Below are 112,703 nucleotides of genomic sequence, written 5' to 3'. Positions count from 1 at the left end.
ACGGAGGATCGCCGCTCACGCATTCCTATGGGCCGCTACGGCAAGGAAGAGGAGGTTTCCTCGCTCATCAGTTGGCTCGCCTCTGAGTATGGCGGTTATGTGACCGGCCAGAATTGGCGGATCGACGGAGGGCTCACACGTGGCGTCTGAGGTGACCAACAACATGATGGGGCGAGGCCAGACCGCGTTCATCGTGAAATGGGTGGCCTCGATTATTCAGATTCTCGGCTACGCCGGGACTGGCTTCGGGTTGGCACACTGGAACCTATATCTGTTCCTCGTCGGGGTTCTTGGCTGGCTGCTCGTTGGCGTACTCTGGAACGATAGGGCGATTATGCTCATACACCTTGTCGCCCTCGGCTCCATGCTCGTGGGGATGGCCAGCCAATGAGGTATCAGCCAAGAATAGACCTTGCGCCATCGTGACAGTGCTGCGGCCAGCGAAAACCTCAGGCTGATCTGAGGCGCGTTTGGCGACCCTTGGCAGCGTAAGCCATTCTTGGTATCCGAACCTTCACCGGTTTCGAACATTTTGCGTTGGGTCCTGGCTGGATTCGGGCCAGCTGGAGACATCCGTACCCGCCCCTATGTGTCGGGAACATTTTGGTTCCATAGCCAGTTTATTTCTGGCGGATTTCGCTGAAGGTGCCTCCGATCAAGTGATGCGCGGGTTCAACTACCTCCGAACTCGTTGGAAAGATGGTCGATAAGGGCGCGGATACGCGCCGTCAGGTGCCTATTGGGCGGATAGACCGCATAAAGTGGCATATGCGTCGGCTTCTGATCTTTGAACAGCACGCTGAGCTCTCCGCTCTCCAAGAAGGGGCGCGCGGCGTAATGGGGGCACCGGGCGATGCCGAGCCCGCATGTGGCCATATGAACGACGGCGCGGGGGGAGTTTGCCCGGAAATCACCATTGACGGTAACGGCAACTTGCTTGCCGGCCTGTGAGAATGTCCAGAGGTCTGGTTGTGGCGATGTCGTTAGCAAAAGGCAGTTATGCGTAGAAAGTGCATTAGGTTCCGTTGGCTCACCATGCACCGCGAGGTATTCGGGGGCCGCAATGACGACCACCGGCATATCAATCAGCTTGCGCGCGACCAATGACGAATCCTTGAGCTCGCCGAAGCGGATAGCAAGATCGACGCCCTCTTCGAGGATCGAGACATGTTGGTCAGAGAGCGCAAGATCGATCCGCACGTCGGGATGTGCGGTCTGGAACGAATGTAGTGCCTCAACCAGTTCCCTGCTGCCAAACCCCGTCGGTGCCGTGACACGAATGGGTCCGGCAAGTGTCTTCTGGCGCTGCTGTACAACGTCCTCAAGCTCTTCGAGCTGGTCGAGAAGCGCCCTGCAACGCGTCAGATAGGCGTGACCGGTATCAGTAAGGGTCACGTTGCGCGTCGTGCGGTTCAGCAGCTGCGCGCCGAGGTTCCCCTCCAGTCGGGCGACATATTTGCTGGCAAGCTTGGTGCTGATGCCAATCTGTTTTGCTCCTTCTGTGAACGAGCGTTGCATCGCAACGGCGACAAAGGTGCGCATACAGTCAAGTCTGTCCATGTCAGCATCCTGCGCAGAATGATTGTCCACACACCATACATTATATATCTATATTTTTTGCAATTATCTTTTTTAGAGGGGCTGTCTAAGTTCCTGAATGTCCTGACCCCACAACGGCATTTGCGACAAACAAGGAGAACGACCATGGCCAATCCGATCCGCATTCACATCTTTCCCCTCTCCGGCCATTCCCACCGGGTGGAGCTCTTCGCAAACCTCGCGGGGATCGCGCATGAAATCGTCACTGTTGACCTTCCCAACGGTGCCCACAAGGCGCCGTCCTTCCTTGCTCTCAATCCCGCCGGGCAGGTACCGGTGATCGAGGATGGTACGACCGTAGTCACCGATTCAAACGCCATTCTCGTCTATCTTGCGCGGAAATATGCGCCTTCGTTCCTTCCTTCCGATCCGGTGCTCGAGGCCGAGGTGCAGAAATTCCTGACTCTTGCCGCTGGCGAACTCGCCTTTGGTCCAGCGGCAGCCCGGTTGATAAACGTGTTCAACGCGCCACTCGATCGCGACTTCTGTACTGCGACGGCCGCGAAGGTGCTTGGCAAGGTTGAGGTACATATGGAGGACCGTGACTATTTGGTCGGTAGTGCTCCGACCATCGCGGATGTGGCGATGTATTCATACACCGCGCATGCGCCCGAAGGCGGCATCTCACTCGATCCCTATCCTAATATCCGCCGTCTCCTTCGTAATATCGAGGCGCTGAAAGGCTTCAAGCCGATGGCTGTGACCAAAGTAGGCCTCGTAGCGTGATCCGTTCCGCCTTGGGGCCGCGCCCAATGCAGCGCTGCCTTGTTTTGTCTGTTCCGTTCGGTTGAGGAGCATGCCAATGCTGACAAGAGATCCTGACCCCGACTCTCCGTTTCATGCAGGCGAGCAGGAATTGCAACGCCGCAATGGCAAGCGCGATTCGATGGAGGCCGTTGGTAGCCGCGTGATCCGACCCTTCATGCTGGAACAGCATCGCGAGTTCTTTGAGCAATTGCCTTTTGTCGTTGTGGGCGCTGTGGACCGGGACGGCTGGCCTTGGGCCAGTCTGTTGACGGGCGAGGCCGGCTTTGTCCGGTCGCCGGATCCGGGCCGCCTACGCATTGGCAGGCCTCCCACCGGAGATGACCCGATTGGCGGTGCCATCCGCGATGGCGCTTCGCTCGGTGTGCTTGGCATCCAGTTGGAAACGCGCCGCCGCAACCGGGTCAACGGTCGCGTCTCGGGCTTGAGCGAGACGGAATTCATGCTTGAGGTCGATCAGTCCTTCGGGAACTGCCCCAAATATATTCAGACACGTGACCTGATCTATCCCGAGACCGAGCCAATGACAGCACGGGCGCAGATGCTGGGATCGTTGCATGACCTCAACGGCAAGCCGGCAGATTTAATCACAGAGGCCGACACGTTCTTTGTGTCGAGCTATGTGCCCGCGGGTCAAAATCCTGCGAAAGAGGGCGTAGATGTTTCGCACCGGGGCGGACGGCCTGGCTTCGTTCGGCTGCGCGAAGAATCCCTGACGATCCCGGATTTCCGCGGCAACAACTATTTCAACACGCTTGGGAACTTTCTGCTCAACCCACGCGCCGGGTTGGTATTTGCAGATTTAACCTGCGGCAACCTTCTTCTCATAACTTGGGTATTCCACGGTTTGGCGTTCTTGCGGGGAGGGTTGATGGCGTGCGCCCCGGTCGGCGACCGCGTCATGGCACTTGCGCGTGTCGTAGGCGCCATCTGCTGTGACATATCCGATCTCCACGCCGGCGGGATCTGGCTGAGCAACACCGGCAGCATGGGCGCATCGCCGCCATCGACCGGCTCGTCCATCACGCCACGATCTTCGAGATGAACGTCGAAAGCGACCGGCGGCGCACCGCGCTCGCTTCGGCGATATCGCTCCACGATACCGGCGATGTCGCCGACGACACCGATCCACAAAACAAGGAGCCAGCAATACCGTCCAGCGACACCGATACTTGATCAAGCCGCAGCAATGCGGCACTCTCAAAATACGTCATCGCCACCCACCAGCGATGTCGCGCGATCCCACCGACGATGTCGCGCTACACCGGCCAGTTCTTGGTTCTGTAGATCGGGGGGATGGGTCTGCTCATGCGGTCGAGCGACCCGCCAAGATTAACAAGATGAATCCCTCTTCGACCTTTGCGCAACAAAGCCCCTTGAAGTTATCCACAAAAATGCCGTCCGGAACGTTTTCCCGGACAAGATAACGGGTGATCCTTTCTCGCTGTCACCTTATTTTGTGTGAAGCGCGGGGCATTCGGCTCCACCAGAATTACAAGATGGAGGTACGACAAATGGCGGCAGACCGGACACTCGAGAGATTTGATCATCGAATGCGAAAGGACCTGCGCTGATGCCGGGCATGAAGGCCGTTGCCCTTGATGCCCCGGTGTCGCTCAACCGTCCGCCGCGCGGTTTCAGGATCTTCTCTGACGGGCTCTACGATGAATGGGTAAACTCCGATGGTGAAATATGCCACGAACGACTGTGCGGCTGGATCGATGTCATCGGCGTCACACACGACGTACACGGGCGGGAATATGGTCGCGTCATCGAGTTCATCACGATCGACGGGAACCGTCGGCGGCGTGTCGTGCCTGCCCGCGATATTGTTGGCGCTCGGGGCCGCGTCATAGGGGATCTGATCGACGAAGGCTTCGACGTCGAGCTTACCGGGCAACGTGGTGTCACGCGATGTCTTTACCAATGGCGTCCCGCGCGGCGCTTCACGATCACGCATCGGCGCGGTTGGCTCGCGAGCAATGAAGCGTTCGTGTTGCCGGACGGCACTACAAACGGATCGGAGAACGTCATTTATACCGGACCCGATGATCTTCGCGCCGCGGCAGCGGGGGGCAAGCTCGAAAGCTGGCGCGATGAAATCGCGGCGCGGGCGCGCGGGAACCCGCTTCTCACGGTCGCGATCTCGACGTCGTTCGCCGGGCCACTTGTTGAAATGCTGAGTCTTGAAAACGGCATGCTCCATTTCCGCGGCGGCTCGTCTTCTGGCAAGTCCACGCTCCTGAGTGTCGCCGCGTCAGTGTGGTGGGGACCGGAAGGTGTCCGGCGCTGGCGTTCGACCGATAATGGCCTTGAAGGTACTGCGGAGCGCGCGAACGGCATGCTGCTATGCCTCGACGAACTTGCCGAGATCGACGGGAGAGCCGCAGACGCGGCGGTCTACATGCTCGGAAATGGGGAGGGAAAAGCGCGCGCGAAGTCGAACGGGAACATCAGCCGGACCGCATATTGGCGTTTGATGATGCTGTCGAGCGGTGAGATCAGCTTGCGTCAGAAGTTGTCAGAAGCCGGGCGGACCGTGCAAGCGGGCCAAGCCGTGAGGGTGCTCGATATTGCCGCGGATCAACAGACCTTCGGCGCGTTCGACGATCTTCATGACTGCGAAGACGGGCGGGTCTTCAGCGACGCGTTGCGTGACGCGGCGGCAACGAATTACGGCATCGCCGGTCCAGCTTTTGTCTCCGCGCTCCTCGACGATCCTAAGCGCGCAAGACAAAGGGCGCGACGGCTGATGGATCGCTTCATTCAAAAGGCTGAAGAGCGCCATCCCCGCACGGGGGCAGGCGTGGCGGGCCGGGCCCGCAAGCGGTTTGCGCTGATCGCGGCAGCAGCTGAGTTGGCAACACAGCATGATATCACGGACTGGAATGCGGGTGATGCGATGGATGCCGCCCTCGAGATCTTCGGGCTCTGGCTTGCAGGTCGAGGCCCCCAGCAGGACCCTTCCGAAGAGGAGGCCCTATTGCGGGTTCAGATTTTCCTGACCGAGAACCGTGATCGGATCCTCGAGCTAGATACACAACAGACAATTCCCGAGCCACGAGCTTTCGCGAAGGGCAACTATATCTTTCTGTCCACGAAGGTCTGGGAGCACATCCACGATGGCGAAAGCCCGAAGCGTGCAGCGCAAGCCTTGCAGCGCCGCGGGCTTCTGGAGTTTGGCGACGGGCGGAACATCAAGTCGCGTATACCGGCCGGAGTGACGGGTGAGAGCCGGGGCTACAAGCTGCGCAGGGCCATTCTTGAAGATGTCGTGTCGGAAAGGTCGGACATTTCGGAAGATTCTGAAACTACTGCATAATATCGCTCCGACATCCTGAAATCGTGTCGGATGGGGTCGGTCAGATCAGACTCCCGACCCGGGTGGATTGTTGTCGAGCCATTCCGCGAGGATGCGCCGGATCATCTCCGGCCGTGTCGGTATGTCGTCCTCGTCGCGACGGACAAGGTCAAGCTCTTGGATCATTTCATCCGGTAGCCTTAGCGTTATCGCGGAGGTCTCAGATTTGGGGCGTCCGATTTTTTTCATGATAACCTGTTGACTTTTTGATGGTGAAAAGTCATTTATTAGATACTGCGAGCCGGAGCAAGGGCGGCCACCCTCACTCCAGCTCTGACCACAAAGATCTGCAAAGGAGATCCTCATGGGTACCACACCCGATACCACCGCTCTCGATCCGGCGAAAGGCTGCGCGGCGGCGCACACGCCTGTTTCGAAGTCTTTCAACCGCCTTGTCGTCCGCCTCGACGCCTTCGTCGAGCATGAACAGCGTCTGGAAGCTCCGGACCTCGACGTGCTGTCCCACGCTTTCAAGACAGCCTTGGCAGATGCCGAAGCGGCGCGCGAGGCGCTTTGCGAAGAGGTCGGCGAGACCCTGACAGCGCCGGATTATCGACCGGAAGATCGGTCACTCCGGCGGCTGGCGCATGTCCTTTATGTGATGATCACCATGGAAGATGACGGGGACCGGCAGCATTTCCATCAGTCGACGGTCCGGCACCGCGACATCTTCGAGATTGACGGCCAGTCGTCTGCCGCGCGGCTGACCCGGCGGTTGTCGCAGAGCTTTTTCAGTCACTTCGATGATCTCGCGAACCTGCCGGAGTTCGGCGGGGATGGGCCTGTCGCCTGTCCGGAAACGGATCTCGCGCCGGTCCCGGCCTGAGCGCGTTTTCCGTGTTCTCCCGCGGGGCGGCAGGTCCGGTCCGCGCAACTTTCCCAGACCATGGAGGCGTGCCATGCCCCAACAACTGCCCTTGCCCGGCTTCCAACTGCCGGAACGCCCATCCGAAGCCCGAAATGCACGCGCCGCACTTGCGCGGTATCCCGACCTCGAAGGTCCGACGCTCTGTCGCTATGCCAAGCTGTTGGGCAAGTCCGGCGAGCTTCTTTTCGACAGTCTCATGATGCGGCTGGGCGAGCGCGTCGTGCCGGCCGACGAGCACGAGCATTTCGATCGCGTTCTCTGGCTTCAGGACATTTTCCTGCGTGTTCAGATCAAGACCCGGAACGTGCCCTCGGGGGCCGGCTTCCATTTCGAGATCCGGAAAGGGTACCAGCGCGGCCCGGCGGGCACCAAGCCATATGCACGGACGGATTTCGACCTTCTGGCCCTCGTCGTGTTGCCTGAAAGCGTGATCAAGTTCACGGCAGAATGGCGCGCGTCCCACGTTGTCGCAGCCTCAGAGATACCCGGCCTGCGACAAAGACCGCGGCAAAGTTTCGATACCGCACTGGGAGACCTCGGGCTTTCGGAGGCCATCCCGGACCCGGTTCCGGACACGACACCTGGCACCGCTGCCGCCTGAGCTTCCCACACCCTCCGTCCACCCAACCTGGCGCGCGACGGCGCGACCGGGCCGGGCTTGCCATGCCCGACCTTGAGAGGATTTCCCATGCCCGAGACACGATACCCTGAACACGAGACCCTTCCCGGCCTGGAAGACGCCATCGCCCTGCTGCGCCGGGAGGCTCCCGCGCGCCGGGACGCCGACGATCACTACGCCGATTGCGTCCTCGACGACTCGCTGCCCGAGATCCCGGACACCGGCCCGGTGCGGGTCGACAGCGCGCTGAGCGCCCTGACCACCCTGCAAATCGGTGCGGCTCACGCCGCCGCCGGGAGCCCGGGAATGATCCCGCCTCCCGGCACTCTGCACGTCATCGAGGTGCCGGATGCCGCGGCGCGGGAGCGGGTTGCCAGGATCGTCGAGGCGATGGTCGATGCCGGGGCCGGCTCCGGGGTGCAAAAGCCCAAGGTAATCGAACAGGCGGGGTCCGGGCAAAGCGTCGATGCCGAGATGTTTCAACGAAAGATCGAGAAAACCCTACTCAAAGGGCTCGGCGTGATCGCGATTTCGGAGGTCGGAACACCGCTTCCGGACAAGCTGCGACGCCGCGCCGCCCTGACGCTCCCGCTCGCGCAGGTCAGCGCGGCGATGCTGTCGGCGTTGCTGTCCGAGATCCATGACGTCGCAGAGCTCGCGCTGGACCTGTCCGACGCGAACGCCGCGGCGCTCGCAGACCTCGACATCGCTGCAATTTTCGCCGCGCCCAGCATCGAAGAGGCACGAGCGCAGCTTGCCCGCCTGACCACGCCGGACATGCTGTCCGGACAGGTCACGCTCGAAGATGTCCACGGGCAACCCGCCGCCACGGACGCCTTCCGACAGGTGCTCGAAGACCTCGCAGACTGGCGCGCAGGTGCCCTGGACTGGTCCGAGGTCACCCGGTCCTTTCTTCTCCATGGGCCACCCGGCAACGGCAAGACGATGCTCGCCGCGGCGCTGGCCGGCTCGGCCGGGGTGCCCTTGATCGCCACGAGCTACGCGGACAACCAGAGGCTGGGCCACCAGGGCGACATGCTGCGCGGCCTCTCGGATGCCGTCACCCGCGCCTGCGCCAGCGCGCCGAGCATCTTCTTCATCGACGAGATCGACGCCTTTTACACGCGGGGCCGCAGCCACAACGGGTACATGATCGGCGTGGTGACCGGCCTGCTGACCCAGCTCGACCGGTTGATGAACACGGACGGCGTGATCCTGCTCGCCGCTACCAACCATCCGGACACCGTCGACCCCGCGATCCGGCGGGCGGGCCGATTCGACCGGCATGTCCCGGTCACGGCCCCCGACCGCGCCGGGGTGCGGGCGATCCTGGCGGCGGGCGTTCGGAACATCCCCGCACCGGATCTCGACAGGCTGACAGACCGAATGCTCGGCCAGAGCGGCGCCGAAATCACCGCGCTCGTCCGGTCCGCCCGGACCCATGCCCGTCGCCGGGGCGGGACCCTTGCCGTCCGGGATCTGGATACGGCGGCGGCCGATCTCGGTCCCGCGCCGGACCCGGACACGCTCTACAGGGTCGCGGTCCATGAGGCCGGCCACCTGCTCGCCGGACACCTGTTCGGCGCGCCGACCCCGAAAAGCGCCACGCTCCGGATGGGCGGCGGCGTGGTCGAGCGCCCCATGCCGGATTTCCTGACCCGCCCCCGGGTCACCGCGCTTGTCCGGATGATGATGGGCGGCCGCGCCGCCGAGGCGCTGATCTTCAACGAGGTCTCCAGCGGCGCCGGCGGCGGCGAGCAGAGCGATCTCGCAATGGCCACCCAGCTTTTGATCGACGCCGAAACGCGCCTCGGCCTCGGCGACAGCCTTGTCTGGCAACCCCCGGACATCACCGCGCGTCTGCTCGCCCAGGGGTCCCGGGCACGGATCGAGCACGCCCTCCGGACCGCCGAAAGCGAGGCGCGGGAGGCCCTGACCCATCATCGCGCCGATCTCGACCGGATCGCCAGGGACCTCCTCAACAAGCGCGAGTTGACCGCAAAAGACCTGACCGGCCTGCTGGATCCCGTTGATCCGGACACGGCACGGGACACTCCCGATTCTGTCATCACGCCGACCAGCTGACCACACGCGCACCCTCTCCGGAACGTGAGGCAACATGCCCAAACATTCATCCCACCAAACCCACCAACTCAAAGGGCTCCGGACCCCGGTCCGGAGCCCCCGAGGCCCGCGCCCGGCACAGCCGCGGCGCCGCCCTCCATCCTGCGCGGACCGCAGGCCCCGCGCAGCACGTCATGTTCACACCACGACCCCAAGATACCAAACCACCAACCCCCGCCGCACCCAACGGCGGCGGGAAAAGGAAGATCATCAAGAAAGAATGGCGGCCTCAGGAATACAGTTCCAACGGATGCACTGACTCGATACCCGCGATACGCTATACTCACGACACGCGGTGCGGCGTACGCGCCAAATTGTACCGCATATCGTACCTTACCACCCAAACGGAAGAGAAAGTCGAAAGATATGAAGTGCTTGCATAAAACTTGTGGCGGACCGAGGAGGATTCGAACCCCCGACCCCCTGATTCGTAGTCAGGTACTCTATCCAGCTGAGCTATCGGTCCGCTACGCATGCGGATAAACTTTGTGGCGCGGCGATGCAAGGGCGCGCAAGCAGGTTTATTGCATGTCGCCGATGTTTCCTTTCGGCAGCGTGATGCGGAAGGTGGTGCCTTGCGCGTTGCTGCATTCGAGCGTCAGGGTCCCGCCATGTCCGCGTATCAGTTCGGCGGCGATTGTCAGGCCAAGCCCGGTGCCGCCTTTGGTAGCGCCGCCCTGAAACGGTTTGAACAGATGTTCGCGCGCCTTGGGAGGCAGGCCGGGGCCGGTATCGCACACGCGGATGATCCAGCCGCGCGCGTCCTCGTCGGCGGTGACGGTTATCTCGCCGGGGACCCCGGTGTTGACGATGGCCTGCCGTGCGTTGCGCACGAGGTTGGCGATCACGCGGTACAGTTGCTCGGCATCCGCGCGCAGCATCATGTCCGCCGGAACGTTCTGTGTCAGACGCACCTCTGCCAAGCCCACGGACAACCGTTCGCTGTCGATCACGTCGGCCACGATATCGGCGAGCCGCACGCGGGACAGCGTCGGCCCCGGTTCCTCGGCCTTGCCGTAGGCCAGCGTCGCCTCGCACAGATGCACGGCGCGGGTCAGCGAGTTGACCAGCTTGGGGGCCAGGCGTTTCACGCGTGGGTCCTCGCTCGTCTCGATGCGGTCCGTGAAAAGCTGCGCCGAGGTCAGGATGTTGCGCAGGTCGTGGCTGACCTTGGCCACGGCCCCGCCAAGCTGGGCGAGATGCTCTTTCTGCCGCAGCGCGCCGGTCAGTTGCGTTTGCAGCGATTGCAGCGTCTCTTCGGCCTCGCGCAATTCGCGGATCGCGGAGGAGGGTTCGATCACGTGGCGCACGTCCTCGGGGGCGGCGGCATAGGCCTGCATGTTGCCGACGACGCGCTTGATCGGGCGGACGAGGAAACACTGCACAGCCCAGAACAGCAGCACCGCTGTGATGACCGAAATGACCAGCGACAGCCACAGGATGCGCAACCCGTAATCTATCATCGCGGCACGCAAATCGCCGGTGTCGAGCGTGATCTCGATCAGCAGCCCGCCCATGCGCACAGGTCGCCCGATCACGCGGATCACCTCGGCCTCGGGCGTGGCCAGGCGCGACAATGCGTCACGGATCAGCGTAAGTGCGGGGGCGTCGCGCAGATCGAACGTGGCCGACACGGCGTTGGGCACCGGCGAGGACAGCACGAGCTGGCGCGCCTCGTCGCGGCGCAGGACGACGTTGAACACGCCCGCATTGCGCAGAAGTTCCTCCTGCAGGCCGGGGTTCACCTCGTCATCGGCCAGAAGCACCAGCGAGGCGATCTGCGCCCGCTCCAGACGGTTTGTCAGGAACGCCTCGCGGAAGCGGGCGATCGAGGGCACGAAGATCAGAACCTCGGCCAGCATCACGAAGATGACCGTCAGGATCAGAAACCTGCCCGATAACGACTTGATCAAACGGTGCCTCCCGTGGTCCGCCGGCGGATGTCGCGGTCAATCCGGGCCATGCAAGGCCCTGTCCCCTTTTTCATGTCGCATGCCGCGGGGGGGCAAGACCAGCGCGCCATATCGTGTCATGCGGCGCAGGCGCCGCTTCAGGGCAACCAGCGCTGCACGAACCTGACGACGCGTTTCACCGCCGGGCTGTCAAACAGCCGGGGCGAGAAATAGGCGCCCGCGACCCGTTTGTTGATCTCGCCAAGCGTGGGGTAGGGGGCGACCATCCCCGCCACGTGTTTCATCTTGAGCCGGTTGGCGAGCACGAACGCCCAGAACCCGATCAGTTCTCCGGCCTGTTCGCCCGCGATCGAGGCCCCAACGGGCCGTCCGCGCACCACCATGACCTTTATGAGACCGTCTGTCTTGCGCTCCGCGATGGCGCGGTCGTTCTCGGCATATGCGAATCGCACCACGTCGAGATTGCCCCCATGCTCGGTGCGCGCGGCCGCTTCGGTCAGGCCGACCTGCGCGATCTCGGGCTGGGTATAGGTGCACCACGGTATGTGGTCGGTGCGCTGCTTCGCGGGTAGGCCAAGCAGCGCCTGGCGGATGATCAGGCCGGCGTGATAGCTGGCCACATGGGTGAACTGCATGCCCCCCGCCACGTCGCCGATGGCGTAGACGCGGCGATTGGTGGTGCGCATCGCGGCATCGACCCTGACGCCGCGCTTTGTGGTCTCGATCCCGGCGGCGTCGAGGTTCAGGCGGTCGATATTGGCGCGGCGTCCGACGGCGATCAGCAGATGCGTGCCGGTGAAGACGCGACCGTCCCCGGCCTCGACCTCGATCGCGCCGGCCGTGCCCCGAATCGCGGCCGCGGTCGTGCCTTCTTCAAGCGCGATCCCCTCGGACAGGAGTTGATCCTTGACGATCTGCACCATCTCCGGGTCGTCCTGTCCCAGCACCGAGGCCCCCTCGATCACCGTCACCTCGGACCCGAGGCGGCGATGCGCCTGCGCCATTTCCATGCCGATCGGACCGCCGCCGATCACCAGCAGATGCCCCGGTTTCTCGCGCAGATCAAAGATCGTCTCATTGGTCTCGTACGGCACCTGGTCCAGCCCCGGAATGGGCGGGACCAACGGCGACGAGCCCGTGGCGAGGATCACCCGCCGCGCGGTGATGACATGATCGCCCGCCTGCACCTTGCGCGGCGAGAGGAACGTGCCGACCTCGCGAATCACGCGGACGCCCAGACCCTCGAACCGCGACTGGCTGTCATTGGGTTCGATCTGGCCGATCACGCCCGCCACGTGATCCTTGGCCGCGGCGTAATCCACCTGCGGCGTGACATCGGCCACGCCATAGTGCGCGGCATGCGATTGCGCGTAGGCGACCTTGCCGCTGGCAATCAGCGCTTTTGACGGGACGCAGCCGTAATTCAGGCAATCGCCCCCCATCCTGTGCCCTTCCAGAAGGATGACTCTGGCGCCCATCTGCACCGCGCCCGCCGCGACCGACAAGCCGGCAGAGCCGGCCCCGATGACCAGCAGATCGGTTTCAATCTCTTGCATGTTCAGATGTCCTTCTTGCCGCGAATGGCCTTTACGAGAATGGGCAGCGCCGCGAGTGCGGCCAGCCCGAGGATGGGTCCGATGATCTGCGGCTCCCACAAGAGCGACAGATCGGGGGTGTCGCCGCGGTCGAACACCTCGCCAAGGCCCACGCCGATCCAGGTGAAGACCAGCGCGCCGGGGATGATGCCCAGCACGGTGGTCAGCGCAAAGTTGAAGAACCGCACCCCGACCAGCGCCGGCAGCAGGTTGGCCACGAAGAACGGCACCGCCGGCACCAGCCGGATCAGGAAAAGCACGCTGATCTCGTTTTCGTGCAGCCCGGCCTTCAGCCGCTTGAGCCTGCCTTCTGAGGTCTCGATCTTCGCCGCCAGCATCTCGCCCAGGCCCCAGCGGGCGGCAAGGAATATGGCAAAAGCCCCCAGCGAGGCGGCGATCACGTTGGCCGCCGTGCCCGCGACCAGCCCGAACAGGAACCCGCCGGTGACAGAGGACACAGCGGCGCCGGGCAGCGAAAAGGCGACGATCACGAAATAAACGGCGATGAAGGCAAGGATCATCGCGGCGTAATTGGTGTCGCGAAAGGCCAGAAGCGCCTCGCGGTTGTCGCGCAGCGTGTCGAAGGTGATGTGGTCGCGCAGGGTGAAATAGCCGATCACGGCCACGATCAGGATCACGGCGAGCGGCACGTGCCGCGTCCAGCCCCGGCGTTTCGGATCGCTTGGTCGCTGCATGCTGTTGTCCATTCCTGCCGGCCTGTCTGGTTGATCCTGACCCGTAGTGGCACGGTCGTGGGCGGGCGCGCCAGTGGTCTCACGCGAGGGTGACCGCGGGTGAGGGGCGCCGTCCCCGGTCAGGGGGTATCACACCCGACGGCGCGTCGCGCGATTTTGTTGCAGCGTTTGGATCGGGGGTTTGACTTGCGGGCGCACTGGGGCTAATGGTCACGTCCTAACATGCAATGGTGCAGACGCGATCCTTCACGGCGCGCTGCCAGACAACGTCGGAGACGGAGCGATGAAACGCACCTTTCAACCCTCGAACCTCGTCCGCAAGCACCGCCACGGGTTTCGCGCACGCATGGCCACCAAGGCCGGGCGCAAGATCCTGAACGCGCGTCGGGCCCGCGGCCGCAAGTCGCTGAGCGCATAAGCGCCAGGGGTCTGCTGCGGCCATGACACGGTCGACGCGCCCTGACGGGCAGACAGGAACAGCGCCCTCGGGCGCCTCTTGTCGTTTCAGGGGGCGACTATGCGTCCTGCGCAAGCGCGTGGATTTTCTCGCGGCCGCGCGGGCACGGCGGCAGGGCATGCCGGGCATCATGCTGCAAGGGCGCGACCGGCGTGACGACGATCCGACCGTGCGCGTCGGTTTTACCTGTTCCAAGAAGGTCGGCAACGCCGTGGCGCGCAACCGCGCCAAGCGTCGCCTGCGCGCGGTCGCGCGCGAGGTGCTGCCGGAGTGTGGCCGACCAGGCTGGGACTATGTTCTGATCGGGCGCGCGGGCCAGACCGGGACACGGCCCTACGAGGCGTTGCGCGACGATCTCGTCGAGGCGCTGCGCCGGGTGTCGGGGCCCCGATGACCCCGCTTGCCCGTATCCTCGCCCTTCCGGTCAAGGCGTACCGCGTGATCCTGTCGCCTTGGGTCGGGTGGCATTGCCGTTACCAGCCGACCTGCAGTCAATACGCGCTCGACGCGCTCGAGGCGCATGGGGCCCTGCGCGGCGGGTGGATGGCCTTGGCACGAATCGCGCGGTGCAACCCTTGGGGGCGCTGCGGCTATGATCCGGTCCCGGACCGCACGCAGACGGACTGACGCGCTCCGCCAACGCAGATCCATCCAGGACAGGCCGATCCGGGCGCCGACTTGGTCGCCGATACGGCTGCAGCCGTTCCGTACATGTCGTTTTTCCCCTCAACGCGCCGGAATTCGGGCCTGCGCGCGGCCGTCGTGCCGTTAAAACGGGTCAGAACCCGGCCGGAATGCGGGTTTCGGCGATCGACGAGTCACGCAAGCAAAAGGTGCACCCATGGCAGAAGCAGCAGCGCGCAGCAGACGGACGCGAGGGGGCGGCGGGGCCGCACGCCGCGCGGAACGCACCGCCGTCAGCGTCGAGACCGCGCGATACATCGAGCGCAATATCCCCAATTTCGACGTCCTGACAGAAGAGGCCCTCGACATCATCGAGGCGAATGCCGAGACCATCCTTGCCGAGGTCGGCGTCAATTTCGTCGAGAACCCCGCAGCCCTCGACCGCTGGCGCGAGGCGGGCGCCGACGTCACCGGCGAGCGGGTGCGCATTCCGCGCGGATTGGCCCGGCAGCTTATTTCGACCGCGCCGTCGCGGATCACCCAGCATGCCCGCAACCCCGAACGCACGGTCGAAATCGGCGGGCGCTCGCTGGTCTTCGCGCCGATCTACGGCCCGCCGTTCGTGCATGACATGGAAAAGGGCCGCCGCTACGCGACGATCGAGGATTTCCGGAACTTCGTGCGCCTTGGGTACATGTCCAAATGGCTGCACCATTCGGGCGGCACCGTCTGCGAGCCGACGGACATCCCCGTCAACAAGCGCCATCTCGACATGCTGCTTGCGCACATGACCCTGTCGGACAAGCCGTTCATGGGGTCGGTGACGGAACCCTCGCGCGCCCAGGACAGCGTCGACATGGCGGGCATCCTGTTCGGGCAGGACTTCGTGCAAGACAACACCGTTATGACCTCGTTGATCAACGTCAACTCGCCCATGACGTTCGACGACGTGATGATGGGGTCGCTGGAGGTCTACGCTCAGAACAACCAGGCCTGCATCCTGTCGCCGTTCATCGTCGGCGGGGCGATGGCGCCCACCACCGTGGCCGGCACGCTGACCCAGGTTCTGGCCGAGGTGCTGGCCGGCATCGCCTACAGCCAACTGGTGCGCCCCGGCGCGCCGATGATCATGGGCGCGTTCGTCACGTCGATCGACATGAATTCCGGTGCGCCCACCTTCGGGACGCCCGAGGCGGCGCATATCACCTACGGCGCGGGACAACTGGCCCGTCGGCTTGGGCTGCCGTATCGGTCGGCGGGGTCGTTCAACGGCTCCAAGCTGCCGGATGCGCAGGCCGCCTATGAAAGTGCCAACAGCCTCAACATGGGGCTTTTGTCGGGCGTGAATTTCATGCTGCATGCCTGCGGCTGGCTGGAAGGGGGCCTTGTCGCCAGTTTCGAGAAATTCGTGATGGACGCAGACCAGCTTGGCGCGCTGCATCATCTGGCGCAGGGCGTGCACATGGACGAGAACGGGCAGGCGATGGATGCCATCCGCGAGGTCGGGCCGGGCGGGCACTATCTTGGCTGCGCGCACACTCAGGCCAATTACAAGTCCGCCTTCTGGCGGTCGGACCTGCTGGATTACAAACCGTTCGAGACCTGGTCCGAAGAGGGCGCGCGCGACACAACGTCGCTGGCCAACGCGCGCCTGCACAAGCTGCTGAACGATTATCAGCAGCCGCCGCTAGATCCCGGCATTCACGAGGCGTTGAACGCCTATGTCGCCACCCGCAAGGCCGAGATGAAAGACGCCTTCGGCTGATATCGACCGCGCCCGGTCAGGCGGGCGCGCCGTGTGTCTCGCGCAGATGCCGCGCCTCGCCCATCATCGCGATCAGCAAATCGACATGCCGCGCCGCCCGATAAAAGGTGGCGCGGTCTTTTCTGTCGCACTCCAGTCCCGCCTCGATCTCCATGAGCCGCATCAGCGCGTCGCCGGCGCGCGGCAGCGGTCCATCCCCGAGATGTCGCGCGAGGTGCACGGACCGGTTGTAATGCGCCATGCCGATCCGGGCCGCACGGATCAGTAGCGGTGGACGGCGCAAGCCACCAAGGGCGGTCAGAACATCCTGCATCACTGATACTCCTTATGGTTGTTTCAGCCTTCCTTGCACGGTTTTCGGACCTGTTGCGCGACGCCCGGTGCGGCGTACGTAGGGGGCTGAAATTGTTTACCATTTATCAACGAAGGTTGATTTTCTGGAAACACTTAACGAACCGGTAATCATTGCACGTATTAGTTGTGGATAAATCCGGGGATCGGGTGGCCGGCACGCATCGGTCCCCGGTCACGGACGAAGGTTGGGGATGGGTCATGTGCGAACAGATGAGGAGCGATGCTGCGATGCCGCGGGTTCCGTCATGGGTGCCCGAGGCCGCGTTGCACTATCTTGCCCACATCAAAAGCGGCACACCGATCCGCGCGCTTGCGCGGGTTTCGGGGCGGCATGCCTCGACCGTCCTGCGCCAGATCCGCACCTTCGAGACACGCCGCGACGATATTCTCGTGGACGAGGCGCTGCGCCGTCTGGGCCAGAACGTCTCACGTGCAAGACGACCCGGTTCTCCTGTCAAGGAGACCAAGATGACAGTTCAGACCGATCCGCGCCCCATCGACACCGAAACCACGCTCAGCAATGCGCGATTGCAGGCCGAGGCGCACCGCGTGCTGCGGCGGCTTTGTGAAACCGGCGCGTTGCTGGCCGTCTCGGCGGACATGGACAAGGCCGTGGTGGTCCGCGACGGGGGCGCGGGGGCGCCGGCGCGAACCGCCGTCGTGGACCGCGACGTGGCCGAGGCGCTGGCGCTGAAGGGCTGGATCGCCTGTGACAATCCGGGCCGCATCTCGCGCTACCACGTGACGGGAAAGGGCCGCGCCGCCCTTGGGCAGATGATGGCCGACGCGGAAAACGTCGCAAGCGGGCTGCGCGAGGCACCTTTCGTTCTGGCTGGCCTTGCTGACGACACAGAGGCGACCGATGCCACGGCCCCGCGCCGGATCCGGTACGGCCTGGCCGAGTCGCCGTTGATCGCGCTGGCCCGGCGACGCGACAAGGATGGCAGCCGGTTTTTGTCGCATGACCTCGTGCGGGCCGGCGAACGGCTGCGCGAGGATTTCGAACTGGCGCAAATGTCACCGCGTGTCACGCAGAACTGGGATCGGTTTCTCAGCCATGTGGACGATACCGGCGCGTCCCCCGATCCAGTCGGATACGGGGCAGAGGCTGCGCGCGCGCGGGTCATCGGGGCGCTGCGCGATCTCGGGCCGGGACTGGGCGATGTGGCGCTGCGCTGCTGTTGCTACCTCGAGGGGCTGGAACGCGCCGAACAGAAGATGGGGTGGTCCGCCCGGTCGGCAAAGATCGTGCTGCGAATCGCGCTGCAACGGCTCGAACGGCATTACCAGGGGCTTGGCGAGGCGCGCGACATGATCGGGTAGCTGGCGCGGCGGCGCGCGGCACGGCCTGCCCAAGCCCGCGCGCCCACGCGGCTCAGACCGGCAGCGCCGTGGTCGAGACCACGGTGCGCAACGCGAAGCTTGACTGCATCTTGGCCACGCCGGGCAGGCGCGTCAGGTATTGCCGGTGAATGCGGGCGAAATCCTCGGTATCCTCGGCGAGGATCTTGAGAATGTAGTCGGCGGTCCCCGCGGTCAGGTGGCATTCGAGCACATCCGGGACGCGGGCTACGGCCGTTTCGAACGCTTCGAGCACCTCGTCGGCCTGCGTGCTCAGCGTGATCTCGACGAACACGGTCGCGGGCACCCCCATCTTGCGGCTGTCCAGCAGCGCGACATAGCCCTTGATGATGCCTTCGGCCTCCAGCCGGTGCACCCGGCGATGACAGGCCGAGGCCGACAGGTTCACCGCCTCGGCAAGGTCCGCGTTCGAGATCCGCCCGCGCCCCTGCAGCACGCGCAGCAGTCGTCGATCCATCTCGTCCAGGATCATTCGCGCAAGGCCCTCCTGCCAAAATTGCATTCTTGCGAACATTATTCGCATTTCATCCCAGAAGACGAAGAAGATTTCAATCGCTTTGCTTGTGATTCGGCGGATACTTCGCGCAGGACATTCAGGAGGAGTCACAATGAAAATCGGTTGCCCGACAGAGATCAAGCCGCAGGAATTTCGCGTGGGTCTCACGCCCAATGCCGCGCAGGAGGCCGCCAACCATGGGCACGACGTGATCGTGCAGGCCGGGGCCGGTCTGGGTGCGGGCTTTGACGATGCCGCCTACGAGGCGGCCGGCGCACGGATCATCGACACCGCCGAAGAGATCTTCGCGCAGGCGGACATGATCGTGAAGGTCAAGGAGCCGCAGGCTGTCGAGCGCCGTATGCTGCGCGAGGGGCAGATCCTGTTCACCTATCTGCACCTTGCCCCCGACGAGGCGCAGACACGCGATCTCATGCAGTCCGGCTGCACCGCGATCGCTTACGAGACGGTGACGGACAACAATGGCGGGCTGCCCCTGCTGGCGCCGATGTCCGAGGTGGCCGGCCGTCTGGCCCCCCAGGTCGGCGCATGGACATTGCAAAAGTCCAATGGCGGGCGCGGCATGTTGATGGGCGGCGTACCCGGTGTCGGCCCGGCGCGGGCGATCGTGATCGGCGGCGGCGTGGTGGGTACCCACGCGGCGCGGATCGCCGCGGGCATGGGCGCGGATGTCACAGTGCTCGACCGGTCGCTGCCGCGGCTGCGCTATCTCGACGACGTGTTCGGGGGCACCTTCAAGACGGGGTATTCCTCGGCCGGGCTGCTGGACGAGCTGCTGCCCCAGGCCGACATGGTGATCGGGGCGGTCCTCATTCCGGGGGCGGCCGCGCCCAAGCTGGTGCGCCGCGACCAGTTCGCCATGATGAAGCCCGGCGCGGTGCTGGTGGACGTGGCGATCGACCAGGGCGGGTGTTTCGAGACCTCGAAAGCCACCACGCATCAGGACCCGATCTACGAGGTGGACGGGATCATGCATTACTGCGTGGCCAACATGCCGGGGGCGGTCGCGCGGACCTCGACGCTGGCGCTTGGCAATGCGACCATGCCGTTCATGCTGGCCCTCGCCGACAAGGGGTGGAAACGCGCCTGCGCCGAGGACCGCAACCTGCTGAACGGCTTGAACGTGCATGCCGGGCAGCTGACCTATGCTGCGGTGGGCGCGGCCCTCGGGATCGAGACGACACACCCCGAGGCGTTTCTCTGACAGACGGTCCGCCCCGGCGCGACATGCCGGGGCGGACCCGTGACGGGCTTATACCTCGGCGATCATCTCAGACTGCTTGACGATGCCTTCGGCCTGCTTGATCGAGGCGATATCGACAAGGCGACCCTTGTACGTGGTCGCACCCTCGCCGCGGGCCTTGGCCTCGTCCATCGCCTTCAGGATCTCGCGCGCTTCCTGCACCGCCTCGTCGGACGGGGTGAAGATCTCGTTGGCCAGCGCGACCTGCTTGGGATGGATCGCCCATTTGCCCACGATGCCAAGCGTGGCCGAGCGCCGCGCCTGCGCGCGAAAGCCGTCATCGTCGCTGAAATCGCCGAACGGGCCGTCGACCGGCAACAGGCCATGCGTGCGGCAGGCCGCGACAATCGCGCTCTGGACCCAGTGCCAAGGATCGGCCCAGTATTTCGCGCCCTCGTGCAGCATGTAATAGTTTTCCTGCGTGCCGCCGATGCCGGTCGTGGACATGCCCATCGAGGCCGCGTAGTCAGCCGCACCGAGGCTCATGGCCTGCATGCGCGGCGAGGATGCCGCGATCTCTTCGACATGGCACAGGCCGGCCGCGGATTCGATGATGACCTCGAACCCGATGCGCTTCTTGCGGCCCTTGGCGGCCTCGATGGCCGTCACCAGCGCGTCCACGGCGTAGATGTCGCTGGCGCAGCCCGCCTTCGGGATCATGATCTGGTCGAGCCGGTCCCCGCCCTGTTCCAGAAGATCGATGACGTCACGATACCAGAACGGCGAGTCGAGGCCGTTGATCCGCACGCTCAGCGTCTTTTTTCCCCAGTCGATGTCGTTGATCGCCTGGATGGTGTTGGCGCGGGCCTTGTCCTTGTCGCCGGGCGAGACAGAATCCTCGAGGTCGATATTGATCACGTCCGCCGCGCTGGACGCCATCTTTTCGAAAAGCGCTGCGTTCGACCCCGGGCCGAAAAGCTGGCAGCGGTTGGGGCGGGCAGGCGGGGCAGGTTGCAGTCGAAAGCTCATAGTCGGGATCTCCGTTGCACAAGGGATTGCGTCGATGTCGCATCAGTGGGTATGAAATCAAGGGTCCATCCGCAAGATCGTTCTGTGCACGGCCGCATGCACATCATGCGTCCCGCCAGACGCCCATGTGCCGCAAGTGCGCGCAAACGGGCGCAGGAGAGTGCGATGACCGTGCGAAACACCTTGAACCGGGCAGGAAATCACGTTTGTCTCATGCGACACCGTCAAGACTGCCGAACCCCTGGAGCCGAACCATGATCGAGACCCCCTACCTGCTGTTTCTTGGCGATGCGCCCGACATGCTGGCCGCGAAGGTGGCCATCGGCATCCGCGACTGGCGCCCCGACAACGCCGTGGGCCAATTTCGCCTGGAGGGCTGTGGTGCAGATCTGGGCCTGACGGACATGACACTGGCCGAGGCCCGCGCCGCCGGGGCGAAGACGCTTGTCATCGGCGTGGCCAATCGCGGCGGCGTGATTTCCGCCGCGTGGAAGAAGGTGCTGGTCACGGCGATGGAGGAGGGCTTTGATCTGGCCGCCGGGCTGCACAACCTGCTGCGCGACGAACCCGATCTCAGGGCCGTGGCCGAGGCGACCGGCCGCACGCTGCACGACGTGCGGGTGCCCGAGGTCAGCTACCCCATCGCTGACGGCAAGCCCCGCAGCGGCAAGCGCTGCCTGCCGGTGGGCACCGATTGTTCGGTCGGCAAGATGTACACGGCCATGGCGATGGAACGCGAGATGCATGCGCGCGGCATGAAGGCCACGTTCCGACCAACCGGGCAGACCGGTATCCTGATCACCGGTGACGGTGTGCCGCTTGATGCCGTGGTGGCGGATTTCATGGCCGGTGCGGTCGAGTGGCTGACGCCCGACAACGACCCCGACCACTGGGATCTGATCGAGGGGCAAGGCAGCCTGTTCCACGTCTCGTATTCGGGTGTGACGATGGCTCTTGTGCATGGCGGCCAGCCCGACGCTCTGATCCTGTGCCACGAACCGACGCGCACACATATGCGAGGATTGCCGGATTACAGCCTGCCGTCCTTGCAGCAATTGCGGGACACCGCCCTGCCGCTGGCGCGGATCTCGAACCCGGCCTGCGAGGTCGTCGGCATCGCGGTGAACACGCAGCACATGCCCGAGACCGAGGCGCGCGCCTATCTCGAGCGCGTTGCCCACGAGATGGGCCTGCCCGCGACGGATCCTTACCGTTTCGGGTCGGGGCCGCTTGTGGACGCGCTTGCGGCGATCTGATCCGGTGTGGCGCCCGTGGCTGCGACGGGACGCCTCCGGCGGGAGTATTTCTGGAAAGATGAAGTTGGGGGCGGCATGGAAATTTCGGTAACGCGCGACGTATTCCGTCTGGCGCAGGTCTTTACCATCAGCCGCGGCTCGCGTAGCGAGGCGCAGGTTCTGACCGTGCGGATCGCGGATGGTGGCGCGACTGGTTGGGGCGAGTGTGTGCCCTATGCGCGCTACGGCGAGACGCTGGACAGCGTGACCGCGCAGATCGAAGGGTTGCCGGAGCAGGTCACCCGCGACGGGCTTTACGATCTTCTGCCCGCGGGGGCTGCGCGCAACGCGGTCGACTGCGCGCTGTGGGATCTGGCCGCCAAGCAGGCCGGGCGGCGTGTCTGGGATCTGGCCGGGCTGGCCGCACCGCGCCCCGAGATCACGGCCTATACGCTGTCACTGGACACGGCCGAGGCGATGGAACGGCAGGCTGCGCAGAATGCGCATCGGCCCTTGCTGAAGATCAAGCTGGGCACGCCCGATGACATGCCGCGGCTGGAGGCGGTACGCCGCGGCGCCCCCGGCGCGCGTATCATCGTGGATGCCAACGAGGGCTGGAGCGCCGAGGTCTATGCCGACCTTGCCCCGCACCTGGTGCGTCTGGGGGTCGCGCTGGTCGAGCAGCCGCTGCCCGCCGGCGAGGATGAGGCGCTGATCGGCATGGATCGCCCGGTGCCGGTCTGCGCAGACGAATCCTGTCATGACCGCGCGAGCCTGCCGGGCCTTCGGGGCAAGTATGACGTGGTCAACATCAAGCTGGACAAGACCGGCGGGCTGACCGAGGCGCTGGCGTTGCGCGACAGGGCGCGGGCCGAGCATTACGAGATCATGGTGGGTTGCATGGTCGGGTCGAGCCTTGCGATGGCGCCTGCGACACTGGTGGCCCAGGGTGCAATGGTCACGGATCTTGACGGGCCGTTGCTTCTGGCCGAAGACCGGGAGCATGTTCTGACGTTTGATGCGGCGGGGGTTCATCCGCCCGAGGCTGCTTTGTGGGGGTAAGATCATGCGGACTGTTTATGTGAACGGCGCGTACATGCCGGAGACCGAGGCGCAGGTCTCGATCTTCGATCGGGGATTCCTGATGGCCGACGGGGTGTACGAGGTGACCAGCGTGCTGGGGGGCAAGCTGATTGACTTTGACGGGCACCTCGCGCGGCTGGAACGGTCGTTGAACGAGCTCGACATGCGCAAGCCCGCGGGCTTCGATGACCTGCTGGACATCCATCGCGAGTTGGTGGCACGCAACGAGATCGAGGATGGGCTGGTTTATCTTCAGGTCACGCGTGGCAGTGACGGCGACCGCGATTTCGTCTTTCCAGACCCTGACACGACACCGCCGACGCTGGTGCTGTTCACCCAGTCCAAGCCCGGCCTCGCCGACACGCCGGCGGCGAAAAAGGGGATCAGGGTCATCGGCATAGACGATCTTCGCTGGGGGCGCCGCGATATCAAGACCGTGCAGCTTCTTTACCCGTCGATGGGCAAGATGATGGCGAAGGCGGCGGGTTGCGACGATGCGTGGATGGTCGAGGACGGGCATGTGACCGAAGGCACCAGCAACAATGCCTACATCGTCAAGGGCAACGCGATCGTCACGCGGCATCTGAGCCACGACATCCTGCACGGGATTACCCGTGCCGCCGTACTGCGGTTCGCCCGTGAGGCGCAGATGCAGGTCGAGGAACGCCCCTTTACACTGGAAGAGGCGCAGACTGCGGACGAAGCGTTCGTCACCTCGGCCAGTGCGTTTGTCATGCCGGTGGTGGAGATCGACGGGGCGGCGCTGGGCGATGGCACGCCCGGCCCTGTCGCCACGCGCTTGCGCGAGATCTACCTTGATGAGAGCCGCAAGGCGGCGATCTGAGCGCGTTCGATAGTTCGCGTGTGCATGCGGAGTCCATTCTTACAGCCTCGATGTGCAGAAACGCGCGAAGGCCATTCATGAATGCCGAGTTGTGCGGTTTTGCGGCATCTAGCATAGATTGGTCATGCAGCGCAGGAGGCCCCGATGACATCCGTTCATCCCGCCACCCGTATCGGTCACGTGCATCTGAAGGTCGCGGACCTAGAGCGCGCCATCGCGTTCTACTCCGGTGTGCTCGGCTTCGAGCTTCAGCAATATTTCTCGGGCGGCCGGGCGGCGTTCCTCTCGGCCGGGGGGTATCACCACCATATCGGTCTGAACACGTGGGAGAGCTTGGGGGGCACGCCACCGCCCAAGGGGCATACCGGGCTGTTTCATACGGCGTTTCTCTACTCCGACCGGGCGGCGCTGGCGGATGCGCTGCGCCGGGTGATCGAGGCAGGGATTGCCGTCGAGAGCGCGGCCGATCACGGGGTCAGCGAGGCAGTGTATCTGTCCGATCCCGACGGCAACGGGGTGGAACTTTACCGTGACAAGCCCGAGGCGGACTGGCCGTGTGATGCCAATGGCTGCCTTGCCATGGTGAACGACCCGCTCGACCTGGAAAGGTTGCTGGCCGACGCCCCGCCGCGGGCCTGATCGCTCTGGACCCCACCGCATGACGGGCCTAGTCTGCGCCCGACAGCAGGAAAGGGACGCCATGCCGACCGGGACGAATATCCGCACCTATTTCAAAGGCCAGTGGCATGACGGCGACCTCGCCGTAATGAACGCCGCCGACCACGGCATGTGGCTGGGCAGCAACGTCTTCGACGGGGCGCGCTATGCGCACGGGATGACGCCGGATCTCGACAAGCATTGCGCGCGGGTCAATGCCTCGGCCGAGGCGCTGATGGTGACGCCCACCGTCGGGGTCGACGAGATGGTGGCGATCATCCACGAAGGCCTGCGCGCCTATCCCGTGGACGCGGCGGTTTATATCCGCCCGATGTACTGGGCGATCGATGGCGGCATGTCGGCGATAGTCCCCAAGGATGGCGGCGATACCGGGTTTGCCGTCTGCCTTGAAGAGATCCCGATGGCCGCCGCGGGCACCACGACGACGCTGTGCCGCACCCGGTTTCGGCGCCCGGTGCTGGAGGATGCCGTGGTCAATGCCAAGGCGGCGTGCCTGTATCCCAACAATGCGCGCATGCTGGCCGAGGCACGGTCACGCGGGTTCGGCAATGCGCTGGTCGCGGATGCGTTGGGCAACGTGGCCGAGACGGCGACGGCCAATGTCTTTGCCGTGCGGGACGGCGAGGTGTTCACGCCGGTGCCCAACGGCACGTTCCTTGCCGGAATTACCCGCGCGCGGCACATCGCCAACATGCGCGCCGAGGGCATGGCGGTGCATGAGACCGTGATGAGCTTTGCCGATTTCGAGGCCGCCGACGAGGTGTTCCTGTCGGGCAACATGATGAAGGTCACACCCGTCGCTGCCTTCGAGGACCGGCAGTACCAGCCGGGGCCTGTGACCGAAGCGGTGCGCGAAATGTACTGGGACTGGGCGCGGGCCAGCGCAAGCCGCGCGATCTGACATGATGTCATGCGCGTGTCGGGGCAGAGCCAACGGTCCTGCCCCCCAAATCTGCGCTTGTGTGGAGGTCTTTTTATCTTAGCGATTCGGTCAGGATAAAATCCGACAGAAGGGCCCAATCGCGCGTCTCAATCTTTTTGCGATACCGGTCGCCCTTGCGCTTCTTGTCTTGCCTGCTGCGGCGCAGGAGGTCGAGCATTACACCCCTATCCCGTCCGAGACGTTGTCCGAGGCCCTGGAAAGCCTTGCCAGTCACAATGCCAAGGTTGCGGATGTTTTGGCGCGTGAGGACATGGGCGTCGCCGACATGGGGGAGATTCACCAATATTCCTGCACGATGGAACAGGCGGTCGCCCGAATCGCCGCGTCCAAGGACGAGATCGCGGTTATTCTCGAAGAGGTGCACCTCGCCTCGGAGGGGGGCGATGTCGAGGCCCTGCGCGAAAAGGCCGGTGCCTATCTGGCGCGGACCGCGCCGCTGCCCGAATGAGGCGTCGGTTGCACGCGTCATCCACGTATCACGTGCAATTCAGCTGCAGGTATGCAACAAGGATGCCGCCTGCGTTGCCCAGTCAATTCGACAGAAAAATGTAATGGAGCGGGCGAAGAGATTCGAACTCTCGACCCTTACCTTGGCAAGGTAATGCTCTACCCCTGAGCTACGCCCGCGTCCTTACATGAGTGCGTCTATAAATTCTGGCCTGCGGCTGCAAGCCGAAAAATGCGCGCGCCGGGTTTTAATGCATGATTGCTTGGTCGGGACCTGTTCAGGGTGCCGGCGTGTCACCCCGGCGAGGGCGGCCGTTGCAGTGGCAGCTTTGAGTATTTGCAGAAAGATGAAGTCAGTGCGGCTTGGGATCAGGGCGACGGCCCCGTTCGTGGAATGCCTGACGGATCTGGTGTCGCGCTGGTGCTGGGATTCGGCTTGAAAGCTGCCTTGACCTTGTCTGCCCGCGCTGCAAAATTACGAAGGGTGCAGAAATTTTGCGAATAGGTGAAAAATTTGCAAGATATGGGAGAGGCCTTGGGTCTGGCCGTTGCGCTGGTGCTGTCAGGGGATGCGGATCTTTTGGAGATTGTTCTGCTGTCGCTGCGCGTAAGCCTGACGGCAACGGCGATTGCCTGCATGATCGGTATGACGGCCGGGGCGCTTGTCGCGATCGGGCGGTTTCGCGGGCGTGGCGCGGTGCTGATCGTGATGAATGCGCTGATGGGCCTGCCGCCGGTGGTGGTGGGCCTTGTGGTTTATCTGCACCTGTCGCGCGCCGGGCCGCTGGGGTTTCTGGGACTGCTCTATACGCCGACCGCGATGATCGTCGCGCAGACGATCCTGATTACCCCGATCGTCGCGGCGCTGTCGCGGCAGGTGCTGGAGGATCTGCATGCGGAATATGCCGATGCGTTCCGTTCGCTTTGTCTGACGCGATGGCAGACGATGCAGGCGCTTTTGTGGGATGCGCGCTATTCCCTGCTGACCGTCGGGCTGGCCGGGTTCGGGCGTGCCGTGGCGGAGGTCGGGGCGGTGATCATCGTCGGGGGCAATATCGACCATCTGACCCGCGTCATGACGACCGCGATCGCGCTGGAGACGTCAAAGGGTGATCTGGCGCTGGCGCTGGCGCTGGGGATCATCCTTCTGGTGCTGGCCCTTGGTGTGAACGCCGCAGTGCAGTCGGTGCGGATGAGCGCCGCGCGGCAGGCCCATGTTTGACACGTCCGCCATGCCGGCCGATGCGATCCTGCCGCTGGCCGTGCGCGATGTGGTGTTGTGCCTCGGCGGTGTGACGGTGCTCGATCGCGTGACGCTCGATCTCGGGCCGACCGGGTGCACGATGATCATGGGGCCAAACGGATCGGGCAAGAGCCTTCTGCTCAAGCTGCTGCACGGGCTGGAGCGCCCAAGCGCGGGGCGTATCGACTGGAGGGGTCGGACCCCGTCGGAGGTGACCGCGCGACAGGCATTGGTGTTCCAGAAACCGGTCCTGCTGCGCCGGTCGGTGGCGGCCAATATAGATTTCGTGCTGAAGGCGCGCGGCAAGGACCGGGCGCGTTGCCGCGCCCTGCTGGATCATGTCGGGCTGGGCCACAAGGCCGACCAGCCCGCGCGCCGGCTGTCGGGTGGCGAGGCGCAGCGGCTGGCGCTGGCCCGGGGGCTGGCGACCGATCCCGAAGTTCTTTTTCTCGACGAGCCCACGGCGAGTCTCGATCCGGCCTCGGTTCTCGCGATCGAGGGGATCGTGGCGGGCGCCCGCGACCGCGGCGTGCGGATTGTCTTTGTCACGCATGACGCGGGGCAGGCGCGGCGCATGGCCGATGATGTGGTGTTCCTGCATCGCGGTCGGGTGGCCGAGCACAGCAGCGCCGCCGATTTTTTCCCCACGCCGCGATCCGCCGCGGCGCGGGATTACCTGGACGGCAGGATTGTCGTTTGACCGCAGCGGAAAGAGAAGGAACCGATATGCTTTGTAGGAAACTGGTCGGCACGGCTTTCACGGTCATGCTGGCGGGGGGGGCATGGGCCCAAGAGACCTCGATCATCGTGCAATCCACCACCTCGACGGCCAATTCCGGCCTTTACGATCACCTTTTGCCGATCTTCGAGGAGAGAACCGGAATCAACGTGAATGTCGTGGCCGTGGGTACCGGGCAGGCGATCCGCAATGCCCGCAACTGCGATGGCGATGTGTTGCTGGTGCATGCGAAACCGGCCGAGGAGGCGTTCGTCGCGGATGGGTTCGGGACACAACGCACGGACCTCATGTACAACGATTTCGTCATCGTCGGCCCCGAGGGTGATCCCGCGGGTGTCGCCGGCATGGAGGATGCCGAGGCCGCGCTGACGCGGATCGCCGAGGCGGGCGCGCTGTTCGCGTCGCGCGGCGACGACAGCGGTACCCACAAGAAGGAGATTGCGCTGTGGTCGAGCACCGGCGTCGATCCGACCGAGGCCAGCGGCGACTGGTACCGCGAGACCGGGTCGGGCATGGGTGCCACCCTGAACGCGGGCATCGGTATGGGCGCCTACGTGATGGCCGACCGCGCCACCTGGATCAGCTTTGGCAACAAGCAGGATTTTGAGATCCATGTCGAGGGCGACGCGGATCTCTACAACCAGTATGGCGTGATCCCGGTGAACCCCGAGAAATGCCCCAGCGTGAACGCCGAGGCGGCACAGAGCTTTGCCGACTGGCTGCTGTCGGATGCGGGGCAGGCGGCAATCGCCGATCATGTGGTTGCCGGCCAGCAGCTGTTCTTTCCGAACGCGCCCGAAAGCTGATATGATCGGTTGGCTAGGGATGTGTCCCCGGTCCGCCATATCACAGGATGCTGATGACCGAGCTTGCCTTTCCCGATCACGAATATCTCACCGTCAGGGAACTGGCAGATCTGCTGCGCCTGAAAGAGCGCAAGATCTATGATCTCGCGGCCTCGGGGGCGGTGCCCTGTTCGCGGGCGACCGGCAAGCTGCTGTTTCCCGCTGGCGAGATCCGCGCCTGGATCGAGCAGGCCAAGTCCGGTGGCGGGGCCACGCCCGACGCCGCGCGCCCCCCGATCCTGCTGGGCAGCCACGACCCGTTGCTTGACTGGGCGGTGCGGCAATCGCGCTGCGGGCTGGCGACATTCTATGACGGCTCGCTTGACGGGCTTGACCGGTTCGTGCGCGGTGAGGGGATGATCGCGGGGCTGCACATCCACGACGCCGCGACGGACCGCTGGAACGTCCCGGCGGTGGCCGAGGCCGCCGGGACGCTGAACGCGGTTCTGGTCACCTTCGCGGACAGGGCGCGCGGCCTCGTCTTCCGGGCCGGGGGGCGCGCGCCGGCGGACCTGTCCGATCTGGCGGGGCGGCGCGTCGTGCCGAGACAGGCGGAATCGGGGACCGACCGGCTGTTTCGGGAGCTGGCCGCGAAAGAGGGCCTCGATCTGGCGCGGATCGAGTTCGCAGATGTGGCCCGCACCGAGGATGACGCCGTCGAGACCGTGCGCCGGGGCGAGGCCGATATCGCCTTCGGGCTGGAATCGGTCGCGCGCAGCTACGGGCTGGAATTCCGGCCCATCATCGAGGAACGCTTCGCGTTGCTGGTCGATCGCAAGGCATGGTTCGACCCGCAGATCGCGAAACTGGTCCAGTTCTGCCTTTCACACCAGTTTGCCGCGCGGGCGGCCAGCTGTGGCGGTTATGCCGCCGCGGAGTTCGGGACGGTCCTCTGGAACGCGTGATCTGGTGCGTGCCGCAGGTGCCCATGGTCCATCGCCCGGCGGGGCCATGTCCCCGCCGCGCCGTGACACATGATCGCAGGGCCCTTGGGCCGCCCGCGTCAGTGCCGCGTTTGGCTTGTCGGCTCCGGCATGGTCCGGACGGCGGCGCACAGCGCGGCGCGGTGCACACACAGGCCAAAGCGCGCGGCCGCATCGGTCAGCGGCAGGATGCCGCGACAGTCGACCAGCAGGCTGGCGAGCATCAGCGCGTCGTCGCGTGCTCCGAACGCGGCCTCTTCGACAAAACGTGCGATGGCGGCCTCGTCGGTACCGACACACGAACAGTGCGGCGCGTGACAGCGCAGCGGGCGGCGCATGTGTGCCTCCAGGATGTCGGCCAGATCCTGCAGGGCCCGGACGCTCGCGCCGGCCTGCGCCGCACCCATCCGGTCGCGCAGCAGGGCAAAGGCCGCTGCCGCACCGTTGCGGTTCCACTGGCGCAGGCAGGTGATGACCATGTCCGCGACGTGCATCACCCCGGTCGTGTCGCCGACGGTGGTGGACCCCGTGATATCGCGTGCGTGTTTCATTTGGTCAGGATCAGCTTTCCGGCGCGGGTAATCCGGAGGGTGTAGGTCTGCCCGTCCAGAACGATCAGGGCTGTCGTGGACCCTGCCGTCAGGACCCGGGCGTCATGGCAGACGGTGTCGGCCACCAGTTCGGGTTCGGTTTTTGTCTGTGCGCGGATCATGCCCTTGCCTCCGCCGGTGCGGTCATCGAATATGCCATGCCGTTCATTCCCCTGGTTGACATTCAGGCCGGGCTTGTCGCGGGACGGACTGGCTTGGCTCCATCTTTCTGGCGGCAAATATGCGCCCTGTCAATCCCGATAAAATCAGTCGTCTATCCGGGGCGGACCCCGGACACAGGCCGGGGCGGGCTGTGGGCCGCCCTCCATAACCGTTGCCGCCGGTCGCCTTCTGTGTCAGAACCACCCCATGATGTTCGAAGCCGAAAGTGACGCACATGACTGACTACGCCGCGCGGCGCACCGTGATGGTGGATACCCAGGTCCGACCGTCGGATGTGACCAAGTTCCCGATCATCGACGCCATGCTGTCCGTGCCGCGAGAGGCCTTCGTGCCCCGCCGCCTGCGCGAGGCGGCGTATCTGGGAGAAAGCCTCGATCTGGGGGGCGGGCGGGTCGTGTTGGACCCGCGCATCCTGGCCAAGATGCTCGATGCGCTGGATATCCAGGCGGATGACCTCGTGCTCGATATCGGACCGGCCTACGGGTATTCCTCGGCGGTGATCGCGCGCATGGCCGAAGCCGTCGTCGGGGTCGAGTCGGATGCCGAGATTGCCGAAGAGGCGCAGCGCCTTCTGTCGGAACATGACGCCGACAATGTCATCGTGCAGCAGGCCGACCTGACCGCAGGGGCGCCCGATCACGGACCTTACGACGTCGTCGTTCTGCAGGGCGGGGTCGAGCATCTGCCCGAGGCCATCACGGCCCAGGTCAAGGAGGGCGGGCGCATCGCATGCCTGTTCATGGAGGGTGAACTGGGCGTGGTCCGGATCGGCTACAAACATGACGGCTGGATCAACTGGCGCGATTCGTTCAATGCGGGCGCGCCGGTCATGCCCGGATTCGAACGGCAGTCAGAGTTCGCGCTGTGAAGGGCGCCCGTTCCCGCAAAGGAGTTTGCATGATGAACCTCAGGCGCCGCATCGCACGTCCCGCTGCCCTTCTGGGCCTTGTCGTCACGCTTGTCGCGCCGGGGGGCGCACGGGCGGAAACCCTCGGCGAGGCGTTGGAAAGCGCGTATGTGAACAGCGGCCTGTTGCAGCAGAACCGGGCCTTGCTGCGGGCCGCCGACGAGGACGTGGCGCAGGCGGTCTCGCAGCTGCGCCCGATCATCGACTGGTCGGCCGGGATCGCCCGCGATTTCAGCCGCACCTCCAGCGGGACGGGCCTTGCGTCCTTTTCCGGCACGCGCAGCACCGGCACGACCAGCGCCAATCTCGGGATCACGGGGCGGCTTCTGCTGTATGATTTCGGGCAGTCGGACCTGCTGATCGAATCCGCGAAGGAAACCGTGCTTGCCACGCGCCAGACCCTGATCAGCGTCGAACAGGCGGTGCTGCTGACCGCCGTTCAGGCCTATATGAACGTCATCCGCAACCGAGAATCCGTCGAGCTGCGCCAGAACAACCTGCGTCTTCTGCGCGAGGAATTGCGTGCGGCACGGGACCGGTTCGAGGTGGGCGAGGTGACGCGCACCGATGTGGCGCAGGCCGAATCCTCGGTGGCGCTCGCGCAAAGCGGACTGGCCGCCGCGCAGGGCGACCTGACCCGCGCGGTCGAGGAATTCCGCGAGGCCGTGGGCCGCGATCCCGGCAACCTGAGCGCGCCCGGCGATCTTCCGCAACTGGCCGACGACGTGGAAGGGGCGAAAGCGGTCGCCGTGCGCCGTCATCCGGACATCCTGGAGGCGCAGCGCAACGTGGCGGCGGCCGAGCTGAACATGCGCGCCGCGCAGGCCGCGATGCGTCCGAACCTCAACCTGACCGCACGTCTCGGCGCGTCCGAGAACCTTGACGATTCGGATTACTCGCGCAGCGGTAGCGTCGGGGTCGAATTGAACGGCCCGATCTATCAGGGTGGCCGGCTGTCATCGTCGGTACGTCAGGCCATGGCGCAGCGCGACGCGCAGCGCGCGGGCCTGAGCCTTGCGGTGCTGCAGATCCGGCAGGACGTGGGCAACGCCTTTGCCAACCTGCGCGCCGCCCGTGCCAGCCGTGTCGCCAGCCGCGAAGCCGTCGGCGCCGCCGAGATCGCCTTCGAGGGGACCCGCGAAGAGGCGCGTTTGGGCGCGCGGACCACGCTTGACGTGCTCGATGCCGAGCAGGATCTGCTGGATGCGCGGGCAAACCTGATTTCGGCCAATGCCGACGTGGTGATCGCCGCTTATTCGGTGCTTGCGGCGCTTGGCGAATTGACGGCCCGCGATCTCAACCTCGGGGTGCAGACCTACGATCCGTCCGCCTATTACAACCTCGTCGAAAGCGCGCCTGTCCCGGTCAGCCCGCAGGGACAAAAACTGGACAAGGTGTTGCGGGCCCTCGGCAAGGATTGAAAACGCTGCCGAAACGGTTGTGTGGACCGGGTGCGACAGGTACGTTCGTCGCGTAACATGATGGTGGCAGAGCTATGTCTGATCCCGTATCCCAATCGGACAGCGACGCGGTTCTCGCGTCGATCCGGCGTCTCGTGCTCGACCGGCAGGAGGAACGTGCGGGGACCCTGACAGAACCCTTGATCCTGACCGCCGCGTTGCGCGTGGACGAGGGCGCGGATGACGCAGCCGGGGCTGCGGGTGACCGCGCGTCCCGCCCGCGCAGCGACGACAGCGGGTCTGCTATGGACTGGCAGGATGCGGATGAGGCGACCCCAGCCGAAGAAGAGCAACCCGCCGCGACCGCAAACGACAGGCAAGGGGATCTGCCCGACACCCCCGCCGCCGCCAGCCTTGAAGAGACGGTCATCGATGAGGATTTCCTACGGGACATCGTCTCGGAAATCGTTCGCGAAGAGTTGCAGGGCGCCCTTGGCGAGCGGATCACCCGGAACGTGCGCAAGCTGGTCCGCCGCGAGATCCATCGCGCGCTGGCAAGCCGGGATTTCGACTGACATCCAACTGTCTGCCGCGCCGGATCACGCGCGGTTGACCGGGCGGGCGAGCGCCAGCACGCGGTCGAGATCCATGTGCGTCTCTAGATGCGCGGCGAGCGCATCCAGCGTATCCTCGACCGTGGCGGCATAGGACAGGTCCGACACCGCGCCCTGCTCTGCCAGAAACGCGGCGCGAAAGGGGTCGGGCGCGAACAGCCCGTGCAGGTAGGTGCCCTTGATCCGACCGCAGGCGGACGCCGCCCCCTCGGGCCGGTCGCCGATCCGAAGCCACGCCCGATCGCGATCCGGGCCGTGCGTCTGCCCGAGATGGATCTCGTAGCCCGAGACCGGCGTCCCAGAGGCGATGTGCCATGCCTCGGTCCGCGCGAGCCGCTTTTGCGGGCGCATGACCGTCTCGACATCCAGCGCCCCCAGCCCGTCGACGGCATCGGGGGGGCCTTCAATCCCGTCCGGATCGGAGATCCGCCGCCCAAGCATCTGATACCCCGCGCAGATCCCCAGAACGCGCCCGGCGCGGCGGATATGCGCGGCAAGGTCGATATCCCAGCCATTTGCGCGGAACGCGGCGAGGTCGGCGATGGTCGATTTGCTGCCCGACAGCAGGACGAGGTCCGCGTCACCTGGCAGGGGGCGGCCGGGCGGCACGATGTCGACCGACACGCCCGGCTCGTTCGCAAGCGGCCCGAGATCGTCGAAATTCGCGATCCGGCCCAGCTGCGGCACCGCGATCCGGCATGGCCCGCCGGTGGTCGAGGCAAGGTCGAGCACATCTTCGGGCGGCAGCCGCCAGGCATCTGTGAACCATGGCACCACCCCCAGAGAGGGCCAGCCGGTGCGCGTGATGATTTCGCGCAGCCCGCCATCGAACAGGCGGACATCGCCGCGAAACTTATTGATGGCGAATCCCGCGATGCAGGCGACATCGCCCGCATCCAGCACCGCCTGTGTGCCCACGATCTGCGCAATCACGCCGCCACGGTCGATATCGCCGACAAGGATGACGGCGACGCCCGCGGCACGCGCAAAGCCCATATTGGCGATATCGCCGTCGCGCAGGTTGATCTCGGCGGGGCTGCCGGCCCCTTCGACCAGCACCAGGTCGGCGCCGCGGCACAGACGGTGAAAGCTGTCCAGCACGCGCGGCATCAGCCGCGGCTTGTCGCGTATGTAGTCATGCGCGCCAAGCGGCCCCATACGCTGCCCCTGAACGATCAGTTGCGCGCCCGTCTCGCTTTCGGGCTTGAGAAGGACCGGGTTCATGTCGGTGTGCGGCGCGCGCCCGGCCGCCATCGCCTGAAGCGCCTGCGCGCGTCCGATCTCTCCCCCGTCTTCGGTGACGGCGGCGTTGTTGGACATGTTCTGCGGCTTGAAGGGCGCGACGTCGAGGCCGCGACGACAAAAGGCACGGGCCAGCCCTGCGACCAGCATGGACTTGCCCACGTTGGAGCCCGCGCCCTGTATCATGATCGCCCGCGTCATGTCCTGCCCCTGCCGGCCCGTCCGTCTTTTCCGTGGCGGGCCCTTCAATGCAAAAAGTCCCTGCCGGTGCCGGGCAGGGACTTCATGCCTGTGGTCGTTGAGCTGCGGTCAGGCCGCTTCGGCCTGGGCCGCCGCATTGCGCCGCTCGCTTTCCTCGCGCGACAGCGCGACGGATGTGCGCACGCCCTTCGAGACGAAATCCATAAGCCCGGCCACCACACGTTCGTTGGGGTCGATACCGGCGCAGCTCAGCACCTCGCGTCCATCGCGAGAGCGTGCCCAACGGGCGATCTGCTCGGGGCCGTTGCCATACTTCTTGTCGTCGGATATGGCGTCATCCAGAGCGGCCAGTACGACGGCCGCGAATAGTTTACGCGCACGGTTGCCCTGTTCTGCGTTCAGGGCCGTGCCATCGACGAAATCCTTCATGAGTCGTCCTTGTTCTTATTGCTCTTGCGTTTCGGGCGTCAGACGCTTGTGACTGTTTTTAGGTGATTCGGATAGAGCGAAAACACATAGCAGGCATGCGTCAGGTGCATATCTTGTGAGGCAAGTTCGTGGGAGTGCCCCGGCTTGTCATGCGCCCGGACAGGCGGTATGCACCACCACCGAAACGCAGAAACGGATGTAAGCCCGAAATGCCCAAGATCAATGGTAACGAGATTCGTCCCGGGAACGTGCTGGAACACAATGGCGGTCTGTGGTCCGCGGTCAAGGTCGATCACGTCAAGCCCGGCAAGGGCGGGGCGTTCGCGCAGGTCGAATTGCGCAACCTGCGCAATGGATCGAAGCTCAATGAACGGTTTCGCAGCGCCGACAAGGTGGAGCGCGTCCGGCTGGAGCAGAAGGACCAGCAGTTTCTTTATCAGGATGGCGAGGCCCTCGTCTTCATGGATACCGAAACCTACGAGCAGATCGAGCTGCCCGCCGAGATCCTCGGTGAACGCCGTCCGTTCGTGCAGGACGGCATGACCATCACGGTGGAATTCCACGAGAACGAGGCATTGAACGTCACCCTGCCGCAAAAGGTCGTGTGCAAGGTGGTCGAGACAGAGCCGGTCGTGAAGGGGCAGACCGCCGCCAACAGCTTCAAGCCGGCCGTCCTCGACAACGGAGTGAAGGTCATGGTGCCGCCTTTCGTGGGGCAGGACGAGGATATCGTCGTCAATACCGATACCATGGATTACGCCGAACGCGCCTGATACCGGCCGGATCAGCCGGCGGGGCGGGGGCCTTGCCGGTGATCCGCCGACAGGATCATCCGCGCTTCCCACGCGCGCAACAAGGGCCGTGCGGGATCGAAGGCCGGTTGATCGAAGTCTCGCAGGCGCGGGAACAAGGCCAGTAATTCGTCGAGCGTCGCCTGCGGCACAGAACCGAGTGTCTGCGGACCGGGCCGGAACGTCTCGGTTTCCAGCCTGTCGGCCCAGATGATATGGTGCGCCTCGCACATGATGTGCAGGTACCGTACGCCATTTTCCTGCGGCGCACGAAAGATCGTGTCGCCGTTGACCAGATGCTGCGCCGCGATCAGACCCTCGGTGATGCCGAAATGCAGTTCCGCCATCCAGTGCCGCACGAGGATGCGGTGCTGCGGCGAGACCAGCATGTCGCGCGCGGGCCGACCCGTGCCAAGCGCATCGGCGCAAAGGCGCACGGGCTGAAACTGGGGCCGGGCGCGCAGATCGGCGGCAGACAGCGCCACCTCGCCCACCCAGCACAGCCGCTGCAGCCCTGCATCGCGGGTGCGCACGGCGTCGCCGGGCGTCAGATCCTCGACCGGAACATAGCCCCGATCCGTCAGGATCCGCGTGCCGGGCGTGAAACAGGGCGGCGAGATCGGCCCGCCGATGATGGGCGATGCCAGCGCGCCGGCCTCGATCGGTGACTGGCCATAGTCGCCGGGACCCTCGAACGCCGCGACCACCTCAAGATCGACCCCGACTGGCGGAAACCCGCCCGGAGGGCCGACAAAGGCCAGCCCCTCGACCGTGCCGTAGGCGGGGGACTGCCCCGGTTCGTTGACATTGTACCCCAGCACGTCCCAGGTGTCGCCCGAGGACGGGTCACGGACCGTCAGCCGGTACTCGGCCTCGACCCGGGCACCGTCGGTGTAGCCCGCACCGTCGATGGTCTGGTTGCCATCAAGCCGCTGGTTGCCGTCATTATCGTCAAAGCGCGTGTCTGATCCGCCATCTCGAATGAATGTTTCATGCCAAGCGGCGGTGTCGAGGCGCAGCGTCTCCCCGACAAGATGCGTGCCGTCGCCTTGCGTGACCCCGTCCAGCGACTGCCCGCCGCTTATGGTGATATTGCCCGCCTCGAGCATCCAGACGCTGTAATTTGCCATGGGTCCGCGATCCTGCCGAAATGTAACCTCGGGTCAGGCATAGCGGACGGGGCTGACCAGACGGTAAACACCCGCTGAAAAGGCATGTCGTGGTTAACGGCGGCGGCGCCCGGCCCATGGCGGGCAGGCAGGCATGTCAGGCGGGGTCGATGCGGGCGGTATCGGCGGTCATGCCGGGCACAGCCCGATCAAATCGCAGATAGGCGATGCCGCGCCCGCCGGACTGGGTGTAAAGCCGGCCGGCCGGCTTGCCCTCGGGGGTCGTGATCTCGGTGCCCGCGGGGGCCGCGCCCTCGACAGCGACGACCGTCAGGCCCTTGCGCAGTTCGGTCTTGTGCTTCATCCGCGCGGTCACTTCCTGCCCGACATAGCAGCCCTTGCGGAAATCGACGCCGTTCAGCTTTTCCAGCCCGGCCTCGAGGATCAGGGTGTCGGGCGTCAGCTCCACGCCGGTCTCGGGGATGCAATGCGCCACGCGGATCGCGTCGAAATCGGTGCCGTCATCGGTGCCGTCACCGCCGTAAAGCCGCCAGCCCAGATCGGGGTGACGTGGATCGGGCAGGGCGCCGTCGGGGGCCGGGCCGGTGCCGCGGCCGACCTTCATGTCGGTTTCGCTGATCGTCACGTCCGCGCGCAGCTTGTACATGTTCAGCCGCTGCTGCAGCGGGCCTGCAAGGCTGTCATCCACATCCAGCAGCAGGGCACCATCCCCGCGCCGCAGCAGAAAGAAATCGGCCAGGTATTTGCCCTGCGGCGTCAGCATCGCCGTGTAGACAAGGCCATGATCCAGCCGCCCCAGATCGTTTGTCACGAGGCCTTGCAAAAAGCTTTCGGCATCGCTGCCGGTGATCTCGAATACCTTGCGTGTCATCATCGTTCCCTTTGCCAGTCCTGCCAGATATAGGATCTGGCGAGGCACACGAAAGGGCCCGTCATGCGCGCCGCTGTTTCCGTCATCATCCCCACGCTTGACGCAGGGCGCGCGCTGCCCGCTTGTCTGTCGTCGCTGGTCGAGGGCCTGCAGGCCGGGATGATCCGCGAAGTGATCGTCAGCGACGGCGGATCGCGCGACGCCACGCGTCGGATCGCCGATGCGGCGGGCGCGCAGGTCGTGACCGGGCCGGCCTCGCGCGGGGGCCAGTTGCGGCGCGGCGCGGCGGCGGCGCGGGGCGAGTGGCTGCTTGTGTTGCACGCCGACACGGTGCTGCCACAGGGCTGGACCCGCACGGCACGGGCGCAGATGCGGGCGGGCGGTCCGGCGGCGTTCCGGCTGTCCTTCGACGCGGCGGGGGTCATGCCGGCGCTGGTGGCGGGCTGGGCCAATCTGCGCAGCCGGGTCTTCGGCCTGCCTTACGGCGACCAGGGGTTGCTTGTCCCGCGCGACAGCTACGAGGCGGCGGGGGGCTATCCGGACATCCCGCTGATGGAGGATGTGGCGCTGGCGCGCGCGCTGGATCGCCGGATCGCGCTGATGCCGCTGGCGGTCACCACGGCGTCCGACCGTTACATGCGCGCCGGATGGCTTCGGCGCGGGGCGCGCAATCTGGGAACCCTCGTGCGCTATCTCTGCGGTGCGGACCCCGACCGCCTCGCGGCGCGCTACCGGCGGTGAGGCGCGCGTCGCAATCTGGACAAGCGCAGCGGGCTGTGAGACATGCCCAGCCACAGCAAGAGCACGCCGTCAGGAGACGCCGATGACCACCACACGTTTCGCCCCGTCGCCCACCGGCCACATCCATGTCGGCAACCTGCGCACCGCGCTGATGAATTACATGATCGCCGCCAAGGCGGGGGGTACATTCATCCTGCGCATCGACGACACCGACCCCGAACGGTCGCGCGAGGAATATGTCGACGCGATCAAGGAGGATCTGGAATGGCTGGGCCTGCACTGGACCCGGGTGGAGCGGCAGTCGCAGCGCCTTGACCGCTACGCAGAGGCCGCCGACCGTCTGCGCGGCATGGGCCGCTTCTACGAGGCGTTCGAGACCCCGACAGAGCTGGACCTCAAGCGCCGCAAGCAGCTCAACATGGGGCGTCCGCCGGTTTATGATCGCGCCGCGCTGAACCTGTCGGACGACGAAACGACCGCATTGCGCGCCGAACGCGGGCCGGGTGTCTGGCGGTTCAAGCTGAACCACGAGCGGATCGAGTGGCGCGACGGCATCCTTGGCGAGGTGTCGATCGACGCGGCTTCGGTCAGCGATCCGGTGCTCATCCGCGGTGACGGGCAGGTGCTTTATACGCTGGCCTCGGTCGTCGATGATGTCGAGATGGGGGTCACCCATGTCGTGCGCGGTTCGGATCACGTGACCAACACCGCCACGCAGATCCAGATCATCGAGGCGCTTGGCGGCACTCCGCCCGAGTTTGCGCATCATTCGCTGCTGACGGGACCGCAGGGCGAGGCGCTGTCGAAACGTCTGGGCACGCTGTCCTTGCGCGAACTGCGGGCGCGCGGGGTCGAGCCGATGGCACTGCTCAGCCTGATGGCGCGGTTGGGATCAAGCGATCCGGTGGAACTGCGCAGTGACATGGCCGCGTTGATCGACGGCTTCGATATCGAGCGGTTCGGCGCCGCACCGACGAAATTCGACGAGCGGGACCTCTTTCCGCTCAGCGCCCGGATCAATGCCGCGCGCCCCTATTCGGATGTCTCGGCCACCATTGCTGCGCTTGGCGTGCCCGACGCCCTTGCCCCGCAATTCTGGGAAGTGACCCGCGAGAACATCACCACGCTGAAAGATCTCGAGGCGTGGTGGGTCATGTTCCGTGACGGGGCAGAGCCCGAGGTCGCCCCCGAGGATGCCGAATTCATTGCCGAGGCGATGACGCTTCTGCCCGAGGGTCCGCATGACAACGACACCTGGGGCCAGTGGACCGCCGCGGTCCGCGAGGCGACGGGGCGCAAGGGCAAGGCGCTGTTCATGCCCTTGCGCAAGGCGCTGACCGGACAGGCGCACGGGCCCGACATGGCCAAGGTGCTGCCGCTGTTGCAGGTGATCCGGGCGAAGGGCTGAGCCAGGCGGCGCGTGCAGTGTTCGCCACTGCGCGCTGTGCGGTGTAGAATCGAGGTGCCGCACCGGCGCGATACGCGGCGCAGCGCCATCGCATGTCTGCCCCACGGACAGGCGATTTGTCGAGGCTGGCGCGTTGATGGGGGCTTTGCGGCGTTGCTTGCCGGGATAACGAGCGCCGAAAATCCGTTGTGGCGCCTGCCCGCGGACATGCGATGGCGCTGCCTTATCGTCCGTCAGCAGCAAATGCAGCGGACCGGATCCGCCAAGCCTCACCCCTACGCAAGCCGCGTCGCCCCGACCCGCGACAGATGCGCGTCGACCATCGCGCGCTCGTCCGGGTGCAGCGGTACGTGGCGCGGATAGCGCGGGGCCGCGCGGTCGTCGAGGATCGGCGCGTCCCAGCCATGGGTGGTGTCGAAGAACCGCGTGACGCCGTCCTCGCCGAATTCGCGCAGATAGCCTTGTACGACAACGTCGAGATAGCTCAGCAGGACGGGCCGCGCGGCGTCCGGCGCGCCGTGCCGCCCCTCGGGGATGGTATAGACCGCGATCTGGGGGGCGTGCGGCAGGGTGTGACGCACCTGATCGGCTGCCGGCGCGCGCATATATGCCGCCTCGCGCCGGTCGAGCGCGGCCCAGTCCGCGTCGGGCACCGGCGCGATCAGGCCCTCGATTTCGGCGTTCGGGTCGGGCACCACCGTCAGGAACGCCACGGGCCGCAGATCGGTATGCCGCCAGATCCGCCGCCAGCCCGCGAGATGTGCCGCGCGCGCATCCGCGAATCCGTGCGGGGCCCGATTCACGAGGCTGCCATAGCCGAAAAAATATGCATCCTGCATGAGGGTTTTCCGTTCGTCCTGATCTGGATCAATGTGTCGCAGCACTGTCGGCGCAATCCTGCCCGAGTTCAAGTACGGGGCATTCTCGGTCATGCGGATCACCAAACGCGCCAACATCGCCATGCGGCTGCTCATGTTCTGTGCAGCAAACGAGGGTCGTCTGGTGACGAAATCCGAGATCGCCGAACGGTGCAACATTTCTGAAAGTCATCTGGCGCAGATCATCAACCGCTTGGGCCAGTTGGGATTCCTGCGCACACGGCGGGGGCGTACCGGGGGCGTCACGCTGGCGCGTCCGGCCGAAGAGATCCGCGTGGGCGAGGTGTTCCGCCGCCTCGAAGAGAACACGCCCGTCGCCGAATGCTTTGCCGATGCCGACAATACCTGTCCGCTGACCCGTGCCTGCCGGCTGCGTCTGGCGATTGCCGACGCGGTAGAGGCGTTCTTCGCGCAGCTCGACGGGGTGACGCTTGATGCGCTGGTCTGCGACAACGACGCCCTCTTCGCGATCTTTTCCATCGCGCCGTGCCCGCAACGGCCTTGAAGACGGGGATATACTCGACTAACCTTTCAAGTGACCAGACAGGGAGAACCGGCACGTGCCGGTGCCGAAGGAGCAACCGCCCCGGAAACTCTCAGGCCACAGGGACCTGTCAGGTCGATGAAACTCTGGAGAGATCCCGCGATATACGTGGGACGCCGAAGGGATAGCGATCTCAGGCGAAAGGACAGAGGGGGCATCGCGGCGCGGCCATGTCGAGGGCGCGTATTGACGGTGCCGGATAGATCAGCGTCTGATCCGGACCTTGACAACGAGAAGGGACGCGGATGTCTGATCTGCAAATCACACCACTCAACGCGCTGCATCACGCGCTTGGCGCCAAGATGGTGCCCTTCGCGGGATATGACATGCCGGTGCAATATCCTCTCGGGGTGATGAAGGAACATCTGCATTGCCGGTCGAAGGCCGGGCTGTTCGATGTCAGCCATATGGGGCAGGTGATCCTGCGCGCGCCGGGCGGCTACGGCGAGGTTGCCGCGGCGGTGGAGGGGCTGGTGCCCGTCGATCTTCTGGGCCTTGGCGTGATGCGGCAGCGCTACGGGATGTTCACCGATGACGCGGGCGGCATCCTTGACGATCTGATGATGGCAAATCGCGGCGATCACATGTTCGCGGTGGTCAACGCGGCCTGCAAGGCCGACGACATCGCCCACATGCGCGCGCATCTCGACGGCGTCGAGGTCGAGGAGGTCATCGACCGCGCGCTTCTGGCACTGCAGGGGCCGTCGGCGGAGGCCGCGCTTGCGGCCCTCGTGCCGGAGGTGGCCGAGATGCGGTTCATGGACGTGGGCCTAGTCCCGTCGGAGTTTGGCGAGCTGTGGATCTCGCGGTCCGGCTACACGGGCGAGGACGGGTTCGAGATCTCGGTCGAGGCGCATCTGGCCGAGCCGCTGGCGCGCGCGCTGCTGGAGCACGCCGATGTGGAGCCCATCGGCCTCGGGGCGCGCGACAGCCTGCGACTGGAGGCCGGACTGTGCCTTTACGGGCATGACATCGACACCACCACAACCCCGGTCGAGGCCGGTCTGAAATGGGCGATCCAGAAGGTGCGCCGCGCGGGCGGCGATCGCGCGGGCGGCTTCCCAGGCGCGGACCGGATCCTTGACGAGCTGCAGAACGGCGCACCGCGCGCCCGCGTCGGGCTGCGCCCCGAGGGCCGCGCGCCAATGCGCGAGGGCACGCGGCTGTTCGCCGAGCCGGAGGGCGGCGACCCGGTGGGACATGTCACCTCGGGCGCTTTCGGACCGACCATCGGCGCGCCGATGTCGATGGGCTACGTCCCGCGCGAGATGGCCGAACCCGATACGCGCCTTTTCGGCGAGCTGCGCGGCAAGCGTCAGCCCGTCCGTGTGGCGCGCCTGCCCTTCACCCAAGCCAATTTCAAACGCTGAACGCAAAACAGGGAGACCAGGATGAAATTCACCGAAGAGCACGAGTGGTTGCGTGTAGAGGACGACCAGGTGGTCGTCGGCATCACCGAGCATGCCAGCCAGCAACTGGGCGATGTCGTCTTCGTCGAACTGCCCGAGGTGGGGACGAAGGTGACCAAGGATGACGAGGTTGTCGTGATCGAGAGCGTCAAGGCCGCCTCTGATATCCTTGCCCCGATCGACGGCGAGATCACCGAGGTCAATGACACGCTGACCGACGAGCCCGGCCGCGTCAACGACGACCCGATGGGCGATGCGTGGTTCTTCAAGATGACCCCGAGCGAGCCTGAGCAGATGGACGAGTACATGGATGAGGCCGCCTACAAGAAATACGTGGGCTGAGCCCAGCTCGCCGCGGGGCGGATTTCGGGGAAATCCGGACGAAAATCCGTGACGGATTTTCGCGCCTCCGGCGGGAGTATTTTGGGAAAGATGAAGCCGGACAGCGCCGTGTGCCGCCCGGAACAATGAAAGGATACGGGACATGCCGTTCAAAGCGACCGAATACCTGCCATACGATTTTGCCAACCGCCGCCATATCGGCCCCTCGCCCGAGGAGATGAGCGACATGTTCAACGTGCTCGGGGTCGAGAGCCTTGACGCGCTGATCGACGAGACGGTGCCGAAATCGATCCGGCAGGACGACCCGCTCGATTTCGGCAAGCCGATGTCGGAAAGCGAGCTGTTGCACCACATGCGCGAGGTCGCCGACAAGAACACCGTGCTGACCTCGCTGATCGGGCAGGGCTATCACGACACCGTGACGCCGCCCGCGATCCAGCGCAACATCCTCGAAAATCCCGCGTGGTACACGGCCTACACGCCCTATCAGCCGGAAATCAGCCAGGGCCGGCTGGAGGCGCTTTTGAACTTCCAGACGATGGTGAGCGATCTGACCGGGCTTGCGGTGGCCAATGCCTCGCTTCTGGACGAGGCGACGGCGGCGGCCGAGGCGATGACCATGGCGCAGCGCGTGGCGAAGTCGAAAGCGCGCGCGTTCTTCGTGGATGAGAATTGCCACCCGCAGAACATCGCGGTGATGAAGACCCGCGCGGCCCCGCTGGGGATCGAGGTGATCGTCGGTGCCCCCGAGGATCTGCGCCCCGACGCCGTGTTCGGCGCGATATTCCAGTATCCCGGCACGCATGGGCAGCTGCGCGATTTCTCGGACGAGATCGCGGAGCTGCACGCGCAGAAGGCCATCGGCATCGTGATCGCCGATCCGCTGGCGCTGACCCTGCTGAAAGAGCCGGGGGCGATGGGGGCCGATATCGCCGTCGGCTCGACGCAGCGCTTCGGCGTGCCGGTGGGTTACGGCGGCCCGCACGCGGCCTATATCGCCACCAAGGATGCCTACAAGCGGTCGCTGCCCGGTCGGCTTGTGGGGGTCAGCGTGGACAACCACGGCAACCGCGCCTACCGCCTTAGCCTGCAGACCCGCGAACAGCATATCCGCCGCGAGAAGGCCACCAGCAATGTCTGCACGGCACAGGCGCTGTTGGCGGTGATGGCGTCGATGTACGCGGTGTTCCATGGCCCCAAGGGCCTGAAGGCGATTGCGCAGCGCATCCACCGCAAGACCGTCCGGCTGGCCAAGGGGCTGGAGGCCGCGGGGTTCAAGGTGGAGCCGGACACGTTCTTCGATACGATCACCGTCGATGTCGGGCTGTTGCAGCGCGGCGTGTTGCAGGCCGCCGTGGGCGAGGGCGTCAACCTGCGCCGCGTCGGCGCCACGCGGATCGGCATCACGCTGGACGAATGCACCCGCCCCGAGATCATCGAGGCGGTGTGGCGCGCCTTCGGCATCGATCAGCAGGATCATGATTTCACGCCCGAATACCGCATGCCGGACCCGCTGCTGCGTAGCAGCGATTACCTGACGCATCCGATCTTCCACATGAACCGGGCCGAGACCGAGATGATGCGCTACATGCGCCGGCTTGCCGATCGTGACCTTGCGCTTGACCGGGCGATGATCCCGCTGGGGTCGTGCACGATGAAGCTGAATTCCGCGGCCGAGATGATGCCGATCAGCTGGCCCGAATTTTCGCGCCTGCATCCCTTTGCTCCTGCCGATCAGGCGCAGGGGTACCGGCACATGATCGACGACCTGTCGGCGAAGCTGTGCGAGATCACCGGCTATGCCGCGATCTCGATGCAGCCCAATTCGGGCGCGCAGGGTGAATACGCCGGCCTGCTGAGCATAGCCGCCTGGCACCGCGCCGAAGGGCAGGGGCACCGCCGCGTCTGCCTCATCCCGATGAGTGCGCATGGCACCAACCCCGCCAGCGCGCATATGGTCGGCTGGGACGTGGTGGTGGTGCAATCCGCGGCGAACGGCGATATCGACGTCGAGGATTTCCGCGCCAAGGCCGAGAAGCATTCCGACAATCTCGCCGGTTGCATGATCACCTATCCGTCCACACATGGCGTCTTCGAGGAAACCGTGCGCGAGGTCTGCGACATCACCCATGCGCATGGCGGGCAGGTCTATATCGACGGGGCCAACATGAACGCGATGGTGGGGCTGTCGCGCCCCGGCGATCTGGGCGGCGATGTCAGCCACCTCAACCTGCACAAGACGTTCTGCATCCCGCATGGCGGCGGCGGCCCCGGCATGGGCCCGATCGGCGTAAAGGCGCATCTGGTGCCACACCTGCCCGGCCATCCCGAGACCGGAGGCACCGAAGGTCCGGTCAGCGCGGCGCCTTATGGTGCGCCGTCGCTTCTGCCGATCTCGTGGGCGTATTGCCTGATGATGGGCGGCGCGGGCCTGACGCAGGCGACGCGGGTGGCGATCCTGAATGCCAACTACCTCGCCAAGCGTCTCGAAGGGGCGTATGACGTGCTTTACAAAGGTACCGGTGGGCGCATCGCACATGAATGCATCCTCGACGTCCGGCCCTTTGCCGACAGTGCCGGCGTGACCGTCGATGACATCGCCAAGCGCCTGATGGATTGCGGCTTTCACGCGCCGACGATGAGCTGGCCTGTCGCCGGCACGCTGATGGTCGAGCCCACGGAATCCGAGACCAAGGCAGAGCTTGACCGCTTCATCGACGCGATGCTGGCGATCCGCGCCGAGATCCGCGACATCGAGGAGGGGCGGATTGACGCGGAAAACAACCCCCTCAAGCACGCGCCGCACACGATGGAGGATCTGGTCAAGGACTGGGACCGGCCCTATAGCCGCGAGCAGGGCTGCTTCCCGCCGGGCGCGTTCCGGGTCGACAAGTACTGGCCGCCGGTCAACCGGGTGGACAATGTCTATGGCGACCGCCACCTCGTCTGCACCTGCCCGCCACTGGAGGATTACGCCGAAGCGGCGGAATGAACCTTGACAGGCACGACACAGGTAATGCCGGACCCCCAAGGTTCGGCATTATCCATGTGGCGGGACAGCGAGGCACCGGTTTACGCAGCGTTCGGGATGTGACCCGGCCCGCGAGGCCGTCCAACCGACTGTGCCGATGCGGCCCGTCGGAAAAGACGTTCGCCGCGGATACAGATCGTCGGGTCGCCACCGCGCACCGTTGTCGCACGCGAGACCACCGCGCCGCCAAGTCAACCGGGGCCGCATGACCTTGCGATCGCGCGGGACACGCCACGGCAAGGCCAGTGTTGCGCGCAGGCCGGGGTCGGCATCGAACAGAATCAGCCGCCCGCCTGAGGCCTCGGCGATCTCGGCGGTGATGGCGGGCCCTCTCTGTTGAGGATGTTGTTCGCTGCTCGACTTTTCCTCTATTCCTCAGGTGGGCGGGACAGGATGATGAGTTGGGCCATTCACCGGAACGAAAGACGGCTGTGCTGAAGCGGATGCTGCCGCCGAACAGCCTGATGCGGTTGCAATAGGAACCCATGAAATCCTTCCCCGTTTCCCATGATGGGAACCACGATGGTGGTCCCCGGTACGCTCAGGCCCGCTGTGGCGATATTTGACGCCGTCCTGTGGCCGATCGCCGGAAAGTATGTTCCCGGTCATGGATGCTGCGTTGGATGACGCGTTGCGTCCACCAACAGACCGCGCCGCCAACCGGTGCGCCTGCTTTTGCGCAAGCAGGGGCAAGCGCGGCACGTAGAAGAAGGGTGTGCAACATGTCTTTCCGCCTTGCTTTGCCCGGTTCGCGGGCTGAAGACAGGCGTCTTCGCCTCAAAACGCACGACGCCATCACGAACTGGACTCTGATCCGGCGTTGATGGAACTCTCGGGCTGAACAGTCGTTGTTTTCCTCGGCGGGTCCCCGCCGCATGACAGATCAAACGAGTGATCCCATGCTGACCGACCTCGGCAAGAGGACCGGACACGGTGCCATCCGCGCGGCGCTGGCCACCGGGCCCGTGATGACGCAAAGTATGGCCGAGTGGGATAACGCCGGCGACCGCAGGGCTCGGAAGACCAGACCGTTTTCTTTATTATCCTTACCAATGCAGGAGACACATGACAGCAAGACCGACACGCGCCCTGAGTGACGTTCTGGACCAGATCGAGATGTCGGCGACAGGTGACCGTATCGCCGTCGCGGACGTGATAGAGACATTGGGACAACGGTCCTTCGCCTCGCTGATGCTGATCTTCGCCTTGGTCTGCGCCTCGCCCGCGAGCGCGATTCCGGGGCTCACGGCGATCACGGCGGTGATCCTGTTTTTTCTGGTGGTCCAGATGGTCATCGGCCGCAAATCCGTGTGGCTGCCGGGTGTCGTCACCCGGCGACACATGTCCACCGCCAAACTCTGCGACGGGATCGCCTGGTTGCGCAGGCCCGTCCGTTTCGTGGAAAGGTTGCTGAAACCCCGGCTTGTCTTTCTCTTTTACCGGCCGTGGTTCTGGCTGCCGCTCTGCCCGATCCTCGGTCTGACGCTTTTCATGCCCTTCATGGAGTTCATTCCGATGTCCGGCTCATTGGCAGGCGGCGTGGTTGCGCTTTTCGCCGCCGGTCTGCTGACGCGCGATGGTGTGCTGGTGGTGGTGTCGCTGGTCTTGCTGGCGACGATCCCGGCTGCGGTCTGGTATCTCGGCGTCAGCGGCTGACACGCCGCGATGCTGTGTGGGCGCAAGGTCTTTGGATGGGCTGAACCACGTCAAGCGCCCAGAAGACCCTAAACCCCGTCCAGATCAGGCCCGCCTGTGCTGCAGGAAGAACCGCAGCATCTCGCGCGAGGCGTCCGGGCCTTGCGGGTCGGTGTAGCTGCCGCCCGACTGGCCGCCGGACCAGGCATGACCCGCCCCGTCGATCTGCCAATGCTCGACCAGGCTGTGGCCCTCGGCATCGTCGTGACGGATCTGCCGGTAGGTGCGCCCACCGTCCGAGCGTCCGGACACGTCGCGCGTCTTCAGGTCGCCGCGCGCCCGCAACGCCTGCGCCACGACAGCCACGCCGTTTGTGGGGTTCACCGTCGTGTCGGCCAGCCCGTGGAACACGATGGTCGGCACGGCCCCGGCCTGCGGCCGGCCCGGCGATCCGCCGCTCATGGCGGCGAGGGCCGTCGGCCCGTCCCGCGCCCCGCCGACCGGCAGGCCGGAATGCACACCGACCGCCGCGAAGAGATCGGGATAGGCCGCGCCGATTATGGCCGCCGCCGCCCCGCCCGCCGACAGGCCGGCGGTATAGACGCGGCCTGCATCGGCCGGATGATCGCGCAGGATGTCGCGCACGATCCCCGCGATGATGGCAGGCTCGCCGCGGCCGCGCGCCTGATCGCCCGGCTGGTACCAGTTCCAGCATTTCTGGGCATTCGCCGCCTGGGGCTGGGCGGGATAGGCGATCAGGCACCCGAATTCCTCGGCCAGCGTGTTCATCCCTGTGCCGATGGCGAAATCCTCGGGCGACTGGGTGCATCCATGCAGCATCACGACCAGGGGCATCGGCCCGTCGGGCTGTGTGGCGGGAACATAAAGCCGGTAGTCCCGGCTGCCCTGCGGACCGCCATGTGTCAGCGACAGGAATCGCGCGCCGTCCGGAATGTCGACCTGCGCGGGTGGCGCATCCCCGCCCGTCGGCATCACGCGCGCCGCGAGGCCGCTCAGCGTGTCGCGCAGGGATGTGCGGGGGTTTTGCGCAGCAGGTCTGTGGGTCTTGGCGGATTTCGACGTCTGCGGATGCTCGCCGCCGACCGTGTCGTCGAGCCGGGTGAATGTCCCATCGATGACATCGTCACGGGCGGATGGATCGGCCGCGGCGCCGCGATCATCGGGCGCCGGCGGGGCCTGCATGAGAGACTGGATCAGCGCGGTTGCCTCGTCCAGCCTGCCAGCCTTGGTGAGTTCGGTGGCACGGGCCATGCCGCGCGCGAAGGAAGTGGTCATCGGGATACTTTCCAGGGTGATGGATCAGAGTGAACGATCGGCCAGCGCAGCCTTGACCGCATAAGGTGCTTGCAATGCGCCCAGAATGGAGAGGGCGGAAATGGTGTCGGGGGCAAGCACGGCGGTGACGTCGGGGGCGATCAGGACAAGGGGTGGTCAGCCCATGCGTGATGCGCCGCGGCCCCTGATCGACGCTGTTGCGCACGACGATCCCGCGCACCGTGTCGGCGTGACGGTCAATCTGGTTGCGGATGGCGGTCCGGATGAAATCGCTGCAGTTGGAACGGAACCCGTCCTGCACCAATAGCGCGATCTGGCCGGGATTTACATGACCCGGATTGAGGCTCAGCGTCTCGGACACGGGCGCACGGGCCGGCGTCGCACTGGATCGTGCCATCCTGCATCTCCTTTCACATCCGTATTGATGGTAAAAGGATGCCCTCAGGATAGCAAACCTTTGCTCATGGCCCGGACTTGGGGCACTCGACGCCCCACGCGGGCCCATGGCTGGGGCGCCATCGACCGCGCCTCATTTTCCGGGGGATATCCGCATGCAATGGTGTTTATTGCCGAAGGCCACAATTCGTGGCGCTGTCAATCTCGGAGGTGCCAGGCGGACCGCCAGCCATGATTACAGATCAAGGAATTTGACCTCGTTCCGGCCTTCGGTCACAGTTTGCGCATGTTTCGCCCGCACGGATTCCAGACATGACGCGGCCCAGTGGCTTTGACGAACGCAACGCGCGTATCTGCCTTTTGCTTGACGTGTCGCCGTCCCTGCGCCTGCGCGACGTGGCGCAAGATCTGGGCGTGACCGAGATGACGTTGCGCCGGGACGCTGCATCGGGCAAGGCGTGGTTCGCCTGTCAGGGCGGGTTCCTCGTGAGGGCCCGCAGCACCGATTCCTACGATTTCGACGAACAGATGCGGCGCGCCAGCGAGGCCAAGCGCCTTGCGGCGGATCACGCGGCCCTTCTTGTGCCGGAGGGCGCCTGCGTGTTCCTTGATACGGGCACGACCCTGCCGCACCTTGCCCGTGCGCTGGCATGCAGCGGGGTGCGGCGGATCGTGACCCATTGCCTGACCTCGGCAGAGTTGTTGCAGGGCCGGACCAGCGTCGAGGTCGAGTTCATCGGCGGTCGGCTGCAAAGCCGCACGCGATCGTGTCATCCGCCCGATCCGCTTGAGGTGCTGAAACCCATGGGGATCGAGATCGGCTTTTTGTCGGCCGGCGGTCTCTGGGACGGGCGCGAGCTTAGTTGTTCGCACCATTACGAGGTCGCGATGAAACGTGCGGTGATCGCCCTTGCGTCCGAGAGTTGGTCGGTCTTCGATTCCAGCAAGGTCGGCGCGCGGCGCGATTACCGCTTCGCGGAAATCGACGAGATGTCCGGGGTGATCACCGAACACGGCGTCGGACGCCGCGCCGTGCCGCTTGCAAAGAACGGCTGACGCATCCGCTTTTTCGCTTGACGACTCCCAGCGGCTTCGTTTGGATAAAACATAATGTTGTGATCCGAACAGAAATCGGCGCAGCCTTTCCGGTCGTTGGAGGAATGGCCGGACATGTTCCAGCCCGGCAGGGCGTAGAGGGAGGAATACCATGAGGATGAATTTCATTTCACTGGCCGTCGCGACAGTGACCGCCGCGGGCGCCGCGCAGGCGCAGGACCAGGTGGTCGACACCAGCAACGTGAATCAGGAACTGATCCAGACCGACGAGACGTATTCGATCGCGACGGTCGTCAAGGTTGACGGCATCGCGTGGTTCGACCGCATGCGGGATGGCGTGCAGCAATTCGGCGAAGACACCGACCACGACACCTGGATGGTGGGCCCGTCCTCGGCGGACGCGGCGGCGCAAGTGCAGCTTGTCGAAAACCTGATCGCGCAGGGCGTGGACGCAATCGCCATCGTGCCGTTCTCGGTCGAGGCTGTCGAGCCGGTGCTGAAGAAGGCGCGCGACCGTGGCATCGTCGTAATCAGCCACGAGGCGTCGAATATTCAGAACGTGGATTACGATATCGAGGCGTTCGACAATCTTGCCTACGGTGCAAAGCTGATGGACGAGCTTGCCGAACAGATGGGCAAGAGCGGTCAGTATGTCGCCACCGTCGGCAGCCTGACCTCGAAGTCGCAGAACGAGTGGATCGACGGTGCCATCGCGCGGCAGAAGGAAGCCTATCCCGACATGGAGATGGCGACCGAGCGCCTCGAGACCTACGACGATGCCAACACCGACTATACCAAGCTCAAGGAAGCGCTGACCGCGCATCCCGACATCACGGGCATTGTCGGCGGGCCCATGCCCACCTCGGCGGGCGCTGGGCGCCTGATCGCGGAAAGCGGCCTGCAGGGGCAGTTGCACTTCGCGGGCACGGGCCTTCCGTCGGTGGCGGGCGACTATATTGCCAATGGCGACATCAAGTATATCCAGTTCTGGGACCCGGCCGTCGCGGGCTATGCGATGAACATGCTTGCGGTGGCCGCGCTGGAAGGGCGTGACGATCAGATCGGCGCGGGTCTGGACCTTGGCCTTCAGGGCTATGAGAACCTGAACGAAGCGGGCGAAGACCGGCAGAACGTGCTTTATGGCGCGGGCTGGGTCGGTGTGACCGCCGAAAACATGGATCAGTACAACTTCTGATCGCGCAGTCGATGGCGGGCGCCGACATTCTGTCGCGCGCCCGCATGGACCGTTCCACCACATTCACGAGGCCTCTCATGGCATCGCCCCCCTTGATCGAGCTTCGAGGCATTTCCAAGCGTTTCGGCGGTGTCCGCGCGCTGGATGATGTATCCATGTCCATCGCCCCCGCCGAGATCCGCTGCCTTGCCGGCGAGAATGGGTCGGGCAAGTCCACGCTTATCAAGATCGTCTCCGGGGTGTACCAGCCCGACGCGGGCGAGATCCTGATCGACGGCGTGCCGACGGGCCGCCTCGACCCGGCCACCTCGATCGCGCACGGCGTGCAGGTGATATACCAGGACCTGTCGCTGTTCCCGACCCTGAGCGTTATCGAGAACCTGTTTCTCAACACGTATCTGCGCGAGAAGCGCAGCATCGTGGACTGGCGCCGTGGCCGCAGGATGGCGCGCGAGGTGCTGGGGCGGCTGGATGTCGAGTTGGATCTCGACGCGAATGTCGAGACGCTGCCCGCCGCCGGCCGGCAGGTCGTCGCCATCGCCCGCGCGGTGCTTGCCGACGCGCGGCTCATCATCATGGACGAACCGACCACGGCGCTCACGGGGCGCGAGGTCGAACGCATGTTCCGGATCGTGCGCGACCTTCAGGCACATGGAATCGCGGTGCTTTTCGTCAGTCACAAGATGCGAGAGATGCTTGAGATCAGCGAGGCGCTGACTGTCTTTCGCAACGGCAAGAAGGTCGAGGAAGGCCCGATCTCGGAATTCGACGAGCGCAAGATCACCCACGCCATGACCGGGCGCAACCTGAACACCGGCCATTTCGAGGCCCCGGCCCTCGACGCCGGGACGACCCCGCGCCTGCGGCTGAAGAATGTCAGCGTGGGCGACAAGGTGAACGGCGTGTCGCTCGACATCATGCCGGGCGAGGTCGTGGGCCTTTCGGGCCTGATCGGGGCCGGGCGCCAGGCGCTGGTCAAGGCGATCTTCGGCCTGCGCCGGGACCTGACCGGCACTATGGAAATCGACGGTCAGCCGCTGGCACCCATGTCGGTGTCCGAGGCCATCGACGCGGGCGTGGCCTACGTGCCCGAGGACCGCCTGTCCGAAGGCCTGTTCCTTGACCGTTCGATCCGCGACAACGCGATCTCGGCGGCGATGGACCGCTACGCGCCGCGGCTCTGGATCGATGGTGCGCTGGCCCGCGCCGAGACCGAGGCCATGTTCGCTGACATGCAGATCAGCGCGCCCGGCACCGAGGTTCCGGTCTCGACGCTGTCTGGCGGCAACCAGCAGCGCGTGGTGATTGGCCGCTGGCTGATGACCGATGCAAGGCTCTTGATGCTCAATGGTCCGACGGTTGGGGTCGACGTGGGATCGAAGGAACAGATCCACGCGATCATCCATGGCCTGACGCGGGACAAGGGTCTCGCCGTGATCATGATATCGGACGACATTCCCGAGTTGGCCGCGAACTGCAACCGCGTGCTGACGATGGCCGACGGTCGCCTGACCGGAGAGCTGTCCGGCACGGCCCTGACCGAAGACGCGCTCGACGCTGCGCTGGTCAGCACGACCCGGAAGGAAACCGCATGAAACTGTTCGGCAGCGCCGACGCCATCATCGCGCTGATCCTTGTGGTCGCGATGGTGGTGATCGGCCTCATCAACCCCGCCTTCTGGCAGTTGTCCAACATCTTCAGCCTGCTGAAATCCAATGTGGTCATCGGCCTGATGGCGCTGGGCGTGCTTCTGGTGATGATTTCCGGCGGCATCGACGTGTCGTTTACGGCCTTCGCGGTCGCGGGGATGTACCTGGTGGTCCGCGTGATGGTGGCCATCGACTATGACGGCGTGGTCCTGCCGTTTCTGGCGGCGTCGTTGATCGGGGGGCTGCTGGGCCTCATGAATGCGGGCATCATCCACAAGTTCAACATGATACCGCTGATCGTGACGCTTGGCACGGCATCGGTCGTGCGCGGGCTGTTGCTGGGGCTCGCGGGTACGTCGAATGTCAACATCAACCAGATGCCCGACGCGCTGATCGCCCTGGGCCGCACCGACATCGTGACGCTGGAGCGTGCGAACGGCTCGACCTTCGGTCTTACCGCGATGATCGCCGTCTATATCGCGGTTGCGGTGATCATGCATCTTGTGCTGACGCGCACGATGATCGGCCGCTCTGTCTATGCCTATGGCGCTGATGCCGAGGCCGCCAAGCGTGTGGGCTTCAACACCGGGCGCACGATGATCTTCGTCTATTGCACGGCGGGCGCGCTCGCGGGGTTCGCGGGGCTGCTGCACTCGTCGATGATCTGGCTCGCCAATCCGCGCGACTTCGTCGGGCTCGAACTCGACGTGATTGCCGCTGTCGTGCTGGGCGGGGCGTCGATCTTCGGTGGGCGCGGTACGGTGCTGGGAACGGTTCTGGGTGTCTTCATTCTCGTGATGATCCAGAACTCGCTGATCCTCATGGGCATCGACACGACCTGGCAGCGTGTCGTCGTGGGCGGCATGTTGATCGCCGCGGTTGCGGTGACGGCGCTGCGCGACCGCCGCGCGCCGGTTTGAGACGGGAGAACGTGACATGAGCCAGACCAACATCCCGCAGTCCGGTGGCGGCAGCCTCAAGGGCGCGGTATTGCGCGCGGGCGGGCACACCAACGTCCAGCTGGGCGTGATCTGCCTGCTGATCCTCGTGTCGATGACGGCGCTGCGCCCGCAGATGTTCCTGTCGGCCTACAACTTTGAATCCATGGCCTTCTTCATGCCCGAACTGGGCATCCTGTCGGTGGCGATGATGATCGCGATGCTGACCGGCGGCATCGACCTGTCCATCGTCGGCGTTGCGAACCTTGCCGGCATCACCGCCGGCACCGTGTTCGGGTATGTCGCGGGCGAGGCCGGCGCCGGGTCGCTGGGCGTTGCGCCCGTGATCCTCGGCGTGGGGGTTGGTCTTCTGGTCGGTGTTCTTGCGGGGCTTCTGAACGGGCTTTTGATCTCGGGGCTGAAGATCACGCCGATCCTTGCCACGCTGGGGACGGGTCAGGTCTTCATCGGCCTGTGCCTCGTGATCACTGGCGGGCCGGCAATCGTGGGCTTTCCGTCGGGCTGGACGTGGCTTGGCAACGGCAAGATCGCGTCGATCCCGGTGCCGTTGCTACTGTTCGTGGTGCTGTGCGTGGGGCTGTCGCTTCTGCTGTCGCGCACCTCGTTCGGTCTCAGGCTCAAGCTGATCGGCAGCAACCCCAAGGCCGCGATGTACACCGGGATCGAGCGGGGGCGCATGATCGTCTGGTCCTACATGCTGACCGGGGGTCTCGCGGCGATGGCGGGAATCCTGCTGTCGGCGCGCATCAACGCGGCCAAATCCGATTACGGCGCGTCCTACCTGCTGCAGGCGGTGCTGATCGCGGTTCTGGGCGGGACCAACCCCACGGGCGGCAAGGGCAACGTGCTGGGCGTGGCGCTTGCGGTGATCTCTCTCACGTTGCTGTCGTCGGGCTTTCAGATGATGCGCGTGTCGAACCACCTGATCGACTTTGTCTGGGGCGCGTTCCTGATCGCCGTAATCGCCATCAATTCCTTCCGTGGCAGAAAGGCAGGCTAAGCATGTCCGTCTCGATCCCCCTGACGCCAGAGGCCTTCGGGCCGGCCGAACGCGTTGTTGCGCAAGGTGGCGCTTTCACCGTCACGGCGTGGCGTACCGGCCTTGGCATAGAAATGCTGCGTATCGCGAACGGGCGCGGCCATGTCGATGTGCTGCCGTTCATGGGGCAGATGGTCTGGGATGCCGTGTTCGACGGCGTGCGCCTGACGATGGACAGCGCGTTCCCAGAGCCGCGCCCGGCGACCTCGATCGTCGAGACCTACGGGTGCCTTGCCTATCACAGCGGCTTGCTGCGCAACGGCTGCCCGGGTCCCGAGGACGATCATCCGCTGCACGGAGAGATGCCGCGCAAGCGCATGGACAGCGCACGGCTGGAGTTCGACACCAATGCCGGCGGCGCGCCGGTGGTGCGTGTCGCGGGGCATGTCGATCATGTGCTGGGCTTTGGCCCGAATTACCGCGCCCGGCCTTCGGTCACCGTGGACGCGGGCACGACCATCGCCATGGGCATGACGGTCGAGAACCGCTCGGCCCTGCCGATGGAGCTTATGTACATGGCGCATGTCAACTTCGCCTTCGTCGCGGGCGGGGTGATCCACCAGGCCGCGCCGTTCACGCCGTCGCGGACGCGCGTGCGGTCGCAGGTGCCCGCGCATGTCGTGCCGACCGATGCCTACCGCGCCTTTCTCGAAGAATTGGGCGCGCACCCCGAGGTGGGCCGCATCCTTGACCGGCCCGAACGCTGGGACCCCGAACAGGTGATCTACGTGGACGCGCCGGGCACGGACGAGGACGGGCTGACCCACGCCATGCTGGAGCGGCCCGAGGGCGACGGGTTCGTGATGCGCTATGCACCGTCCGAGTTCCCGCGCCTTGGCCGCTGGATTCTGCATGGCGCCGACGCCACGGTCGCGGCCTTTGCGCTTCCCGCCACCTGCGAGCCCGAGGGCTATCTCGCGGAGACGGCCAAGGGCAACATCGCAACCCTTGCTCCGGGGCAAACCCGCAGTTTCACCGCCCGGTTCGGATACATCACAGCCGATGAGGCCGCCGTGCTTTCGGCAAAGATCGCTGCCCTGGGCGGCCAGGACAAGGACGCAGCACATGGCTGATCGCATCGCCGTCGTGGGATCGAACATGGTCGATCTCGTCACCTACGTGGAGCGCATGCCGAACCGGGGCGAAACGCTCGAGGCGCCGGATTTCGCGCAAGGCTTCGGGGGCAAGGGCGCCAACCAGGCCGTCGCCGCCGCCCGGCTGGGCGCCGAGGTGACGATGGTCACCTGCGTGGGCGACGACCTCTTCGGGCCGCGCACGCGCCAGAACCTGGCCGATAACGGCATCGACGTGACCCATGTCCGCACCGTCGCCGGCGCGCCCTCAGGCGTCGCGCCGATCTTTGTGGAGCCTGGCGGCGAGAATGCGATCCTGATCGTGAAGGGCGCGAACGGGCACCTTTCGGGTGAAGACATCGCCGCCGCCGCCGACACGCTAAAGGGTTGCGACGCAATCCTGTTGCAGCTCGAGGTGCCGTTGCAGACGGTCTACGACGCGGTGGCCTTCGGGGCGACACATGGCGTGCAGACAATCCTCAACCCGGCGCCCGCGCATCCCGACCTCGATCTCGCAAAGCTCGATGGGCTCGACTGGTTCTGCCCGAACGAGAGCGAATTGGCCCAGCTTTCCGGGATGCCCACGGACACCGACGAGGCGGTGCTCGCGGCCGCGCGGTCGTTGATCGCGCGCGGCATCCGCAACGTGATCGTGACGTTGGGCGGGCGTGGCGCGCGGCTTATCACCGACGACGACGTCGTGCAGATCGCGCCGGTGACGGTCGATGCCGTTGACACGACCGGCGCCGGCGACGCCTTCATCGGCAGCTTCGCACGGTTTCTTGCGGGCGGCGCATCCCCCGAGGCGGCGCTGTCGCGCGCCGCGCGCTACGCCGCGCACTCGATCACCGGGCGCGGCACGCAGTCGAGCTATGCCGACAGTGCCGGGTTCGACGCCTTCTGCCGCGAGATCGGGGAGGGCTGAGGCATGGCCGCGCCGACCTTCCTGGGCATCGACGTGGGCACCGGCAGCGCCCGCGCGGGCCTGTTCGACGCCTCGGGCACGCTCCTTGGGCGCGGGTCCAAGGCGATCGCGACGCACCGCCCGCGCGAAGGGTTCGCCCAGCAGGCCAGCACCGACATATGGCGCGCCGTGATCGCCGCCGTGCGCGCGGCGCGCGCCGAGGCGGGCGATGTCGATATCGCCGCGCTGGCCTTCGACGCGACTTGCTCGCTGGTGGTGTCGGGCGCGGACGGCCCCGTGTCGGTCGATCCCGACGGGGCCACGGGGCAGGACGTGGTGCTCTGGATGGATCACCGCGCCGTCGGCGAGGCGCAGGACATAAACGCGACCGGGGGGGAGCCGCTGAGCCGCGTGGGCGGAACCATCTCGCCCGAGATGCAGATGCCAAAGCTGCTGTGGCTCAAACGAAACCTGCCCTGTGCCTGGCGGTCTGCAACGGCGTTTCACGACCTGCCGGACTGGCTTGTATACCGGGCGACGGGTAGCGATGCGCGGTCGGTCAACGCGCTGGTCTGCAAATGGGGCTACCTGGGCGAGCGCGGCCTCGCCGGCGAGGGCTGGGACGACGGCTTTCTCGCCGCCATCGGGCTGGGCGACCTGGCCGGGCAGGGCCATGCCCGCATCGGCACGGACCTTGTGCTGCCGGGACGCCCGGCCGGGGTGTTGTCCGACGCGGCGGCGACGGAGCTGGGCCTCGCACCGGGGTTGCCTGTCGCCGCGGGCATGATCGACGCCTATGCCGGCGCGCTTGGCACTCTGGGTGTCCGCGCCGCGGCTGACGATGCGCCCGGTGCGCGGCTTGCGCTGATCGCGGGCACGTCGGCCTGCCACATCGTCGAGACCGACACCGCCATACCCGTACCCGGTGTCTGGGGGCCGTATCCGCAGGTCCTCACGCCCGGGCGCGTGGCGCTCGAGGCGGGGCAGTCGGCGGCGGGCGCTCTGCTCGACGCGGTGATGGCGCGGCACGCGGCCTCGACCGGCGTGGGCGCCGGGGCCAGCGGCGCGGCGGCGCTGTCGGCCCGTCTGGACGCGCTGGCCCCCGAGGGCGGGCTGGTCCGGGCCGCGCTGACCCGCGCGCGCCACGTGCAGCCGGACTTTCACGGCAACCGGGCGCCGCTGGCCGATCCCGAACGGCGCGGGATGATCTTGGGCCTCACGCTCGAAACCGGGACAGACGATCTCGCGCTGGACTACCTCGCCACGGTGCAGGCGCTGGCCTACGGCACCCGCGCGATACTCGACGCGATGCAGGTTCGGGGCATCACCGTATCGGAAATCGTTATGAGCGGCGGACTGGCCGCCAACGCCGATTACGTGACCGCCCATGCCGACGCGACGGGGTGTCGCGTTCTGGTACCCGACAACGAAGAGCCCGTCATGCGCGGTGTCGCCATCGCAGCCGCCGTGGCCGCCGGCACGTTCGCCGACCTCTCCGACGGCGCGAGGGCGATGGCCGGTCCGGCCCGCACCGTGCGACCCGACCCGGACATTCGCGCGTACCACGACCGAAAGTTCACGGTTTTCAAGGCCATGCACGCGCATTTCGACGATGTGCGCCGCCTGATGGCCGGACAGGATGAACACAACGCCGCCCCCAACGGCCGAGAGGACTGACCATGTTGCACACCAAGGACGACCGGGCGACCGCGCAGGTCCACACTGGATCGGGCGACCTGCCTGCAACCCGCGATGCCGCACCGGGCCGTAATCCGGGCATGCCACTTGATCTGTCGATGTTCGAGGGACACGCCGTCAACCGCTCCGCCGCCGAACGGCGCGTGGCCACTCTGGGCGCGCGGCGCTCGGTCAAGAAACAGTACCAGGCCGCGTGGCTCGTGAACGCGATCCGCTGCGTGGACCTCACGACGCTTTCGGGCGACGATACTGCGGGCCGGGTGCGGCGCCTCTGCGCCAAGGCCCGCAACCCGATCGCCACCCGCATCGCCGAGGGGCTGGGCATTGCCGACATGGACCTGAAGGTGGGTGCGGTCTGCGTCTATCCGACGATGGTGCCGCACGCGCTGGATGCGCTCGACGGGTCCGGCGTTCCGGTGGCCAGCGTCGCCACGGGTTTTCCCGCCGGCCTGATGCCACTCGATCTGCGTCTGAAGGAGATCGAGTGGACCGTGGCGCAGGGCGCAGATGAAATCGACATCGTCATCACGCGCGAACATGTACTGAGGCAGGACTGGGCCGCGCTTCACGACGAGATCGCACAGATGCGCGCGGCCTGCGGCGATGCGCACATGAAAGCGATCCTGGCCACGGGCGACCTTCAGACGCTGCGCAACGTTTACGCTGCATCGATGGTGGCGATGCAGGCGGGGGCGGACTTCATCAAGACCTCGACCGGAAAGGAGGGCGTGAACGCCACTCTGCCTGTCAGCCTTGTGATGCTGCGCGCTTTGCGCGACTACGGCGAGGCGACAGGCTACCGGATCGGCTTCAAGCCTGCGGGGGGGATGAAGCAGGCGAAAGAGGCGCTGGCCTGGCAGATCCTGATGAAGGAAGAGCTTGGCCGCCCCTGGCTGGAGCCGGAGCTGTTTCGTTTCGGTGCGTCCTCCATGCTTGGCGACATCGAACGCCAGCTCGAACACCATGTCACGGGGCGTTACGCTGCCTCGCATCGCCACGCCGCGTCGTAAGGGGGCCGTCATGAGCATTCAGGAGATTTTGAAGGACATGAGCTACGGACCCGCGCCAGAGGATTCCAGCATCGTGCAGGGTTGGCTTGACGCGCATCGCGACGGGTTCGGCCATTTCATCGATGGCGCCTTCACTGCGCCGGGCGAGATGTTCGAGGTTGGCAACCCGTCGACGGGCCAGACCATCGCGAAGGTCACGCAAGGGTCTGCCGGGGATGTCGACGCGGCGGTAGCGGCCGCGCGCAAAGCGCAGAAATCGTGGGGAAACCTGTCCGGCCACGCACGGGCGCGATATCTGTACGCCATCGCGCGGCACGTCCAGCAGCATGCGCGCTTTCTCGCCGTGCTGGAATCCATGGACAACGGCAAGCCGATCCGCGAGACCCGCGATATCGACGTGCCGCTGGTGGCGCGGCATTTCTACCACCATGCAGGGTGGGCCGAGATCGCCGAGGACGAGCTTCCGGGCCTGAAGCCCTACGGCGTCTGTGGCCAGATCATCCCGTGGAATTTTCCGCTGCTGATGCTGTCATGGAAGATCGCACCCGCGCTTGCCGCCGGAAACACGGTGGTCCTGAAGCCGGCCGAATACACGCCGCTGACGGCGCTGGCCTTTGCCGAAATCTGCGCCGAGGTCGGCCTGCCTGCGGGCGTGGTCAATATCGTCACCGGCGACGGAGAGACCGGTGGCGCCATCGTCGGACACGACGGCATCGACAAGGTGGCCTTCACCGGCTCGACCGAGGTGGGCAAGACCATCCGACGGCAGACCGCCGGGTCGGGCAAGGGCCTGACGCTGGAACTGGGCGGCAAGTCGCCGTTCATCGTCTTCGCGGATGCGGATCTCGATGCGGCGGTCGAGGGCGTGGTGGATGCGATCTGGTTCAACCAGGGCGAGGTTTGCTGCGCGGGCGCCCGTATCCTTGTGGCCGAAGCGGTGGCCGAACGCTTTGAAACCCAGCTTGTCAGGCGGATGGATACGGTCGTCGTCGGCGATCCGCTTGAAAAGGGGACCGACATCGGCGCGATCGTGCACCCGGTGCAACTCGAACGGATCAAGGATCTCGTCGCGCAGGGCAAAGCCGAGGGCGCGACGCTGCGGCAGGGCACGGCGCCGGACGGGTGTTTCTATCCGCCGACGCTGGCGACCAACGTCCAGCCCGCCAGCGTGCTCTCGACCGAGGAGATCTTCGGCCCCGTCGTGACGCTGACGACCTTCCGCACGCCGTCCGACGCGGTCGAACTGGCGAACAACACACGCTATGGCCTTGCAGCGTCGATCTGGACGGAAAACGTGAACCTCAGCCTTGATATCGCAGCACAGGTGAAGGCGGGCGTGGTCTGGATCAATTGCACGAACGTGCTGGACGCGGGCGCGGGATTCGGCGGCTACCGTGAAAGCGGGTTCGGCCGCGAAGGTGCCCGCGAGGGGATGCGCGCATATCTCAGGGCGCCCGCACCGCAGGGCAAGACCGCCGCGTTGCCTGATCTCGGCGCGGTCCCGCACGGTGGCGGCGTGGCGGACGCCGTGGACCGGACGGCAAAGCTCTACATCGGCGGCAAGCAGGCGCGTCCCGACTCGGGCTATGCCTATACCGTCGAGGGCGCCAAGGGGCCGGTGGGTCTTGCGGGTCTGGGAAACCGCAAGGACATCCGCAACGCGGTCGAGGCCGCCTCGAAGGCTGGCGGTTGGGGCAAGGCCACCGGCCACAATCGCGCGCAGGTGATCTACTACCTCGCCGAGAACATCTCGGCCCGCGCGGGCGCGTTCGTGGCGCGACTGGAGTCGTTCGGCCTCAAGACCGCCACGGCCAAGGCCGAGGTCGAGACCGCCATTCGCCGCTGCTTCTGGTATGCCGCCCAGGCCGACAAGTTCGATGGGGCCGTGCATCAGACCAAATCGGCGCATGTCACGCTGGCCGTGCACGAGCCGTTGGGCATCATGGGCCTTGTCTGCCCGACCGGGCAACCGCTTCTCGGCACGCTGAGCCTTGTTCTTCCTGCCATCGCCATGGGCAACAGCGTGGTCGTGGTGCCATCACAGACCCATCCGCTGGCGGCCACCGATCTTTACCAGGTGCTTGATACATCCGACGTGCCGGCCGGTGTGGTGAATATCGTCACGGGTCCGCGCGACGACCTGGCAAAGACGCTGGCGCAGCATGACGGCGTAAGCGGCATGTGGTATGTCGGCGGGGCCGAAAGCGCCGCGATGGTCGAGGCCGAGAGCGCCGGCAACCTCAAGCAGACCTGGACCGAGATCGACGGGGCCCGCGATTGGTCTGGCAAAGAGGGGCAGGGCCGCGCCTTTCTGCACCGCGCCACGCAGGTAAAGAATATCTGGCTTCCGTACGGAGAGTGACACCGGCGCGCGGCCGACCCGCATCGCGTCGGCCGGATCCGCGCATGACGTTGGACCCGGCGCCGAGCCGCGCGTCGGCCGTCCTGTCACGACCGTGAACATGCGTGGTGTCCATGTCGGGAACCGCGCACCGCGCAGTCGGTTGTCAGGTGGCCTTGGGGGTTGGCTGTCAGCCCGATACGCTCCGTCTATGGGATGGAGATCTGGATGGCCCGGACGTGCGCGGATGCAATCCCGCTGCACCGGGCGCAGGCCACCGATGCCGGACCGACACCCATGATCGCGACGTCGTTCTTTCGGGATATCGACCGTAAGCCACGTGATGGATCGGTTGACGATCACGGGCTCGCCGTCGTGCGTGTCACCTTTTCACGCGCGCGCCAAAGCCAGCCTTCGGTATGCGCGCCGGCTGCCGCTGCGGCATAGGCGAAAACGGCGGAATGATCCCGACACTATTGCGAAGGCCCGCGGTTTTTATCGTTCGCACCCATTGAACGGGAACCTTCTTGTCCCCGGCCGCGTTGACCCGGCATGACACGCGACGATGATACGACAGGGCGCTACCGGGCACACGCGCAGACCCAAAAGGCACCGCGTGACGTGTCCCGGTTTTGGTCAAGCCCATCCCGGGGTCAGGTCTGGGTCGGCGCAACCGTGGTTCTGGGGATCACGTTCTGGGTGCTGGGGCCCATCATGGCGCCTTTCATCGTCGGGGCTGTGATCGCCTATTTCCTCAATCCGTTCGTGTGCTGGCTGGATGCACACGGCATCAGGCGCACGTTCGGGGCTGCGGTGCTTGTGCTCCTGCTCATGGTCCTGATGCTCGCGGCGCTTGTCGTGCTGTTGCCGATCATCGCGTTCGAATTGACGTCCCTGATCCGCAGCATCCCCGACCAGTACGCCGCCGCGCAGGCCAAGATCGCAGAACTTTTCCCGGCGCTGACCCCGCGTGAAGCCGACGACGCCCTCGACAACCTGCTGAACAGGGTCGGCGAACGGATGGCCGAATCCGATCTGGCGGTGATGGATGGCGTCATCTCGGGGTTCGGCAGTGTTGTTCAGGCAATTTTATTCTGGGTGGTGATGCCCGTCGTCGCGTTCTACCTGCTGCTGGATTGGGAGCGTCTGGTCCGCGCGGTCGAAAACCTGATCCCTCGCGCCAATCTCGACACCGTGCGCCGGCTGGCATGCGACTGCGATCTGGTTCTTGCGGGCTAAGTGCGCGGCACCACCACGGTTTGCATGATCCTTGCCGTGTATTATGCGGCCTGCCTTGGCGTGACCGGCCTGAGCTACGGATTTCTGATTGGCACTATCGCCGGTCTGATCTCTTTCATTCCCTATGTCGGCGCGTTCATTGGCGGGTCGCTGTCCATCGGCATTGCCCTGGGCCAGTTCTGGGACGAGCCGATCTTCATCGCGATCGTGGTCGGGATCTTTCTTTTCGGACAGTTTCTTGAAAGTCAGATCCTTGTTCCGCGCCTCGTGGGGGCGTCCGTCAACCTGCATCCGGTCTGGCTGATCTTCGCGATCATCGCGTTGGGCTATCTGTTTGGCTTCATTGGGGCCATCGCCGCCGTGCCGCTCGCAGGATGCCTCGGGGTGCTGTTCAGGGCGCTATACGCGGAATATACCCGCACCGCCCTCTATGCGCCCGTGACATTGCCACAAGGCCGCGACACCGAGGATGCGCCCGTGCCATGCCTGCCGGGCACCTGATGCACAGGCGCCGCGGGTTCGGGCGGCCGCGGGCGGTTCGGCCGCGCAACGCCGGATCGGCGCCAGCGGCGGGTTCCGGTCATTTCATCAACGGGTCGGTCGATGAAAAGAACATCGCCTGGCTGATCGCGGATCGCACTTGTGCATCCGTGTAGGGCTTGGTGATCAGGAAGGCCGGTTCCGGGCGGTTCCCGTGCAACAGCCGCTCGGGATAGGCGGTTATGAAGATCACCGGGATATCCGCCATCTTGCGCAGGATCTCGTTGACGGCTTCGATGCCCGAGGAGTCATCGGCAAGCTGTATGTCCGCGAGAATGAGTTGCGGCGGGGATTTCTGGGCAAGCGTGACGGCCTGTTCGTGGGTGCGGGCGATGCCCAGAACCTCGTGGCCCATGTCGGTGGCGACGTTCCGGATATCCATCGCGATCACGCCTTCGTCCTCGATGATGATAAGCGTGCCCCGGACGGTCGTCCGCATTTCCGCAAGCGCGGTGTCGACAAGGCGCTTGGCCTCGGACGCGGTGGTGTCCATCACCGCCGCGATGTCCTCGACACCGCATTCCTCGATCGTGTTCAGCAACAGCGCCTCTCGGCTGCGCGGGGTAAGCCGTGCCATGTGGCGTTCGGCGCGCTCTTGCAGCGTGCCTTCGGCGGGGCGGCCCATGAGCGCCCCGTCGCCGGCCCATATCCGGTGAAAGGCGCGGAAGAGGGCGATGCGCGGCGACAGGGCGGGATCAAGCGACGTCCGATCCGCAAGGATCGCCTCCAGCGTCTCGGCCGCATAGGCATCCCCGGCGCTCTGACTGCCGGACAGGGCCCTTGCGTGCCGGCGCAGGTAGGGAAGGGCCTCCGCGATCTGGCGCGAATCGCCGCCTGCAGCGTCTTCGAGTTGCATCGTCTTTCCCTTCAATTGCAGACTTTTTCAGGATACGCTTTTCAGTCATGGAACAAAACGCCACGTCGAACCGTTTGTTCCCCGCGCCAAGGAAAAATTCCGGAAAGTCGAAAGAAGACCGATGCCCGAACAGGACCCGAAGAATACCGACGGACCCGGCGACCGGTCCGACCGGACATCAGATATCGATCAGCAGATCTCCGAAAACCTTCGGAAGCTCTACCAGTCCACCATCGACGAGGAGCTGCCCCAGTCGTTGCGCGATCTTCTCGACCGTCTGAAGGCGCAGGATGATGACGATGACTGACGCATCCCGCACGAAAGCCGAGACCCGTGACGAACTTGTCGGCCTTGTGCCGGAATTGCGGGCCTTTGCGCTCAGCCTGTCGCGCAATCCGTCGGCCGCAGATGATCTGGTGCAGGAAACCGTGCTCAAGGCCTGGGCCAAGCTCGACAGTTTCACGCCGGGCACCAACATGCGTGCGTGGCTGTTCACGATCCTGCGCAACACGTTCTATTCGGGCGCGCGCAAGGCGCAGCGCGAGGTGGCCGATGTGGACGGCGCCCACGCGGCGCGGCTGTCGCAGGGTCCCGACCATGACGGGCGGCTGGCGCTGCGGGATTTCGCCGTGGCCTTTGCCAAGCTGCCCGACGAACAGCGCGAGGTCCTGATCCTGATCGGGGCCTCGGGCCTGTCCTATGAAGAGGCCGCCCAGACCTGCGGTTGTGCCGTGGGCACGATCAAGAGCCGTCTCAACCGCGGCCGCGCAAGGCTGGCCGAACTGCTTGAAACGGCGCCGGACGCCCCGGCGCAGCATGCCGAGGCGGCGCCGGGAATGGCCGGCCCCGTCCACGCGAAACGCGGGGTCTGATCCATGCGCGGGTCGCGCCTCGGGCATCTGTCGAAAGGCCTGACCGTTCGCCTTTTGGTGATGCTGTCGGTGGCGTTGGTGCCGCTTGGCACCTTTGCCGTGATGCAGAACGATCGCGCCCGGTCCGAGGCACAGCGCAGCCAGGACACGATGTTGCTGAGCACGACATTCGCCTCGGTCGCGGGCGAACTTTCGCTCATTCGTGGTGCGCTCGGCTCTGCCGAGGCGCTAGGCGGCAGTGCCCTCAAGAATGCCGGAACCGCAGGGGACTGCACCGAGAATCTGGAAGATTTCGTCGATCAGTCGGGCCTCTTCCGGTTCGCCGGGCTTGTCGACCCGTCCGGCGAGATCCTGTGCAGCTCGGACGAGGCGCCATGGTCCTTTGCCGAGACCGACATGTTCGACGCGTTGCAGGACGGGGATGGCCCGGTCATCCTGTCGGAGCCCAAAGAGGGTGAAGGCACCGGTGCTGCCGTCGCCATTGCGATCCCCGTGACAGAGGATGACGAGACGGCAGGATACATGATCGTCGTCCTTGCAAGTTTCGCGCTGGATTTCGTGCGGGAATACGGGCAGGAGCAGACCCCGACCAACACCGTCATCTTCACCGAGGACGGCAATCGCATCAGCGCTCATCCACGCGATACCGAGATTGCGACGCTGCTTCCCGAGGGTCGAGACCTTGCCTCTTTCACCTACGATTCGCGACAGGTGGTGCAGGCGGAAACGGTCGAAGGTGAGGCGCGCACATATGCGACGATGCCGCTTATCGACGGGCAGCTTTTCGTCCTGGGTGTCTGGTCGCCCGACGATCTGCCCTCGAACGACCGGCCCCCGGCATCAAGCACACTCGGGTTCGCGTTGTCGGTCTGGCTGGTCAGCCTTGGGGTGGCCTATCTGGGGGCGCATCGGCTGGTGATCCGGCATCTTCGGCGGCTTGGGCGGCAGATGCGGCAATTCAGCGACGGCAACCGTGACGAGCTTCCCAAGGTACTGGAAAGCGCGCCCGACGAGATCAGCGAACTCAGCCGCGACTTGCGCCATCTTGCCGAAACGCTGTCCAGCGACGAGGTGAAACTCGAAACCGCGCTTGGCGAAAAGACCCTGCTGCTGCGCGAGGTGCATCACCGGGTGCGCAACAACCTGCAGCTTATCGCGTCGATCATCAGCATTCAGATCCGGCAGGTGGGCACGGATGAGGCGCGCGACCTGCTGCGCGGTCTGCATGACCGGGTGATGACCCTCGCGACCGTGCATCAAAGCCTCTACAAGCTCGACCGCGTGACGGAACTTCGGGCCGACGAATTGCTGGGCGACATCCTGCGCAAGATGACCGCGATCAGCGTGCTGCCGGATAGCAGGGTCAAGGTCACGACCGATCTGCGGCCCGTCACGCTCGATCCCGACAAGATCGTCCCGCTGGCCCTTCTGGCGACAGAGGCGATGACCAACGCGCTCAAATACGTGGCAGCGCCCGATGACGGCCCGGCGCGGATCGACATCTGCCTGCACGAGACCGAGGCCCGCGAGGTCTGCTTTTCGATGACCAACAGTTGCGGCGGGGCCCCCGACGGGTCCGAGGATGCGTCAACGCGCCGGCAGATCGGGTTGCACCTGGTCCAGGCCTTCAGTGACCAGCTCGAGGCGACGGTCGACCAGGGCAGGGTCGATACCGACGCGGGGGCCTCTTTCCGGATCGTGCTGCACTTTCCCATCGACCGGCCGGGCGCCGGGGACGACTCGACCGGCGCCTGGATCGCATAAGGGGCGAAAATACCCCTCGCGTGGCGGAACATGTGGCGGTCTGCCGCGTTTTCTTCAGACACCGCAATCGCGGTGCGCACATCAATAAACGTGGGAAACCCGATATGCTTTCATGGTCCATTGCCTTTCTCGTCGTCGCCTTGATCGCCGCATTCTTCGGCTTCGGCGGCATCGCCTCGGCTTCGGCGGGGATCGCGAAGATCCTTTTCGTGATCTTTCTCGTGCTGTTTCTGGTCACGCTGCTGTCGCAGGCGTTCTGACGAAGTGTCCCTTGCGCGGCGGCGTCACCCACCACGATGTCGCCCGCGCTTGTCCTTGCAACATTCCTGAAAATCAGACGATCTCGTCCGGCATCCCCGGCATCGGGCGCCCGAATCTCCGGGCGGGTTTCGGGTCGTGCGGGACGATCAGGCCGCGCCGCGTTTCCGGGCGTGCTTCGGCATTGGACGCGGCCAGATCCAGCCACGCATCAAAGGCCGTCGCAGGGGCGGTGTAGGCGGGATCGGCATCTGCCGGCAGCCATGTCCCCATCACCGAGCTGCGCAGCGCGGCGATCTGATCGGGTTGCGTGACATCCAGCCCGGCCTCGGTATCCCAGCGAAGGCTGCGCCCGTTGAGATTGGCCGAGGACACGATCGCCCGGCTGTCATCGAAAACCGATACCTTGGAATGCACATAGATGATCGGCGCGTCCTCCAGCGCGTCGCGGCCGTCACTGTCGCTTTCGCGGGGTTTCACGGGCGAGACGACAAGCAGCCGCGCCCCGAAGCCGCGCCGCAGGATCCTTAGGCATCGGCTCTGAAGAAATTCTCCGAACCGGGCGTCGCCGCTTTGCGACCCGGAAAACGCGACATCATCCGGCGCGGCCGGCAACAGCAGGATCAGATGCAGCGAGCGGCAGGCCCGCGCCCGTTGTGCCAGCGCGCGTGCGAACTTGCGGTCGCGAAAGAACTGGGTTTCCAGATAGATCAGCCGCTCGGCCTGCCGTGCGCCCGACAGATGCGCACCCTCAATCTCGTTGATGCGCGTGCGCGGCGCGATCCGCAACCGCTGGCGCACCGGCCGCGACGAGATCGTCCGCAGGAACCCCGGTGTCTTCGGCGCAGGGGCGCCGCGGTTTTCGACCACCTCCAGAAAGCTTTCCAGATGTGTCTGCGCGGCCTGCACCACCGGCCCCTCGACCAGGCATTGCACATCCTGCCATGTTTGCGGGGCAGACCGTCCATGTGATGGCGTGTCGAACCGGCGCTCGTCAAGGTCAAGCCCCCCGATATAGAGATGCGTCCGGTCGAACACCGCCAGTTTCTGATGATGTGTCACGGGAAACAGGTGCGGCAGGTGCCACTGGGGACCCAGCCGCATCGCGTCACGCGTGCGATAGGGCCGCAGGCCGGGCAATTGCAGGATGATGCGGCGACGCTGCTGCGGGGCCTGGGCATTGATCCGCGCGATCAGCGTCACGAGATGCCGGCGCAGCATCATATGCCCGGCAAGGCGGGGCCAGAAACTGGCCCGCGCTGGATGCCGGGCGGCGGTCACGGTGAGACGGTCGATCGGCGCGGCCTCTGCAAGAAAGGTGAATTGCCGCACGCTGCGCCATGTGCCGAAATGCAGCTGCGTCGCGGCGATCGGATCGAAATCCGCCAGCACAACATGAATCGCGACGCCCCGGCGCAATGTGTGCGCGATGAGGTCGAACCATGTCTCGCCGATCTGCCGTGCCTCGGCAGAGCGTAGCTTCGTGCGCAGATCGAAGATGCGGAAACTCATCCGGATCTCGGTTTGCGCGTTCAGAAAACATCGCTCGAAGACTGGATACGCCTCGGCGGCGGTCACCAACGTGCGCAGCCGCGTGATTGCGTGCTGCGGCGCCGCGCCGGTGTTCGACGCAGACGGGTCCGCGGTGTCGGCAGGCACGGACATCAAGGCTCTCCCAGGAAAACGAAATGCCGCGTGTCACATGTCCGACGCGCGCGACACCGGATTGCCGAGAAGTGTATCGATCCTGTCACAAGGCGTGTCCAATATGTCGGGGGCATGGCATCGGCGGCAGGGGGGAAGCAGCCGGCAGGTCGCCCGCCGCCCCGTTGGGCGACGGGCGATCCTCGTCTTCGAAGAAATCACTCGTCTTCGTAACGCGGCATGTCTTCGAGTTCTTGCTCGGACATCGGGATGACGACGCTCATCTCGCCGCCGTCATCGCTGGTCTGAAGGGTCACGCGGTCGAAGGGCACCTCGACAGGCTTCGACCCGATGCCAAGCACACCGCCGACATTGACGACGATCGCCTCGATCGCGCCGTCCTCGGTCAGCAGAACCTCGGACACCTCACCGAATTCCTCGTCGTCACGCGACATCACTTGCGCACCCTCGATCTCGCTTGCTTCGACGGTATCGGGATCGACGGCGCTGTGACCTTCGGACACCGGCGCCTTGTCGCCAGAGGCGCCATCACCCGAACCCGAGGTCATGCCCGACGTCTCCGTGTCAGTGGACGAGCCGGCGGACCCACCGGTATCCGTCATCGTATCGCCGGAGCCGCTGTCGGCACTGCCGCCTGCATCCATGTCGGTCTCGGTCTGCGAACCGTCCTGCATGTCGGCCTGCGTTCCGGTCCCCATGTCGGTCTGGGACTCGGTCTGGGTTTGGGCCCCGGACCCGCTGCCCTGATCGCTTTGCGCGATCGCGAAGGTCGGCATTGCGGCGAGCCCGACGATTGCGGTTGAAATAAGTAGGCGTGTCATGTCGTCTCCTATTCTCGGTTGCGCGCCGTGTGTGGCGCACCGGATCAACTCACGACAAAGACCCTCGTTCCCCATTGATTTGCATATATATTTTCATGATCCGAGGGAACAAATCGCCGGGTTTTTCGTTGCGTGTGGCCACGGGTCACGGGCTGCGCACGCAACGCGGGCCGGCCCAACCGGACCGGCCCTTGGTGGCGTCTCTTTTGTCGTGAAAATGCGTGCCGCCCGGCACGTGGAAGGGGGTCAGTTTTTCCGACCCATCAGGAAGGCCAGGGCGAAGGCCGCGCACGGCCCGGCCAGCCCGGTGCCGGAAATGCCGGTGCGCGCTAGCGCGGCCTTGCGGATCTCGTCGGCGATGTGCGCCCGTGCCGCTGCCGCTCGCCGTTGCCGCGCGCGCGCCCGCAGCGCCCCGACGACCCAGACAAGGCCGGCCAGCCCAAGGCCCGCGACGCCGAGCCCGAGGCGCGCGACCTGCGGACCGGCTGCCTCGGCCAGCGCGTGAAAAGCGGCAGACCCCAGCAAGGCGAGACCGGCGGCACACAGCACCGCCGCGCCCAAGTCCACGAGAATGCGTTCGCGCGGCGCCGCGCCAAGGGCGTCGCGCATCAGGCGCATGATCGGGGCCATCTCAGCGACGCGACATCGCACCAAGCGCGAAACCGATCACCGCCGCGATCCCGAGCGACGCGACCGGATTGCCTTTCACGGTGCTGTCGACGGCCTCGCGCGCCTCGTGTCCGCGGCGCGATGCTTCGCGTGTCAGATCCTCGGCCGAGGCGCGCGCCCGCGCGGCCGTCTGCCCCGCACGTTCCTCGGTCATCTCCTTCAGAAGCTTGGCGATGCCGCCGAAATCCTCGCGCAGCGCGGCTATCTGCCGCTCAAGCTCTGCGCCCGAGGTCTGTTCCGTTTTTTCTGCCATCTGTGGCACTCCTTTCGATCGGTCAATCTGTTGGGTGTCGGCGTCGAAGCGTCACTCGCTGAGCTCGCGCTCTGCCTCGCGCGCGGTGTCGCTGATCGCCTCGCCGCCGGATTCGACGTCCTGACCGGCCCCTTCAACGGTGTTGCACGCGGCCAGACCGGCAAAGAGACAAACTGAAAGGGTGGCTGTGATCGTTTTCATACTGAGACTCCTTTGATGCTTGGACGGGCCTGTTCGGCCCTGCATCGAAGCAACGCAGGCGGCCCGGAAAAGTTCCCGTTGACCGTGAAAAACTTGGCGAACCGTGCCAGTATGCCGACGACGCCCCGACAGCCCCGAACCGCCATCATCCTGACGCCGGGCGTCGAACCCGGCCAAGTTACCTCGTGGGGGGCTGCCCGCAGACCGATTTCCGGGTCGTGCTGAGCGCTGAACAGGGGGGCGGTATCCATGGGCAAGGCGTGGTTGCCTGAGTTTGCATCGCCGCTTTCGGGTTATCCCATGAAATCCGCGATCTGCGACACAATCAGATCCTGATCATGGTCAAGCGTGGCGACATGCCAGGACTGGGTCAACCAGCGCAGCCTGATGTCGTCGGATGCCACCGTGCATGCGATCCGCGTCGCATTTTGCGGATCGACGACATGGTCGGTGCGTGACTGCATGATCAATATCCGTTGCCGCAGCAGCGGCAGAAGCGCACCGGTTGCATTGGCAAGGATGAAGCGGTCCTTCAACGTGCTCCGCGGGATGACGCTGTAGCATGTCTCGCGGGCATCGCCCCTCGCGATATCCGAGCCGATGCCCGCCACGTGTTCGGCGGCGTTTCTGTCATAAAGCGGTGCGACGACTTCGGGGCGATAGAGACCGGTCGATCCGTTGATGCTGACCACGCCGCCGATACGGTCCGGCATCCGCGCGGCAAGGTTGAGCGATAGCGTCGCGCCAAGCGACAGACCCCCGATCACGATGTGCGAACACAGCGTCTCCAGATGCTCCAGCGCGGTTTCCGCCGAGCGGACCCAATCCTGATGATCAGTTGCGGCCAGCGCCGCTGGTGTTTCACCATGCCCGGCCAGCATCGGGCAAAGGACGGTCGCCCCCGTCGCATGATGCACCCGCTGCCCGACGTCGCGAATGCTTTGCGGCGTGCTTGTGAACCCGTGCAACCAAAGCAAACCCGTCTGCGATCCCTCAAGGAGAAATGGCTTGGCTTCGGCGGCCTCGAAATCTGGTAGCTGCGCGTTGATCATGGCGCGTACAAAAAGCCGCAAGACCGCGCGCACGCAAATAGACTTGCGGCATCGCCCGATAACCGGACGCGATCAGCTCAGGTGGTCGCGAAAGCTGCGCAGAAGGTTTGTGTCCGCCTTGGTGTGCCAAGCGATGGAAATCGTCGCATCCTGCAGGAACCCCTCGACCGGCGCCAATTCGAGTGCGGCCGGCATGCTGGGCGCGGCACTCATCGGATAGAGCGTCACGCCGCGCCGCTCGGCAACCCGTTGCAGAATGACCTGCACGTCCCAGGCTTCTTCCACGACGTTGGGTTCGAACCCGGTGTCCTGACAGGCAGTGTCCAGCAACGCGCGCCAAGAGCGCCAGTTTTCACGCACGCCAAGAATGAAGCGGGCTTCGCGCAGATCGTCCAGGGTTTGCGGGACCTCGCCCTTTGGCGCGACCACCCCGATGCGCGACGACCAGACCGGAATTTGGTCGACATCGGTCGTGCCGACCGAGGAATGCGACAGCAAGAAGCCCAGATCGATTTGACCGGACTTGAGCGATCGCAACATGTTGTCGGTGGACATGACGTGCATCTCGACCTGCACGCCGGGCACGGCCCGATGAAACCGGTCGAGGCCATCGGAGATCTGGCGCGACGTGGCCAGCGCGGAATATCCAACGATGATGTGTCCGCAAATGCCTTCGGTATTTCGACGCGACGCCCTGATGACGCGTTCGAACATGGCGAGAACCTGTCGCGCGTCCTCAAGAAAGGCGCGTCCCTCGTCGGTCGGGATCACCGTTTGGGTTCCCCGGTCGAATATCCGGAATCCGAGATCCGTCTCGGTATCCTTGACAGCCTTGGAAATCGCGGGTTGCGCGATGTTGAGCAGCTCGGCGGCGGCGCGAAACCCACCGGCATCGGCAACAGCCAGCGCGTAGCGAAAGTGTCTAAGATCGATCCGCGTTGGTTTCATCGCAGCCATTGCCCCTGATCGCGTTTGGTGATCACTCGATCAAGCATCACTATTTGTCAACGGGACGATGCTTCGAAACTGTTTGGGTGCGGAGACCGGATGAAATCCAGCCTCCGCCTCGGGAGGGAGACCGAATGTCTGCACTGTTCAACAGGCTTTGCGCGACACTGATGTTCATCGGTGGGCTTGGCGTGGTCGCCATGATGCTCAACATCGTGGCCGACGTTGGGCTCAAGCTGATCTGGAATACGCCGATACAAGGAACGATCGAGTTCTCTTCTTATTACTACATGGTTTTCCTTGTCATGCTGCCCATGGCGTTTGTCGAGATGCAGGACCAGCAGATCTCTGTCGATCTTTTGTTCAACCACTTTCCAGGGTGGCTGCAACGCGTCTCGATGGTGCTGACCTGTGTTGCGTCGGCCGCCATTCTGGCGGTGATGACATGGCGCACGGGGCTCGATGCGATACGCGCCATTTCGGTCGGCGAGGTCGTCATGGGCGGACGCGAGGTCATCGTCTGGCCGTCGCGACTGATCCTTCCCATCGGCTTCGGTCTTGCCGGCATCGCTGCCCTGATCCGGGCGGTCATGGCGCTGCGCGGGCTGCCCGTCATCCAAGCCGCGAAAGATGAGACAGCATCATGAGCAACCTGATGATCGGCTGGATCGGCGTCGGCACGCTGTTTGGCCTGCTGGCGTTCCGCATGTCCATTGGAACCGCGTTGATGGCGGTGTCTTTTGTCGGCATCACGGTGATGCTCAACCTGCAGGCCGCGCTTGGCATCGTCAGCGCGATGCCCTTCAACTTGATCGGGGACTGGTCGCTGACCGCGATCCCGATGTTCTTGTTCATGGGCTTCGTTGCGGCCAATACCGGCCTGACAGCCGGCGCATTCGACCTGCTGCGCGTGCTTCTTTCGCGCGTGCCGGGTGGTCTCGCCTCTGCAAGTGTGGGGGCTTGCGGGCTTTTCGCGGCGGCCTCGGGATCCTCGATTGCCACGACGGCGGCGATGTCGAAGATCGCGGTGCCTGAAATGCTGCGCGCCAATTATCACCCGTCGCTTGCCACGGGTGTGGTCGCGGCGTCGGGCACGCTTGGATCGCTGATCCCCCCGTCGATCCTTATGGTACTCTACGGCATCTTCACCGAGCAATCCATCGGCCAGCTTTTCCTGGCTGGACTGATCCCCGGCATACTGTCGGCGTTCATCTACATGGCAATGATCACCACGCGCGCGACGCTCAACCCCGGCCTTGCCCCGCGCGTCGAGACGCGCATCGACCGGGCGGAGCTGCTTGGGCTGATCTGGTCAGTCTGGCCCTTCCCGGTTCTGGTGCTGGGCGTTCTTGGCGGCATCTTCGGCGGATTCTTCACCCCGACCGAAGCCGGAGCCGTCGGCGCCTTCATGGCGCTCTGCGTGGCGATCCTGCGCCGGTCGCTGACATGGACAGCGTTCCGGCAGGCCATCCGACAGACCACGCTGGCCACATCCTCGATCTTCTTTCTGTCCATCGGCGCGGTGATGTTCACCCGTTTCATGGGGCTGTCAGGCGTGCCCCGGTCCTTGACGGACATGATGCTGGCAGTGTCGGACAACCCGATCATCATCATCCTCATGATCTCGGTGCTCTTCATCGTGCTTGGCATGGTGATCGATTCCATCGGACTGATCTTGCTGACCCTGCCGATCCTTCTGCCGGTTCTCGAAGCTGCGGACATCAACCTGATCTGGTTCGGGATCATCTGCATCAAGCTTCTCGAGGTCGGACTGGTGACGCCGCCGGTCGGCCTGAACCTTTACGTCCTGCACAGCGCCCTGTCGGGCGAGGTGCGCCTGCGTGACATCATTTCGGGCACCACATGGTTCATCGCGATGGATCTCGTGACGCTCGTTTTGCTGATCGCATTTCCTGCGATCAGCCTGTTCCTGCCCTCGCTCATGATGCAGTGAGGCATCACCCAACCCGGAGGAGACAAAGACATGACCTTGAAAACGGCCCTTATGGCGCTGACGGCCTGCGGACTCGGCGCGGCCGCGGCCGCGCAGAACGCCAACCACTTCTTTGCCGAGCGTCATTCCATGGTACGCGGCCCCTATGTCGAGTTCGCCGAGCGCGTGGCCGAGGCGACCGACGGCGAACTGGCCTTCACCGTATTCTCGGGTGGCTCGCTGCTGCCGCCGGCGGCATCGCTGCAAGGCGTGCGCGACGGCGTGGCCCAGGTCACGTATCACGCGGGCACCTACACACCGGCGGAACTTCCCGTCGCGAACCTCATCGGCAATGCGGCCTTCTACAACACCGATCCGATGGTGATGGCCTTTGCGTCCACCGAATTTGGCCTGACCAACCCTGCGGCGCTCGAGGAGTGGCGCAAGAACGGCATGGTGTTCGGTGGCGGCTATTCGACATCCGAATATGTCATGATGTGCAACACGCCCGTTGAAACGCTTGAGGATATCCAAGGCAAACGTCTGCGGATGGCAGGGGGCGCGTGGTCGCGTTTCGCGGAATTCGTGGGCGCCGTGCCAGTGTCGATCCCGTCAAGCGAGATGTACACGGGGCTGGATACGGGATCTCTCGATTGCGCGGTGGCGGCCGCGGACGCGCTCGATTCGTTCTCGCTTTCGGACGTGGTGACGCATATGAACACGCTGGCCGTGGGCAACTACTACGCAGGATTCGAGTGGGGCTATAACAAGGCGTTCTGGCAGGGCCTGCCCCCCGAACACCGCGCCGTTCTCTTTGACCAGATGGCCTATTATCTTGGCCAGCATCGCGTTGAATTCGAAAAAGACGTCGAAAAGGCCGTTTCCGCCGCAATCGAGGACGGCCTGAAGGTGTTCAAGCCCGATCAGGCGTTGACCGAGGCTATGGCGGAATTTGTGAAAGCCGATGAAGCGGTCCTGATCGAGAACGCGAGAAATCGCGGCGTCGAAAATCCCGAAGAGATCCTGACCGATTACAAGCGCATTGTGGATCGCTGGGATGCACTTCTGGCAAACGTCGATCGCACTGATGTCGACGCCCTGGCCGGCCTCGCCCGCACCGAGATCTACGACAAACTGGATACGGGGACCTACGGGGTCGACTGATCCAAGTATTGCCGAAACGCAGGTAAAAAAATGCGAAGCCGGGCGGATGACTTTCTGCCCGGCTTCATCGGTCTCGGACCCAAAGCAGGCGCGCGCGCAAGACTGCCATGCGTCTGCCGTCCAGCCCTCTCGGGCCGTGCCGGTTTTTCGTTGGCCCTTTGCATCCTTGGTCTCGGGTGGTGCACCCCGCACCTTTGCTGAAGATCACGCGCCTCAGCATGGTCCGCGCACGGCGCCAAGCCGATGGTGCCGCGAGCGGACTGCAGGAAGGCTGTGACTGTAGGATCTTGTCAACGCGCGTCTTGGTAACGATGGGTTCGAAGACCCATCACAACACAAAGAATGGCCGATCAAGCGAACCTGCATGCGGGTCAGGCGATCAACGTACGTGGCATCAAACATTTTGTGATAAGGGGTGGTGCCCAGGAGAGGACTCGAACCTCCACGTCCATACGGACACTAGCACCTGAAGCTAGCGCGTCTACCATTCCGCCACCTGGGCAGGTGGATGAGGCGCGTTTAGATGCGCTGCGGGATGGTGTCAACGGCGATTTTGTCCAAACCGGCTGGCGCGTTCCATTCATCTTGTCCAAGCCTCTCCGGAGCGATAGTGAAGGGGTATCGCGTTCAGCCCGGAGGCCCTTCATGTCCAGACTTGTCACCATTTTCGGCGGATCGGGTTTCGTCGGTCGCTACATCGTGCGCCGCATGGCCAATGCGGGTTGGCGGGTACGTGTCGCCGTGCGACGTCCCAACGAGGCGATGCATGTCAAGCCCTACGGCAATGTCGGGCAGGTCGAACCTGTGTTCTGCAATATCCGCGATGATGACAGTGTGCGCGCGGTACTGCGCGGTGCCGATGCCGTGGTGAACTGTGTCGGCACGTTCGATCGCAAGGGGCGCAACAACTTTGGCGCGGTGCAGGATGAGGGGGCGACACGGATCGCCCGACTGGCGGCCGACGCCGACGTGGGCCGGCTGGTTCACCTGTCGGCCATTGGCGCGGATCCTGAATCGGCAAGCGAGTACGCGCGCAGCAAGGCCGCCGGCGAGGCCGGGATCCTGTCGCACTTTCCGCAGGCGGTGATCTTGCGTCCATCTGTCGTTTTCGGCCCGGAGGATATGTTTTTCAATCGTTTCGCCTCGATGAGCCGGTTCGGGCCGGTGCTGCCCGTTGTCGGCGGCGACACGCGGTTCCAACCCGTCTACGTCGATGACCTCGCGCATGCGGCCCAGATGGGGGTCGACGGGACAGCCGCGCCCGGCGTGTACGAGCTGGGCGGCCCCATGATCGCGACCTTCAAGGACTTGATGCGGATGATGCTTTCGATCATTCGGCGGCGCCGGTTGATCGTCAACATTCCGTTCGGGATCGCCGCCGCGATGGCGTGGGGCATGGAGTTGGTCCAGACGGTGACGTTCGGCCTGATTCCGCCCCAGATCACGCGTGACCAGGTCCGCAGCCTGCGCGTGGACAATGTCGTGTCCGATGGCGCCAAGGGGTTCTCGGATCTGGGCATCACGCCGACCACGCCAGAGGCGGTGCTGCCGGATTATCTGTGGCGGTTTCGTCCGGGCGGGCAATATGACGCGATCAAGGAATCGGCGCGGAACCTGCGGGGCTGACGCCGTCTAGCTGTAGGCGATGCCCAGCAGGGCAACCCCGAGCACGAGCCGATAGATGACGTATGGCGTGAAGCTAACCCGTTGCAGCAGCCGCATCATGACCGTCAATGCCAGCAAGGCCGCGACGAACGCGAACGCGGCCGCGATGGCACCGTCTCGCAGAAGTGCGAGGTCGGCCTGCATCGCCGCCTCGCCGGTCAGCAGGATGCCGCTTGCCGTGATGGTCGGCACGGACATCAGCATGGAGATGCGTGCCGCGTCACGCCGGTCATATCCAAGAAACCGTGCGCCGGTGATCGTGATGCCCGAGCGCGACGTGCCGGGTATCAGCGCGATGGCCTGCCAGACACCGACGACCATCGCATCCCTCAGGCACCAGTCCGTGCTTGATTTCTGACGTCGGCCGACCTGATCGGACCAGTAGAGCAGCAGACCGAAGATGATCGTCGCCCAGCCGATGACGGTCAGCGAGCGCAAGCCCTCATGCAGCCCCGACAGCTTGAGGAGCAGACCAAGGGCGATCACCGGGACGGATGCGACCAGCAAAAGCATGGCCAGGCGCGCCCCCGGCGTATCCACGCGACCGACAAGGGCGCGCGGCAGCCCGCCGATGGCAAGACGGACATCGGACCAGAAATACAGCACCACGGCGAACAGACTGCCGACATGCACGGCAACGTCGATCACCAGACCCTGATCGGCCATGCCGGTCAGCCCCGGCAGAAGGATCAGGTGCCCGGAGGACGAGATCGGAAGGAATTCGGTGAGTCCCTGTATGATGGCGACGATGAAGATATGAAAAAGCGTCATGCAGGGATCCTGTCCTCGGTCGAGGGCAGCTATAACGCATTGTGTTTCCGCCGCAAATGCCATTATAGGACCGATTCGGACATAATAGTGAGAGATTTTTTGCGATTTTCATCCCGGTGGGGAAAGATTTTTGGATATAGGTCAGAAGGTATGACTTTTAATCACCGATGCGGTGGCGTAAAACATGTACCAATGAAAAATGGAGGGCGTGTCGTGGCCAAGCAAGCGATGCTCAAATTCGTATCCGTCGAGCGGGATATGCCGGAGAAACGAACGGCAGAGGCGCGGCGTCAGGATTTTGACGAAATCTACGCAGAGTTCGCCGACGAGAAGGCCAAGGAGCAGGCCGGACGGTGCAGCCAGTGCGGCGTGCCCTATTGCCAGACGCATTGTCCCTTGCACAACAACATTCCCGACTGGTTGCGGCTGACCGCCGAGGGCCGGTTGAAGGAAGCCTACGAGCTGAGCCAGCAAACCAACACCTTCCCCGAGATTTGCGGCCGGATCTGCCCGCAGGACCGGTTGTGTGAGGGCAATTGCGTGATCGAGAAAGCCGGCCACGGCACCGTCACCATAGGGGCGGTCGAGAAATACATCACCGACACGGCGTGGGAGGAAGGCTGGGTCGAACCCATCGCCCCGGCCATGGAACGTGGCGAGTCGGTTGGCATCATCGGCGCCGGGCCGGGCGGTCTGGCCGCCGCGGACGTGCTGCGCCGCGAGGGCGTACAGGTCACCGTCTACGACCGCTATGACCGCGGCGGCGGTTTGATGACCTATGGCATCCCCGGTTTCAAGCTGGAGAAGGATGTCGTCATGCGCCGCGTCGATCAACTGGCGCAGGGCGGCGTGGAGTTCGTGCTGAACTGCGATGTCGGAAAGGACATCACGTTCGAGGAAATTCGCGGCAAGCACAACGCTGTCATGATCGCGACCGGTGTCTATAAAAGCCGTGATCTGACAGGGCCGGGCGTCGGGGCGGACGGGATCGTGCGGGCCATCGACTTTCTGACGGCGAGCAACCGGGTCGGCTTTGGCGATCACGTGCCGGAGTTCGACAGCGGCGAGCTGAACGCCAAGGACAAGCGCGTGGTTGTCGTCGGCGGTGGCGACACCGCCATGGATTGTGTGCGCACCGCGATGCGCCAGGGCGCCAAATCCGTGACCTGCCTCTACCGGCGAGACCGCGACAACATGCCCGGCAGCCTGCGCGAGGTTGCCAATGCCGAGGAGGAGGGCGTCGTTTTCGAATGGCTCAGCGCGCCGGTGGGCTTTGCGGGCGATCCCGTGACGGCGGTCCGGGTGCAGAAGATGCGACTGGGGGCACCGGATGCGACGGGGCGGCAAAGCCCCGAACCCATCGAGGGCGCCGTCGAGGATGCGCCCGCCGATCTCGTGATAAAGGCCCTCGGGTTCGAACCCGAAGATTTGCCAGCCCTCTGGAATCAAAAGGATCTGGCCGTGACCCGCTGGGGTACGATCAAGGCCGATTTCACCACCGGGCAGACCGGCCTGGAGGGGGTTTTCGCCGTGGGCGACATCGTGCGCGGTGCCAGCCTTGTGGTCTGGGCGATCCGCGACGGGCGCGATTCCGCCAGCGCCGTTCTTGAGTATCTGAACGGCGCGCAAGCCATCGCGGCCGAGTAGACATGCGTGCTACGCGGGCCACGTGAAGGCGAACGTGCGTGCGCGTTGCCTGCGCGATCGGCTTGGTGGCGGTCGCCGGGCGCGGCTTCGATGAAACAGACGGGTAAGGCAGGACGCCTGACACACCGGATGAAGGAAGGGTGAACACCGATGACGAATTTTCATCAGGATGAATTCGGTCAGGACTGGGCCGCGCGGGAAGAGGCGAAACGCAACTGGGTGGCCGATCACGGCATGTACGCGCATGAGGAAGAGCACGCCTCGTGCGGGGTCGGCCTTGTCGTGTCCGTCGATGGCAAGCCCTCGCGGAAGGTGGTCGAGGCGGGGATAGACGCGCTCAAGGCGATCTGGCACCGCGGCGCGGTCGATGCCGACGGCAAGACCGGCGACGGTGCGGGCATCCACGTGCAGATCCCGGTGCCGTTCATCTACGACCAGATCCGGCGCACCGGCCACGAACCCAACGAGGATCGTCTCGTCGCGGTCGGGCAGGTCTTTCTGCCACGCACGAATTTCGGCGCGCAGGAAACGTGCCGCACCATCGTCGAGACCGAGGTGATCCGCATGGGTCACAAGATCTACGGCTGGCGGCATGTGCCGGTGGAGATCACCTGTCTGGGCGAGAAGGCCAACGCCACCCGCCCCGAGATCGAGCAGATCATGATCTCGGACAACAAGGGGCTGGACGAGGAAAGCTTCGAGCGTGAACTCTACGTGATCCGCCGCCGCATCGAAAAGGCGGTGATGGAGGACGGCATCACGCAATTCTACATCGCCAGCCTGTCGTGCCGCAGCATCATCTACAAGGGCATGATGCTGGCCGAGCAGGTGGCGGAGTTCTATCCCGACCTTCAGGACGAGCGGTTCATCAGCGCCTTCGCGATCTATCACCAGCGCTATTCGACCAACACCTTCCCGCAATGGTGGCTGGCGCAACCGTTTCGCATGCTGGCGCATAATGGCGAGATCAACACGCTCAAGGGCAACACCAACTGGATGAAGAGCCACGAGATCCGCATGGCCAGCAGCGCCTTCGGGGACCGGGCCGAGGATATAAAGCCGATCATCCCGCAAGGGTCCAGCGACAGTGCCGCGCTGGACGCGGTGTTCGAGGTGCTCGTGCGCGCGGGCCGCAACGCGCCGATGGCCAAGACCATGCTGGTGCCTGAATCGTGGTCCAAGCAGCGCGAGGAACTGCCCGTCGCGTGGCGCGACATGTATTCCTACTGCAACTCGGTGATGGAGCCGTGGGACGGCCCCGCCGCGCTGGCGATGACCGATGGTCGTTGGGTCTGCGCCGGGCTGGATCGCAACGGGTTGCGCCCGATGCGCTACGTGGTCACCGGCGACGGGCTGGTGATCGCGGGCAGTGAGGCCGGAATGGTCCCGATCGACGAACGAACCGTCAAGGAAAAGGGCGCGCTTGGCCCCGGCCAGATGCTAGCCGTGGATATGGTCGAGGGCAAGTTGTACCACGATGCCGAGATCAAGGACACGCTGGCGCATGCGCAGCCCTTCGGCGACTGGGTGGGCAAGATCACCGAGCTTGACGGCACGCTTGCCGCCCTGACCGAGACGCCGCTGCATACCGGCGCGGAGTTGCGCAAGCGCCAGATCGCCGCCGGCTACACGATGGAAGAGATCGAATCGATCCTTGCCCCCATGGCCGAGGACGGCAAGGAGGCGATCGGCAGCATGGGCGACGACACGCCAAGCGCGGTCCTGTCCACCAAATACCGCCCGCTCAGCCATTATTTCCGCCAGAATTTCAGCCAGGTGACCAATCCGGCGATTGATTCGTTGCGGGAATTCCGGGTGATGAGCCTCAAGACCCGGTTCGGCAACCTCAAGAACGTGCTGGACGAAAGCAGCGCGCAGACCGAAATCCTGGTGCTGGAAAGCCCGTTCGTCGGCAATGCGCAATGGGATGGGCTGGTCCGGCAGTTCAACGTCGACGTGACCGAGATCGATTGCAGCTTTGCCGCCGGTCCCAATGCCCTGCGTGACGGGCTGGAGCGTATCCGCGCCGAGGCCGAGGATGCCGTGCGGTCGGGGACCGGGCATATCGTGCTGACCGACCAGCATCAGGGCCCAGAGCGCATCGGCATGCCGATGATCCTGGCCACGTCTGCGGTGCACAGCCATCTGACGCGCAAGGGTCTGCGTACCTTCTGCAGTCTCAACGTGCGGTCTGCCGAATGCATCGACCCGCACTATTTCGCCGTGCTGATCGGCGCGGGGGCGACGGTCGTCAACGCCTACCTTGCCGAGGACAGCATCAACGACCGCATCGCGCGCGGCCTGATCGACGGCACCCTGACAGAGGCCGTGGCGCGCTATCGTGCGGCGATCGACCTTGGCATTCTCAAGATCATGTCGAAGATGGGAATCTCGGTCATCTCGTCCTATCGCGGCGGGCTCAACTTCGAGGCGGTCGGCCTCAGCCGTGCGATGTGCGCCGAGTATTTCCCCGGCCTGACCAGCCGGATCAGCGGCATCGGGGTAAGCGGCATCCAGGCCAAGCTGGAAGAGGTGCACGGCCGCGCCTTCAAGGGGGGCAGCGACGTGCTGCCCATCGGCGGCTTTTACAAGGCCCGCAAGTCGGGCGAGACGCATGCCTGGGGCGCCCAGGTGATGCACATGATGCAGATGGCCTGCGACCGGTCGAGCTACGAGTTGTGGAAGCGGTATTCGGCGGCGATGCAGGCCGCCCCGCCCATTCACCTGCGCGACCTGATGGCGATCAAGGCCATGGGCGACGAGGTTCCGCTCGACGAGGTCGAAAGCGTGACCGCGATCCGCAAACGCTTCGTGACGCCGGGGATGAGCCTCGGCGCCCTGTCCCCCGAGGCGCACAAGACCCTGAACGTGGCGATGAACCGAATCGGCGCGCGCTCGGATTCGGGTGAGGGCGGCGAGGACCCGGCGCATTTCCATCCCGAGCCCAATGGCGACAATCCAAGCGCCAAGATCAAGCAGGTGGCATCGGGGCGGTTCGGCGTGACGGCAGAATACCTCAACCATTGCGAAGAGCTGGAGATCAAGGTCGCCCAGGGCGCAAAGCCCGGCGAGGGCGGGCAGATCCCCGGCATGAAGGTGACCGAGCTGATTGCGCGGCTGCGGCATGCGACGCCGGGCGTCGCGCTGATCTCGCCCCCGCCGCACCACGACATCTACTCGATCGAGGATCTGGCGCAGCTGATCTACGACCTCAAGCAGATCAACCCGACGGTGAAGGTCACCGTCAAGCTGGTGGCGCAATCGGGTGTCGGCACGATCGCCGCCGGCGTGGCCAAGGCCAAGGCCGACGTGATCCTGATCTCGGGTCACAACGGCGGCACCGGGGCGTCGCCCGCCACGTCGATCAAGTATGCCGGCCTGCCCTGGGAGATGGGCATCACCGAGGCGCATCAGGTGCTGTCGATGAACAAGCTGCGCGAGCGGGTGACGCTGCGCACCGATGGCGGCCTGCGCACCGGGCGCGATATCGTCATGGCCGCGATGATGGGGGCCGAGGAATATGGCATCGGCACCGCCGCGCTGATTTCCATGGGCTGCATCATGGTGCGCCAGTGCCAGTCGAACACCTGCCCCGTGGGCGTCTGCACGCAGGATGAAGACCTGCGCGCCAAGTTCACCGGCAATGCCGACAAGGTCGTCAACCTGATCACCTTCTACGCCCAGGAGGTGCGCGAGGTGCTGGCCAGCATCGGCGCGCGCAGCCTCGACGAGGTGATCGGGCGGTCGGATCTGCTGACGCAGGTGTCACGCGGTTCGGCGCATCTCGATGATCTGGATCTCAACCCGATGCTGATCACCATCGACGGTGCCAAGGACATCCGGTACGACCGCAACCGTCCGCGCAACGAGGTGCCCGACACGCTGGACGCCGAGATCGTGCGCGACGCCGCCCGGTTCCTCGAGGATGGCGAAAAGATGCAGTTGCATTATGCGGTGCAGAACACCGACCGGTCCGTCGGCACGCGTGTGTCCTCGCATATCGTCCGGCGTTTCGGGATGCATAACAGCCTGCAACCCGATCACCTGACGGTGAAGCTGAAGGGCAGCGCCGGGCAAAGTCTGGGTGCGTTTGCGGCGCCGGGGCTGAAGCTCGAAGTGGCGGGTGACGCCAACGACTACGTCGGCAAGGGGCTGTCGGGGGCCACCATCGTGGTGCGCCCGCCGATGGCCAGCCCGCTGGTGGCCGCCGACAACACGATCATCGGCAACACGGTGCTGTATGGCGCGACCGCCGGCTATCTCTTTGCGGCCGGGCGCGCAGGCGAGCGGTTCGCGGTGCGCAATTCCGGCGCGCATGTGGTGATCGAGGGCTGCGGCTCCAACGGCTGCGAATACATGACCGGCGGTGTGGCGGTCATCCTTGGCGAGATCGGCGCGAATTTCGGCGCGGGCATGACCGGCGGCATGGCCTATGTCTACGATCCCGACAACCGCGCGGAAACGCTGGTCAACGGCGAGACGCTGGTCAGTTGCCCGGTGACAGAGCCGCATTGGGAGGCCGAGCTGAAGGGCCTGATAGAACGGCATCTGGCAGAGACCGACTCGCGCCGCGCGGCCGAGATCCTGCAGGATTGGGATCGCGAAAAGACCCGTTTCGTGCAGTTTTGCCCCAAGGAGATGCTTGACAAGCTGTCGCACCCGCTGGGGATGGAGCCGGACGCCATCCCGGCGGAGTGACCCGACCCTGCCCCGTAACGGGGCAGGGGCCCGCGCGGGTTGTACCTGCCGCCGATCAAGCGCCCCGCCATCATGCGGATCGTCGGGGCCTGTTTGGTGGTCGTCTTTTCTGCGCACCGGCGCCGTCGTCGGCGGGCCATTGCGGCCCGTCCGAACGATGATTGGCAACTGCCCCCATTGGCCTTCCGGGCATTTTCCGGTTTAACCGCGACAGGTTTCGGAAAGGATGCAGAATGCAGGTGAATGGTGAGCGGTTTCTGAAGGATTTGCACGATCTGCGTGCGTTCGGGGCGTCCGGCGTCGGGAAGGGCGTCGTGCGTCCGGCCTATTCGCAGGCCGATATCGCCGCGCGCGAGTGGCTGGCGGGGCGTATGCGCGAAGCCGGGCTCGACGTCCGGTTCGATCCGGTGGGCAGCCTGTGGGGGCTGGCCGAGGGCAGATCCCTGTTGATCGGTTCGCATAGCGACAGCCAGCCCGAGGGCGGATGGCTCGACGGGGCGCTCGGGGTCGTCATGGGGCTGGAACTGGCCCGCGCCGCCCGCGAGGCCGGCGGACCGCCCGTCTCGGTGGTCAATTTCCAGGACGAGGAAGGCCGTTTCGGCGTCACGACGGGCAGCAAGATCTGGTCCGGACGCCTGTCGCTGGACCACGCCGACACGCTGACCGACAGCACCGGCGTCAGCTTTGCCGATGCGCGTGCGGCGATGGCGCACCTCGCCGAGGATTTCGTAGATCCGGCGCGGTTCACCGGGTTTGTCGAGACCCATATCGAACAGGGGCCGTGGCTGGACGAGGCGCGGCAATCCATCGGCGCGGTCACCGGGATCGTGGGAATCCGCGACATGCGCGTGACCTTCGAGGGCGCGCAAAACCACGCGGGCACGACGCCGATGCACCGGCGCCGTGACGCGTTCCAGGCGCTCTCGAACTTCAATACCGCCCTGAACGACAGGTTGCGCAACGTGGTCACGCCGCAATCCGTCTGGACGATCGGCGAGGTCAGCGTCCTGCCGGGCGCGCATTCCATCGTGCCGGGAAAGGTCGTGTTCTCGATGCAATGGCGTGATGGCGATGCCGATCGCCTGAAGAAGATGGAGACCGTGATCCGCGAGACCGCGACCGAGGTGGCGGATACGATGGGGATGCGTCTTTCCTTCTCGGAAATGCTGGGGCTGGAGCCGGTGACAATGGATGCCGACCTGCGATCCGCGATCGTGCGGGCGGCGCAGACGGTCGCCCCGGATGGCTGGCGCGAGATGCCGTCAGGGGCATTGCACGATGCCAGCAATGTGGCCGCCCTGATGCCCGCCGCGATGATGTTCGTCCCCTCGATCAACGGCATCAGCCATGCCTTTGCCGAGGATACCGGCGAGGCTGATCTGCTATGCGGGCTGGACGTTCTGGCCGCCGCGCTTCCGGAACTGGCGGGGTCGGCAGCAAACCCCGCCTGAGATCGGGCCGCGTCAGCGACGCTGCGCGCGCTGCAGGTCGGCGCGTGCGGCGTCGAGAACGTCGCGGGCCGGCGCAGTGCCATCCAGTACCGTATCGCAAAGCGCGGGCAGAGCGGCCTGTTGTGCCGCCAGCGCGGGCCGCGCAAGCTGTGGATAGGCGGTCATGAACGCCGACAGGGCCGCGAGCCGCCCCTCGGCCGGTCCCGGATGGGCCAGCAGCACCGCCGCCTTGCGGGCCAGCGCGATGTCCCACGGGCAGTCGATCCACGCACACCAGTCGAACATCCCGGCCGTCGGCGGCCAGGCCCGGCCCAGCGGGGCCTCGACCACGACCGGGCCGCCCCTTGCCCGTGCCGCGGCGACCGCCTCGGCAAAGCCGGGCGCCGTCACCTCGGCCAGCGGCGCGCCACGGGCGACCCAGGCGCGCACCACCTCCGGCGGACGGCGCGTCATCGTCTCGAACGTGTCGAAAGTGACGCGTGTGGCGCGCAAGGTGTCGGCCAGCCCCGCGGCCAGCGTCGACTTGCCCGATCCCGGCGGGCCGGAAATGCCAAGGACCGGGCCGGTCATGCCGTCACCGCGGTGACGATGTGCCATGCCATGTCCAGCCGCAGATCCGTCCGCGTCACCGTGCAGCCGCGCCGGGACAGCGCGGCCTCGTAAAAGGCGGGGTCGCGGAAGAACGGTGCGAACACGATGTTCGCCGCGTCGCCCGCGCGCAGACCCTGTCCGACCTCTGCGGCCACGGGGCCGCGCTCTGCCACGATCACGCGCCCGCCGGGCGGCACCGCCGCCACCGCCCGGTCCAGCAGGTCCAGCGCGTCGGCGTCGGGCCAGTCGTGCAGGACCGACTTGAACAGAACCGCATCCACCGGACCGGCCGCGTCGCGCCAGTCGACCTTGCGCATATCACCCGCCACGAAGCTGAGGCCCGGCACGTCGCCCGCCCGCGCCCGTCCCATCGCGCAGACCGCTGGCAGGTCCATGACCACGGCCTGCAGCCCCGGCCAGGCCGCCAGCAGCGCCTCGGCCATCACGCCGGTATTGCCGCCGATCTCGAGCATCCGGTCGGCCCCCGCCAGATCGACGAGCGGCACCAGCGCCGGTGCCTCGTGACGGCTGAGCGCCTCGACATAGCCGACCCAGTGCCGGGTATGGGCAAGGTCGTCTGGGGCTTCGGTCATCGCGCGGTCGTAGCGGAACAGGCCGAAGGTGGCCGATCCGGACATGAACGCCGGCACATCGTAACACAGCGCCTCGAGACGGGTGACAAGGTCGGCCAGTGCGCGCCGCTGGAACGCCAGCCGCGCGTCAAGGTCGTCGCGGGCATCCAACCATGCGGCGCGGAACTGGGGCGTCAGCGCGATGTGGCCCGCCGTATCAGGCTGCGCGATGCCGCCCTCGACCAGCAGGTGAGACAAGAGCGGGCCAAGCCTGTCGGCGGGCACCGGCCCCTCGAAAAGGGCGTCCAGCACGCCTGTGCGTCGGGCCACATCCAGCGCCACCATCGCCACGGCGTCGTCGGGCAGCACCGGATCGGCAGGGCGGGTGTCACTCATGGTCGTGTCATTCCCGGCGGGGCCGGGGCGTGTCCCCGGCGATCTGCGCAGCCGTTACGCGGCCCGAAGCCTGTCAACAAGCCGGCGCATGAAGTCATGGCCGGCCTCGAACTGCGCGACGGTGATGTACTCGTCCGGCTGGTGGGCCTGCGCGATATCGCCGGGACCGCAGATCACCGCCGAGTAGCCGCGTTTCTGGAACTGCCCGGCCTCGGTGCCGTAGCTGACCATGTGGTTGCCATTGTCCCCCGTGATCTGCCGCACCAGCGCCTCGGCCGCCCCGTCGGTTTCGGGCTGCAGGCCCGGTACGGTGAATTTCGGCGTGACGTCGATCCGTGTATCGGGATGGACCGCCTGCATGTCGGCCTCGGCCTCGGTCACGCGGGCCTTGAACCGTGCGCCCCAGTCGTCGGGGTTCTCGCCGGGCACGACGCGGAAATCCATGCCGAAGCGGCATTCCTTGGCGGTGATGTTATGCGCGGTGCCGCCAGAGATCATGCCGACATGCAGCGTCGTCCAGGGCGGCTCGAACCCCGAGGCGATTTCGGACGGGGTGCGCGCCCGGTTTTCGGCGTTGCGCATGTTGGCCCAGTCGATCAGAGGGGCCGCCGCCATGATCGCGTTGACGCCGCGATGCATCATCGAGCTGTGGACCTCGAAGCCGGTGACGCGCACGTCGTATCCCAGCCCACCCTTCTGCCCGGTGACCGTCTGCATCATCGACGGCTCGCCGATGATCGCCAGATCAGCCTTCGGCAGATAGGCCAGCATTTGCTCGATCATTGGCGGTGCGCCGATGCAGCCCACCTCTTCGTCGTAGCTGAGCGCCAGTTGCAGGGGCCGTGCCACGCCGGCATGATGCGCCTCGACCAGCGCCCAGATGGCGAGGGCGTCAAAGCCCTTCATGTCCACGCAGCCGCGCCCGAAATACTTGCCGTCGCGCTCTGTCACGGTGAACGGGTCGGAGGCCCAGGGTTGCCCGTCGACCGGCACCACATCCGTATGCCCCGACAGCACAACGCCGCCCGGCTGCTCCGGTCCGACATGCGCGTAGAGCGCGGCCTTCTCGCCGGTGTCGTCGTAATGGCGATGCGCGGTGATGCCGTGGCTGGCGAGGTACGCCTCGACCCAATCGACCAGCGGCAGATTGCTGTCCCGGCTGACCGTCGGAAAGCCGACAAGGCGGGTCATGATCTCGAACGGGGTCAGTCTGTCGGCCATGGTCAGTATCCGCTTTCTGATGTCAGCACGAAATGTCCGGGGTCCACCTCTTTGTAGACCGGCGGCTCGGGTTCGTAATCGACCGGGTGGATGGGCGACGGGATCGGCTTGAAATCGAGATCCTTCTCGGCCTTGCGCCGGCGCGGATCGGCGATCGGCACCGCGCGTAGCAGGGCCTGCGTATAGGGGTGCTGCGGGTTCTCGAACACTGCCGCGCGCGGCCCGCGCTCGACGATCCGGCCCAGATACATCACTCCGACATCGTGGCTGACACGTTCGACCACGGCCATGTCGTGGCTGATGAACAGGTAGCTGAGCCCCAGATCGGCCTGCAATTCCATCATCAGGTTCAGCACCTGCGCCTGCACGCTGACGTCCAGCGCGCTGACGGCCTCGTCGGCCACGATCAGCTTGGGGTTCAGCGCAAGCGCGCGGGCGATCGCCACGCGCTGCCGTTGGCCGCCCGACAGCTCGTGCGGAAAGCGCCGCAGGAAAGAGCGCGGCAATTCCACCCGGTCGAACAGCATCGCCACGCGGTCCTCCATCTCGGACTTGGTGGCAAGCCCGTAATTGCGCATCGGTTCCGATACCTGGTCGGCCAGCTTCATCTGCGGGTTGAGCGAGGCGAACGGGTCCTGGAAGATCATCTGCATGTCGACTCGCGCGCGGCGCAGATCGCGCCCCTTCAGGGCCATGATGTCGGTGCCCCCCAGCTCTACATGGCCTGCCATCGGCTCGACCAGCCGCAGGATCGAGCGTCCGGCGGTGGATTTGCCGCATCCCGACTCGCCGACAAGGCTAAGCGTGCGCCCGCGGTCGAGATCGAAGGTCAGATCCTCGACGGCATGGACATTCGCCACGGTGCGCCGCAGGAATCCGCCCTTGACCGGGAACCGCGTCGTCAGGCCACTGACATGCAGCAACCTCTCGTCATGGCCCTTGATCGGCACGATCTCGTGCGCGTCCGATCCCAGCAGGCGCATCGGTTCGGGATACGCCTTGCCGCGCATCTCGCCCAGCTTGGGCACCGCGGCCAGCAGCGCGCGGGTGTAGTCATGCGTCGGCGCCTCGAAGATCTGTTCGACCGGCCCTTCCTCTACCTTGTTGCCGCGGAACATCACCACGACCCGGTCGGCGACCTGCGCGACGACGGCCATGTCATGGGTGATGAACACCACCGCCGTGCCCGTCTCGCGCTTGAGCCGGTCGATCAGCGCGAGGATCTCGGCCTGGATCGTGACATCGAGTGCTGTCGTCGGCTCGTCGGCGATCAGCAGGCGCGGCTTGCAGGCCAGCGCCATGGCGATCACCACGCGCTGGCGCATGCCGCCCGACAACTCGTGCGGGTACTGGTCCAGCCGACGCTCGGGTTCGGGGATGCGGACCTCGCGCAGCAGCTCCAGCGCGCGGGCACGGGCCTGCTTGCGGTCCATGCCGCGATGTACCTGCAATCCTTCGGTCAATTGGCGACCCACGGTGAACACCGGGTTGAGCGCCGTCATCGGCTCCTGGAAGATCATGCCGATCTCGTTGCCGCGGATCGTGCGCATCAGGCTTTGATCGGTCTGTGCCAGATCCACCTCGCCGCCGCCCTTGCGGTCGAACATCATGCGCCCGCCGGAGATGGTGCCGCCCCCGTAGTCGATCAGACGCATCAGCGACAGCGACGAGACCGACTTGCCCGATCCGGATTCTCCGACGATGCAGACCGTCTCGCCCGCGTTGATCTCGAACGAGACATCCTCAACCCCGACCACGGTGCCGTCCTTGGTCTCGAACTCGACCCGGAGGTTCTCGATCCGGGCAATCGGCGTGTCCAGCATGCAGGGTGGCCTTTTCTCATCCGTGAAGCGCAGTGGCGAAACGCTACGCAGTTTGCGCGTGCGATGTCAAACCGTGCCCGCCGATCCTGCGGGATTTTCGAAAACATCAAATACGCCCCTTGCGTTTTGATCGAAATCCGGTCTGAGTTGGCAACCACGCGGAGTGCGGGCCGGGGCGTCAGGCCGGCGGGATCGCATCCGCGTGGAAACATGACCGGGCCGCACCCGGCAAAATCAGACGAGAGATGGCCGACCCAGAGCTGTCCAACACTGGAGGACCGAAATTCCATGACCTTGAAATCCCTGCTGCTTGGGGCGACCGCGGCGTCAAGCGTCGCCCTGATGGCACAGACCGCACAGGCCGAGCGCGGCTCTGACGGCCACGTGAACGTGATCTACTGGCAGGCGCCGTCGATCATGACCCCGTACCTGTCGGGCGGCACGAAAGAGGTCGAGGCGGCGAGCCTCGTGCTCGAACCTCTGGCGCGCTACAACGAGAAGGGCGAGCGGGTGCCCTACCTCGCGACCGAGATCCCGACCGTGGAAAACGGCGGCGTGTCCGAGGATCTCACCACGATCACATGGTCGATCAAGCCCGACCTGCAATGGTCCGACGGCTCGCCGTTCACCGCCGAGGATGTCAAGTTCACCGCCGATTACTGCATGGACCCTGAGGGCGGCTGCGCGCAGCTTGCCAAGTTCGAGGGCGTGGAGTCGGTCGAGGTGATCGACGATCTGACCGTTCAGGTCACGTTCTCTCAGCCGACACCCAACCCCTACGGCCCCTTCGTGGGCGGGCAGTCGCCGATCATCCAGGCCGATCAGTTCGCCGAGTGCACCGGCGCCCGCGCCTCGCAATGCGCCGACGAGAACTTCTATCCCATCGGTACCGGCCCCTTCAAGGTGGACGAGTTCCGACCCAATGACGTGATCTCGCTGTCGGCCAATCCCAATTACCGCGACCCCGAGAAGCCCGCCTTCGCCACGATGACCTTCAAGGGCGGCGGCGATGCCAATTCCGCCGGTCGCGCGGTGCTGGAAACCGGCGAATACGACTATGCCTGGAACCTGCAGCTTGCCCCCGACGTGATTGCCCGGATGGAAGAGGCCGGCGAGGGCGAGGCGATGTCGGCCTTCGGCACGCTGGTCGAGCGGATCGAGGTGAACCTGACCGATCCGTCGCCCGATCTGCCCGAGGGCGAGCGCGCGACCAGGGCGCACCCGCACCCGTTCCTGACAGATCCGGCGGTGCGCAAGGCGCTGTCGATGGCCCTTGACCGTGAATTGCTGACCGAGATCGGCTATGGTCAAGCCGGCCGTGCGACCTGCAACTGGGTGCCGGGGCCGGATGTCTATGCGTCCGACAACACCGACTGCATCGGTCAGGACATCGAGGGGGCCAACGCGCTGCTGGACGAGGCCGGCTGGACCGACAGCGACGGCGACGGCGTGCGCGACAAGGACGGGGTCGAGTTGTCGCTGCTGTTCCAGACCTCGACCAACGCCGTGCGCCAGGATTTCCAGGCGCTGATCAAGCAGTGGTGGGACCAGATCGGCGTCGAGACCGAGCTGCGCAACATCTCGGGCAGCGTGTTCTTCGGCGGCGATCCGGGCAGCCCTGACACCTTCCAGAAGTTCTATGCGGATGTCGAGATGTACGCCAACCTCTTCGACGGCACCGATCCGCAGAACTACCTCGCCTCGCGCACCTGCGACAAGGCCCCGCGGCCCGAAACGCAGTGGCAGGGCGAGAACATCAACCGCTATTGCGACGAGGAGTACGACGCGCTGGTCCGCGAGCTGGGCCGCACGGCGGAATTGTCGAAGCGCGCCGAGATCGCCATCAAGCTCAACAACATGATCACCCGCGATGACAACGTGATCATTCCGCTGGTCCATCGTGGTCGGGTTTCGGCGAAATCCAACACCCTGGGCGGCGTGGTCCTGAATGTCTGGGACACCGAGATGTGGAACGCCGCCGACTGGTACCGCATCGAAGAATGATCCGGGGGCGCTCCGGATAGGGGTCGGGCCATGGCCCGACCCCGTTTTGTCATCACGACCCAGCAAAGGCGCCGCGCATGCTGACCTTCACGATACGACGGCTTGTCCTGTCGATACCCACGCTGCTGTTCATCAGCCTCGTGATCTTCCTGCTGCTGGAGCTTGCCCCCGGCGATCCGATGGCGCAGGTTCCCCTGACCGTGCCGCCCGACGTCAAGGAACTGATGCGCCAGTCCCTCGGCCTTGGCGAGCCGACGCATGTCCGCTTCGGCAAGTGGATGTGGCAGTTCTTCGTGGTCGAGCCGATGATCCTGATCGACCATCTGTTCGGCACCGCGCTGGCCGAGGGCCAGCAGCGCGTGCTCAGCTGGCAATTCCGGTCGCCGGTGATGGACGTGATCGTGCAGCGCATGCCGCAGACGCTGTGGGTGGTGGCCATGTCCTACGTGGTGGGCATCCTGATCGCCCTGCCCATCGGCATCTATTCGGCCTACCGGCAATATTCGGTCTTCGACCAGGCCGGGACCTTTGTCACCATGGTGGGCTATTCGGTGCCACCGTTTTTCTCGGGCGTGCTGGTGATCGTCATCTTCTCGGTGCAGCTCGACTGGTTCCCGTCGATCTACGACACCACGCTGGAGGTGGTCGACTGGGACACGTTCAGGCAGCAGGTCCTGCAGATGGTGATGCCGGTGATGGTGCTGGCGCTGCAGACCACGGCGCAGATCAGCCGTTTCATGCGGGCCTCGATGCTCGACAATCTCAACCAGGATTACGTGCGCACCGCCCGCGCCAAGGGGCTGTCGGAATGGTCGGTGGTCATGGTGCACGTGCTGCGCAATTCCATGATCCCGGTGGTGACGGTGATCGCGCTCGGTGTGCCTTACATCTTCGGCGGCGCGATCATCACCGAACAGATCTTCAAGGTGAACGGGCTGGGCCAGCTTCTGATCACCGCGATCCAGGCCAACGACCTGCCGATGGTGCAGACCGTGACCTTCATGATCGCCGTGCTGATCGTGCTTTTTAACATCGTCGCCGACGTGCTTTACGGCGTGCTCGATCCAAGGATCCGCTATGACTGAGACCCCAGATCCCAAACCGATCGCGGCCTTGACCGAGGCGGGCCCCACCGCGCCGCCGCGCAGCCATTGGCGCGATGTCTGGGACCAGTTCAAGACGCATCGCGGCGCACTCGCGGGGATGCTGGTGCTGCTGTTCATCATTGTCGCGGTCTTTCTCGGGCCGCATGTGTGGCCCTACGACGCCACCTTCATCGACATCCGCGCCCGCAATCAGGGCCCCAGCCTGGCGCATCCCTTCGGCACCGATCAGCTTGGCCGCGACACGCTGGCGCGGATGCTGGCCGGTGGCCAGACCTCGATTTCCGTGGGGCTGACGGCGATGCTGCTGGCGCTGCTGCTCGGGTCGCTGATCGGCGTTCTGGCGGGGTTCTTTCGCTGGCTCGACGGGCCGCTGATGCGGCTGACGGACCTGTTCCTGTCGCTGCCGCTGCTGCCGCTGCTGCTGGTGATGGTGCTTTTGTTCCGCGAGGCGCTGAACGGGATCTTTGGCCCCGAGATGGGCATCTTCATCCTGATCGTCGTCGCCATCGGCGCAACCAGCTGGATGCCCACGGCGCGGATCGTGCGCGGCGACGTGCTGGCGCTGAAGGAACGCGAATTCATCCTTGCGGCTCGTTCGATCGGGACGACGAATTTCAACCTCATCACCCGGCATATCCTGCCCAACGTGATGTCGCCGATCATGGTCTCGGCCACGCTGGGGATCGCCAACGCGATCATCACCGAAAGCGCGCTGTCGTTCCTCGGCCTCGGCTTTCCGCCGGATTTCCCGACCTGGGGGCGGCTCTTGAACGATGCCACACAATACCTGACCGAGTATCCGGAACGGGTCTTCTGGCCCGGCCTGGCGATTTCGCTCACGGTTCTGGCCATCAATTACATGGGTGACGGCATGCGCGACGCGCTTGATCCCCGCATCCGGGGGCGCTGAGATCCCGGGTTGCGGGGCGTTTTCCGATCGCGCGGACCAGTGCGGTTGTCCGTGGCGCCCGGTCCGGTCGATCTGCCAGCGGCGCGATTGTTACGGACGCATTTGGGGCGTGGCGACATCTGCATGGGAAAAGTGTTTAACAGGCGGAAAACGCGGCGCTCTGTAGAGATCCGGTGACACGTGACGGCGCAAACGGGGCAGGGCGATTTTCGAAGCGGCAGGTGAACGAACGGCGCCGGTCACGCCGGCGCGACAACCTGCCGGCAGATCGCGCCCGCGCACGCCGTTCCGGGGCGAGATCGTGCCACAATGCGGCCCGGACCCCATGCGCCACGTCGCGCCAGGCAATCCTTGGGGGCAAACACGTCGCGGTCTTCGGCCTGACCATCGACAAACACGCAGCCCGCCGCACAGGATACACAGCAGAGACGTCAGCGTCGGACCATGACGATCAGCCGGCCCCAACCGCGCAACACGCCGCAGTTTCATTCATGCGGGCCGATCACATGAGACCACGATCCATCCCCCGCAATAGACCAACGTGGCCTTGATCGCGGATTTCGCGCCTTTTTGGTTGACTTGGCAGCAGGTCAAATTGTACGCGGCATTTAAGGGTTACGTTACCGTCGCAGGCGCGGATGTGATAGTGCCCAAGGCGACATGGCAGATGTGCCCAAACATGTGACGTGACATCAAAGTCATGCGTCACGCCCCTATAGCTCAGCTGGTAGAGCAACTGATTTGTAATCAGTAGGTCGGGAGTTCGAGTCTCTCTGGGGGCACCATTCCGCAAAAAACCGGTCGGGTTCTGACACGGGCGCGGGCGTGGTTGCGTTGTACACATGCGGCGTAAGGGGTGATGTTGCGACCGCAGCGCGATAGCGGGGTCACATGAGCCGGCCCGTCGCTCCGGACTGCAAGACGGGGAACGCTCCAGCCCACACCGACACATGAAAAACCCCGGGCCGATGTGCCGGCCCGGGGGTCGCGTTCGGGCGCTCTTGCGCGTGCTCAGTTCCAGCCGACCTCGTTGAAGATCGCCTGCGCCTGTGCCGCGTTCTCGGAAAACGCGGATGTCGGCGTCGTGCTGTCGGGGATGAAGATCCCCAGTTTGGCCACATGCTCGTTCATCGCCACGCCCGACAGGACGGGATACTCGTTATTGGCGTTGGCGAACTGTTCCTGCGCGGTTTCGCTTACCAGAAATTCCAGCAGTGCCGTGGCCTCTTCGGGGTTCGGCGCGTTCTTGGCAATGCCGGCGGCCGCGAGGTTGACATGCGCGCCGCGCCCGCCCTGGTTGGGCCAGACCCAGCCGATATCGTCTATGCCGCTGGTCAGCCCGTCGACCTCGCCGGCGAGGCCGCGCACGAAATAATAGGTGTTGGCCACCGCGATGTCACACTCGCCCGACACGATGCCGCGCAGCTGGTCGGTATCGCCGCCCTGCGGATCGCGCGCCATGTTGTCCACGACACCGGCGGCCCAGTCCTTGGCCGTTTCCTCGCCATGCACCTCGATGATCGAGGCCAGCAGCGATTGGTTGTAGATGTTCGAGGACGAGCGGATGCACACCTGTCCCTCATACATCGGGTCGGCGAGATCCTCGTAGGTGCGGGGCGGGTTTTCGACGCGTTCCTTGGAATAATAGATGATCCGCGCGCGCTGCGACAGCCCGGTCCACAGGTTGTCGGGGTGGCGCAGATGCGGCGGCACGTTGGTCTCGATCACGTCGGAGTCGAACGGTTGCAGCAGCCCGGCATCCACGGCTCGACCGATTCGGCCGGCATCGACCGTCATGAAGACGTCCGCCGGGCTGTTGGCGCCCTCGGCACTCATCCGCGCGATCAGCTCGTCGGCCTTGGCCTCGATCCGGTTGATGGTGATGCCGGTCTCTTCGGTGAATGCCTCGTAGAGCGCGTCGTCGCTGTCATAGTGACGGCTGGAATAAAGGTTGACCTCCTGCGCGAAGGCAGGCGCGGCCACGGCCATCAGGGCGGCGGCGCTCAGCGCGGTTTTCCAAGGGTGCATCAGCTATCCTTTCGGGTTTCCAAGTGAATTCGTAAGGGATGCATACGAATTGCCGAGTGAAACTGTCAATAATAAATTCCGACAAATTCCGTAGGATGTTCGGCCGGGTCGGCGTCATGTCCCGATCGAGGTCTCTTGACGTATCAAGGGGTTCGGCACCGCCTTCGAATGGCGGGATGCGGTGGGGCGGGGCGGTCGAAACCTTTGGCCTGAAAGGATGTTCGGGCTAAAGCCCCGGCGCGCTAGGCGCCGCGCCGCGCCGCCTGCGCCACAGCCCGCAGGCGGTTGTGGTCGCGGCGAAGATCAACGCGGCAGCGCAGACGATCGACGGCCCCGTCGGCGTGTCAAAGGTGAACGACGCGCGCAGGCCGCCGAGGGCGGCGACGGATGCGATCCCCGCCGCGATTGCCGCCATGCGTTCCGGCGTCGCGGCCAGCGGGCGCGCGGCGGCGGCGGGGATGATCAGCATCGCTGCGATCAGCAGCACCCCCACCACCTTGATCGCCACCGCCACCACGACGGCCAGCGCCAGAGTGAGCACCAGTTGCTCGCGCCGTGGATCCATGCCTGCCGCATAGGCCAGATCGGGGCTGAGCGTCGCGGTCAGCAGCGCCTGCCAGCGCCAGAACAGCAGCCCCAGCACCAGCGCGGCCCCCCCCCAGATCACCGCCAGATCGGCCTTCGACACCGCGAGGATATCGCCGAACAGATACGCCATCAGGTCGATCCGCACCCCTGACAGGAACGACACCGCGACCAGCCCGAAGGCCAGCGCCGAATGCGCCAGCACCCCCAGCAGCGTGTCCATCGCGAAACCGCGTCCGGCCAACGTCGAGACCGTCGTCGCCATGATCAGCGACATCACCAGCGCCCCGGCGAAGATCGACATGGAAAACGACAGCGCCATCGCCACGCCAAGGATCGCGGCATGCGCCGTTGCATCGCCGAAATAGGCCATGCGCCGCCAGACCACGAAACTGCCAAGGGGGGCGGCGGCCACCGCGACGCCCAGGCCCGCGAGGGCGGCGCGGATCATGAAGTCGTCCAGCATCATTCGGCGGCCTCCGGCGCGGGATCGTGTGCGTGGTTGTGATCGTGACGGTAGAGCGCCAGCGCGCCTTGCGTGCCGCTGCCGAACAGCGCGCGGTATTCGTCGGCCTGCGCGACAACCTCGGGGCGGCCCTCGCAGCAGACATGGCCGTTGAGGCAGATCACCCGGTCGCTGGCGCTCATCACCACGTGCAATTCGTGACTGACCATCAGCACGGCGCAGCCCAGCTCGCGGCGGACCTCGGCGATGCGGGCATAGAATGCCGCCGATCCCGGCTGGTCCAGCCCTTGCGTCGCCTCGTCGAGGATCAGCAGGTCGGGTTTCTCCAACAGCGCGCGCGCCAGCAGCACCCGCTGGAACTGCCCGCCCGACAGGTCCGTCATCTGCCGCGTTCGCAGATCCGGCAGCCCGGCCCGGTCGAGCGCCGTGCGCACATCCGCCACCGGATGACGGCGCGGCAGGCCCAGGAACCGTGTCACCGTCAGCGGCAGCGTCGGGTCGATATGCAGCCGTTGCGGCACGTAGCCGATCCGCAGGCCCGACGCGTGGTGCACCGTGCCATGCGTCGGGCGGACCGCGCCGATCAGCGCGCGCAGCAGCGTCGATTTGCCCGACCCGTTGGGGCCGACGATGGTCACGATCTCGCCGCGGTCGATGCTCAGGCTGACATCGTGCAGCACCGTCGCGCCGCCAAGCCGTACCGCAAGGCCCTCGGTCTCGATCAGGCGCATGCTGTATGCCCGTCGCGGCAATTGGGGCACAGGCCAATGGCCTCGATCACCGCCTGTTCGATGGCGAATCCCGCCATGTCCGCCGCGCGTCCAAGGATGCCGCGCGTCGGTTCGGCCTGCGCCTCGGCCACGGCATCGCAACTGCGGCAGATCAGGAAGGCGGGGGTGTGTGTTTCGCCCGGATGGGTGCAGGCGATAAAGGCGTTCAGCCGCTCGATCTTGTGCACGAAGCGATGCGTTACCAGAAAATCCAGCGCCCGGTAGGCGACGGGGGGCTGGGACCCCATGCCCTCGGCGCGCAACACGTCAAGGATGTCGTACGCCCCCATTGCGCGGTGCTCGCTCAGCAGGATCTCCAGCACGCGGCGGCGCACGGCCGTGAGTTGCAACTTTTCTGCGGTGCAATGCGCCTCGACCGTCTGCAGCGCGCCCTGCACGCAGCTTTTGTGATCGTGTCTGGCAAATCCGATCGTGTCCATGCCGGGCCTCCGGGGTCGGGGAATTTCCGGCTTGATATGTTATAGGATTACAATTATCAAGTGCCGTGAAGCGTTATATTATCACATCAACAAGGGGCTGCACATGTCGAACCGTTTCATTGCAACACTGACCGTCGGGATGGGGTTTGCCGGGGCGGGCTGGGCCGAGGTGCCGAATGTTGCCACCGATATCACGCCGGTGCATTCGCTGGTGGCACAGGTGATGCAGGGTGTGGGCGAACCGGCGCTGATCGTGGCGCCCGGTGCAACCCCGCACGGCTATGCCATGCGTCCCTCGGATGCCGCGGCGCTGGATCGCGCGGATATCGTCGTCTGGATCGGCGCCGGGCTGACGCCGTGGCTGGAAGATGCGATCGGCACGCTGGCCGCCGATGCGCACAGCCTTTCGCTGCTGAACGCGCCCGACACCCGGACGCTGCCTTTCCGGCAGGGCGCGACCTTCGCCGCGCATCAGCACGGGGATGACGGCGATCACGATGACCATGCGCATGACGACCATGATCACGCGCATGAAGGCCATGCGCACGATGATCACGGGCATGACGATCACGGTCACGACGATCGCGGGGATGATCATGACCACGGCGACCACGCCAATGAGGGCACCGATCCGCATGCCTGGCTCGACCCGGCCAACGCGCGCGCGTGGCTATCGCTCATCGCCGCGGAACTGGCGGAACACGATCCCGAGAACGCCGCGCGCTACATGGCCAACGCCGACGCCGCCCGTGACGCGATCTCCAGCCTCGAGGCCGAGATCACCGGGCAGCTCGCGCCGGTCGGCGACGTGCCGTTCCTCGTCTTTCACGACGCCTACCAGTATTTCGAGACCAGCTTTGGCGTGGCTGCCGCCGGGGCGATCTCCCTCAGCGACGCCTCGGACCCGAGCGCCGCGCGCATCGCCGAGCTGCGCGACCTCGCGGCGGCGCGCGACATCGCCTGTGTCTTCGCCGAGCCGCAATTCGATCCCAAGCTGGTTGAGACCGTCTTCGGCGGCGTGGCGCGTCACGGCGTCGTCGATCCGCTGGCGACCGGGGTGACACCGGGGCCTGATCTTTACCTGACGCTGATGGGCGACATGGCCGATGCGATGACAGAATGTCTTGGCGGACCCGACTGAGCACTGGGAAAACGCAGCGTCAGCCTTGCGCCGTCGCCCGTTCGCGCACATCCTGAGCCACAGGGAATAGCCCCGCCGGGGAGAGCGGGGACAGACAGGGGAGAACGGATAGATGGGCTTCACATCGCGACAGGATGCGCTCGACATTCAGAACGAGATGCCATGGGAGTCGCGCGAGCGGCCAAAGACCCTCTACCAGATGCTCAGCGAGACGACGCGCGCCTTTCCCGACCGACCGGCGATCAGCTATCAGTTGCAATCGGGTCCGAACGACAAGGCGCACACCCTTACGTGGCAGCAGTTCCACGACCAGTGCTGTCAGGCCGCGAACCTTTTTCGCAGCCTGAAGCTGGCCGAGGATGACGTGATCGCCCTCGTCCTGCCCAACACGCTGGAGACGGCCGTGGCCACTATCGGCGGGGCCATCGCGGGAATCGTCAACCCGATCAATCCGCTGCTGGAACCCGAACAGATCGGCGCCATACTGCGCGAGACGGAGGCGAAGGTCGTCGTCACGCTCAAGGCCTTCCCCAAGACCGACATCGCCCAGAAGACCGCCGAGGCCGTGCGCCACGCGCCCGGCGTGCACACCGTCTACGAGATCGATCTCAACCGCTACCTGACCCCGCCCAAAAGCTGGATTGTCCCGCTGATCCGCCCGAAGAACCCGACCGGCCACCATGCCGACCTGCGCGATTTCAACAAGGCCATGGCGGCGCAGCCGAAAACGCTGAGCTTTGCCGACAGCAACACGGACCGCGTGGCGGCCTATTTCCACACCGGCGGCACCACCGGCATGCCCAAGGTGGCGCAGCACAAGTATTCCGGCATGATCTACAATGGCTGGATCGGGCACACGCTGCTGTTCACGGAACGCGACAACGTGATGTGTCCGCTGCCGCTGTTTCACGTCTTCGCCTGCCACGTGATCCTGATGTCCTGCCTCAAATCCGGGGCGCATGTCGTCTTTCCGACGCCGGCCGGCTATCGCGGCGACGGCGTGTTCGACAATTTCTGGAAGCTCTGCGAACGCTGGAAGATCAGCTTCGTGATCACCGTCCCGACGGCCGTCTCGGCGCTGATGCAGCGCAAGGTGGATGCCGATCTCTCGACCGTCAAGAACGCGTTTTCCGGCTCGGCCCCGATGCCGATGGAACTGTTCAAGCGCTTCGAAGGTGCCACCGGCATCACCGTGATCGAGGGCTACGGGCTGACCGAGGCCACGTGCCTCGTCTCGGCCAACCCGCCCGAGGGCGAAAAGAAGGTCGGCTCGGTCGGCGTGCCCTTTCCCTATACGGATGTGCGGATCATCCGGGAAACAGCCAATGGCCCGATCGATTGCGAGACCGACGAGGTGGGCGAGATCTGCATCTCCAATCCCGGCGTCTATACCGGCAACACCTATACCGAGGCCGAAAAGAACAAGGCGCTCTATTTTTACGACAGGTATCTGCGTACCGGCGATCTGGGACGCATCGACGCCGACGGCTATCTGTGGATCACCGGGCGCGCCAAGGATCTGATCATCCGCGGCGGGCACAATGTCGACCCGGCGGAAATCGAAGAGGCGCTGATGGCGCATAGCCACGTGGCCGTGGCGGGCGCGATCGGGCAACCCGACGCGCATGCCGGCGAGATCCCCTGCGCCTATGTCGAACTGGTCGAGGGCGGCACGGCGACCGGCGCGGACCTGCTGGAGCATTGCAAGATCCATGTCCACGAGCGCGCCGCGATCCCCAAACATGTCGAAGTGCTGGACGAGCTGCCCAAGACCGCCGTCGGCAAGGTCTTCAAGCCCGACCTGCGCAAGCGCGCGATCATGCGCATCTACAACGCCGCGCTGGAAAAGCAGGGGCTGCCGGCACAGGTCACCGCCGTCGTGGATGACAAGAAACGCGGCCTTGTCGCACAGCTCACCCGCACCGGCGAGGTGGATGACGCGGCCATCAGCCACGTCCTCGGCCAGTTCACCCGGCCGTGGGAGTGGGCCGAGTAGGCAGGACGGATGAACTCCCCGGCGCGATACGCGGCGCACCGCGCCGCAGCGCCATCGCATGTCCGCCCCGTCGCACCACAGGTGGGCCAGATAACATAGGCACGCCTCCGGTGTGACGGACAGGCGATTTGTTAAAGTTGGCGCGTCGAGCCGCGCTTTTTCGCGATTTTGGAGATAAAGCGGGTTGAAAATCCGTCGTGTCGCCTGCCTGCGGACATGAGAAGGTTCCACTTTCGCCGATGCGCAACACGGCTGATATCACGCCCATACTAAAAGGCCCCAATGCCATCGCATTGGGGCCTCTCCTGTCTCATTTCGGTTCGCGCGAGGCGTCAGGACACGTCCTTGTAGCTGACCTCGCGCCCGTCCGCGCCGGTCTTTTCGCGCCGCACCAACAGACGGTTGAGCGCGTGGACATACGCCTTGGCCGAGGCGACCACCGTGTCGGTATCGGCCGACTGTCCGGTGACGATGCGGCCCTCTTCCTCCATCCGCACTGACACCGTGGCCTGCGCGTCGGTGCCCTCGGTGACCGCGGCCACCTGGTAAAGCTGCAACTTTGCCTCATGCGGGAAAAGCTGTTTGACGGCGTTGAAGGTCGCGTCCACCGGCCCGTCGCCGCTGGCCTCGGTGCTGTGCTCGGCGCCGTCGATCACCATGGTCAGCGTGGCCTTCTGGGGCCCGTGCGTGCCGCAGATCACCTGCAGATCCTTGATCTGCAAGCGGTCGCTTTCCCCGTCGATTCCGGCATGCACCAGCGCGATGAGATCCTCGTCATAGACCTCTTTCTTGCGGTCGGCCAGTTCCTTGAACCGCACGAACACGTCGCCCAACTGATTGTCGGCCAGATCGAAGCCCAGATCGTGCAGCTTGGACCGAAGGGCTGCGCGCCCCGAATGCTTGCCCATCACGATGTTGGTGGCGGCAAGGCCGACATCCTCGGGGCGCATGATCTCGAAGGTTTCGGCGTTCTTGAGCATGCCGTCCTGATGGATGCCGCTCTCGTGGGCAAAGGCGTTCTTGCCGACGATGGCCTTGTTGGGCTGCACCGAAAAGCCCGAGATGGTCGCGACCCGGCGCGAGATGTTCATGATCTTGCGGGTGTCGATGCCGGTGGAATAGGGCATGATGTCGCCGCGGACGCGCAGCGCCATCACCACCTCTTCCAGCGCGGTGTTGCCGGCGCGCTCGCCCAGGCCGTTGATCGTGCACTCGATCTGACGCGCGCCGCCGGCGACGGCGGCCAGCGCGTTGGCCGTGGCCAGCCCCAGATCGTTATGGCAATGCGTTGCGAAGACGATCTCGTCCGCGCCCGGCACCTCGTTGATCAGCCGACGAATGAGATCGGCGGATTCCACCGGTGCGGTATAGCCCACCGTGTCGGGGATGTTGATCGTCGTCGCCCCGGCCTTGATCGCGATTTCCACGACGCGGGCAAGGTAATCCCATTCGGTCCGCGTGGCATCCATCGGTGACCATTGCACGTCGTCACAGAGATTGCGCGCATGGCTCACCGTTTCGTGGATGCGATCGGCCATCTCGTCCTTGGTCAGGTTCGGGATGGCGCGGTGCAGCGGCGAGGTGCCGATGAAGGTGTGGATGCGCGGCGAATTGGCATGCTTCACCGCGTCCCAGCAGCGGTCGATATCCTGCAGGCTGGCGCGCGCCAGACCGCAGATCGTGGCGTTTTTCGTCTGTTTGGCGATCTCGGCGACGGCGCGGAAATCCCCCTCGGACGCGACGGGAAACCCTGCCTCGATGATATCGACGCCCATCTCGTCGAGCAGCGCCGCGATTTCCAGCTTTTCCTCGTGGCTCATCGTGGCACCCGGCGATTGCTCACCGTCGCGCAGGGTGGTGTCGAAAATGACCACCCTGTCCTTGTGCGTCTCCGGGGAAACGCGGTCCTTGGTCTGATCTGTCATGTCGGGTCTCTTTCAATAAATCCTAAGCCTGTGGCGCGAAACGGGCACATCCTCTGAGCGGTCGCGCCAAGACGGCACGCTCAGAGGCGGCTTAGGCCTAGCAGAACGGCGCGCAGGCCGCGCCGGGGGGCGCGGGGCAGGGCGGGGATATGGTTCTGCGTCATCATGTCCAAAATCATACGCGCCGTGCGGCGCGTTGAAAACCCCGAATTTCGGATAGGTGCGCGATCCGGGCTTGAACCAAGTGCGGGCGCGGCTAGCTTCACGGATATGAAAAATGCATTGATCATCGGGGCCTCGGGCGGCATCGGACAGGCCATGTGCGATGCGCTGAAGGCTCGAGGCGTCGCCGTCACCGGCTTGTCACGCAGCCGCGACGGGTTGGACGTCACCGACGAGGCCTCGGTCGAATCCGCCCTTGGCGCGCTCGACGGCCCGTTCGACCTTATTTTCGTGGCCACCGGCGCGCTTGAAATCGATGGCGCGACACCCGAGAAAGCGCTGAAGCATATCGACCCCAAGGCGATGATGGACCAGTTCCGCCTGAATTGCATCGGCCCGTCGCTGGTGCTCAAACACGCCGTGCGCCTGTTGCCGCGCAAGGAGCGCTCGGTCTTCGCGGCGCTTTCCGCGCGCGTGGGCTCCATCGGCGATAACGATTACGGCGGTTGGTACAGCTATCGCACCGCCAAGGCGGCGCTCAACCAGATGATCCATACCGGCGCGATCGAGCTCTCGCGCAAGCACCGCGAGGCAATCTGCGTGGCGCTGCATCCCGGCACGGTCGAGACGGCCTTCACCGAGAAATATGTCAGCCGCCACCCCTCCGTGCCGCCCGAAGAGGCCGTGCAGAACCTGCTGGGCGTGATCGACAGTCTGACGGCCGAGCATACCGGCCAGTTCTACGACTGGCAGGGCGCGCGCGTGCCATGGTAGCGCGTCTGGTGCTGGTCCTAGGTGACCAGCTGTCGCCCGATCTCTCGGCCCTGCGCGACGCCGACAAGGACAGCGATATCGTCGTGATGGCCGAGGTCATGGACGAGGCGCGCTACGTCCCTCACCACCCCAAGAAGATCGCGCTGGTGCTGTCGGCCATGCGGCATTTCGCCGAAAGTTTGCGCGCCGACGGCTGGCAGGTTGCCTACACAAGGATGGATGACCCGGACGCTACCCGCTCGATCACCGGCGAGTTGGTGCGCCGCGCCGACGAACACGGCACCACGGATGTGCTGGCGACCCGCCCCGGCGAGTGGCGGTTGATCGAGGCGCTGGACAACGCGCCGCTGACCGTGACGCAATTGCCCGATGACCGCTTTGTCTGCAGCCTTGACGAGTTCGACACTTGGGCCGAGGGCCGCAAGGAATTGCGGATGGAGTATTTCTACCGCGAGATGCGCCGCAAGACCGGCCTGATGATGGATGGCGACAAACCCGCGGGCGGCAAGTGGAATTTCGACCACGACAACCGCAAGCCCGCCAAGACCGATCTTTTGCGGGCCGAGCCGATGGCGTTCACACCCGATGAAATCACCGAAGAGGTGCTCGACCTGGTCGAATCGACTTTTCCAAGCAATTTCGGCGCGCTGCGCCCGTTCTGGTTCGGCGTGACGACCGAACAGGCCCATCGCGCACTCGATCACTTTGCGCGTCATCTGCTGCCGGGCTTCGGCGATTTTCAGGATGCGATGTTGCAGGATGACCGTTTCCTGCACCATTCAATCCTGTCGGTCTATCTCAATATCGGGCTGCTGTCGCCGATGGAGATCTGCGAGCGCGTGGTCGAAGAATGGCAGAAAGGGAACGTGCCCATCAACGCCGCCGAAGGCTACATCCGGCAGGTCATCGGCTGGCGCGAATACATGCGCGGGATCTATTTTCGCGAAGGCCCGGATTACACCACGCGCAACACGCTGGGGCATCGCCGCGCGCTGCCGCCGCTATACTGGGGCGCCGAGACGAAGATGAACTGCATGGCGCAAGCCGTCGGCCAGACCCAAGACGAGGCGTATGCCCATCACATACAGAGGCTGATGGTCACCGGCAATTTCGCGCTGCTGGCCGGCATCGACCCGGCCGAGGTGCATGAATGGTACCTTGCCGTCTATGCCGACGCCTATGAATGGGTCGAGGCGCCGAACGTCATCGGGATGAGCCAGTTTGCCGATGGCGGCATCATCGCGTCGAAACCCTATGTGTCCTCGGGCAATTACATCGCCAAGATGTCGGATTATTGCAACCATTGCGCCTATTCGGTGAAACAGAAGACCGGCGAGGGGGCGTGCCCGTTCAACCTGCTGTACTGGGATTTCCTGGTGCGCCATCGCGAACGGTTCGCGCGCAATCCGCGCATGGGGCCGGTCTTTCGCACATGGGACAAGATGAACGAGGACCGCCGCGACGCGGTGCTGCAAGGTGCGGCACAAGTTCTGGAAGATCTCGACGCGGGCCGCACTGTGTAGGATTGGATCACCGGAAATCTTGGAAATTCCGGCGTGAAAAGTCCGACGCTGTCTGGCGCGTGATGCGGTCGCGTCAGTCGCCGTTTTCGATGTTGCGGGTCAAGGCACCGTCCTGCCAGTCGCCGCTGGCCTCTTCGCCGCTGCTATAGCGCATCGTGCCCTCGCCCTGACGCTTGCCGGCCTTGAACATGCCCTCGTAGACATCGCCGTTGGTGTAGGTCGCCACGCCACGCCCGGATATTTCGCCGTCTTGCCATTCGCCCTCGTAGGTGAAGCCGTCGGGCATGGTGATGCTGCCCTGCCCATGGCGCTGACCGTCGACGAAATCCCCCTCGTAGACGGTGCCGTCGGGATAGGTCGCGGTGCCACGCCCGTGGCGCTGCCCGCGCTGCCACTCGCCCTCGTAGCGGTAGCCGTCGGGATAGGTCATGATGCCCTGACCGTGATAAGCGGCATCCGCGAACTCGCCCTCGTAGACGACACCGCCGGGATAGGTCGCCCGTCCTGTGCCGTCGATCACGCCCCCGACCCAGTCACCCTCGTAGGTGGCCCCGTCGGGATAGGTGATCCGACCCGGCCCGTTGGGCAGGTCGTCGCGGAAGCGTCCGGTATAGACAGAGCCGTCGGGATAGCTCACGCGCCCCTCGCCAGAGATGTTGCCGGCGCGCCATTCGCCCTCGTAGCGGTAGCCGTCGCTGCCGGTGAAGGTGCCCTGACCGTGGCGGCGGTCATCGCGGAACCCCCCCTCGTAGACGTCGCCATTGGCGTAGGTCACGCGCCCCTCGCCCTCACGCTGCCCGGCGACGAGGTTGCCCTCGTAGACATCGCCGTTGGCCTGGGTCAGTGTGCCGCGCCCGTCGATCTGGCCGTCCTGCCACTGCCCCTCGTAGATCAGCCCGTCAGGCATGGTCAGCTTGCCGGTCCCCTCGCGCGCGCCGCGCGCGACGGCCCCCTCGTAGACGGCACCGTCGGGATAGGTGATCATGGCCTGCCCGTCCTTGACGCCGCGCACCCAGGTGCCCTCGTAGACGTACCCGCCGGGGGTCTCCATCCGGCCGCGCCCGTGATGCATCGCGTCGAGGAACCCGCCCTCATAGCGCACGCCGTTGGCATAGACCGCGACCCCCTCGCCGGTGATCTTGCCGTCCTGCCACTGCCCTTCGTAGGTGCCGCCATCGGCGAACACGATGCGGCCCTCGCCATGCGGCTTGCCGCGCCTGAACGCGCCTTCGTAGACCGATCCGTTGGGAAACCGCGCCACGCCGGTCCCTCGGATCTCGCCGTCGACCCAGTCGCCGGAATACTCATAGCCGTTGGGCAGCGTGTAGGTGCCGGTGCCGTGTTGCAGCCCGTCCTTGAATGTACCCTCGTAAATGCCGCCATCGTCGTACTGCTTGGTCCTGACCTCGTCCTGCTGGGCCGCGGCAAGGGTCGCCGTACCGCAGGCGGCGGCCGCGACGATGGCTCGTGTCAGTGAAAATGTCATGATCGCCCCGATGCCAGAACCCGCTCTTGGTCTCGGGCGCAAAGCTACTGGACACCGAGGGGCGTGACAACGGGTTTCGGGCAAATCGGCTTTCCCTCGCGCAGCGATCTGCTAAGTCAAACGCAGGACGCGAAAGGGGCATGCACATGGCTGACAGGTTCCGCCTGACACTGGCACAACTCAACGCCACGGTTGGCGATCTGGCCGGCAACGCCGCGCGCGCGCAGGCCGCGTGGCAAACCGCGCGCGAGGCCGGCGCAGACATGGTGGCTTTCCCTGAGATGTTCGTCACCGGCTACAACCCGCAGGACCTGGTGATGAAACCCGCTTTCCACCAGGCCGCCATCGCGCAGATCGAGCAGCTCGCGCGCGACTGCGCGGACGGCCCGGCCATCGCCATCGGCGGGCCGGCGCTGGAAGGCGTCGCGCTTCACAACGCCTATTACATCCTGCAAGGCGGTCGCATCACCGCCCGCGTTTTCAAGCACCACCTGCCCAACGAGACGGTGTTCGACGAAAAGCGCCTCTATACCAGCGGCGATGTCGCCGGTCCCTACACGGTCGGCCCCGTCCGCATCGGCAGCCCGGTCTGCGAGGATGCCTGGCACGAGGATGTGTCCGAGACTCTGGCAGAGACCGGCGCGGAACTGCTTCTGGTGCCCAACGGCTCGCCACATTACCGCGGCAAGATCACCACCCGCCAGAACCTGATGGTCGCGCGGGTGATCGAGACCGGGCTGCCGCTGGTCTATCTCAACCTCGTCGGCGGGCAGGACGACCAGATCTTCGACGGCGGCAGCTTCGTGCTCAACCCCGGCGGATCGCTGGCGCTGCAAATGCCGATGTTCGAAGAGGCCATCGCGCATGTCGATTTCACCCGTGACGCCGACGGCTGGCATGCGGACCAAGGCCCCCTCGCGCATGTCCCGGACGAGCTGGAGCAGGACTATGCCGCCACCGTGCTGGCCCTGCGCGATTACCTGCGCAAGGCCGGGTTTTCGCGTGTCCTGCTCGGCCTCTCCGGCGGTGTCGACAGCGCCATCGTCGCCACCATCGCCGTCGATGCGCTGGGCGCCGGGAACGTGCGCTGCGTGATGCTGCCGTCGGAATATACCTCCCCCCACTCGCTGGAGGATGCGCAGGCGGTCGCAAAAAATCTCGGATGTCATTACGATTTCGTTCCCATAGACGAGGGCCGCGCGGCGATCACCGCCACCCTTGCGCCGCTCTTCGAGGGGCGCGAGCCGGACGTGACCGAGGAAAACCTGCAATCGCGCCTACGCGGGCTGCTGCTCATGGCGCTCAGCAACAAGTTCGGCGAGATGCTGCTGACCACCGGCAACAAGTCCGAGGTCGCTGTCGGCTACGCCACGATCTACGGCGACATGGCGGGCGGCTACAACCCGATCAAGGATCTCTACAAGACCCGCGTCTTCGACCTCTGCCGCTGGCGCAACACGCATCACCGCGACTGGATGATGGGGCCAGAAGGCTCCGTCATCCCGCCCCGCGTGATCGACAAGCCCCCGAGTGCAGAGCTTGCCGCCGACCAGAAGGACAGCGACTCGCTGCCCGACTACCCGGTGCTCGACGCCATCCTGCAGATCCTCGTGGACGAGGACGGGTCGATCTCGGATTGCGTCGCGGCAGGCTACGACGCCGCCGACGCGAAAAAGGTCGAGCACCTTCTCTACATCAGCGAATACAAGCGCTTCCAGTCCGCCCCCGGCGCGCGCCTGTCCAAACGCGCCTTCTGGCTCGACCGCCGCTATCCCATCGTGAACCGCTTCCGCGACGGGTCCGGCTCGGACTAACCCGCCGCTGGACAACCACCCCGCTCCGGGGCAGGCTACGTGGCATGACAGTGATCCAGGATATCAAAGACGAACATAGCCTTCGGGTGTGGCTGGAAGACCAGCCGCGCGAGGTCTCCGTCTGGATCGCCTCGCGCGCGGCGGCGCGGTTATTGCCGGTCTGGTGGGACTCGGTGCTGATTGGGGACTGGGCCGACGAACCTGATTTTACAGCGCTTCCGGTCTTGCGAAACCTCTTGATATCGTCGGTCGCGGTTTTTGTGCCGCATGACGATATCAAATCCGCTGCCCAAGCCACCGTCGATAGAGCCGACGCCGCTACTAGCAAAGTCGCCTCTGCCACCAGCGCCGGCATCTCTCAGTCCAACGCCGACCCCATCTCCAACGCAACCGCCGAAGACGCCACTGCCGGCACCTGCTACGCCGTCGCTTACGGTGCCGCCTGCGCTGCCTGCGCCGCCGAAGACGCACACGCCGCTTACGCTGCCGTTACCGCTGCGCGCGCCGCCACAGACGCCACCGCTTGGCGGGCCATCAGAAGCGATGCCGAACGGGCGTCAGAACGTCGATTGCCCGACGCCCTGCCACTCTGGCCAGACGGGCTAAGATTCTTTGGAAGGGCTTGGTCATACATCAAGGCACAGGTTGCCGCGTCGCCCGATGCCGCCGACTGGCAATTCTGGCTCGACTGGTACGACGCGCAGGTTGCCGGTCGCACGATGCTCCCCGACTCCGCCCGCACATGGGACATGCTCGAAAAGATCGCCCTGATCGACCCCGCCACATGGGACGCAGGGCCAGAGGTGGTGAACCCCGTGATCCGCGAGATCTGGGAGGGGTATCGCGCGAAACCCAAAATAGAGTTATTCAAGGCGACGCTCTACGATTTCCGCTTCGATCAGATGGCGCATGTCATGCGGGCCGTGCCCATGCCCGAGGATTGGGAAACGCTGACCGATCCAGATCACTTGCAACGATTCCTCAACGACGCGCTGGATTTGCGCGAGGATATGAACGACCTCCGCGATGCATTCGAAGCGGAAGGCACGAGGATGCAGGGCGCGGGCATGACTTGCACCTATCTGTCGAAGGTTCTGGAAGAGTTGGAAAACGCAGAAACCGTTGGCGCGTTGCGTGTTGGCAAGCTGGTGGAATGGGGCCGCATTCTTGAGGCGACCGCGCTGCGCGAGGATACCAAGCGCGAATTCGGGCCGATGGCCGAGCCTTTCAGCTTGGCGGTGGACAAACTGAAGGGATTGGTCCGCGATCACTTCGCGCACACTTTGGCGCGTTTCAGCCAGTTGCGCGATATCCGGCTGGAAGCGGATGCATCGCCTTGGGAGGTTCTGAAGGAACTTCGTGATATCGTGGCGAATGTCCGAAGCGGGGCCGAGGGCGCATTGCCGCCGTTAGACGGAACGGACGCGGCGGTTCTCGATGACATACTCGACAGCATCGACCGTATGGTGCGCGAACTGGACCAGACGAGCGGAGAAGATGCCCGAAGCGGCCTGAAACGCGAAATCGATTTCCAGATGGCGAAGGTCGCAGCAACCGCCGGCCTCTACGGCGAAAAGGCGCGCAAGGCGGCAAGTGTGACCAAAACCGGCGGAGAGACCGCCGACGAGATCCTGAAATGGGAAAAACGCGGCACAGATGGGATGGTTGCCGCCCTCCCCGGACGGCATCGCGATGTGCCAAGAAGGTGGTGTTGGAACCACAAAGCGGAGA

General features: G+C 65.1%; 101 protein-coding genes, 4 tRNA genes, 3 pseudogenes and 1 riboswitch (1 of these 109 running past the window's edge). Of the genes and pseudogenes, 68 read left to right on the top strand and 40 right to left on the bottom strand.

Translation table 11 applies throughout. From position 1 onward, the window contains the following. Together ACROSR_RS07900 and ACROSR_RS07895 are read left to right on the top strand one after the other, a co-directional pair. Positions 1 to 150: the 3' portion of an SDR family oxidoreductase gene (locus ACROSR_RS07900; RefSeq protein WP_432683767.1), read on the top strand. The gene continues 555 nt to the left of window position 1, outside the view; the window shows 150 of its 705 coding nt (coding positions 556-705); its start codon lies beyond the left edge, outside the window; the stop codon is at positions 148 to 150. A 13-nt stretch (positions 151 to 163) separates the two neighbouring features. After that, the gene (locus ACROSR_RS07895; RefSeq protein ID WP_432683826.1) at positions 164 to 391 is read left to right on the top strand and encodes a DUF6552 family protein; all 228 of its coding nucleotides are present in this window, start codon (positions 164 to 166) and stop codon (positions 389 to 391) included. Between the two features lie 281 nt (positions 392 to 672). Here ACROSR_RS07895 and ACROSR_RS07890 read toward each other — a convergent pair whose 3' ends face one another. Next, complete coding sequence (locus ACROSR_RS07890) at positions 673 to 1,560, bottom strand: LysR family transcriptional regulator (RefSeq protein ID WP_432683765.1); 888 nt, start codon at positions 1,558 to 1,560, stop codon at positions 673 to 675. 144 nt (positions 1,561 to 1,704) lie between these two features. Between ACROSR_RS07890 and ACROSR_RS07885 the strand changes: the two genes are divergently transcribed. After that, positions 1,705 to 2,325, top strand: coding sequence for a glutathione S-transferase family protein (locus ACROSR_RS07885; protein ID WP_432683763.1), 621 nt, complete (start codon positions 1,705 to 1,707; stop codon positions 2,323 to 2,325). An 879-nt stretch (positions 2,326 to 3,204) separates the two neighbouring features. Here ACROSR_RS07885 and ACROSR_RS07875 read toward each other — a convergent pair. Further along, positions 3,205 to 3,366: pseudogene (locus ACROSR_RS07875) on the bottom strand (transposase); the annotation flags it as partial. On the opposite strand from ACROSR_RS07875, the pseudogene ACROSR_RS07870 reads away from it, so the two are divergent. Together ACROSR_RS07870 and ACROSR_RS07865 are read left to right on the top strand one after the other, a co-directional pair. After that, positions 3,361 to 3,540 (top strand): annotated as a pseudogene (locus tag ACROSR_RS07870) (hypothetical protein); the annotation flags it as partial. The pseudogenes ACROSR_RS07875 and ACROSR_RS07870 sit on opposite strands and share 6 nt — an antisense overlap. 397 nt (positions 3,541 to 3,937) lie before the next feature. Further along, on the top strand, positions 3,938 to 5,686 hold the full coding sequence (locus tag ACROSR_RS07865) for a DUF927 domain-containing protein (protein ID WP_432683761.1): 1,749 nt from the start codon (positions 3,938 to 3,940) through the stop codon (positions 5,684 to 5,686). Between the two features lie 45 nt (positions 5,687 to 5,731). On the opposite strand, the gene ACROSR_RS07860 is transcribed toward ACROSR_RS07865, so the two are convergent. After that, positions 5,732 to 5,875 carry a ribbon-helix-helix domain-containing protein gene (locus ACROSR_RS07860; RefSeq protein WP_432683824.1) on the bottom strand — a complete coding sequence of 48 codons (144 nt, stop codon included), beginning with the start codon at positions 5,873 to 5,875 and terminating at the stop codon, positions 5,732 to 5,734. A gap of 154 nt (positions 5,876 to 6,029) precedes the next feature. On the opposite strand from ACROSR_RS07860, the gene ACROSR_RS07855 reads away from it, so the two are divergent. The 3 genes from ACROSR_RS07855 (at position 6,030) to ACROSR_RS07845 (ending at position 9,297) form a co-directional block, all read left to right on the top strand. Next, positions 6,030 to 6,551: a hypothetical protein gene (locus ACROSR_RS07855; protein WP_432683759.1), complete on the top strand. Its 522-nt coding sequence runs from the start codon at positions 6,030 to 6,032 to the stop codon at positions 6,549 to 6,551. Positions 6,552 to 6,624: 73 nt separating this feature from the next. Next, positions 6,625 to 7,194 carry a hypothetical protein gene (locus ACROSR_RS07850; RefSeq protein ID WP_432683757.1) on the top strand — a complete coding sequence of 190 codons (570 nt, stop codon included), beginning with the start codon at positions 6,625 to 6,627 and terminating at the stop codon, positions 7,192 to 7,194. Between the two features lie 87 nt (positions 7,195 to 7,281). Further along, complete coding sequence (locus ACROSR_RS07845) at positions 7,282 to 9,297, top strand: AAA family ATPase (RefSeq protein ID WP_432683755.1); 2,016 nt, start codon at positions 7,282 to 7,284, stop codon at positions 9,295 to 9,297. 428 nt (positions 9,298 to 9,725) lie between these two features. On the opposite strand, the gene ACROSR_RS07840 is transcribed toward ACROSR_RS07845, so the two are convergent. The 4 genes from ACROSR_RS07840 to ACROSR_RS07825 form a co-directional block, all read right to left on the bottom strand. After that, positions 9,726 to 9,802 (bottom strand) — tRNA-Arg (locus ACROSR_RS07840). 55 nt (positions 9,803 to 9,857) lie between these two features. Beyond that, on the bottom strand, positions 9,858 to 11,249 hold the full coding sequence (locus ACROSR_RS07835; RefSeq protein WP_432683753.1) for a sensor histidine kinase: 1,392 nt from the start codon (positions 11,247 to 11,249) through the stop codon (positions 9,858 to 9,860). A 137-nt stretch (positions 11,250 to 11,386) separates the two neighbouring features. Then, entirely contained in the window at positions 11,387 to 12,805 is a 1,419-nt protein-coding gene (locus ACROSR_RS07830) for a dihydrolipoyl dehydrogenase family protein (RefSeq protein WP_432683751.1), read from the bottom strand. A 2-nt stretch (positions 12,806 to 12,807) separates the two neighbouring features. Beyond that, positions 12,808 to 13,539 (bottom strand): TVP38/TMEM64 family protein, encoded by a 732-nt coding sequence (locus tag ACROSR_RS07825; protein WP_432683749.1) that lies wholly within the window; start codon positions 13,537 to 13,539, stop codon positions 12,808 to 12,810. Between the two features lie 283 nt (positions 13,540 to 13,822). Between ACROSR_RS07825 and rpmH the strand changes: the two genes are divergently transcribed. From rpmH to ACROSR_RS07805, 4 genes are all read left to right on the top strand, one after another. Then, a complete protein-coding gene (gene rpmH / locus ACROSR_RS07820; protein ID WP_104020418.1) occupies positions 13,823 to 13,957 on the top strand; it encodes a 50S ribosomal protein L34 in 135 nt (44 codons plus the stop codon). Between the two features lie 106 nt (positions 13,958 to 14,063). Beyond that, a complete protein-coding gene (gene rnpA / locus ACROSR_RS07815; RefSeq protein WP_432683822.1) occupies positions 14,064 to 14,390 on the top strand; it encodes a ribonuclease P protein component in 327 nt (108 codons plus the stop codon). Next, positions 14,387 to 14,623 (top strand): membrane protein insertion efficiency factor YidD, encoded by a 237-nt coding sequence (gene yidD / locus ACROSR_RS07810; RefSeq protein WP_432683747.1) that lies wholly within the window; start codon positions 14,387 to 14,389, stop codon positions 14,621 to 14,623. Before rnpA ends, yidD begins: the two co-directional genes overlap by 4 nt. 214 nt (positions 14,624 to 14,837) lie before the next feature. After that, the gene (locus ACROSR_RS07805) at positions 14,838 to 16,385 is read left to right on the top strand and encodes a trimethylamine methyltransferase family protein (protein WP_432683745.1); all 1,548 of its coding nucleotides are present in this window, start codon (positions 14,838 to 14,840) and stop codon (positions 16,383 to 16,385) included. 16 nt (positions 16,386 to 16,401) lie between these two features. Here the strand turns inward: ACROSR_RS07805 and ACROSR_RS07800 are convergent, their stop codons facing one another. Further along, positions 16,402 to 16,698 (bottom strand): DUF6477 family protein, encoded by a 297-nt coding sequence (locus tag ACROSR_RS07800; protein ID WP_432683743.1) that lies wholly within the window; start codon positions 16,696 to 16,698, stop codon positions 16,402 to 16,404. A 269-nt stretch (positions 16,699 to 16,967) separates the two neighbouring features. On the opposite strand from ACROSR_RS07800, the gene ACROSR_RS07795 reads away from it, so the two are divergent. After that, on the top strand, positions 16,968 to 18,062 hold the full coding sequence (locus ACROSR_RS07795) for a DUF6456 domain-containing protein (RefSeq protein ID WP_432683741.1): 1,095 nt from the start codon (positions 16,968 to 16,970) through the stop codon (positions 18,060 to 18,062). A gap of 52 nt (positions 18,063 to 18,114) precedes the next feature. On the opposite strand, the gene ACROSR_RS07790 is transcribed toward ACROSR_RS07795, so the two are convergent. Then, positions 18,115 to 18,573 (bottom strand): Lrp/AsnC family transcriptional regulator, encoded by a 459-nt coding sequence (locus ACROSR_RS07790; RefSeq protein WP_432683821.1) that lies wholly within the window; start codon positions 18,571 to 18,573, stop codon positions 18,115 to 18,117. Between the two features lie 136 nt (positions 18,574 to 18,709). On the opposite strand from ACROSR_RS07790, the gene ald reads away from it, so the two are divergent. Further along, positions 18,710 to 19,822: an alanine dehydrogenase gene (gene ald / locus ACROSR_RS07785; protein ID WP_432683739.1), complete on the top strand. Its 1,113-nt coding sequence runs from the start codon at positions 18,710 to 18,712 to the stop codon at positions 19,820 to 19,822. A 48-nt stretch (positions 19,823 to 19,870) separates the two neighbouring features. Here ald and ACROSR_RS07780 read toward each other — a convergent pair whose 3' ends face one another. After that, the gene (locus ACROSR_RS07780) at positions 19,871 to 20,830 is read right to left on the bottom strand and encodes an L-malyl-CoA/beta-methylmalyl-CoA lyase (RefSeq protein WP_432683737.1); all 960 of its coding nucleotides are present in this window, start codon (positions 20,828 to 20,830) and stop codon (positions 19,871 to 19,873) included. A 254-nt stretch (positions 20,831 to 21,084) separates the two neighbouring features. Here ACROSR_RS07780 and dgcN point away from each other — a divergent pair, with 254 nt between their 5' ends. From dgcN to ACROSR_RS07750, 6 genes are all read left to right on the top strand, one after another. Beyond that, the gene (gene dgcN / locus ACROSR_RS07775) at positions 21,085 to 22,086 is read left to right on the top strand and encodes an N-acetyltransferase DgcN (RefSeq protein ID WP_432683735.1); all 1,002 of its coding nucleotides are present in this window, start codon (positions 21,085 to 21,087) and stop codon (positions 22,084 to 22,086) included. A gap of 75 nt (positions 22,087 to 22,161) precedes the next feature. Beyond that, the gene (gene dgcA / locus ACROSR_RS07770; protein WP_432683733.1) at positions 22,162 to 23,127 is read left to right on the top strand and encodes an N-acetyl-D-Glu racemase DgcA; all 966 of its coding nucleotides are present in this window, start codon (positions 22,162 to 22,164) and stop codon (positions 23,125 to 23,127) included. 4 nt (positions 23,128 to 23,131) lie between these two features. Then, positions 23,132 to 23,992, top strand: coding sequence for a D-amino-acid transaminase (locus ACROSR_RS07765; protein ID WP_432683731.1), 861 nt, complete (start codon positions 23,132 to 23,134; stop codon positions 23,990 to 23,992). Positions 23,993 to 24,136: 144 nt separating this feature from the next. Continuing rightward, on the top strand, positions 24,137 to 24,631 hold the full coding sequence (locus tag ACROSR_RS07760; protein ID WP_432683729.1) for a VOC family protein: 495 nt from the start codon (positions 24,137 to 24,139) through the stop codon (positions 24,629 to 24,631). Positions 24,632 to 24,692: 61 nt separating this feature from the next. Next, complete coding sequence (locus tag ACROSR_RS07755) at positions 24,693 to 25,571, top strand: branched-chain amino acid aminotransferase (RefSeq protein WP_432683727.1); 879 nt, start codon at positions 24,693 to 24,695, stop codon at positions 25,569 to 25,571. Between the two features lie 100 nt (positions 25,572 to 25,671). After that, positions 25,672 to 26,061 (top strand): DUF6746 family protein, encoded by a 390-nt coding sequence (locus tag ACROSR_RS07750; RefSeq protein ID WP_432683819.1) that lies wholly within the window; start codon positions 25,672 to 25,674, stop codon positions 26,059 to 26,061. Between the two features lie 104 nt (positions 26,062 to 26,165). Here ACROSR_RS07750 and ACROSR_RS07745 read toward each other — a convergent pair. Next, a tRNA-Gly gene (locus ACROSR_RS07745) sits at positions 26,166 to 26,240 on the bottom strand. A 334-nt stretch (positions 26,241 to 26,574) separates the two neighbouring features. Between ACROSR_RS07745 and ACROSR_RS07740 the strand changes: the two genes are divergently transcribed. Genes ACROSR_RS07740 through ACROSR_RS07725 form a run of 4 tightly spaced genes read left to right on the top strand, consistent with a single transcriptional unit; the run spans position 26,575 to position 29,792 of the window. Next, positions 26,575 to 27,282, top strand: a complete 708-nt coding sequence (locus tag ACROSR_RS07740) for an ABC transporter permease (protein ID WP_432683725.1) — start codon at positions 26,575 to 26,577, stop codon at positions 27,280 to 27,282. A 10-nt stretch (positions 27,283 to 27,292) separates the two neighbouring features. Further along, complete coding sequence (locus ACROSR_RS07735; protein ID WP_432683723.1) at positions 27,293 to 28,003, top strand: ATP-binding cassette domain-containing protein; 711 nt, start codon at positions 27,293 to 27,295, stop codon at positions 28,001 to 28,003. A gap of 26 nt (positions 28,004 to 28,029) precedes the next feature. Further along, positions 28,030 to 28,848 carry an ABC transporter substrate-binding protein gene (locus ACROSR_RS07730; RefSeq protein WP_432683721.1) on the top strand — a complete coding sequence of 273 codons (819 nt, stop codon included), beginning with the start codon at positions 28,030 to 28,032 and terminating at the stop codon, positions 28,846 to 28,848. A gap of 53 nt (positions 28,849 to 28,901) precedes the next feature. Next, entirely contained in the window at positions 28,902 to 29,792 is an 891-nt protein-coding gene (locus tag ACROSR_RS07725; protein ID WP_432683719.1) for a substrate-binding domain-containing protein, read from the top strand. A 98-nt stretch (positions 29,793 to 29,890) separates the two neighbouring features. Here the strand turns inward: ACROSR_RS07725 and ACROSR_RS07720 are convergent, their stop codons facing one another. Together ACROSR_RS07720 and ACROSR_RS07715 are read right to left on the bottom strand one after the other, a co-directional pair. After that, positions 29,891 to 30,361 carry a hypothetical protein gene (locus ACROSR_RS07720; protein WP_432683717.1) on the bottom strand — a complete coding sequence of 157 codons (471 nt, stop codon included), beginning with the start codon at positions 30,359 to 30,361 and terminating at the stop codon, positions 29,891 to 29,893. Further along, positions 30,358 to 30,522: a hemin uptake protein HemP gene (locus ACROSR_RS07715; RefSeq protein WP_432683715.1), complete on the bottom strand. Its 165-nt coding sequence runs from the start codon at positions 30,520 to 30,522 to the stop codon at positions 30,358 to 30,360. Before ACROSR_RS07715 ends, ACROSR_RS07720 begins: the two co-directional genes overlap by 4 nt. 275 nt (positions 30,523 to 30,797) lie before the next feature. On the opposite strand from ACROSR_RS07715, the gene ACROSR_RS07710 reads away from it, so the two are divergent. From ACROSR_RS07710 to ACROSR_RS07700, 3 genes are all read left to right on the top strand, one after another. Next, entirely contained in the window at positions 30,798 to 31,451 is a 654-nt protein-coding gene (locus ACROSR_RS07710; protein ID WP_432683713.1) for a protein-L-isoaspartate O-methyltransferase family protein, read from the top strand. Between the two features lie 29 nt (positions 31,452 to 31,480). After that, entirely contained in the window at positions 31,481 to 32,911 is a 1,431-nt protein-coding gene (locus tag ACROSR_RS07705) for a TolC family outer membrane protein (protein ID WP_432683711.1), read from the top strand. 74 nt (positions 32,912 to 32,985) lie between these two features. Then, on the top strand, positions 32,986 to 33,465 hold the full coding sequence (locus tag ACROSR_RS07700; protein WP_432683709.1) for a hypothetical protein: 480 nt from the start codon (positions 32,986 to 32,988) through the stop codon (positions 33,463 to 33,465). A gap of 24 nt (positions 33,466 to 33,489) precedes the next feature. On the opposite strand, the gene ACROSR_RS07695 is transcribed toward ACROSR_RS07700, so the two are convergent. Then, a complete protein-coding gene (locus ACROSR_RS07695; RefSeq protein WP_432683707.1) occupies positions 33,490 to 34,947 on the bottom strand; it encodes a cobyric acid synthase in 1,458 nt (485 codons plus the stop codon). 108 nt (positions 34,948 to 35,055) lie between these two features. Next, entirely contained in the window at positions 35,056 to 35,376 is a 321-nt protein-coding gene (locus tag ACROSR_RS07690; protein WP_336420653.1) for a DUF6280 family protein, read from the bottom strand. Between the two features lie 209 nt (positions 35,377 to 35,585). On the opposite strand from ACROSR_RS07690, the gene efp reads away from it, so the two are divergent. Then, on the top strand, positions 35,586 to 36,149 hold the full coding sequence (gene efp, locus ACROSR_RS07685) for an elongation factor P (RefSeq protein ID WP_432683705.1): 564 nt from the start codon (positions 35,586 to 35,588) through the stop codon (positions 36,147 to 36,149). Between the two features lie 11 nt (positions 36,150 to 36,160). Here the strand turns inward: efp and ACROSR_RS07680 are convergent, their stop codons facing one another. Then, positions 36,161 to 37,297 carry a Hint domain-containing protein gene (locus ACROSR_RS07680; protein WP_432683703.1) on the bottom strand — a complete coding sequence of 379 codons (1,137 nt, stop codon included), beginning with the start codon at positions 37,295 to 37,297 and terminating at the stop codon, positions 36,161 to 36,163. A 136-nt stretch (positions 37,298 to 37,433) separates the two neighbouring features. After that, complete coding sequence (gene ygfZ, locus ACROSR_RS07675; RefSeq protein ID WP_432683701.1) at positions 37,434 to 38,171, bottom strand: CAF17-like 4Fe-4S cluster assembly/insertion protein YgfZ; 738 nt, start codon at positions 38,169 to 38,171, stop codon at positions 37,434 to 37,436. 60 nt (positions 38,172 to 38,231) lie between these two features. Here ygfZ and ACROSR_RS07670 point away from each other — a divergent pair, with 60 nt between their 5' ends. Then, positions 38,232 to 38,909, top strand: a complete 678-nt coding sequence (locus tag ACROSR_RS07670) for a TIGR04283 family arsenosugar biosynthesis glycosyltransferase (RefSeq protein WP_432683699.1) — start codon at positions 38,232 to 38,234, stop codon at positions 38,907 to 38,909. An 82-nt stretch (positions 38,910 to 38,991) separates the two neighbouring features. Then, on the top strand, positions 38,992 to 40,317 hold the full coding sequence (gene gltX, locus ACROSR_RS07665; RefSeq protein ID WP_432683697.1) for a glutamate--tRNA ligase: 1,326 nt from the start codon (positions 38,992 to 38,994) through the stop codon (positions 40,315 to 40,317). A gap of 275 nt (positions 40,318 to 40,592) precedes the next feature. On the opposite strand, the gene ACROSR_RS07660 is transcribed toward gltX, so the two are convergent. Further along, on the bottom strand, positions 40,593 to 41,156 hold the full coding sequence (locus ACROSR_RS07660; RefSeq protein WP_432683695.1) for a gamma-glutamylcyclotransferase family protein: 564 nt from the start codon (positions 41,154 to 41,156) through the stop codon (positions 40,593 to 40,595). 91 nt (positions 41,157 to 41,247) lie between these two features. On the opposite strand from ACROSR_RS07660, the gene ACROSR_RS07655 reads away from it, so the two are divergent. From ACROSR_RS07655 to ACROSR_RS07630, 6 genes are all read left to right on the top strand, one after another. Continuing rightward, a complete protein-coding gene (locus ACROSR_RS07655; protein WP_432683817.1) occupies positions 41,248 to 41,700 on the top strand; it encodes an RrF2 family transcriptional regulator in 453 nt (150 codons plus the stop codon). Between the two features lie 30 nt (positions 41,701 to 41,730). Then, positions 41,731 to 41,818, top strand: a riboswitch (glycine riboswitch). 166 nt (positions 41,819 to 41,984) lie between these two features. Continuing rightward, a complete protein-coding gene (gene gcvT / locus ACROSR_RS07650) occupies positions 41,985 to 43,109 on the top strand; it encodes a glycine cleavage system aminomethyltransferase GcvT (RefSeq protein ID WP_432683693.1) in 1,125 nt (374 codons plus the stop codon). A 21-nt stretch (positions 43,110 to 43,130) separates the two neighbouring features. Beyond that, positions 43,131 to 43,490 (top strand): glycine cleavage system protein GcvH, encoded by a 360-nt coding sequence (gcvH, locus tag ACROSR_RS07645; RefSeq protein WP_432683691.1) that lies wholly within the window; start codon positions 43,131 to 43,133, stop codon positions 43,488 to 43,490. Between the two features lie 142 nt (positions 43,491 to 43,632). Further along, on the top strand, positions 43,633 to 46,482 hold the full coding sequence (gene gcvP / locus ACROSR_RS07640) for an aminomethyl-transferring glycine dehydrogenase (protein ID WP_432683689.1): 2,850 nt from the start codon (positions 43,633 to 43,635) through the stop codon (positions 46,480 to 46,482). Between the two features lie 938 nt (positions 46,483 to 47,420). Next, on the top strand, positions 47,421 to 47,618 hold the full coding sequence (locus tag ACROSR_RS07635) for a hypothetical protein (protein ID WP_432683687.1): 198 nt from the start codon (positions 47,421 to 47,423) through the stop codon (positions 47,616 to 47,618). Continuing rightward, on the top strand, positions 47,587 to 48,177 hold the full coding sequence (locus ACROSR_RS07630) for an exopolysaccharide biosynthesis protein (RefSeq protein WP_432683686.1): 591 nt from the start codon (positions 47,587 to 47,589) through the stop codon (positions 48,175 to 48,177). Before ACROSR_RS07635 ends, ACROSR_RS07630 begins: the two co-directional genes overlap by 32 nt. Positions 48,178 to 48,261: 84 nt before the next feature. Here ACROSR_RS07630 and ACROSR_RS07625 read toward each other — a convergent pair whose 3' ends face one another. After that, a complete protein-coding gene (locus ACROSR_RS07625; protein WP_432683684.1) occupies positions 48,262 to 49,452 on the bottom strand; it encodes an extracellular catalytic domain type 1 short-chain-length polyhydroxyalkanoate depolymerase in 1,191 nt (396 codons plus the stop codon). Beyond that, the gene (locus tag ACROSR_RS07620; RefSeq protein ID WP_432683682.1) at positions 49,334 to 49,849 is read right to left on the bottom strand and encodes a hypothetical protein; all 516 of its coding nucleotides are present in this window, start codon (positions 49,847 to 49,849) and stop codon (positions 49,334 to 49,336) included. The genes ACROSR_RS07625 and ACROSR_RS07620 overlap by 119 nt, the downstream gene beginning before the upstream one ends. A 311-nt stretch (positions 49,850 to 50,160) precedes the next feature. Between ACROSR_RS07620 and ACROSR_RS07615 the strand changes: the two genes are divergently transcribed. The 11 genes and pseudogenes from ACROSR_RS07615 to ACROSR_RS07565 all read left to right on the top strand — a co-directional run bounded on the left by ACROSR_RS07615 (position 50,161) and on the right by ACROSR_RS07565 (position 64,512). Then, the gene (locus tag ACROSR_RS07615; protein WP_432683680.1) at positions 50,161 to 50,904 is read left to right on the top strand and encodes a DeoR/GlpR family DNA-binding transcription regulator; all 744 of its coding nucleotides are present in this window, start codon (positions 50,161 to 50,163) and stop codon (positions 50,902 to 50,904) included. A 151-nt stretch (positions 50,905 to 51,055) separates the two neighbouring features. Beyond that, on the top strand, positions 51,056 to 52,099 hold the full coding sequence (locus ACROSR_RS07610) for an autoinducer 2 ABC transporter substrate-binding protein (RefSeq protein ID WP_432683678.1): 1,044 nt from the start codon (positions 51,056 to 51,058) through the stop codon (positions 52,097 to 52,099). A gap of 77 nt (positions 52,100 to 52,176) precedes the next feature. Further along, positions 52,177 to 53,694 (top strand): sugar ABC transporter ATP-binding protein, encoded by a 1,518-nt coding sequence (locus ACROSR_RS07605; RefSeq protein ID WP_432683676.1) that lies wholly within the window; start codon positions 52,177 to 52,179, stop codon positions 53,692 to 53,694. Further along, positions 53,691 to 54,668: an ABC transporter permease gene (locus ACROSR_RS07600; protein WP_432683674.1), complete on the top strand. Its 978-nt coding sequence runs from the start codon at positions 53,691 to 53,693 to the stop codon at positions 54,666 to 54,668. The genes ACROSR_RS07605 and ACROSR_RS07600 overlap by 4 nt, the downstream gene beginning before the upstream one ends. Positions 54,669 to 54,684: 16 nt before the next feature. Beyond that, positions 54,685 to 55,707: an ABC transporter permease gene (locus tag ACROSR_RS07595; RefSeq protein ID WP_432683672.1), complete on the top strand. Its 1,023-nt coding sequence runs from the start codon at positions 54,685 to 54,687 to the stop codon at positions 55,705 to 55,707. Between the two features lie 2 nt (positions 55,708 to 55,709). Beyond that, positions 55,710 to 56,819, top strand: coding sequence for a DUF4432 family protein (locus tag ACROSR_RS07590; RefSeq protein ID WP_432683670.1), 1,110 nt, complete (start codon positions 55,710 to 55,712; stop codon positions 56,817 to 56,819). Continuing rightward, positions 56,812 to 57,744, top strand: coding sequence for a ribokinase (rbsK, locus tag ACROSR_RS07585; protein WP_432683668.1), 933 nt, complete (start codon positions 56,812 to 56,814; stop codon positions 57,742 to 57,744). Before ACROSR_RS07590 ends, rbsK begins: the two co-directional genes overlap by 8 nt. A 3-nt stretch (positions 57,745 to 57,747) precedes the next feature. Then, positions 57,748 to 59,400 (top strand): FGGY-family carbohydrate kinase, encoded by a 1,653-nt coding sequence (locus tag ACROSR_RS07580; protein ID WP_432683666.1) that lies wholly within the window; start codon positions 57,748 to 57,750, stop codon positions 59,398 to 59,400. 101 nt (positions 59,401 to 59,501) lie between these two features. Next, positions 59,502 to 60,431, top strand: a complete 930-nt coding sequence (deoC, locus tag ACROSR_RS07575; RefSeq protein ID WP_432683815.1) for a deoxyribose-phosphate aldolase — start codon at positions 59,502 to 59,504, stop codon at positions 60,429 to 60,431. 10 nt (positions 60,432 to 60,441) lie between these two features. Beyond that, a complete protein-coding gene (locus ACROSR_RS07570; protein WP_432683664.1) occupies positions 60,442 to 62,793 on the top strand; it encodes an aldehyde dehydrogenase family protein in 2,352 nt (783 codons plus the stop codon). A 531-nt stretch (positions 62,794 to 63,324) separates the two neighbouring features. Next, positions 63,325 to 64,512 (top strand): annotated as a pseudogene (locus ACROSR_RS07565) (AI-2E family transporter). A gap of 79 nt (positions 64,513 to 64,591) precedes the next feature. Here ACROSR_RS07565 and ACROSR_RS07560 read toward each other — a convergent pair. Then, a complete protein-coding gene (locus ACROSR_RS07560) occupies positions 64,592 to 65,407 on the bottom strand; it encodes a response regulator (protein WP_432683662.1) in 816 nt (271 codons plus the stop codon). 121 nt (positions 65,408 to 65,528) lie between these two features. On the opposite strand from ACROSR_RS07560, the gene ACROSR_RS07555 reads away from it, so the two are divergent. The 4 genes from ACROSR_RS07555 (at position 65,529) to ACROSR_RS07540 (ending at position 68,303) form a co-directional block, all read left to right on the top strand. Further along, positions 65,529 to 65,714, top strand: a complete 186-nt coding sequence (locus ACROSR_RS07555; RefSeq protein ID WP_432683660.1) for a NepR family anti-sigma factor — start codon at positions 65,529 to 65,531, stop codon at positions 65,712 to 65,714. Next, entirely contained in the window at positions 65,707 to 66,279 is a 573-nt protein-coding gene (locus ACROSR_RS07550) for an RNA polymerase sigma factor (protein WP_432683658.1), read from the top strand. Before ACROSR_RS07555 ends, ACROSR_RS07550 begins: the two co-directional genes overlap by 8 nt. Before the next feature lie 3 nt (positions 66,280 to 66,282). After that, a complete protein-coding gene (locus ACROSR_RS07545; protein ID WP_432683656.1) occupies positions 66,283 to 68,043 on the top strand; it encodes a sensor histidine kinase in 1,761 nt (586 codons plus the stop codon). 104 nt (positions 68,044 to 68,147) lie between these two features. Next, on the top strand, positions 68,148 to 68,303 hold the full coding sequence (locus ACROSR_RS07540; protein ID WP_432683654.1) for a DUF1328 domain-containing protein: 156 nt from the start codon (positions 68,148 to 68,150) through the stop codon (positions 68,301 to 68,303). A 73-nt stretch (positions 68,304 to 68,376) separates the two neighbouring features. On the opposite strand, the gene ACROSR_RS07535 is transcribed toward ACROSR_RS07540, so the two are convergent. From ACROSR_RS07535 to ACROSR_RS07505, 7 genes are all read right to left on the bottom strand, one after another. After that, positions 68,377 to 69,966, bottom strand: a complete 1,590-nt coding sequence (locus tag ACROSR_RS07535; protein WP_432683652.1) for a phospholipase D family protein — start codon at positions 69,964 to 69,966, stop codon at positions 68,377 to 68,379. Between the two features lie 197 nt (positions 69,967 to 70,163). Next, positions 70,164 to 70,787: a PRC-barrel domain-containing protein gene (locus ACROSR_RS07530; protein ID WP_432683650.1), complete on the bottom strand. Its 624-nt coding sequence runs from the start codon at positions 70,785 to 70,787 to the stop codon at positions 70,164 to 70,166. Positions 70,788 to 71,033: 246 nt separating this feature from the next. Beyond that, entirely contained in the window at positions 71,034 to 71,405 is a 372-nt protein-coding gene (locus ACROSR_RS07525) for a hypothetical protein (RefSeq protein WP_432683648.1), read from the bottom strand. 13 nt (positions 71,406 to 71,418) lie between these two features. After that, a complete protein-coding gene (locus tag ACROSR_RS07520; RefSeq protein ID WP_432683646.1) occupies positions 71,419 to 71,709 on the bottom strand; it encodes an ElaB/YgaM/YqjD family protein in 291 nt (96 codons plus the stop codon). Between the two features lie 51 nt (positions 71,710 to 71,760). Further along, entirely contained in the window at positions 71,761 to 71,910 is a 150-nt protein-coding gene (locus ACROSR_RS07515; RefSeq protein WP_432683644.1) for an entericidin A/B family lipoprotein, read from the bottom strand. A 293-nt stretch (positions 71,911 to 72,203) separates the two neighbouring features. Continuing rightward, positions 72,204 to 72,962 carry an alpha/beta hydrolase gene (locus ACROSR_RS07510; protein WP_432683642.1) on the bottom strand — a complete coding sequence of 253 codons (759 nt, stop codon included), beginning with the start codon at positions 72,960 to 72,962 and terminating at the stop codon, positions 72,204 to 72,206. Between the two features lie 72 nt (positions 72,963 to 73,034). Continuing rightward, complete coding sequence (locus ACROSR_RS07505) at positions 73,035 to 73,910, bottom strand: LysR family transcriptional regulator (RefSeq protein WP_432683640.1); 876 nt, start codon at positions 73,908 to 73,910, stop codon at positions 73,035 to 73,037. A 134-nt stretch (positions 73,911 to 74,044) separates the two neighbouring features. On the opposite strand from ACROSR_RS07505, the gene ACROSR_RS07500 reads away from it, so the two are divergent. Genes ACROSR_RS07500 through ACROSR_RS07490 form a run of 3 tightly spaced genes read left to right on the top strand, consistent with a single transcriptional unit; the run spans position 74,045 to position 77,007 of the window. Then, positions 74,045 to 74,557 carry a TRAP transporter small permease gene (locus ACROSR_RS07500; RefSeq protein ID WP_432683638.1) on the top strand — a complete coding sequence of 171 codons (513 nt, stop codon included), beginning with the start codon at positions 74,045 to 74,047 and terminating at the stop codon, positions 74,555 to 74,557. After that, positions 74,554 to 75,864, top strand: a complete 1,311-nt coding sequence (locus ACROSR_RS07495) for a TRAP transporter large permease (RefSeq protein ID WP_432683636.1) — start codon at positions 74,554 to 74,556, stop codon at positions 75,862 to 75,864. The genes ACROSR_RS07500 and ACROSR_RS07495 overlap by 4 nt, the downstream gene beginning before the upstream one ends. Positions 75,865 to 75,894: 30 nt before the next feature. Then, positions 75,895 to 77,007: a C4-dicarboxylate TRAP transporter substrate-binding protein gene (locus ACROSR_RS07490; protein WP_432683633.1), complete on the top strand. Its 1,113-nt coding sequence runs from the start codon at positions 75,895 to 75,897 to the stop codon at positions 77,005 to 77,007. A 416-nt stretch (positions 77,008 to 77,423) separates the two neighbouring features. On the opposite strand, the gene ACROSR_RS07485 is transcribed toward ACROSR_RS07490, so the two are convergent. Further along, positions 77,424 to 77,509 (bottom strand) — tRNA-Leu (locus tag ACROSR_RS07485). 143 nt (positions 77,510 to 77,652) lie between these two features. Between ACROSR_RS07485 and ACROSR_RS07480 the strand changes: the two genes are divergently transcribed. Next, positions 77,653 to 78,633 (top strand): complex I NDUFA9 subunit family protein, encoded by a 981-nt coding sequence (locus ACROSR_RS07480; protein ID WP_432683631.1) that lies wholly within the window; start codon positions 77,653 to 77,655, stop codon positions 78,631 to 78,633. A 6-nt stretch (positions 78,634 to 78,639) separates the two neighbouring features. Here the strand turns inward: ACROSR_RS07480 and ACROSR_RS07475 are convergent, their stop codons facing one another. Further along, positions 78,640 to 79,443, bottom strand: a complete 804-nt coding sequence (locus ACROSR_RS07475) for an undecaprenyl-diphosphate phosphatase (protein WP_432683629.1) — start codon at positions 79,441 to 79,443, stop codon at positions 78,640 to 78,642. A 228-nt stretch (positions 79,444 to 79,671) separates the two neighbouring features. On the opposite strand from ACROSR_RS07475, the gene ACROSR_RS07470 reads away from it, so the two are divergent. From ACROSR_RS07470 to ACROSR_RS07460, 3 genes are all read left to right on the top strand, one after another. Next, positions 79,672 to 81,090 (top strand): NAD(P)-dependent oxidoreductase, encoded by a 1,419-nt coding sequence (locus ACROSR_RS07470; protein ID WP_432683627.1) that lies wholly within the window; start codon positions 79,672 to 79,674, stop codon positions 81,088 to 81,090. Between the two features lie 150 nt (positions 81,091 to 81,240). Next, a complete protein-coding gene (gene gltB, locus ACROSR_RS07465; protein ID WP_432683625.1) occupies positions 81,241 to 85,788 on the top strand; it encodes a glutamate synthase large subunit in 4,548 nt (1,515 codons plus the stop codon). 233 nt (positions 85,789 to 86,021) lie between these two features. Continuing rightward, positions 86,022 to 87,239: a hydantoinase/carbamoylase family amidase gene (locus ACROSR_RS07460; protein ID WP_432683623.1), complete on the top strand. Its 1,218-nt coding sequence runs from the start codon at positions 86,022 to 86,024 to the stop codon at positions 87,237 to 87,239. Between the two features lie 12 nt (positions 87,240 to 87,251). Here the strand turns inward: ACROSR_RS07460 and ACROSR_RS07455 are convergent, their stop codons facing one another. The 4 genes from ACROSR_RS07455 to ACROSR_RS07440 are packed head-to-tail and all read right to left on the bottom strand — an operon-like array spanning position 87,252 to position 91,842. Next, positions 87,252 to 87,836: a nucleoside/nucleotide kinase family protein gene (locus ACROSR_RS07455; RefSeq protein ID WP_432683621.1), complete on the bottom strand. Its 585-nt coding sequence runs from the start codon at positions 87,834 to 87,836 to the stop codon at positions 87,252 to 87,254. Further along, positions 87,806 to 88,798, bottom strand: a complete 993-nt coding sequence (locus ACROSR_RS07450; RefSeq protein WP_432683619.1) for a methyltransferase — start codon at positions 88,796 to 88,798, stop codon at positions 87,806 to 87,808. Before ACROSR_RS07450 ends, ACROSR_RS07455 begins: the two co-directional genes overlap by 31 nt. A gap of 54 nt (positions 88,799 to 88,852) precedes the next feature. Continuing rightward, positions 88,853 to 90,019, bottom strand: a complete 1,167-nt coding sequence (argE, locus tag ACROSR_RS07445) for an acetylornithine deacetylase (RefSeq protein WP_432683617.1) — start codon at positions 90,017 to 90,019, stop codon at positions 88,853 to 88,855. Between the two features lie 2 nt (positions 90,020 to 90,021). Continuing rightward, entirely contained in the window at positions 90,022 to 91,842 is a 1,821-nt protein-coding gene (locus ACROSR_RS07440; RefSeq protein WP_432683615.1) for an ABC transporter ATP-binding protein, read from the bottom strand. Positions 91,843 to 92,130: 288 nt separating this feature from the next. Here ACROSR_RS07440 and ACROSR_RS07435 point away from each other — a divergent pair, with 288 nt between their 5' ends. The 4 genes from ACROSR_RS07435 to ACROSR_RS07420 all read left to right on the top strand — a co-directional run bounded on the left by ACROSR_RS07435 (position 92,131) and on the right by ACROSR_RS07420 (position 96,647). Next, positions 92,131 to 93,846, top strand: a complete 1,716-nt coding sequence (locus ACROSR_RS07435) for a peptide ABC transporter substrate-binding protein (RefSeq protein ID WP_432683613.1) — start codon at positions 92,131 to 92,133, stop codon at positions 93,844 to 93,846. Positions 93,847 to 93,923: 77 nt separating this feature from the next. Further along, complete coding sequence (locus ACROSR_RS07430; protein WP_432683611.1) at positions 93,924 to 94,931, top strand: ABC transporter permease; 1,008 nt, start codon at positions 93,924 to 93,926, stop codon at positions 94,929 to 94,931. After that, positions 94,924 to 95,862, top strand: a complete 939-nt coding sequence (locus ACROSR_RS07425) for an ABC transporter permease (protein ID WP_432683609.1) — start codon at positions 94,924 to 94,926, stop codon at positions 95,860 to 95,862. The genes ACROSR_RS07430 and ACROSR_RS07425 overlap by 8 nt, the downstream gene beginning before the upstream one ends. Positions 95,863 to 96,571: 709 nt before the next feature. Beyond that, positions 96,572 to 96,647 (top strand) — tRNA-Thr (locus ACROSR_RS07420). A 226-nt stretch (positions 96,648 to 96,873) separates the two neighbouring features. Here the strand turns inward: ACROSR_RS07420 and ACROSR_RS07415 are convergent. The 4 genes from ACROSR_RS07415 to ACROSR_RS07400 form a co-directional block, all read right to left on the bottom strand. Further along, positions 96,874 to 97,890, bottom strand: a complete 1,017-nt coding sequence (locus ACROSR_RS07415) for a Fe(3+) ABC transporter substrate-binding protein (protein WP_432683607.1) — start codon at positions 97,888 to 97,890, stop codon at positions 96,874 to 96,876. Between the two features lie 226 nt (positions 97,891 to 98,116). Further along, positions 98,117 to 98,944, bottom strand: a complete 828-nt coding sequence (locus ACROSR_RS07410) for a metal ABC transporter permease (RefSeq protein ID WP_432683605.1) — start codon at positions 98,942 to 98,944, stop codon at positions 98,117 to 98,119. Next, positions 98,941 to 99,672, bottom strand: coding sequence for an ATP-binding cassette domain-containing protein (locus tag ACROSR_RS07405; protein ID WP_432683603.1), 732 nt, complete (start codon positions 99,670 to 99,672; stop codon positions 98,941 to 98,943). Before ACROSR_RS07405 ends, ACROSR_RS07410 begins: the two co-directional genes overlap by 4 nt. Then, positions 99,663 to 100,151: a transcriptional repressor gene (locus ACROSR_RS07400; RefSeq protein WP_432683601.1), complete on the bottom strand. Its 489-nt coding sequence runs from the start codon at positions 100,149 to 100,151 to the stop codon at positions 99,663 to 99,665. The genes ACROSR_RS07405 and ACROSR_RS07400 overlap by 10 nt, the downstream gene beginning before the upstream one ends. Before the next feature lie 103 nt (positions 100,152 to 100,254). On the opposite strand from ACROSR_RS07400, the gene ACROSR_RS07395 reads away from it, so the two are divergent. Next, positions 100,255 to 101,292: a zinc ABC transporter substrate-binding protein gene (locus ACROSR_RS07395; RefSeq protein WP_432683599.1), complete on the top strand. Its 1,038-nt coding sequence runs from the start codon at positions 100,255 to 100,257 to the stop codon at positions 101,290 to 101,292. Positions 101,293 to 101,404: 112 nt separating this feature from the next. Beyond that, a complete protein-coding gene (locus tag ACROSR_RS07390) occupies positions 101,405 to 103,288 on the top strand; it encodes an acyl-CoA synthetase (protein WP_432683597.1) in 1,884 nt (627 codons plus the stop codon). A 332-nt stretch (positions 103,289 to 103,620) separates the two neighbouring features. On the opposite strand, the gene ACROSR_RS07385 is transcribed toward ACROSR_RS07390, so the two are convergent. After that, entirely contained in the window at positions 103,621 to 105,213 is a 1,593-nt protein-coding gene (locus ACROSR_RS07385; protein ID WP_432683595.1) for a 2-isopropylmalate synthase, read from the bottom strand. Positions 105,214 to 105,483: 270 nt separating this feature from the next. Here ACROSR_RS07385 and ACROSR_RS07380 point away from each other — a divergent pair, with 270 nt between their 5' ends. Together ACROSR_RS07380 and ACROSR_RS07375 are read left to right on the top strand one after the other, a co-directional pair. After that, a complete protein-coding gene (locus ACROSR_RS07380; RefSeq protein WP_432683593.1) occupies positions 105,484 to 106,149 on the top strand; it encodes an SDR family NAD(P)-dependent oxidoreductase in 666 nt (221 codons plus the stop codon). Beyond that, positions 106,143 to 107,672, top strand: coding sequence for a cryptochrome/photolyase family protein (locus tag ACROSR_RS07375; RefSeq protein WP_432683591.1), 1,530 nt, complete (start codon positions 106,143 to 106,145; stop codon positions 107,670 to 107,672). The genes ACROSR_RS07380 and ACROSR_RS07375 overlap by 7 nt, the downstream gene beginning before the upstream one ends. A 73-nt stretch (positions 107,673 to 107,745) precedes the next feature. On the opposite strand, the gene ACROSR_RS07370 is transcribed toward ACROSR_RS07375, so the two are convergent. Next, positions 107,746 to 109,158 carry an MORN repeat-containing protein gene (locus ACROSR_RS07370; protein WP_432683589.1) on the bottom strand — a complete coding sequence of 471 codons (1,413 nt, stop codon included), beginning with the start codon at positions 109,156 to 109,158 and terminating at the stop codon, positions 107,746 to 107,748. A gap of 146 nt (positions 109,159 to 109,304) precedes the next feature. On the opposite strand from ACROSR_RS07370, the gene ACROSR_RS07365 reads away from it, so the two are divergent. Both ACROSR_RS07365 and ACROSR_RS07360 read left to right on the top strand, forming a co-directional pair. Continuing rightward, a complete protein-coding gene (locus ACROSR_RS07365; RefSeq protein ID WP_432683587.1) occupies positions 109,305 to 110,972 on the top strand; it encodes an NAD+ synthase in 1,668 nt (555 codons plus the stop codon). 44 nt (positions 110,973 to 111,016) lie between these two features. Then, on the top strand, positions 111,017 to 112,703 hold a 1,687-nt coding region (locus tag ACROSR_RS07360; RefSeq protein WP_432683585.1), incomplete at its 3' end, for a hypothetical protein.

Origin of the sequence: Roseovarius tibetensis (assembly GCF_050896375.1) — a bacterium.
Lineage (GTDB): Bacteria > Pseudomonadota > Alphaproteobacteria > Rhodobacterales > Rhodobacteraceae > Roseovarius > Roseovarius tibetensis.
Note: the sequence above shows the minus strand (reverse complement) of the source record. Positions and strands in the feature narration are given on the sequence as shown.

What these genes read in the sequence shown, in the direction of transcription:
- rpmH (WP_104020418.1), top strand. Translation starts at nt 13,823, where the DNA reads ATGAAACGCACCTTTCAACCCTCGAACCTCGTCCGCAAGCACCGCCAC.
- ACROSR_RS07680 (WP_432683703.1), bottom strand. Translation starts at nt 37,297, where the DNA reads ATGGCAAATTACAGCGTCTGGATGCTCGAGGCGGGCAATATCACCATA.
- rbsK (WP_432683668.1), top strand. Translation starts at nt 56,812, where the DNA reads ATGGCTGATCGCATCGCCGTCGTGGGATCGAACATGGTCGATCTCGTC.
- ald (WP_432683739.1), top strand. Translation starts at nt 18,710, where the DNA reads ATGAAAATCGGTTGCCCGACAGAGATCAAGCCGCAGGAATTTCGCGTG.
- ACROSR_RS07450 (WP_432683619.1), bottom strand. Translation starts at nt 88,798, where the DNA reads ATGAGTGACACCCGCCCTGCCGATCCGGTGCTGCCCGACGACGCCGTG.
- ACROSR_RS07805 (WP_432683745.1), top strand. Translation starts at nt 14,838, where the DNA reads ATGGCAGAAGCAGCAGCGCGCAGCAGACGGACGCGAGGGGGCGGCGGG.
- ACROSR_RS07525 (WP_432683648.1), bottom strand. Translation starts at nt 71,405, where the DNA reads ATGCGCCTGATGCGCGACGCCCTTGGCGCGGCGCCGCGCGAACGCATT.
- ACROSR_RS07365 (WP_432683587.1), top strand. Translation starts at nt 109,305, where the DNA reads ATGGCTGACAGGTTCCGCCTGACACTGGCACAACTCAACGCCACGGTT.
- ACROSR_RS07425 (WP_432683609.1), top strand. Translation starts at nt 94,924, where the DNA reads ATGACTGAGACCCCAGATCCCAAACCGATCGCGGCCTTGACCGAGGCG.
- ACROSR_RS07735 (WP_432683723.1), top strand. Translation starts at nt 27,293, where the DNA reads ATGCCGGCCGATGCGATCCTGCCGCTGGCCGTGCGCGATGTGGTGTTG.
- ACROSR_RS07715 (WP_432683715.1), bottom strand. Translation starts at nt 30,522, where the DNA reads ATGATCCGCGCACAGACAAAAACCGAACCCGAACTGGTGGCCGACACC.
- yidD (WP_432683747.1), top strand. Translation starts at nt 14,387, where the DNA reads ATGACCCCGCTTGCCCGTATCCTCGCCCTTCCGGTCAAGGCGTACCGC.
- ACROSR_RS07890 (WP_432683765.1), bottom strand. Translation starts at nt 1,560, where the DNA reads ATGGACAGACTTGACTGTATGCGCACCTTTGTCGCCGTTGCGATGCAA.
- ACROSR_RS07440 (WP_432683615.1), bottom strand. Translation starts at nt 91,842, where the DNA reads ATGCTGGACACGCCGATTGCCCGGATCGAGAACCTCCGGGTCGAGTTC.
- ACROSR_RS07655 (WP_432683817.1), top strand. Translation starts at nt 41,248, where the DNA reads ATGCGGATCACCAAACGCGCCAACATCGCCATGCGGCTGCTCATGTTC.
- ACROSR_RS07370 (WP_432683589.1), bottom strand. Translation starts at nt 109,158, where the DNA reads ATGACATTTTCACTGACACGAGCCATCGTCGCGGCCGCCGCCTGCGGT.
- ACROSR_RS07580 (WP_432683666.1), top strand. Translation starts at nt 57,748, where the DNA reads ATGGCCGCGCCGACCTTCCTGGGCATCGACGTGGGCACCGGCAGCGCC.
- ACROSR_RS07455 (WP_432683621.1), bottom strand. Translation starts at nt 87,836, where the DNA reads ATGGCACATCGTCACCGCGGTGACGGCATGACCGGCCCGGTCCTTGGC.
- ACROSR_RS07660 (WP_432683695.1), bottom strand. Translation starts at nt 41,156, where the DNA reads ATGCAGGATGCATATTTTTTCGGCTATGGCAGCCTCGTGAATCGGGCC.
- ACROSR_RS07435 (WP_432683613.1), top strand. Translation starts at nt 92,131, where the DNA reads ATGACCTTGAAATCCCTGCTGCTTGGGGCGACCGCGGCGTCAAGCGTC.
- ACROSR_RS07850 (WP_432683757.1), top strand. Translation starts at nt 6,625, where the DNA reads ATGCCCCAACAACTGCCCTTGCCCGGCTTCCAACTGCCGGAACGCCCA.
- ACROSR_RS07630 (WP_432683686.1), top strand. Translation starts at nt 47,587, where the DNA reads ATGACAGCAAGACCGACACGCGCCCTGAGTGACGTTCTGGACCAGATC.
- ACROSR_RS07545 (WP_432683656.1), top strand. Translation starts at nt 66,283, where the DNA reads ATGCGCGGGTCGCGCCTCGGGCATCTGTCGAAAGGCCTGACCGTTCGC.
- ACROSR_RS07765 (WP_432683731.1), top strand. Translation starts at nt 23,132, where the DNA reads ATGCGGACTGTTTATGTGAACGGCGCGTACATGCCGGAGACCGAGGCG.
- efp (WP_432683705.1), top strand. Translation starts at nt 35,586, where the DNA reads ATGCCCAAGATCAATGGTAACGAGATTCGTCCCGGGAACGTGCTGGAA.
- ACROSR_RS07535 (WP_432683652.1), bottom strand. Translation starts at nt 69,966, where the DNA reads ATGTCCGTGCCTGCCGACACCGCGGACCCGTCTGCGTCGAACACCGGC.
- ACROSR_RS07595 (WP_432683672.1), top strand. Translation starts at nt 54,685, where the DNA reads ATGAGCCAGACCAACATCCCGCAGTCCGGTGGCGGCAGCCTCAAGGGC.
- gcvT (WP_432683693.1), top strand. Translation starts at nt 41,985, where the DNA reads ATGTCTGATCTGCAAATCACACCACTCAACGCGCTGCATCACGCGCTT.
- ACROSR_RS07530 (WP_432683650.1), bottom strand. Translation starts at nt 70,787, where the DNA reads ATGACACGCCTACTTATTTCAACCGCAATCGTCGGGCTCGCCGCAATG.
- ACROSR_RS07845 (WP_432683755.1), top strand. Translation starts at nt 7,282, where the DNA reads ATGCCCGAGACACGATACCCTGAACACGAGACCCTTCCCGGCCTGGAA.
- ACROSR_RS07515 (WP_432683644.1), bottom strand. Translation starts at nt 71,910, where the DNA reads ATGAAAACGATCACAGCCACCCTTTCAGTTTGTCTCTTTGCCGGTCTG.
- ACROSR_RS07600 (WP_432683674.1), top strand. Translation starts at nt 53,691, where the DNA reads ATGAAACTGTTCGGCAGCGCCGACGCCATCATCGCGCTGATCCTTGTG.
- ACROSR_RS07375 (WP_432683591.1), top strand. Translation starts at nt 106,143, where the DNA reads ATGGTAGCGCGTCTGGTGCTGGTCCTAGGTGACCAGCTGTCGCCCGAT.
- argE (WP_432683617.1), bottom strand. Translation starts at nt 90,019, where the DNA reads ATGGCCGACAGACTGACCCCGTTCGAGATCATGACCCGCCTTGTCGGC.
- ACROSR_RS07755 (WP_432683727.1), top strand. Translation starts at nt 24,693, where the DNA reads ATGCCGACCGGGACGAATATCCGCACCTATTTCAAAGGCCAGTGGCAT.
- ACROSR_RS07410 (WP_432683605.1), bottom strand. Translation starts at nt 98,944, where the DNA reads ATGATGCTGGACGACTTCATGATCCGCGCCGCCCTCGCGGGCCTGGGC.
- ACROSR_RS07590 (WP_432683670.1), top strand. Translation starts at nt 55,710, where the DNA reads ATGTCCGTCTCGATCCCCCTGACGCCAGAGGCCTTCGGGCCGGCCGAA.
- ACROSR_RS07605 (WP_432683676.1), top strand. Translation starts at nt 52,177, where the DNA reads ATGGCATCGCCCCCCTTGATCGAGCTTCGAGGCATTTCCAAGCGTTTC.
- ACROSR_RS07825 (WP_432683749.1), bottom strand. Translation starts at nt 13,539, where the DNA reads ATGCAGCGACCAAGCGATCCGAAACGCCGGGGCTGGACGCGGCACGTG.
- ACROSR_RS07885 (WP_432683763.1), top strand. Translation starts at nt 1,705, where the DNA reads ATGGCCAATCCGATCCGCATTCACATCTTTCCCCTCTCCGGCCATTCC.
- ACROSR_RS07475 (WP_432683629.1), bottom strand. Translation starts at nt 79,443, where the DNA reads ATGACGCTTTTTCATATCTTCATCGTCGCCATCATACAGGGACTCACC.
- ACROSR_RS07635 (WP_432683687.1), top strand. Translation starts at nt 47,421, where the DNA reads ATGCTGACCGACCTCGGCAAGAGGACCGGACACGGTGCCATCCGCGCG.
- ACROSR_RS07480 (WP_432683631.1), top strand. Translation starts at nt 77,653, where the DNA reads ATGTCCAGACTTGTCACCATTTTCGGCGGATCGGGTTTCGTCGGTCGC.
- ACROSR_RS07495 (WP_432683636.1), top strand. Translation starts at nt 74,554, where the DNA reads ATGAGCAACCTGATGATCGGCTGGATCGGCGTCGGCACGCTGTTTGGC.
- ACROSR_RS07490 (WP_432683633.1), top strand. Translation starts at nt 75,895, where the DNA reads ATGACCTTGAAAACGGCCCTTATGGCGCTGACGGCCTGCGGACTCGGC.
- ACROSR_RS07510 (WP_432683642.1), bottom strand. Translation starts at nt 72,962, where the DNA reads ATGATCAACGCGCAGCTACCAGATTTCGAGGCCGCCGAAGCCAAGCCA.
- ACROSR_RS07570 (WP_432683664.1), top strand. Translation starts at nt 60,442, where the DNA reads ATGAGCATTCAGGAGATTTTGAAGGACATGAGCTACGGACCCGCGCCA.
- ACROSR_RS07405 (WP_432683603.1), bottom strand. Translation starts at nt 99,672, where the DNA reads ATGCGCCTGATCGAGACCGAGGGCCTTGCGGTACGGCTTGGCGGCGCG.
- ACROSR_RS07460 (WP_432683623.1), top strand. Translation starts at nt 86,022, where the DNA reads ATGCAGGTGAATGGTGAGCGGTTTCTGAAGGATTTGCACGATCTGCGT.
- ACROSR_RS07725 (WP_432683719.1), top strand. Translation starts at nt 28,902, where the DNA reads ATGACCGAGCTTGCCTTTCCCGATCACGAATATCTCACCGTCAGGGAA.
- dgcA (WP_432683733.1), top strand. Translation starts at nt 22,162, where the DNA reads ATGGAAATTTCGGTAACGCGCGACGTATTCCGTCTGGCGCAGGTCTTT.
- ACROSR_RS07855 (WP_432683759.1), top strand. Translation starts at nt 6,030, where the DNA reads ATGGGTACCACACCCGATACCACCGCTCTCGATCCGGCGAAAGGCTGC.
- gcvP (WP_432683689.1), top strand. Translation starts at nt 43,633, where the DNA reads ATGCCGTTCAAAGCGACCGAATACCTGCCATACGATTTTGCCAACCGC.
- ACROSR_RS07555 (WP_432683660.1), top strand. Translation starts at nt 65,529, where the DNA reads ATGCCCGAACAGGACCCGAAGAATACCGACGGACCCGGCGACCGGTCC.
- ACROSR_RS07830 (WP_432683751.1), bottom strand. Translation starts at nt 12,805, where the DNA reads ATGCAAGAGATTGAAACCGATCTGCTGGTCATCGGGGCCGGCTCTGCC.
- ACROSR_RS07690 (WP_336420653.1), bottom strand. Translation starts at nt 35,376, where the DNA reads ATGAAGGATTTCGTCGATGGCACGGCCCTGAACGCAGAACAGGGCAAC.
- ACROSR_RS07700 (WP_432683709.1), top strand. Translation starts at nt 32,986, where the DNA reads ATGTCTGATCCCGTATCCCAATCGGACAGCGACGCGGTTCTCGCGTCG.
- ACROSR_RS07385 (WP_432683595.1), bottom strand. Translation starts at nt 105,213, where the DNA reads ATGACAGATCAGACCAAGGACCGCGTTTCCCCGGAGACGCACAAGGAC.
- ACROSR_RS07470 (WP_432683627.1), top strand. Translation starts at nt 79,672, where the DNA reads ATGCTCAAATTCGTATCCGTCGAGCGGGATATGCCGGAGAAACGAACG.
- ACROSR_RS07710 (WP_432683713.1), top strand. Translation starts at nt 30,798, where the DNA reads ATGACTGACTACGCCGCGCGGCGCACCGTGATGGTGGATACCCAGGTC.
- ACROSR_RS07790 (WP_432683821.1), bottom strand. Translation starts at nt 18,573, where the DNA reads ATGATCCTGGACGAGATGGATCGACGACTGCTGCGCGTGCTGCAGGGG.
- ACROSR_RS07540 (WP_432683654.1), top strand. Translation starts at nt 68,148, where the DNA reads ATGCTTTCATGGTCCATTGCCTTTCTCGTCGTCGCCTTGATCGCCGCA.
- ACROSR_RS07895 (WP_432683826.1), top strand. Translation starts at nt 164, where the DNA reads ATGATGGGGCGAGGCCAGACCGCGTTCATCGTGAAATGGGTGGCCTCG.
- ACROSR_RS07865 (WP_432683761.1), top strand. Translation starts at nt 3,938, where the DNA reads ATGCCGGGCATGAAGGCCGTTGCCCTTGATGCCCCGGTGTCGCTCAAC.
- ACROSR_RS07380 (WP_432683593.1), top strand. Translation starts at nt 105,484, where the DNA reads ATGAAAAATGCATTGATCATCGGGGCCTCGGGCGGCATCGGACAGGCC.
- ACROSR_RS07550 (WP_432683658.1), top strand. Translation starts at nt 65,707, where the DNA reads ATGACTGACGCATCCCGCACGAAAGCCGAGACCCGTGACGAACTTGTC.
- ACROSR_RS07615 (WP_432683680.1), top strand. Translation starts at nt 50,161, where the DNA reads ATGACGCGGCCCAGTGGCTTTGACGAACGCAACGCGCGTATCTGCCTT.
- ACROSR_RS07505 (WP_432683640.1), bottom strand. Translation starts at nt 73,910, where the DNA reads ATGAAACCAACGCGGATCGATCTTAGACACTTTCGCTACGCGCTGGCT.
- ACROSR_RS07760 (WP_432683729.1), top strand. Translation starts at nt 24,137, where the DNA reads ATGACATCCGTTCATCCCGCCACCCGTATCGGTCACGTGCATCTGAAG.
- ACROSR_RS07695 (WP_432683707.1), bottom strand. Translation starts at nt 34,947, where the DNA reads ATGACGCGGGCGATCATGATACAGGGCGCGGGCTCCAACGTGGGCAAG.
- ACROSR_RS07430 (WP_432683611.1), top strand. Translation starts at nt 93,924, where the DNA reads ATGCTGACCTTCACGATACGACGGCTTGTCCTGTCGATACCCACGCTG.
- ACROSR_RS07670 (WP_432683699.1), top strand. Translation starts at nt 38,232, where the DNA reads ATGCGCGCCGCTGTTTCCGTCATCATCCCCACGCTTGACGCAGGGCGC.
- ACROSR_RS07390 (WP_432683597.1), top strand. Translation starts at nt 101,405, where the DNA reads ATGGGCTTCACATCGCGACAGGATGCGCTCGACATTCAGAACGAGATG.
- ygfZ (WP_432683701.1), bottom strand. Translation starts at nt 38,171, where the DNA reads ATGATGACACGCAAGGTATTCGAGATCACCGGCAGCGATGCCGAAAGC.
- ACROSR_RS07500 (WP_432683638.1), top strand. Translation starts at nt 74,045, where the DNA reads ATGTCTGCACTGTTCAACAGGCTTTGCGCGACACTGATGTTCATCGGT.
- gcvH (WP_432683691.1), top strand. Translation starts at nt 43,131, where the DNA reads ATGAAATTCACCGAAGAGCACGAGTGGTTGCGTGTAGAGGACGACCAG.
- ACROSR_RS07520 (WP_432683646.1), bottom strand. Translation starts at nt 71,709, where the DNA reads ATGGCAGAAAAAACGGAACAGACCTCGGGCGCAGAGCTTGAGCGGCAG.
- gltX (WP_432683697.1), top strand. Translation starts at nt 38,992, where the DNA reads ATGACCACCACACGTTTCGCCCCGTCGCCCACCGGCCACATCCATGTC.
- gltB (WP_432683625.1), top strand. Translation starts at nt 81,241, where the DNA reads ATGACGAATTTTCATCAGGATGAATTCGGTCAGGACTGGGCCGCGCGG.
- ACROSR_RS07720 (WP_432683717.1), bottom strand. Translation starts at nt 30,361, where the DNA reads ATGAAACACGCACGCGATATCACGGGGTCCACCACCGTCGGCGACACG.
- ACROSR_RS07560 (WP_432683662.1), bottom strand. Translation starts at nt 65,407, where the DNA reads ATGCAACTCGAAGACGCTGCAGGCGGCGATTCGCGCCAGATCGCGGAG.
- ACROSR_RS07610 (WP_432683678.1), top strand. Translation starts at nt 51,056, where the DNA reads ATGAGGATGAATTTCATTTCACTGGCCGTCGCGACAGTGACCGCCGCG.
- ACROSR_RS07620 (WP_432683682.1), bottom strand. Translation starts at nt 49,849, where the DNA reads ATGGCACGATCCAGTGCGACGCCGGCCCGTGCGCCCGTGTCCGAGACG.
- ACROSR_RS07730 (WP_432683721.1), top strand. Translation starts at nt 28,030, where the DNA reads ATGCTTTGTAGGAAACTGGTCGGCACGGCTTTCACGGTCATGCTGGCG.
- ACROSR_RS07800 (WP_432683743.1), bottom strand. Translation starts at nt 16,698, where the DNA reads ATGCAGGATGTTCTGACCGCCCTTGGTGGCTTGCGCCGTCCACCGCTA.
- dgcN (WP_432683735.1), top strand. Translation starts at nt 21,085, where the DNA reads ATGATCGAGACCCCCTACCTGCTGTTTCTTGGCGATGCGCCCGACATG.
- ACROSR_RS07625 (WP_432683684.1), bottom strand. Translation starts at nt 49,452, where the DNA reads ATGACCACTTCCTTCGCGCGCGGCATGGCCCGTGCCACCGAACTCACC.
- ACROSR_RS07400 (WP_432683601.1), bottom strand. Translation starts at nt 100,151, where the DNA reads ATGGACACGATCGGATTTGCCAGACACGATCACAAAAGCTGCGTGCAG.
- ACROSR_RS07395 (WP_432683599.1), top strand. Translation starts at nt 100,255, where the DNA reads ATGTCGAACCGTTTCATTGCAACACTGACCGTCGGGATGGGGTTTGCC.
- ACROSR_RS07705 (WP_432683711.1), top strand. Translation starts at nt 31,481, where the DNA reads ATGATGAACCTCAGGCGCCGCATCGCACGTCCCGCTGCCCTTCTGGGC.
- deoC (WP_432683815.1), top strand. Translation starts at nt 59,502, where the DNA reads ATGCCACTTGATCTGTCGATGTTCGAGGGACACGCCGTCAACCGCTCC.
- ACROSR_RS07780 (WP_432683737.1), bottom strand. Translation starts at nt 20,830, where the DNA reads ATGAGCTTTCGACTGCAACCTGCCCCGCCTGCCCGCCCCAACCGCTGC.
- ACROSR_RS07415 (WP_432683607.1), bottom strand. Translation starts at nt 97,890, where the DNA reads ATGCACCCTTGGAAAACCGCGCTGAGCGCCGCCGCCCTGATGGCCGTG.
- ACROSR_RS07795 (WP_432683741.1), top strand. Translation starts at nt 16,968, where the DNA reads ATGCCGCGGGTTCCGTCATGGGTGCCCGAGGCCGCGTTGCACTATCTT.